Origin of the sequence: Streptomyces sp. NPDC088817 (assembly GCF_044750345.1) — a bacterium.
In the GTDB taxonomy this organism is placed as follows: domain Bacteria; phylum Actinomycetota; class Actinomycetes; order Streptomycetales; family Streptomycetaceae; genus Streptomyces.
The window spans coordinates 335235-443271 of the sequence record NZ_JBIVJN010000004.1 but is presented as its reverse complement, the minus strand read 5'-3'; the positions used below and the strand labels follow the sequence as shown (position 1 = coordinate 443271).

Sequence of the window (108037 nt, the reverse complement as noted above, 5' to 3'; positions counted from 1 at the left end):
ATGCTCCGCCTTGCGATGCTCCCCCACTGCCTGGACGGCGTGGGAGGTACCCCCATCACCGGACGCCGCGAGCTTTCCGGCAAACCTTTCCGGTCGCAGCACCGGTGCCCCGACGGGCAACGTTCGCCCCGTCGCGCCCCCGGGCGCCGCTCCTCGACGGGTGGACGTCGCCTGCCGCGGCACCGGTACGGCGCCTCCGGCGACCAGGGGCGGCCGTGGTGGCCGCCGACCGAACCCTGGGCCGGTGGCCGGGTCACCCGTTCGCCGCCCGGCCGATGGCTGTCGGGCCCGGAGAGCGCCACGATGGCGAAGAGGGCCGCGCCCGCATCAGGGACACGCATGCCGGCTTCAAGCCGTCCGACACGGGCAGTCCGCTCGGGGTCATCTGTCTCTCTCCCCGGAGGCCGCAGTGGGACACGCTGTCGGTGATGTACTGGGCCTGGCGGCGGGTGTCGCGGTCAGCCCACTTCCGATCGTGGCGATGATCCTCGTCCTGGCCACTCCGCGGGGGAGCCTCAACGGGCTGCTGTTCGCCCTCGGCTGGGTTATGGGACTCGCAGCGCTCGGCGCCATCATGCTGGCCGTCGGCGGCACAGGCGGAGCCTCCCTCCACAAGCACCCGGCCACCTGGGTCGGAGCTCTCAAACTCGCTCTGGGCGCGCTCCTTGTCCTGCTCGGCGCCCGTCAGTGGCGGCGCCGCCCCAAAGACGCCTCACAGGCGCGGCTCCCGAAGTGGATGGCGGCGATCGACCGCTTCACCCCCCTCAAGCTCCTCGGCCTGGGACTGCTGCTTTCAGCGGCAAACGTCAAGAACGCGCCCCTGACCATCGCCGCGGGTGCCTCGATCAGCTCTGCCGGGCTCCCCGTGCCACAGCAGGCCGGAACGCTCGCGATCTTCGTGGTCATCGCCTCCCTCGGGGTGCTGGCACCACTCGCCGTCTACCTGGTCATGGGCGGACGCGCCCAAAGCATCCTCGGCAACTGGCGGGACTGGGCCGCGCAGCACAACGTCGCCGTACTGGCCGTCCTGTTCTTGGTGCTCGGCCTCAAGCTCCTGGGCGACGGCATCAGCATCCTCGCCACCTGAGCTCGACCCTGTCGGTGACCTCGTAGCCGACGAAGCACAGGTGGACGCCACTGTGCGAGCGGTCACCGTGCGAGCCTGCGAGGCCCGGCCCATGCTGTATGGGAGGGGGCGGCGACAGAGGGAGTGGTGGGGATGCGAACCGTTGTGGACCTCACGCGCTGTCAGGGCTACGCGCAGTGTGTGTTTCTCGCACCCAGGATGTTCGAACTGCACGGCGAGGAAGGATTGCTGTACGCCACGGCCGTCCCCGACGACCAGGCCGGGCGCGTGCGACAGGCCGCGGCGGCTTGCCCGGTCCAGGCCATCCTCGTGGGCGAGGAGGTGAACCCCGATGGCCGCCGGTGACCTTCGGGACGGCCGCATCGTCGTCGTCGGTGCGTCGCTGGCCGGACTGAGGGCCGCGGAGAGGCTGCGCGAGGAGGGCTTCACCGGCTCACTCACCGTGGTCGGGGACGAGTCCCATCCGCCCTACGACAGGCCACCGCTGTCGAAGCAGGTACTGCTCGGCCAGGCGGCGCCGGACACCACCGAGCTGCCGATGCGCCGGAACCCGGACGCCGAGTGGCGGCTGGGAGTGGCCGCCACCGGTCTGGACCCTCTGGAGAAGCGGGTACTGCTGGCCGACGGGGAGTCGTTGCCGTACGACCGGCTGCTGATCGCCACCGGGACCCGGGCGCGGCCCTGGCCCAATCCGGCAGAGGGCGCCCTGGACGGGGTGTTCACTCTGCGCACGCGTGAGGACGCCGCAGGACTGGCCGAGCGGCTGGCCGCCGGGCCGAGGCGGGTGCTGGTGATCGGCGCCGGCTTCACCGGCTCGGAGATCGCCTCGGCCTGCCGGGAGCGAGGACTGGACGTCACGGTCGCCGAACGCGGCCCCGCGCCCCTGGTCGGCGCCCTCGGCGGCACGCTGTCGAAACTCGCGGCCGTCATGCAGCGCAACCACGGCGTGGACCTGCGCACCGGGGTGACGGTCACCGCCCTGCGCGGGAACGGCAGCTTCACCGGTGCGGACCTGTCCGACGGCACGCGTGTCGACGCGGACGTGTGCGTCGTGGCGCTGGGAGCGGTCCGCAACGTCGAGTGGCTGGCGGAGTCCGGGCTGGCGGCGGGCCCGCGCGGGATCGCCTGCGACGCCGGATGCCGTGCCTTCAACATGTACGGAATCGTCACCGACGACGTCTTCGTGGCCGGAGACGTCTCCCGCTTCCCCCACCCCCTGTTCGGCTACCAGCTGCTCTCCCTGGAGCACTGGGGAAACGCGGTCGAGCAGGCCGAGGTGGCGGCCCACAACATGGTCAGTCCCGGGCCTCTGCGGCGCCCGCACCTGGCCGTACCGACGTTCTGGTCGACCCAGTTCGGGCTCAACATCAAGTCAGTGGGCGTACCGACCTACTCCGACTACGTGGTCATCGCCCAGGGCTCTCTGGAGGCGCGCCGTCTGGCGATGGTCTACGGCTACCAGGGCCGGGTCACCGCCGCGGTCACCGTCGACATGGCAAAGTCGCTCGACTACTACCGGCACCTGATCGAGACGGCTGCCCCCTTCCCGCCCCCGCCCGGTGCGCAGGACCGCGCGATCGCGGCCGACGTCCCGATTCCGTCCGACGTGCCGGATCCGAAGGGGCTCTCCCACGGTCCCACCGTGGCGCTCACCGGCTACCTTCCCGACCGCCGACTGACCGTGGTGTAGCCACGGGCTGACGCACGTCCCGTCCAACGACGAGGAGCCACCATGGACTCCGAGACCTTGCTGGCACGGATCACCGACTACGCCAGCCGCCCCGACCCCTACCCGCTGTACGCGGAGCTCCGCGAGGCCGGACCCGTGGTGCGGCAGGCGGACGGCAGCCACCTGGTCGGCACCTACCACGAGATCGCCGCTCTGCTCCACGACCCGCGGATGAGTGTCGACCCCCGCATCCGTGGCGAGGTGGCACACAAGCCGCCCTTCCTGCGGCTCGACGACCCGGAGCACCACAGGCTCCGCACCCTGGCCATGCGGCCCTTCGGACCGCCGCACAGCCCGTACCGGGTCGACGCCATGCGCGGTGAGATCGACCGGATCACCAAGGAACTGACGGAGCCCTTCGAGGCCGGCCGGCAGATCGACGTCGTCGACGACTTCGCCTACCCACTGCCTGTCGCGGTGATCTGTCACCTGCTGGGCGTGCCACGCGAGGACGAGCCGCTGTTCCGGGCCTGGTCCGACGCTCTGGTCACAGCCGCGGACGTCAGGCCCGAGGAAGACACCACCGAGGCGGACAAGGCGGGCGACCAGGCGCGGGTCGAGATGGGCGGGTACCTGGTGAACCTCGCCGAGCGGCGCCGTGGCCGCCCGGGCGACGACATGCTCTCCGCCTTCGCCAACGAGCCGGATCCGGCCCTGCGGCTCACCCAGGAGGAACTCGCGGAGACCGCCGTGCTCCTGCTCATCGCGGGGCACGAGACCACGGTCAACCTGATCACCAACGGGGTGCTCACCTTTCTGCGCCACACCGAGCATCTGGAACGCCTGCGCGACGACCCCGATCTGCTGCCGCGAGCGGTGGAGGAACTACTGCGTTACGAACCACCGGTCCACATGCGCGAGCGCATCCCCCGCGAGGACATCGACGTCGCGGGCACCGTGCTCCCCAAGGGCACGTCCGTCGTCCTCGCGCTGGCCTCGGGCAACCGCGACCCCAGGCGGTTCCACGAGCCCGACCGGTTCGACCCCACCCGCCCGGACAACGAGCACCTCGGTTTCGGCGGCGGCATTCACCTGTGCTACGGCGGCCCCCTGGCCCGTCTGGAGGCCCAGGCCGCGCTCGGCGCGCTGATCCCGCGCCTGGGCACGGCGCGCCTGGTCCAGGACCCGCCTCCCTACCGGCAGAACGCCATGCTTCGCGGCCCGCGGCACCTGCCCGTCCAGCTCTGACCGGAAGGTGTGAGATCTCCGGGTTCGGGGTGCGCGCGATGGTGTACGAGGCCGATGTGTCCCGGGAGGACCAGGTCGTCGCGATGGTCGAACGGATGGTTCAGGAGTTCGGGACCATGGCGGATCCTCACCAAGCTTCGCACTGACGCCGCTCGCGCCACCCACCTGCTTCGCGCGCTGCTCGTACTGACGGACATCGAGGCCACTACAGGCAATTGACCTCTACCGCAGGCAGCCCACGACCAGCACAAGCACCCGGAACAGCGTCACCGGGCCGGGATCGGCTGGCTGAGGTTCACCGGGTTGCCGTCGGGGTCCTGGATGTGGGCGACGCGCTGTCCCCACGGCATGTCGTTGGGGCCGCCCCGGACCGAGCCGCCCAGCGCCGTCACCCGGCCGAGCGTCTCGTCGACGTCGTCGACACCGATGCTGAGCAGGATCCGCGGTGCAGCCCCGGTCCCCGGGTTCGCCTTGGCCACCAGCCCGAGGTCGGTGTCGCCGATGCGCAGGCCGAGGTAGAAGGCCGGGCCTTCCGCCGGTACCCGGAAGATCTCCTCGGCGCCGAACAATTTCGTATAGAAGCTGAGCAGGACGTCCTGGTCGGCAGTGATGATCACTGGCTGGATGGTGGACATGGCACTCCTGTCGAGAACGGTCGTGTCGCTGGGTGGACCGTTCGAGGAGGGTGAACTCATCGGCAAAACCGCCCTGCCGGACGATCTACACCCAGTACGAGCAGGGGCGAGGCCCGTAGACCCCGCCCGAACCGCATCAAACCGCAGGTCAGGGCCACACCAGGCAATACGGCTGGTGCCCCGCCTCATGCAGCCGGTGTGAGAAGTCCTGCCACTCGTGCAGGAGTTGGTACACGTTGAACGCGTCGCGGGGGCCGCCGCGGTCCGGGACCGTGGACCAGATGAAGGCGGCCGCGCCGACCGCTTCCTCGCCGATGTCGCGCAGGGGGTCCACCGCGGTCGTCGGGAGTTTCACGACCGCGTAGTCGGGGTGCAGGACGACCAGCTCGAGCGGCGGCACCTTGTGCAGGGGCACGCCCTCGATGCCGGTCAGCACCATGGCGGCCATCGTCTCCGGCTTGATCTTGGTGAACATGCCACCCATGCCGAGTTCGTCGCCACCGAGTTCCTCGGGGCGCATCGAGATCGGGACGCGGGCCGCCGTCGCGCCGTCGGGCGCGCCGAAATACTTGTACGTCACCCCCACCCGACCACCATTCCTGCTCCCTGCCCCCAGCAGCTCGGCCCGCCGGTCGCTCCGCTCGGACTCACTCGGTACATCCCGTGCCCGGCCTGCTTCGCTCGCTTCCTCAGCGTCGCGCCGGTGCCTTCCCCGCCGGGCACGTCGAGGACCCAGGCCATCGGTCCCCTCGCCCAGTCCGCCACCGCGATGCATATCTCCACCCGACTGCTTTTCTAGGACGCGTCGCCCCCGCCGCGCAACCCGATCATCGTGTCAGTGACCTCCCCCGCGGCCGCCCGCCGAAACGTGCGCCCAAACTTCTGCCCGCGGGATCTTGGTGGCCCCGACACGACCCTTCGCCTGTTCATACGTACGCGGAGCCCAGTTTCGCAGATGGGCCGCTCGGAATCCGCGAATCCGCCGCTCGTCGTACCCGGATCCGGCCGGTCCGGCCGCTCCGCCCCCGGTCCGCCGCCGTCGCTGGCCTACCCTGAACAGGTCACAGCCCACCGTATTCCGGAGAACCCCCGAGAAGTCGGAGAAGTCGCAGGTCATGAGCGAACTGCCCTATCCCTACGAAGCCCCTGTCTCGCAGGCGCTGTTCGACCGTGCGGCGGCCGTCACGCCCGGCGGCGTGAACTCGCCGGTGCGCGCCTTCCGCGCCGTGGGCGGCACGCCCCGGTTCATGGTCTCCGGCAGCGGTCCGTACCTGAAGGACGCCGACGGCCGGGAGTACGTCGACCTCGTGTGCTCCTGGGGTCCGATGATCCTCGGGCACGCGCACCCCGAGGTGATCGCCGCCGTGCAGGAGGCGGTCGCGCACGGCACCTCCTTCGGGACGCCCGGTGAGGGCGAGGTCGCGCTCGCCGAGGAGATGGTGGACCGGGTCGGCCCGCTGGAGCGGGTGCGGCTGGTCTCCAGCGGCACCGAGGCCACCATGTCCGCGATCCGGCTCGCTCGCGGGTTCACCCGGCGGTCCAAGGTGATCAAGTTCGCCGGGTGTTACCACGGGCACGTCGACTCCCTCCTCGCCGCGGCCGGGTCGGGGCTCGCCACCTTCGCCCTGCCCGACACCCCCGGCGTCACCGGCGCCCAGGCCGGCGACACGATCGTGCTGCCGTACAACGACGCCGACGCGGTGCGCGCCGCCTTCGCCGCGCACCCGGGCGAGATCGCCTGCGTGATCACGGAGGCCTCGCCGGGCAACATGGGAGTGGTGCCGCCGCTGCCCGGGTTCAACCAGCAGCTCAAGGACCTCTGCGCCGCGAACGGCGCCCTGTACATCTCCGACGAGGTCATGACGGGCTTCCGCACCAGCCGCGCCGGCTGGTACGGCGTCGACGGGGTCGAGCCCGACCTGATGACGTTCGGGAAGGTGATGGGCGGCGGGTTCCCGGCCGCCGCGTTCGGCGGTCGCGCCGACGTCATGGCGCACCTCGCCCCCGCCGGGCCCGTCTACCAGGCCGGCACCCTCTCCGGCAACCCCGTCGCCACCGCCGCCGGACTTGCCCAGCTGCGCCTGCTCGACGACGCCGCGTACAGCACGGTCGACTCCGTCTCGCGGCAGATCCAGGCCATGGTCTCCGAGGCGCTGACCAAGGAGGGCGTGGCGCACACCGTGCAGAACGCCTCCAACATGTTCTCCGTGTTCTTCACGGACCGCCCGGTGCGCGACTACGAGGACGCCAAGGCGCAGGAGTCGTACCGCTTCACCGCGTTCTTCCACGCGATGCTGGCGAACGGCGTGTACCTGCCGCCCTCGTCCTTCGAGTCCTGGTTCGTCTCCACCGCGCACGACGAGACGGCACTCCAGCGGATCGCCGACGCCCTTCCGGCGGCGGCCCGTGCGGCGGCGGAGGCGACGGCATGAGCGAGACGCCCGAGAAGAACGCCGGGGACGACATCACCGTCGTCCATCTGATGCGGCACGGCGAGGTCGAGAACCCGGACGGGATCCTGTACGGGCGGCTGCCCGGCTACCACCTGTCCGAGCTCGGCCGGAAGATGGCCGAGCGGGTCGCCGAGCACCTCGCCCCCCGTGACATCACCCACGTCGTCGCCTCCCCGCTGGAGCGGGCGCAGGAGACGGCGACGCCGATAGCGAAGGCGCACGGACTCGACCTGGCCACCGACGAGCGGCTGATCGAGGCGGACAACGTCTTCCAGGGCAAGACCTTCGGCATGGGCGACGGCGCGCTGCGCAGGCCCGGCAACTGGAAGCACGTGGTCAACCCGTTCAAGCCGTCCTGGGGCGAGCCGTACATCGACCAGGTGGTGCGCATGATGGGCGCGCTGAACGCGGCGAAGGACGAGGCGCGCGGGCACGAGGCGGTGCTCGTCAGCCACCAGCTGCCGATCTGGATCGTGCGCTCCTACGTCGAGCGGCGGCGGCTGTGGCACGACCCGCGCAAGCGGCAGTGCACGCTCGCCTCGCTGACGACGTTCACCTACCGGGGCGACCGGATCGTCTCCGTCGGCTACACCGAGCCGGCCCGCGATCTGGTGCCGGCGCATCTCCTCGCGGGTGCCAAGCCGGTGAAGGGGCAGGGCAAGGCCTTCGGGGCGTAAGTCGCCTCCTGCCTTTGCGTTTGTTGTGAATTTCATATTGGTTCGCGGAACCCCTGCGTTCGTCACTGCCTCTGAGTGAGTGACCATCGGCGGCAGTGACGAATCGGGGATCTCTCATGCGCACCTTCTCCCGAAGGGGAATACTCGGCCTCGGCGCGGGCGCCGCGGCCGCCGCCGGGCTCGCGGGCTGCGGCACCGTCACGTCCCCGCACCCCGGCCGCGCCACCGGATCCCCCCGTGCGAGCACGTCCACCCCGAGCGCGCCCACGACACCTCCCGCGCGCCCCATCGGCGACGGCTCGACCTCGTTCACCGGCAAGCAGCCCCTCCAGCCGGCCGCGCCGGTCCCGCTGGAGCCGGGCGAGACCCCGCCGCAGTTCGTCGTCTTCTCCTGGGACGGGGCCGGCGAGGTCGGCAACGGCCTCTTCCCGCGCTTCCTCGACCTGGCCAAGGAGCACGAGGCGCACATGACCTTCTTCCTCTCCGGGCTCTACCTGCTGCCGGAGTCGAAGAAGCGCCTGTACGACCCGCCGAACAACCCGCGCGGCGCCTCCGACATCGGCTACCTGACCGACGACCACGTCAAGGCCACGCTCACCAACGTCCACCGCGCCTGGCTCGAAGGCCACGAGATCGGCACCCACTTCAACGGCCACTTCTGTTCCGGCCACGGCACGGTCGCGAACTGGACGCCCAAGCAGTGGCGCAGCGAGATCGACCAGGCCAAGTCCTTCGTCAAGCAGTGGCGTACCAACACCGGCTGGAGCGATCTGCCCGCCCTGCCCTTCGACTACGACAAGGAACTCGTCGGCGGCCGCACCCCCTGCCTGCTCGGGCAGAACCAGCTGCTGCCCACCGCCCGCGAACTCGGCTGGCGCTACGACGCCTCCTCGCCCGGCGGCCGCCAGACGTGGCCGGACAAGCGGCTGGGCATCTGGGACCTGCCGTTGCAGCAAGTACCCTTCCCCGGCCGCCGGTTCGAGGTGCTCTCGATGGACTACAACATGCTGGCCAACCAGTCCGTCAACTCCACCAACGCGCCCGCCCACAACTACCCGGGCTGGCGCAAGCAGTCCGCGCAGGCCTACATCCAGGGCTTCAGGCGGGCATACGAGACAAACCGGGCGCCGTACTTCATAGGCAACCACTTCGAGCAGTGGAACGGCGGCATCTACATGGACTCCGTCGAGGAGGCCTTCCGGCACATCGCGCGGGAGAAGGAGAAGGGCGCCGACGTGCGCATGGTCTCCTTCCGGCAGTTCGTCGACTGGATGGACGTGCAGAAGCCGGAGGTGCTCGCCAAGCTGCGCACCCTCGACGTCGGACAGCGCCCGGCGGGCGGCTGGAAGGAGTTCCTCGCGGACGTTTCCGGCGTCGGCGCGCCCAGCACGGGAGCCCCCTCGAACCCCGCCTGAAATGCGGTTTTCCGGCCGTGAGGGGGGTGCGCAAGATCCCCGGAAGGGGCATGCGAAACTTTTCACATGAGTGCCGTCAGTCGTGCCCCCCAGTGCTCGAACCGGGCGAACCGCACCCCCCGTCCGCACCGCACGCGTCCGAGCCGCGTCCGTGGCCGCGCCGCCCTGCTCGCCGCCGGGAGCGCCGCGCTGGCACTCGCCCTGTCCGCCTGCGGCTCCGGCGGCACCTCCGGCGGCTCGGGCAACACCAACTTCATCACCGGCGCCGACGGCATCGCGACCGTGCCGAAGGCCGACCGCAAGCCCGCCCCCGACCTGTCCGGCAAGACCCTCGAGGGCAAGCAGCTCGACATGGCCGCCTACAAGGGCAAGGTCGTCGTCCTGAACGTCTGGGGCTCCTGGTGCTCGCCGTGCCGCGCCGAGGCGCCCAACCTGGTCAAGGTGGCCAAGGACACCGCCGGCAAGGACGTGCAGTTCGTCGGCATCAACACACGCGACACCAGCACCCAGCCGGCGCTCGCGTTCGAGAAGCAGTTCGACGTGCCGTACCCGAGCCTGTACGACCCGGCCGGCAAGCTCATGCTCCGCTTCCAGAAGGGCACCCTGAACCCGCAGATGATCCCCACCACGATCATCGTCGACCGGGACGGGAAGATCGCCGCGCGCGCCCTCCAGGCGCTCAGCGAGAACAAGCTGCGCAAGATGCTCGACCCGGTCGTCGCGGAGAAGTGAGCCGTCGTGCTACTGGCCGCAGTCGCTGATCCCAATCAGACGGTGTCCGGCGGAGCCCTGCTGCTCGCGCTGCCCATCGCCGTACTCGGCGGGCTCGTCTCCTTCTTCTCCCCGTGCGTCCTGCCGCTCGTCCCCGGCTATCTGTCGTATGTGACAGGTGTCACCGGAACCGACCTGGCCGAGGCCCGGCGCGGACGGATGGCCGTCGGCGCCGCCCTCTTCGTCCTCGGCTTCACCGTGGTCTTCGTCTCCGGCGGGGCGCTGTTCGGGTTCTTCGGGCAGACCCTCCAGGAGTACAAGGGCGTCCTGTCGAAGGTGCTGGGCGCGCTCATGATCCTCATGGGCGTCTTCTTCATGGGCCTGATGCCCTGGCTGACCCAGCGTGAGTTCCGCTTCCACACGCGCCCCGCCACGGGCCTGGTGGGCGCACCCGTGCTCGGGGCCCTGTTCGGAGTCGGCTGGACGCCGTGCATCGGACCGACCCTCGCCTCCGTGGTGGCGCTCTCCTCCGCCCAGGCCAGCGCCGGGCGCGGCGCCCTGCTGACCGTCGCCTACTGCGCCGGCCTCGGCATCCCGTTCGTGCTCACCGCGATCGCCTTCCGCAAGGCGCTGGGAGCCTTCGGCTGGGTCAAGCGCCACTATGTCTGGGTGATGCGCGTCGGCGGCACGATGATGATCGTGACCGGCGTGCTGCTGCTCACCGGCGCCTGGGACCGGCTGGTGCAGGAGATGCAGACGTGGTCCACCGGCTTCACTGTGGGGATCTGATCCATGAGCAAGACGCCAACCAGTACGACGGCCGACGAGACCCCGGCGGTGCCACCCGGCGACGACGACCTCGGAGCCGCCGGCTCCCAGCTGTCCACCGCCCCCGCCGAGACGGTCGTACCCGGCTCCTTCGGCGGCGTCCGGGCGCCCGGACCGGCCGGCCGGCTCGCCTGGACCGGGCGGGAGATCCTCGGCTGGGTCCGCTGGTTCTGGCGGCAGCTCACCTCCATGCGGGTCGCGCTGATGCTGCTGTTCCTGCTCTCCCTCGGCGCCGTGCCCGGCTCGCTGATCCCGCAGAGCGGCACCGACGCGATGAAGGTCGAGGCATTCAAGCAGGCACACACCGTGCTCGCGCCGATCTGCGACAAGCTCGGCCTGTTCCACGTCTACAGCTCGCCGTGGTTCTCCGCGATCTACATCCTGCTGTTCGTCTCCCTCATCGGCTGCATCGTGCCGCGCACCTGGCAGTTCGTCGGCCAGCTGCGCAGCCGCCCGCCGGGCGCCCCCAAGCGGCTGACCCGGCTGCCGGCGTACACCACCTGGCGCACCGCCGCCTCCCCCGAGGAGGTCCGCGAGAGCGCGCTGAGGATCCTCAAGCAGCGCCGCTTCCGCGCCCATCTCGCCGATGACGCCGTCGCCGCCGAGAAGGGCTATCTGCGCGAGGCGGGCAACCTCGTCTTCCACATCGCGCTGATCGTGATGCTGATCGCCTTCGCCTGGGGCCAGTTGTACAAGACCGAGGGCAACAAGCTGATCGTCGAGGGCGACGGCTTCTCCAACACCCTCACCCAGTACGACGACTTCAAGTCCGGCAACCTCTTCAACGACGACGACCTGGTGCCCTTCAGCTTCAACCTGAAGAAGTTCACCGGCACCTACGAGCGCACCGGCCCGCAGAAGGGCACGCCGCGCGTGTACCGGGCGGACATCACCTACAGCCTGGGCGCCCACGGCAAGGAGCGGAAGGCGAGCATCTCGCCCAACCACCCGCTGACCGTCGACGACGCCCGGGTCTACCTCGTCAGCCACGGCTACGCCCCCACCGTCACCGTCCGGGACGGCAAGGGCCAGGTGGTCTACCACCAGGCCGTGCCGCTGCTGCCGGTCGACTCCAACGTCACCTCGCAGGGCGCGATCAAGGTGCTCGACGGCTACAGGAACCCCGAGGGCAAGTCCGAGCAGCTCGGCTTCTCCGCGTTCTTCGTGCCGACCTTCGCCGGGGCCGGCAAGGGCACGATGTTCTCCCAGTTCCCGGCGCTGGACTTCCCCGTCCTGGCGCTGACCGGGTACCACGGCGACCTGGGCGTCGACGCGGGCGTGCCGCAGAACGTCTACCAGCTCGACACCAAGAACCCGAACCTCAAGCAGTTCAAGGACGCCAAGGGCAGGATCGTCGCGGCCCGGCTGCTGCCCGGCGAGACCATGACGCTGCCGAACGGCGCCGGCTCCATCACCTTCGACAAGGACATCAAGGAGTGGGCCGGCTTCCAGGTCGTGCAGCAGCCCGGCACCGTCTGGGCGCTCACCGGCGCGCTCGCCGCCATCGCCGGCCTGGCCGGCTCCCTGTTCATCCAGCGGCGCCGCGTCTGGGTGCGCGCCGTGCGGGGCGCCGACGGCGCGACCGTCGTCGAGATGGCGGGCCTGGGCCGCAGCGAGTCCGCGAAACTCCCCGAGGAGCTCGGCGACCTGGCCGCCCTCGTCCACGACAAGGCGCCCGCACAGGCCGACGCCGACCCCGACCGGGAGCCGGACGCCGGCGCCCCCGTACCCGCCGAAGGGGCTGAGGAGAAGTGACTCTCGCCGCCGCAACAGAGCTCGCCACGGCGACCAACGAGAACCTGGCCAGCATCAGCAACACGCTGATCTACTCCGCGATGGCCGTCTACACCCTGGCCTTCTTCGCGTACATCACCGAATGGCTCTTCGGCAGCCGCAGCAAGGTGGCCCGCACGGCCGCCGCGCTGACCGCCGAGGACGGCGCGGCCAAGGCGCAGGGCCCGGCCGTGACGGTGAAGTCCGCCGGCGGCACCGCCGTGCTGGAGCGCCCCAAGGTGGTCGTACGGTCCGCCGCCGGCGCCCGTGACGTGCCCGACGGACCCGGCGCGCACGGCGGCGACGAGAAGGGCGACCTGTACGGCCGGATCGCCGTGTCCCTCAGCGTGCTCGGCTTCCTCCTCGCGCTCGGCGGCGTCGTCGCCCGCGCGGCCTCCGTGCAGCGGGCGCCGTGGGGCAACATGTACGAGTTCAACATCACCTTCTCCACGGTCGCGGTCGGCGTCTACCTGCTGCTGCTCGCGCTGAAGAAGAACGTGCGCTGGCTCGGCCTGTTCCTGACCACCACGGTCCTGCTCGACCTCGGCCTCGCGGTCACCGTGCTCTACACGGCGAGCGACCAGCTGGTCCCGGCCCTGCACTCGTACTGGCTGTACATCCACGTCTCCACCGCGATCTTCTGCGGCGCGGTCTTCTACGTCGGCGCGGTCGGCACCCTGCTGTACCTGTTCAAGGACTCCTACGAGAACAAGCTCGCCTCCGGCGGAAAGCCCGGCCGCTTCGCGACCTCCGTCCTGGAGCGGCTGCCGGCCTCGGCGTCCCTGGACAAGTTTTCCTACCGCGTCAACGCCGCAGTCTTCCCGCTGTGGACGTTCACGATCATCGCGGGCGCCATCTGGGCCGAGTCCGCCTGGGGCCGCTACTGGGGCTGGGACCCCAAGGAGACCTGGTCCTTCATCACCTGGGTCGCCTACGCCTGCTACCTGCACGCCCGTTCCACGGCCGGCTGGAAGGGCCGCAAGGCCGCCTACATCGCGCTGATCGCGTTCGGCTGCTGGCTGTTCAACTACTACGGCGTGAACATCTTCGTCAGCGGCAAGCACTCGTACTCGGGCGTCTGACCGGACCCTCGGTGACACTGGTGTCATGACCGGTTCCATCGAACAGGGCGCCAGCCAGATCCACGGGAACACGCGCCTGCTCACCTTCCTGGTGCGGCTTCCCGGGCCCATGGAGCGGGTCTGGCCGGAGCTGACCACACCGGAGGGCCTCGCGCGCTGGTTCACCGCGGCCGACGAGCTGGAACCCCGGCTCGGCGGCGCGGTCGGCCTGCGCGGCCTCGGCAGCGGGCGGATCACCGCGTGGGACGTGGACCGGATCGCCGAGTACACCCTGGAGGGCGGCGGCCGCATCCGCTTCCACCTGGAACGCGACGGCACGGACGGCACCGTGCTCCGCTTCACCCACGAGTTCCTGGGGGAGACGGAGTCGGAGCCGAGCTGGCGGGTCCGCTTCGAACGCCTGATCGAGGTAATCCACTCTGTACCCTGACCCGATCATCGCCGCACGTGCGGCGGTCGGGCTGGGTGGGAGGAAACGGTCATGGGTGCTGCTCCGGTTCTGGAGGAGCTGCGGGAGGTCTGCCAGCCGCAGGCGAAACTGGTGAGCCGCAACGGCGAGCACTGGGCGGGCCGCCTGTACATGCGGAGGGTCTCGCTGCGGTTCACCCGGCAGCTCGTGCGCACCCCGGTGACCCCGGACCAGCTGACCTGGACCATGGTCGTCTGCGGGATCGCCTCCGGCGCCGCGCTGCTGATCCCCGGCCTGACCGGGGCCGTCCTGGCCGTCGTGCTGATGCAGCTGTTCCTGCTCTTCGACTGCGTGGACGGCGAGGTCGCCCGCTGGAAGGGCCAGAACAGCGCGTCCGGCATCTACGTCGACCGGCTCGGCGCCTATCTCGCGGACGCCGCCCTGATGGTGGGCGCCGGGTTCCACGCGGCCCGGTCCGGCTTCGGCGGCTGGGTGTCGCTGGGCCTGGCGACCGCCCTCGGCGTGGTGCTGCTGAAGGCGTCCACCGACCTGGTCGACGTGGCGCGGGCCCGGCGCGGGCTGGCCGTCGCCGACGACGAGTCGACCCGGCCGCGCTCGCAGGGCGTGGCCGCGGTGCGCCGGCTGGCCGCCGCGTTCAAGATCCACCGGGTGACCAACGGCATCGAGGCGTCCCTGCTCCTGCTGGCCGCGGCCATCGGCGACACCGTCACCGGCGGAGCCGACGTCACCCGCTGGGCGCTCGTCGCGCTGGCCGCCATCACCTGGGTGATGGTCCCGGCCCACCTGCTGTCGATCCTGTCCTCGTCCCGGCTGCGCTAGCCGTATCGCCCCCCGACCGGCGCCGCTCAACTGCTCTTGGGCTCCTCGCCGTTCTCCTTGCGGCGCAGTTCCTCCTCGCGGCGGCGCAGGTCGGCCTCCCAGTTCTTCAGCAGGTCCTCGTCCTTCTTGTTCTCCTCGGCGAGGGACTTCAGGAACGCGGGGTTGTCGTCCGGGGCGACGTACTCGAGCCGCTCGTTGCGGTGCCACTCCGAGGGCGTGCGGCCGTTCACCGGAGGGCGCCGGTCCTTGCCCGCGGCGAGCCAGGCGATCGAGCCGACGATCGGGAAGAGCAGGATGATGAAGACCCAGGCGACCTTGGGAAGGTGCTTCGCCTCGTCCTCGGGCGTGTTCAGGCAGTCGATGAACGCGAAGATCATCAGTGCCAGCGGCACGACGTAGTACAGCAGCACCCTGAGCATGTCGGGAAGCCCCCTGGAAAGCGGTGGTGGGGCCCTGCACCGGCCCCGTGACGGGGCCAGGGTAGCCGCTCGGGGATACTGGACCCCATGGCGTACGACGATCTTCGTTCCCTGCTCAGGGCGCTGGAGCGCGAGGGAGACCTCACGCGCATCAAGGCCGAGGTCGACCCGTATCTGGAGGTCGGCGAGATCGTCGACCGAGTGCAGAAGTCGGGCGGCCCCGCACTCCTCTTCGAGAACGTGCGCGGCTCAGCGATGCCCCTGGCCATGAACGTCTTCGGAACCGACCGGCGGCTGCTGAAGGCCCTCGGCCTGAAGTCCTACGGTGAGATCTCCGACAAGATCGGCGGGCTGCTGCGGCCCGAGCTGCCGCACGGCTTCGTGGGCGTGCGCGAGGCGTTCGGCAAGCTCGGCGCGATGACGCACGTACCGCCGAAGAAGGTGAAGCCCGACAGCGCGCCCGTGCAGGAGGTCGTCCTGCACGGCGACGACGTCGACCTCGACGCCCTGCCGGCCCTCTTCACCTGGCCCCAGGACGGCGGCTCCTTCTTCAACCTGGGACTCACCCACACCAAGGACCCGGAGAGCGGCGTCCGCAACCTCGGGCTGTACCGCCTCCAGCGCCACGACAAGCGCACCATCGGCATGCACTGGCAGATCCACAAGGACAGCCGCAACCACTACCAGGTCGCCGCCCGGCGCGGCGAGCGGCTGCCGGTGGCGATCGCCTTCGGCTGCCCCCCGGCCGTCACGTACGCCTCGACCGCGCCGCTCCCCGGCGACATCGACGAGTACCTGTTCGCCGGGTTCATCGCGGGCCGGCGGATCGAGATGGTCGACTGCAGGACCGTCCCGCTCCAGGTCCCGGCGAACGCCGAAGTCGTCCTGGAGGGCTGGCTTGAGCCCGGCGAGATGCTGCCCGAGGGGCCCTTCGGCGACCACACCGGCTTCTACACCCCGCAGGAGCCCTTCCCGGCGCTGACCATCGACTGCGTGACGATGCGCAGGCGGCCCCTGCTCCAGTCGATCGTCGTGGGCCGCCCCCCGACGGAGGACGGACCGCTCGGCCGTGCCACCGAGCGCTTCTTCCTCCCCCTGCTGAAGATCATCGTCCCGGACATCGTGGACTACCACCTGCCCGAGGCGGGCGGCTTCCACAACTGCGCGATCGTCTCGATCGACAAGAAGTACCCCAAGCACGCCCAGAAGGTGATGCACGCCATCTGGGGGGCGCACATGATGTCCTTGACCAAGCTGATCGTGGTCGTCGACGCCGACTGCGACGTCCACGATCTGCACGAGGTCGCCTGGCGGGCCCTGGGCAACACGGACTACGCCCGCGACCTCACCGTCGTGGAAGGCCCCGTCGACCACCTCGACCACGCCTCCTACCAGCAGTTCTGGGGCGGCAAGGCGGGCATCGACGCGACGAGGAAGCTGCCCGAGGAGGGCTACACGCGGGACGGCGGGTGGCCGGAGATGGTCCTGTCGGACCCCGATACGGCGGCCCTGGTGGACCGCCGCTGGAAGGAGTACGGCCTGTGAGCTCCGCGTCCGCCGCGATCCCGCAGCCGGGACGCACCAAGGCCTTCCTGCGCCTGGTCATGATCGAGCACTCGATCTTCGCGCTGCCCTTCGCCTACATCGCCTCCCTGACCGCGATGTACGAGTGGGACAGGACCATCCACTGGGGCAGGCTGCTGCTCGTCACCGTGGCGATGGTGGGTCTGCGCACGTTCGCGATGGCCGTCAACCGGATCATCGACCGGGAGATCGACGCCCGTAACCCGCGCACCGCGCACCGCGAGCTGGTGACCGGCGCGATGTCGGTGCGGCACGCCTGGACGGGCGCGCTCGTCGCGCTCGTCGTGTTCCTCGCGGCCGCGGCCCTGCTCAACCCGCTCTGCCTGGCCCTCGCCCCCGTCGCGGTGGTCCCGATGGTGGTGTACCCCTACGGCAAGCGGTTCACGAACTTCCCGCAGGCCATCCTGGGCCTGGCCCAGGCGATGGGTCCGATCGGCGGCTGGCTGGCGATCTCCGGGACCTGGTCCTGGGACGCGGTGATCCTGGGCCTGGCCGTCGGCGTCTGGATCGGCGGCTTCGACCTCATCTACGCCTGCCAGGACGTGGAGACCGACCGCGAGGTCGGCGTGAAGTCGGTCCCCGCCCGCTTCGGCGTCCCCGCCGCCATCTGGGGAGCGCGGGCCTGCCACCTCGTCACCACCGCGCTGTTCGTCTGGTACGCCCTCGCCACCGGCGCCGGCGCCTTCTTCTGGCTGGGCCTGGTCGTCGTCGCGGGCGCCTTCGTCTACGAGCACACGATCGTCCGCCCGCACGACCTGTCCCGCCTCAACCGGGCGTTCTTCAGCGTCAACGGGTTCATCGGCATCGCCCTTTTCGTGTGCGCGCTGCTCGACCTGCTGGTGCGTGGTCTCACGGTCTGATCCCTGCGGTTCGGATCATGAGCGCCGACGGATAGGCTCGTCACATGAAGCCAGGAGAAACGCGGCGGGCGCCTTGGATCGTGGGGGTGTCCGGAGCGTCCGGCACGCCGTACGCGGCCGCGGTGCTGCGTGCGCTGCTCGACGCCGGACAGAGCGTCGACCTGGTGGTCAGCCGGGCCTCGCGACTCACCCTGCTCGACGAGACCGGCATCTCCTTCCGGGACGCCCATTGGCGGGACGACCTGGGCGAATGGCTGTCCCTCGGCGCCGACGGCAAGCCCGGCACGTTCGACGTGGACCTCACGGGAGTACGGCACTGGAGCGCCGGTGACCTGGCGGCCGGACCGTCCTCGGGGTCGTACCCGGCGCAGGGCATGCTGATCGTGCCCGCCTCGACGGCCTGTGTGGCGGGCGTCGCCCTCGGGCTCTCCAAGGACCTGCTGCAACGGGCGGCGAGCGTGACCCTCAAGGAGGGCAGGCCGCTGGTCGTGGCCGTACGGGAGACCCCGCTGAACGGCCGGACGCTGCGGCACCTGGTGGAACTGGACGACGCGGGCGCCACCGTCCTGCCCGCCTCGCCCGCCTTCTACGCCGGGGCGACCCACATCCAGCACCTCGTGGACTTCGTCGCCGGCCGGGCCCTGGACGCGGTGGGCGTACCCCACGGTCTCTACCGTCGCTGGGAGGGCGAACTGGGCGGCTCCCGGCCCGCGTGAGCGTCGGGCGGCGCTCTCCTGCGGTACCAGTACCACTCGACACTTCAGGAACTTTCTTCAGATCTCTCGTCGGATCTCTTCAGTGGAAGGCTTCGATCGCATGGACGCGGTGGACAGGCAGCTCATCCAGGCCCTGAGGGAGAACGGCCGGGCCTCCTACGCGGAGCTGGGGCGCCTCGTCGGCCTGTCGGGACCGAGCGTCACCGACCGCATCAACCGGCTGGAGGCGGCCGGCGTCATCACCGGCTACCGCGCCACCGTGGACTCCGCCTCGCTCGGTCTCGGCGTCACCGCCCTGATCGGCATCTCGCTCTCCGACGCCGCCGACCACGAGGACGTGGCGCAGCGGCTGAAGGACCTCTCCGAGATCGAGGACTGCTGGTTCATCGCCGGCGACGACTCGTTCATGCTCAAGGCGCGCGCCTCGGACGTCGACGGACTGGAGAGCATCATCCGGCGGCTGTCCGGGACCAAGGGCGTCTCCCGGACCCGTACCACCATCGTGCTGTCCACGAAGTGGGAGAACCGGGTGGGTGAGCTGCCCGAGGAGGTCTGATCCTACGGGCGTACGGTGGTCGCAGTCTTCAGGAAAGAGGTAGGGGCATGGACGTCGGGCTCAAGCGCGAGCTGGAGGAGAAGGTCAGGACGGGCGTCCGCCTGACCCGTGAGGACGGCATCGCGCTGTACGAGTCGGACGACCTTGCGTGGCTCGGCGGCCTCGCCCACGAGGTGCGCACCCGCAAGAACGGCGACGTGGTGCACTTCAACGTCAACCGGCACCTCAACATGACGAACGTGTGCACCGCGTCGTGCGCGTACTGCTCCTTCCAGCGCAAGCCGGGCGAGAAGGACGCGTACACGATGCGCATCGAGGAGGCCGTGAAGCTGGCCAAGGCGATGGAGTCGGAGAACCTGACCGAACTGCACATCGTCAACGGGCTGCACCCGAACCTGCCGTGGCGCTACTACCCGCGCTCCCTGCGCGAGCTGAAGGCCGCGCTGCCCGACGTGTCGCTGAAGGCGTTCACCGCCACCGAGATCCACCACTTCGAGACGATCTCCGGATTGTCCGCCTCCGAGATCCTCGACGAGCTGATCGACGCCGGTCTCGAGTCCCTCACCGGCGGCGGCGCGGAGATCTTCGACTGGGAGGTCCGGCAGCACATCGTCGACCACCGCACCCACTGGGAGGACTGGTCGCGCATCCACCGGCTGGCGCACGAGAAGGGCCTGAAGACCCCGTGCACCATGCTCTACGGGCACATCGAGGAGCCCCGCCACCGTGTGGACCACGTGCTGCGGCTGCGTGAACTCCAGGACGAGACCGGCGGGTTCCAGGTCTTCATCCCGCTGCGCTACCAGCACGACTTCGTCGACGTGCAGGACGGCAAGGTCCGCAACCGCCTCCAGGCCCGTACCACCATGGCGACGGGCGCGGAGGCGCTGAAGACCTTCGCCGTCTCGCGGCTGCTCTTCGACAACGTCCCGCACGTCAAGGTGTTCTGGGTGATGCACGGCGTGCAGACCGCCCAGCTCGCGCTCCAGCACGGCGCGGACGACATGGACGGCTCCGTCGTCGAGTACAAGATCACGCACGACGCGGACAACTACGGCACCCCGAACAAGCTGACCCGCGAGGACCTGCTGGACCTGATCCGCGACGCCGGCTTCCGCCCGGTGGAGCGCAACACGCGCTACGAGATCATCCGGGAGTACGGCGGCCCGGACCCGGAGCGCCGCGAGTCGCCGCAGCCGATGCGGGTCTGAGCCCACGCGCTCAGGGCCTGCCGTCACCTTCCCGTCCGCCCCCTCGGGCGACGACGGGAACGCAGGCCCTGGCGCACCCCGTGAGGCCGCGGGCCGGACGGGTACCCGTCCGGCATGGCCACCACGAAGGCGCCCGAGGACGCCTACACCGCCGCTCCCTTCGTCCCCGAACACGCGGACCTGGCCGCCCTGCGCGAGGCGGCCGCCGGCTGCCGGGGCTGCCCGCTGCACCGGGACGCCACCCGGACCGTGTTCGGCGCCGGGGACACCGGCGCCCGGGTCATGCTCGTCGGCGAGCAGCCCGGGGACCAGGAGGACCGGCAGGGCCGGCCGTTCGTCGGGCCCGCCGGGAAGCTCCTCGACCGGGCGCTGGCCGAGGTGGGCATCGACCCGGGCGAGACGTATGTCACCAACGCCGTCAAGCACTTCAAGTTCACCCGGTCCGGCCCGGGCAAGCGCCGTATCCACAAGGCGCCGAGCCTGCGCGAGACGGTGGCCTGCGGGCCCTGGCTGGCGGCCGAACTCAGGCTGGTGGAGCCCGAGCTGATCGTCGTCCTGGGCGCGACGGCCGGCAAGGCGCTGCTCGGCTCCTCGTTCCGGGTCACCGAGGTGCGCGGGACGGTGCTGGAGGCGGAGATCCACGGGCGCCGGGAGCGGGTGGTGCCGACCGTGCACCCCTCGTCCGTGCTGCGCGCGGACGACCGGGAGGGCGCGTACCGGGGGCTGCTCTCCGATCTGAAAGTGGCTGCGCGCACCCTGGTGTAATAGATACGATCGCCCGATGCCCCTTACTTTCACCCTTGATCCCGCCGTCGACCCCACCCTGCGCGACGGCATCCTCGACCTGTGGACCGATGTCACGAACGCCGGCGGAGCGGTCGGGTTCATACCGCCCGCGACGCGGGAGGAGATACGTCCGGAACTGGTCAGGCAGTTGCTCGCGCTGACCGAGGGCCGCGCACGGCTGCTGGTCGGCCACGACGAGGAGGGCCGGGTCGCCGCCACCGCCTTTCTGACCTTCAACACCCACCGGCTGATGACGCACTGGCTCTGGCTCTACACGGTGATGGTGCACCCGCGTCACCAGGGCCGGGGCCACGGACGGGACCTGCTCGCGGCCGCCGAGGACGCGGCCCGTGGCTTCCCGGGCATCGAGGCGATCCGGCTCACCTGCCGCGGCGGGCTCGGCCTGGAGCGGTTCTACGCCTCCTGCGGCTACAAGGAGGTCGGGCGGGTGCCGGGCGCCATCCGGGTGGAGCCGGGTGACGACCGGGACGACGTGATCATGCTCCTGCCGCTGACCTGAGGCTCTAACGGTGCTTGGCACCCCCATGCGTGATCGGGCATTCGGCGTGCTTCACTGGACGGTGCCCCTTTGGGAACCTTCGGAACGGAAGAGTGGATTGAGATGCTCCGCTACACGCTGATGCGCCTCGGAATCTTCGTGGGCTGCCTCGTGGTCGTCTGGGGCCTCGTCCACTCCGGGCTCGCCCCGCGCGGCCTCGGCGGCTCCAACGGCCTGTGGATCGCCACGCTCGCCCTGGTGATCTCCGCCCCGATCAGCTTCGTCGCCCTGCGCAAGGAGCGGGACCGGGCGTCGGTGCAGGTGGCCCGGCGGGTGGACCGCATGAAGGCGAACATCGAGGCCAACGCGGGCCAGGAGGACCTCGCCGACGACCGGGCGCGCACCCAGGCGCAGCCGCGGGAGCAGGCGTCCTGACGTCTGATCGTCCGATGCGGTCGGGGCAGGAGTGCTGACGGCCTGATCCGGCCGGTACGGCGTCCGTACGGCCGCCGGGTCGGTGCCCGAACCGTAGGCTTGCCCCCATGGGTGCCGTGAGGACCGGACGGATGCCGAGGGCGGTGCGCGAGCGGCAGATGCTCGACGCCGCCGTCCAGATCTTCGGGCGGCGCGGCTACACGGCCGCCTCGATGGACGAGATAGCCGAACTGGCGGGCGTCTCCAAGCCCTTGGTCTATCTGTACCTGAACTCCAAGGAAGACCTCTTCACCGCCTGCATCCGCCGCGAGGCCGCCGCGCTGACCGAGGCGGTCCGCGACGGAGTCCGCCCGGGACTGCCCGCCGACCGTCAACTCTATGAAGGACTGCGGGCGTTCTTCACGCATACCGCCCGGCACCCGGAGGGCTGGACGGTGCTGCATGTGCAAGCCCGCACGCAGGGCGAGCCGTTCGCGGCCGAGATCGCCGCGATGCGCGCGGACATCGTGGCGTTCGTCACCGAGCTGATCCTCGTCGCCGCCCGTGAGGCCCACCACGACCCCGCCCTGCCCGAGCGGGAGGTCGCCGGGCTCGCCGAGGCCCTGGTCGGCGCCGCCGAGTCCCTCGCCTCCTGGGCCAACGCCACCCCCGGCGTCACGCCCCGCCAGGCGGCGGCGACCCTGATGAACTTCGCGTGGGCGGGCCTGGGCGACCTCATGGAGAACCGCCCGTGGAGCCCGCCGACGGAGCCGGCCCGGAGGTAGGGCGGGGTAGGACCGGGGGCAGGGTCGGGGTGTCACGAGTCCGGCGACGCGAGTTCGTCCTGCTCAACTCGGTGCGCCGAGGGGCCGGTGCGGGCACAGCCCTGTTCCCGGACCGTCTCCGGTCCCTCCCCGAAACCGCACGAACTCCCCATCGCGACCCCGTACGATCCCGTTTGCAACCGGCGGTAACACCCCAAGAGCGCGCACCACCGGTGAACGACCAGTGAGCGCAGCGCGTACCACCGCAGCAGAGCAGCGCGCAGCCGCAGGCACCAGGAGCCGCCATGCCCCTCTCGTACTCGTCCCCGTCGCCCCACGGCGGTGAGGCCCCTTCGCCCTCGGCGGGGTTCGACTACGACCCCGACGCGGGCCCGGCGTTCGTCGCGCCGCAGACCCGGCGGCTGGACGGCGAGGTGCGCGAGGCGTACGTACCCCCGCTGGTCCCGCCGGTGACGCACGGCTCACTGGCCGACCTGCCGTTCGAGAACGCGAGCGCCGACCCCGGCCGACAGGTCGTCAGCCGCCCGGACGGCGACGGCGGCTGGACGCATCTGACGGCCGCGCAGTTCGCCGAACAGGTGAGCGCGGTGGCCAAGGGCCTGATCGCGGAGGGCCTGGCGCCGGGTGACCGGATCGCGGTGATGGCGCGCACGCGGTACGAGTGGACCCTCCTGGACTTCGCCGCCTGGGCCGCGGGACTGGTCACGGTCCCCGTCTATCCCACGTCCTCGGTCTTCCAGGTCCGCTCGATCCTCCAGGACTCCGGCGCGGTCGCCCTGGTGACGGAGAAGGCCCGGCAGGCGGCGGCTCTCGGCCCGGAACGCGAGCGCCTGCTGGACCTGCGGCATGTGTGGGTCATGGAGCAGGGCCACCTCGACCGGCTGGCGGAGTACGGAGCGGGCGTCCCGGACCAGGAGGTCACCGTGCGCCGGGGCGTCCTCGGGCCCGACACGCCGGCCACCCTGGTCTACACCTCGGGCACGACCGGCCGCCCCAAGGGCTGCGCGCTGAGCCACGGCAACTTCCTGGCGGAGGTCGACAACGCCATCGAGGTCCTCTACCCGGCCTTCAAGGCGAAGACGTCGGAGGAGGCCTCGACGCTCCTCTTCCTGCCCCTGTCCCACGTCTTCGGCCGGATGGTCGCGGTCGCCTGCGTCCGCGCGGGCGTCCGGCTCGGCCACGCGCCGAGTCTGAAGTCGGAGGATCTGCTGGCGGACCTGGCGAGCTTCCGGCCGACGTTCCTGCTGGCCATCCCGTACATGCTGGAGAAGGTCTACAACAACGCGCGCGCCACCGCCGAGCGCGGCGGCCGGGCCTCGTCCTTCGACCGCGCCGCCGACGTGGCCTGCCGTTACGGCGAGGCGGCCGAGGCCCGCCGGCACGGCACGGGCCCCGGACCCGGCCGCGCCCTGAAGGCGGCCCGCGCCTTCTACGACGCCCTCCTCTACCGCCGTATCCGGGCCGCGCTCGGCGGCCGTCTGCGCTACCTCATCTGCGGCGGCTCCCCGCTGGGCCGCCGCCTGGCCGCCTTCTACGAGGGCGCCGGCGTCGAGGTCTACGAGGGCTACGGCCTGACCGAGTCGACGGGCGCGGCCACCGTGACGCCCCCGCAGAAACCCCGCCTGGGCACGGTCGGCTGGCCGCTGCCGGGCACGCGGATACGGATCGCGGCGGACGGCGAGGTGCTGCTGGCCGGCGGCCAGGTCTTCCGCGGCTACTGGAACCCGCACGCGGGCGGGGTGGTACCGGCGACGCACGACGGCTGGTTCCCGACGGGCGACATCGGACGCCTGGACGACGACGGCTACCTGACGATCACGGGCCGCAAGAAGGAGATCCTGATCACCGCGGGCGGCAAGAACGTCGCCCCGGCCCCGCTGGAGAACTGGCTCCGCGCCCATCCGCTGATCTCTCAGTGCATGGTGCTGGGCGACCGCCGCCCCTACATCTCCGCCCTGATCACCCTGGACCCCGAAGGCATCGCCCACTGGCGGCAGATGACCGGCCGGCCTCCCGTCCCCGCCGAACTCCTCGTCGACGACCCCGGCTTGACGGCGGTCCTGCAGCGTGCCGTGGACGAGGCGAACAAGCTCGTCTCCCGCCCGGAGTCCATCCGCCGCTTCACCGTGCTCCCCGTGGACTTCACGGAACGGGAAGGCCACCTGACCCCGTCGATGAAGCTCCGCCGGGAGGTGATCCTCCGCGACTTCGCGCGGGAGGTGGAGGGGTTGTACGCGTAGCGTCCGCCGTATTCACGGGAGCATTCCGGGGGTATCCCGGGAGTGCCCCGAGGGCGTTCCGGGAGTGTTCCGAAGGCGTTCAGGGGGCGTTCCGGGGGTCCGGGGAAGAGTTCGCCGGGAATTCATCCGGGCGTTATGTCCGGGGTTCGGCGGTACCGCCGGAAAAGGCAGGAGCCCCGTCGCCTGACGGCGCGGGGCTCCTTGGGTACTGCACTCAGAACGGATACTGCGCGCGAACGCTCAGACCGGGGTGACGTTCTCCGCCTGCGGGCCCTTCGGACCCTGAGTGACGTCGAAGCTCACCTGCTGGTTCTCTTCGAGGGAGCGGAAACCGGTCGCGTTGATTGCGGAGTAGTGGACGAAGACGTCGGGGCCGCCGCCTTCCTGGGCGATGAAACCAAAGCCCTTTTCGGCGTTGAACCACTTCACGGTTCCGGTAGCCATAAGCCCTCCTTGGGCTCAAAGGGTCGCCCTGCTCCAGAACCTGCAAGTGTGATAACGAAATCGCCGCACAACTGCATACGTCTGAAAACGACCAGAGCCCGCGGTCACATGCTCCGCAGGCTCTGTACTGCAAGGGAAACCAAACTGCAACTTGCTGGCGAGCCTAGCATGTGGGGCGCCGAATGCAATAGAGGTCAAGATCACTTCACCCGGATGTTTGAAGGTTCTGGTGAGAGGTTGACGCACCGAGATCGACGGGCGCTCGGAGAAGGACGGCGGGCACTGCGCCAATCGGGGTCGTCGGGGTCGTGGGTGTCGTGGAGTGCGCGGGGGTGGCCGCGGAGTGGAGGACAGCCGACGGCCGGAGTGCCCGGGGTGGTGGTGACGGAGGGCGGTGGGGGCGGCGGGGGAAGTGTGCCGAGCAGGGTCTAGCCTCCCGATGTGGACATTTCTCGCACCCGGCCGCGCGTCGGCCACATCCAGTTCCTCAACTGCCTGCCCCTTTACTGGGGGCTCGCGAGAACCGGCACGCTCCTCGACTTCGAGCTGACGAAGGACACCCCGGAAAAGCTCAGCGAGCGGCTCGTGCGGGGAGAACTCGACATCGGCCCGGTCACCCTCGTCGAGTTCCTCAAGAACGCGGACGATCTGGTCGCCTTCCCCGACATCGCCGTCGGCTGCGACGGCCCGGTGATGTCGTGCGTGATCGTCTCGCAGGTCCCGCTGGACCGGCTCGACGGTGCCCGGGTCGCCCTCGGCTCGACCTCCCGCACCTCGGTACGCCTGGCCCAGCTCCTGCTGACCGAGCGGTACGGGGTGACCCCCGACTACTACACCTGCCCGCCCGACCTGAGCCTGATGATGCAGGAGGCGGAGGCGGCGGTGCTCATCGGCGACGCCGCCCTGCGCGCGAACCTCCACGACGGCCCGCGCTACGGACTCGACGTGCACGACCTCGGGCAGCTGTGGAAGGAGTGGACGGGACTGCCGTTCGTCTTCGCGGTCTGGGCGGCCCGGCGCGACTACCTCCAGCGGGAGCCGGACATCACCGGCAGGGTGCACGAGGCCTTCCTGGCGTCCCGCAACCTCTCCCTCGAAGAGGTCGGCAAGGTCGCCGAACAGGCGGCCCGCTGGGAGGCCTTCGACCAGGAGGTCCTGGAGCAGTACTTCACCACCCTCGACTTCAGCTTCGGCGCCCCGCAACTGGCCGCGGTCGCCGAGTTCGCGCGGCGCGTCGGCCCGACGACCGGCTTCCCGGCGGACGTGAAGGTGGAGCTGCTCCGGCCGTAGCGCACTACCCTGCTGTGAGGCGTACGGGGGAGGGGGAGCGCCATGCAGCCGCTCGAAGAGGACGAGCCCGCCACCGTGGGTCCCTACCGGCTGCTGGGCCGGCTGGGCTCCGGCGGCATGGGCCGTGTCTACCTGGGCCGCAGCGCGGGCGGCCGCACGGTCGCGGTGAAGATCGTGCACCCGCACTTCGCGCTCGACGAGGAGTTCCGCGCCCGGTTCCGCCGCGAGGTCGAGGCCGCGCGCAGGGTGGGCGGCGCCTGGACCGCGCCGGTCCTGGACGCCGATCCCGGGGCGCCGGTGCCGTGGGTGGCCACCGCCTACGTGGCCGGCCCCTCCCTCGCCGCGGCGGTCGCGGACGCCGGCCCGCTGCCCGTGCACTCCGTACGGGCGCTGGGGGCGGGCCTGGCCGAGGCGCTGGCGGCGGTGCATGAACTGGGCCTGGTGCACCGGGACGTGAAGCCGTCCAACGTGCTGCTCACCCTGGACGGCCCCCTGCTGATCGACTTCGGCATCGCCCGTGCCACCGACGGCACCGCGTCCCTGACCTCGACCGGCGTCTCGGTCGGCTCGCCCGGCTACATGTCGCCCGAGCAGATCCTCGGCAAGGGCGTCACGGGCGCGGCCGACGTCTTCTCCCTGGGCGCGGTGCTGGTGCACGCCGCGACGGGCGAGCCCCCGTTCCGGGGCGACTCCTCGGCGGCGCTCCTGTACAAGGTCGTCCACGAGGAGCCCGAACTGGGCTCACTGAGCGGCGACTTGAGGGACCTCGCGGCGGCGTGCCTGGCCAAGGACCCCGCTGCCCGCCCCGGCCCCGCCGAGATGGCCCGCCGCCTCGCCCCCGAGGGCGCCTCCCGCCTGACCGCGGCCGGCTGGCTCCCGTCCCGCCTGGTCGAACAGGTCAGCCGCAGCGCCGTATCGCTCCTGAACCTGGAGGCAACGACGCCGAACCCCGCGTCCCAGCCGCCGTCCGGCCCACTGAACTTCAGCAGGGTCTCGTTCCCGGGCCCACCCCCGAAACCCACGAACGAGCCCCAACGGCCCGCGGAGGCGGTATCCGACAGCGGTTTCGGCTCTTTTCCCGGAGCCGCCACGGGCGAGCGACCGCAGCCCGCAGAAGCGGCACCCGACGGCGGGTTCGGCCCCTTTCCAGGAGCAGCCACGGGCGAGTCCCAGCGGCCCGCAGAAGCCGTACCCGGCGGCGGTTTCGGCCCCTCCCTGCCCGGCCCTTTCCCCGGAGCCGCCACCGGCGAGTACCCGCAGCCCGCGCAAGCGGCACCCGGCGGCGGTTTCGGCCCCCCACCCTCCATGCCGGCCACGCTCTCCGAGCTGGGGGACGCGCCCCCGCAGAGCTCCACCGCGCCGCTCGACGGCCGCGGCCGGTTCTCCGTCACCGTGGCCGGCGGTGCGGCACCGGTCGCCGACGGCAGGGGCCGCCGCCTGAGCTGCACCATGGTCCTCGCGGTCGCCTGCGCGTTGGCGGTGGTGACCATCGGTTCGGTGCTGTGGCTGCTGCCGTTCCGGAACGACCACGACGGCAGCGCCGCCGGAACCCCGCCACCGGCCGCCACCGAGGGCGGCGACCACCGTTCCCCCCGGCCGACCACCACCGACTCGCCCGTCCCCGCCCGCTACCTCGGCACCTGGGAGGGCCAGGGCACCGCCCTCGACGGCACCCTGCCCCTCGGCGACTTCCGCCTGACCGTCCACCAGGCCGCCACGGGCCAGGAGTTGGGCACCCTCCGCCAGACGGACCAGCTCGGCGGCATCTGCGACGACGTACTCACCCTGAAACAGGTGACAAGCACCCAGCTCGTCGCCGTCTCGCGCGGCGCCAAGACCAACCACGCGGGCTGCGACCCGGCCCCACACACGGTCCGCCTCACCGCGGTGGGCGACGACATCAAGTACACGGCGGAAAGCACGGCGGCGGGAAACCCGGTGGCGCGGCTGTCGAAGGTGAAGTAGCCGAGGCGAGTGGAACGGCGCAGGAACCTAGTTCGGCGTCGTTACCGTCATGTGCTCGCCGCTGCCAAGGTGGAGCATCCCCTTGCCCGGAGTGACCGGGCCGCCGACCATGCTGCGGGTCGTGCGGATGCCGATCAGCTCGCCCGCGGAGCTGTCCTGCGGGGAGAGCAGGATGCCTCGGCGCGCCTTCTTCGCGTCGACCTGCCAGCCGGAGAAGCCGTCGCAGATCTCCTCCTCGTCACCGGCGATGACGAGGGCCAGACCCTCCTCGCCGCCTCGCTCGACGATGCGTTTGAAGACGTCCTCCGCGTCGCAGTCGTCCAGCACCTCGGCGTCGTCCACCAGGACGGCGACCGGCGCCTCGGGCGTGGCCGGCTTGATGGCCTCCTCCATCTCGTCCTCGTCGATGTCGCGGCCCGTGAAGACCCGCAACACTCCCTCCTGACCCTTCAGTTCACGCAACGGCGACGAGCGCGGCGCCGCGACGACCAGCCGTACGCCCTGGGCCAGATAGGACCGTGCGAAGTTCATGAGCGCCGTGCTGCGGCCGGACTTGGCCGGACCGCCGATCACGAACGCCGGTACGCCCTCGGCCAGATCGGGCCCGAACGCGGTGAGCTCGTCGCCGCCCACACCTACCAGGGCCCACAGCGGCGAGGGCTTCGCCGCCGGGTCGCGCATCGCCCAGGCGTCCGCGAAGGAGATCCGGCCGGGCAGGACGTCCACCCGGAACGGCCGCCGGGAACGCGGCACCTCCGCGTCCCGTTCCGCCGCCGCGTCACCGATGGCGATCAGCGCGGCCGCCTGGCCCTGACCGGTGGTGTCCTCGCAGAGCAGCGCGAACTGCGTCTCCGCGGCGGTCTCGGCGCGGAAGGCCCGGCCCGGGGGAATCTCCTCGGGAACCTTGCGGGCGTTGATGTCCAGCATCGAGAAGTCGCCGCGGTCCGCGAGGCGCAGACCGTACTTGTCCTCCGTGAGGGAGGAGATCCGTCCCGACAGAACCTGCCGGTCACCGGTGAGCACCACGTGCAGACCCACGCTCGCGCCCTCCCGCATCATCGCGAAGAGCTGGTCGGTCAGCTCTCCGTGGTCGTACTCCCCCAGCGTGGGCAGCCAGCCCTCCCAGCGGTCGAGCAGCAGCACGATGTGCGGCAGCCGCTCGTCCTCGGCGACCGCGGCCCGCTGCTCGCCGATGTCGGCAAAGCCCTTCTCGGCCAGCAGGTCCTGACGCCGGTTGAGTTCGCCGGTCAGCCGGGTGAAGAGCCGTATGACCCGCTCCAGTTGGTTGCGCCCCGCGACCGCGCCGCAGTGCGGCAGCCTGGTCAGCGCGTTCAGGGCGCCGTTGCCGCAGTCGACGCCGTACAGGTGGACGTCGGCACACGAGTGCGTCCGGGCCAGCGAGCCGGCGATGGTGCGCAGCAGCTGCGAGCGGCCCGTGCGCGGCGCGCCACCGACGAGCAGGTGCCCGAAGGTGGCGAAGTCGACAGCCACCGGGCGGCGGGCCTGGTCGGCGGGCAGGTCCTCCACACCGTACGGGGCGGCGGGCAGCGCTCCCCGGGCCCGCACCGCCGGAATGTCGTCGAGGAGCAGGGTGTCCTCCAGCGCCGGCAGCCAGGGGGAGTGCTGGGCGGGGACGCCGAGCGCTCGGTTGGCCTCCCGCACGGCGTCGACGAGCACCTTCAGGTCGGTGATCTCGTCGTCCTCGCGCGCCTCGGACTTGGGCTTCCGTAGAGCAGCGCGCCCCAGGTCGGACCAGTTCAGTGGGCCCGCCCAGGGGGCCAGTGCCTCCGGGTCGGCCGCGCCGGGCCGGCGTCCGCCGACGCGGCCGGACTGGAAGGGAATGAGGGACGCGTGCCCCAGGCGGACGTACGCCCGGCCCGGTGTGCTCTTGGAGATGTGCCCGGCCTCGGGCGCGTCGATGACGTCCGTGGACTCGCCGGCGTCGGTCACGCGCAGCGCGATGCGCAGGTTGGTGTTGGCGCGGATCTCGGGGGAGACCACGCCGCTGGGCCGCTGCGTGGCCAGCAGCAGGTGGATACCGAGGGACCGGCCGCGCTGGGCGATGTTGACCAGCCCGGTGACGAAGTCAGGCAGGTCGCGCACCATGGACGCGAACTCGTCGATGACGATCAGAAGTCGGGGTACCGACGTGTGCGACGGATCCCGGCGCACCAGGTCCTGGTAGTCCTCGATGTCCTTGGCGTCGGCGGCGGCGAGGATGTGCTCGCGCCGCTTCAGTTCGGCCCCCAGCGACTCCAGGGCCCGTTCGACGAGGTGCGCGTCGAGGTCGGTGACCATGCCGACGGTGTGCGGAAGCTTCACACAGTCCTTGAACGCCGAGCCGCCCTTGTAGTCGACGAGCACGAACGTCATGTTCTCGGGCGTGTTCGCCACCGCGAGCGCCGCCACGATGGTCTGGAGCAGCTCCGACTTACCGGAACCGGTCGTACCGGCGATCAGACCGTGCGGGCCGTCGCGCCGGAGGTCGATGCCGAACGGGCCGTCGTACGACTCGCCGACGACCGCCATCGTCGACTGCCCGCCCATCCGCCAGCGCGCGGCGATCGCGTCGCGCGTGGGCGGTTCGAGCTGCAGCACGTCGAGCAGCCGGCTGGCGGCCGGCAGGGCGGAGTCCTCGGTCTCGCCGCTGATGTCGCGCAGCGACGACAGCGCACGGGACACCCGGGCGCACCAGGCCGGCGAGACGAAGTCGGGTCGTACGTCGCGCCGTCGGCGTGCATCGGTCTGCTCCACACGCAGCCGCAGTTCGGGGGCGCACTCGCTCGCCTGTTCGCTCGGCTGCGCCGCCCGGTGCCAGGCATGGAAGGAGGGAAAGCCACCGACGGCGGCCTGCGAGGAAGGGCTGGGGACGGAGCCGCTGTCGTCGCCACGACCGTCGTGACGACGCGGTTCGGCCAGCACGACCGCCTGGCACTCGCCCGGCAGGAACCGTTCCTCCTCGTCAAGGCAGATCGCGTACAGGGAGACGGCCGGGCCCTCGCGCAGCAGCCGAACCACCCCGGGAAGCGAACGCAGGCGGCGGGAGCCGTCCCAGATCACGACGATGTCGGGGTCGGAGAATGCAGGCCCGTCACTCCGGTTGCCCGTCTCCTTCAGCGCCTTCTGCCGGGCGTCGAGAACCTGGGTCAGCTCACCGACGCGGGCGCCGACGGTCTCGGAGTCGGTCCCTATCAGGACGTTGACATCCTGACCGCCCGAGGGGCGGGCGTGCGGCAGCCAGCGAACCCAGTCCCAGCGCGAGTGCGCGTCGTTCTCGGTGAGGACGTAGAACTGCACATCCATGGGGCTGTGCAGCACCGCGGTCTGCGCGACGGCCCATCTGCCCAGCGCCTGCGCGGAGTCACCGGGCCCGGCGATGCCGACGACGCCGAGGTCCTTCAGCGGCAGCGCGACCGGCGAGTCCTCGATACGCCAGGTGACCTCGCGCCTGTGCTCGTCCTGCTCGGGGTCGTCGAGCACGACCTCGGAGCGCACCTTGCCGGTGCCGACACGGATCAGCAGGTGGTCGGCATCGGCGCGCCGGCGCTCCCACAGACGGGTACGAGGGCCGGTGGCGAAGGTGAGGACGGCGGCCGGGTCGGGCACGGCGTCCCTGCGGTCGAGCCGCTCCGTGCGCAGCGCCTCCCGGGCGTCCTCCTCGATTCGCTCCTTGTGCTCCTTGTACTCCTTGACCTGTTTCGCATGGGACTTGCGGCCCTGCTTCTTGTCCATGAAGTAGTTGGCGATGAGCATCAGCGGGCTCATCAGGGCCATGATCATGTAGTACCAGCGGTGGAAGATCAGGACCGAGACCACCGCACCCACCAGCGGCATCAGCGCCATCAGCCACGGCAGTGGACGTGCCTCGTACTCACCGGGTGGATTGGGTAGACGGAAGTGCGTCTCGCGTTCGGCCGGACGCAGCCGGGGAGGCCGGTTGTAGTCCAGTCCGGCACCATCGTCCGACCACTTCAGGGCGGCGTTCGGCGGGCCGTAACGGGTGAGCTCCAGCAGGCTGTTGCCGATTGCGAGCTGCGCGCCGAGTGGCCAGTCGCCGCCGTCGAAGCCCTCACCGTCGAGCCGGACGGGGGACGGACGGCTGTCCTTGCCGCTGTCCTTGTCCGCCGTGCTGCTTCTGCTGTTCTTACCGCCCTTGCTCTCTTTGGCGTCCTTGGCATCGGTGTCGTGTTGCTCGCCGTGGAGGGCGACTTCACAGGTGCCGTCGATGGCGATGGACAGGGTGGCGGCGCGATCCGCGAGTTCGGGGTCGTCGATGCGCAAGTGGGCGGTGGTCCCCCGGCCGATGTCGTACCGCCCCACGCCGAGCCGGTGCACGGCACCGGCCCCGGGCCCGCCGACCACGCGGAACTCGACGATGCCGGTGGGCTCTCCGAGCAGGCAGCCCGCGGGATCGTGCAGACTGACGACGGCCCCCTCGCGCAACGGGGACCCTACGACGGTGGCACCGGGATCGAGGGGATAGCCGTCGACGTACGCCTGCGGCGCCCCACCGGATCCGTGTCCGGCGCCATGCTGGTGTCCGGCGAGGGAGATGATCTGTGCGCCGCCGCCGAGTCCGAGATGCTCTGCCAGTTCCCGGGTGACATCGCCGACCGACGACTCAGGATCGGCGTCGAGTACGACATCGGCGCTGGTGCCGCCGAGCGGGTCGACGACGGTCAGACTCAGACGCACACTCGTCCTCCTCGCAGGGCTCGGGCCGCCCCCGGAGCGCAGAACACAGTCGAAGTGACCTTATCCGCCGGGTCGTTCCCCGGTGCACGGCATGTGCACCGGTTCACGGTTCCTCCAACTGACATCCCTGTATCCCCACTGGCCCCACCCGTAAGATCTTTGCTCATGCGGACGGCCGGAGGCGGGCTGCCGACCCAAGCAGCCGACGCAGCCGAGGCATCCGCGCCACAGAGCCACGGGGGCGGTCCCTGCGGCGAACACAACGGGAGGGAGCCCTCATGGGCAAGGGCGGCAAGGACACAGACCTCACTTACGCCGAGATGGAGAAGACCGCAGGCGATCTTCTCAAGGACATGCACCACCTCGAGGACCAGATCAAGTCCGTCGAGAAGCGCGTCAAGCAGCTGGTGGAGAACGGCTTCACCACGCAGAAGGCCTCCGGCGCCTACGAGGACTCCATGAAGGACTTCGCCAAGGGCGCCGTCAAGACCATCCAGGGCCTCCACGGCCTCTCCGAATTCCTGAAGAAGGCCAAGCAGGCCTACGAGAACCTGGACGAGGAGCTGGCACGGAGCCAGCGGGGTTAGTGGCCTCTTGGGTTACCGCGGGGTGGGGTGGGGCGCACGAGCTGCGCCCCACCGTTCTCCGCTGTCCCTGCACGGAGACGAATGTGCACGTCACTGGAGGAGGGGCCGCTTCCGAACCATGAGTGATCTGACTGTCGATGACGATCTGTTGAAAAAGTCGGGCAGGGCGCTTAAGAAGATCCAGTACGAGTTCGAGCACACGGAGAAGCATCAGAAGGACTTGCGAGGCATCTGGGGCTCCAGCCAAATCGCCAGCGTGATGGACGCGTTCGCGGACAACTGGGACTACCACCGCAAGCAACTGCTGGAGGCCATCAAGAGCGTCGGTGGGTTGACCGAGGAGTGCCACAAAGCGTTCAAGGACCTGGATCGCGAGCTGGAGAAGGCCACGAAGGGCAAGAGTGAAGCCCGGAAGGGAACGGGGGAGTAACACCAATGGCACGACCGACCGGCTGGAGTCCGCTGGCCGACGAGGACCCCGTTCCCGGGGACGTGGAGGAGGTACGTCGGGAGTCGCGACGGCTTGGCAAGCTGGCGACGATGATCGGTGAGCAGGTCGAGCGGCTCCGGGCGATCGGCCGCGACACCGACGCGCTCAAGGGAAAGTACGCCGGGACGCTGCGGGACAAGGCCGACGACTTGGCGGGCAAACTCGGCAAGACCCACCACCGCTACAGCCATGTCTCCGGATATCTCGGTCATTGGGCTGACGACCTCCAGGAGTGCCAGAAGCAGGCCGACGCCGCGTTGGAGGACGCCCAGGAGGCGAAGCGGCGGGTGGATGCCCACCAGCCCCCTCATGAGCAGCACAAGAAGTCCGACAAAGAGCTGACGGATGCCGAGCGGAGGGCTGAGACGACGCGGCTGCGCGCGCTCTCACGCGCCGAGGACGACCTCAGCGCGGCCCGGAGCAAGCTCGACAAGGCTGTCAGTCACCGTGACGAGAGAGCTGGACACTGGGCCGGGAAGATCAAGCGGGCGATCAGCAAGGACGGGCTGCACGATAAGGGCTGGGACAAGTTCAAGAACTGGGTGGGCGACCACTCCCGGCTGCTGAACGACCTGGCGAACATCCTGTGCTGGGTGGCGACCGCCTGCGCGGTCATCGCGCTGTTCATTCCCGGCCTGAACATCATCGCCATGATCGCCTTGGGAGCGACGATCGGTGCCTTGTTGCTGCACAGCGCCTTGGCGGTGGCGGGCGAGGGCAGCTGGATCGACGTGGGACTGGACGTTTTCGCACTGGCAACCATGGGGCTGGGGCGCCTCGCCGCGCCGGGCATGAAGGCGGCGGAGGGCGGGGTTCGGGCGGCCATGCGTGGTGCCGAGGCGACCAAACTCGGGAAGGCGGCGTGGAACGCAGCCAAGCTGGAGAAACTCGCCGACCTGTCCAAGGCCGGACGCATCTTCAAGACCGGCGTCCGAGGCAGTGAGCAGTGGAAGGCGGCACAGAAGATGATGAGCGACGGCATGAAGGCCATGTGGGCGGCGAAGAAGGGCGCACTGGCAGATGCCGAGCTCCTGGCCGGACAGCCGTTGCCGAAGTTCAGTGCACTGAAGAATGTTCTTGGTGGTGGCCCTGAAGCCACCTCGCTGAAGGCGTACTTGAATGGCGTCACGTCACGGTTCCCGGATTCAGCGAGTATCGCTGGAGCGATCGACGGAGGGGCCGCGGCTATCCGAATTACCCAGGGGACGTTCTACGCCAGCACGGCAACGGATGTGTTCGACAAGAGTTTCGGCTCGGTTGCCCCCTACTTCCTAGGTGATAATTTCTGGACAAGAACGAAAAGTTGGGCGACTGTCGAAACAGGATCAACGTGGTGAGGATCGCTAGAATGGCAGCAGAAAAGCCCGGCAATGCAGCACCGCCTTCAATTATCGAGACAGAGCTTGCTCGACGCGCCGCCGAACAAGACAGAGCCAGAACAGGCAGCGAACGCCCCCTGCCGCCACTCGTTCGTGAGTACGGGTACGTGGTCCTGACCTGCAGCTTCCTCGGATACTTGGCATGGGCTGGCCTGTTGGCACTTGCGCTGTGGCTTCTGGGTGCTGATCACCGCAGTCGAGATGCGGGCAACTTGCTTTTCAGTGGATGGAGCGTCTGCTGGGTACTGCTGTTCCTGGCCACTTTGCTCTGGCACGCCCCCGAGTTGCTCAAGCGGGAGCCAGGGCCGCGGCCGAAGACGGCAAATGGGTTCGTCGGCTACCTCTTGCGTAAATCCGACAGGGGTGTATTCGACGGATCTCTGCCCCTCACGTTTGACGCGGCTGCACCTCCACCGCATTTCTGGTTGGTTGCGGGCCTCTTCACGGCGTTCAGCGGCTATTGGACCCTGTCCGGTTCAGGTGGACTGCGCGGCAGCCTTTGGATGATCCCCGGCTGGATTTCCTTCGCGGCCTGCGTTGCCTCTCTCGGCATCCTCACTCACGGTGCTCTCACCCGCCGGGCGGCTCGCCGGCGAGTGGCCGCGAAGAGTCGTGACAGGCTGGGGGATATGCGGTGAATGAACCTTTGGAAGTGACGGTGCCTGCGACCTCGTACGTCCTCGTACTGCCGCCCGGTTGGCGACAGATCCCGCTTCGACGGGGGACCGAACTCGCCGTGAAGCGCGTGCTCGATCACGCCTTCGAGGGGATGCCGCGCGATGAGGTGTTTGCCTATCGGCGGGACCTTGAGGCGAAGTTGTGGCAGCGCGTCGAGGACGCCCGGAAGGCCGACGGACTCGACCTCTACCTGCCGGTCGAGCTGATGCACGGCATCTCCGTGCCCGCCTCGATCCTGGTGTCCGAGACCCGCCTGACAGGAGTCGAAGGCCTCGATCCTCAGGAGGCGGCCCTTCTCATGGCCGGTTCCGAGGACGGAAGGGAAGTGGTGGATCTCGACGGCGCGCCCGCCGTACGTGCTGAGCGGACCGCGCAGCCCGACCCGGAGAGTGGCATCGAGTTCCCGTCGCGGCGCGTCGACTACCAAGTACCGGTTCCGGGGCAACCGTGGCGCTGGCTGACCGTCGCCTTTTCGACCGTCGGCGCCGAGGACGTGGACGGTGAACTGTCCCTGCTGCTCGTCGACCTCTTCGACGCGGTGATGACCACGTTCCGCTGGAGAACCCCCAGCGACTCCCAGCCGTCGCAGCGAGACCAGAACACTCGGGGTGTCCGATGACCGACCTTCCCTCGCCGATGCCCTCTCTGCTGCCGGAGCCCGGAGAGTGGCCGCATACGACCTCCCACCAGGGACTGGAGGTCAGCGACCCGGGCCCGGAGTGGGTCGCGCTACCTGCCGCCTTCGAGGGCACCGCGTGGGCGGACACCTCCGAGTATGCCGAGCAGATGGCCTCTGCTCTGGTCATGCGGCAGCGGGAAGTCGTCGGTGGCCGGATCAGCGACGACCTGCAGGAGCGGGTCGCGGCCCAGATCCTCGACGTCTACGGCCGACTGTTCGGTCTCCTCGACGCCCACTACCATCTGCTGTACTGGCCCGATCTGCGCAAGCCGCCGGTTCCGGTCTTCCTGGGGATCTGGGAACTTGTAGGGGACGACGCGTCGGCGGAGGTGCACTATGCCGGGTCGTTCTACCATCTCGAGACGGGCGGGAAGAGCTCGATCGAGGAGGAGTTCGTCGGGGACTCCTTGGGCTCTGGACTGCGCAGCCTGGCGTTCGTGCCGCTCAAGCAGGAAGCGCCGGAGGATCCCGACGGTTTGGTGGGCGTCCTCACCTACTACTGGCGCGTAAAGCCCAGTTCAGCGGACGTACGGCTCGTAGCCTTCACCAACGAACTGGGCCGGCTCTATGCCGCCCTTCCCGACCTGGACGCCTTCGCCCGGCGCATCACGATCACCGAAGTGCGTTCTGGCTGAGTCGAACTGATGCTCATTACGGCATAATGGCGAATCGACCCCGAGCATGTGAAGCCGGTGTCGGCGATCGACTCGACAAAGTCCTGGCTGACGGGGAGCACGGTCCCCGCCCGGTAGACCGCCAGCGCCATGCGGAGTCAGCGATTGACCGCCTGGATCTCCTGGACGGTGATGTCCTGTGTCGCCCCGAAGGTGCCGTCGGGCAGGTCGCCGCCGGTCCCACCGGTGCCGGTCCAGTTGATCCGCCACGTGATGGTCGCCCGGAGTTTGTACGTTCCACCGGCCGAGGATCGGAGGTACTTGATACCGCAGGGGGGTGCATTGTCTGCCTTGCCTTTGGCGTACGGTTCGCCGATTGAGCCGTCTGTGTTGAGCGTGCAGTCTGCCGAAGCCGGGTAGGTCTGAGCATCGGCTGTGCCGGGTTCGAGTTTGAGGGAGACGGGCTTGGCTGTGGTCGTCGCCTGGATGTTGATGCCGGCGACGTTGAGAGAGGCAGTCACAGACACCTCCTTGAACTCGGTTTGGTCGAGCCACGCCCAGGTGGGGAGATTCACCTTGGTCACCTGGAGCGGGGCCAGCGTGACCTTGGTGTCCGGGAGCCGAATCCGGTTGTAGGCGGATTCCGCCAGAACCTGCGGAGTGACAGCCTGGTCGACTCCCGGGTTTTCGTTGTTCGGTACCCAGAAAGGAAGCCGGCTGCACCGCATGCTGGCGGGGTCGTCCACGCGGTCGGGGTTCTGGACGGCGACCCACCAGTTGCCGTCGTCGGCTTTGTCGGCGTTGTAGTCCTTGTACTCGCCGTCCTTGTAGAGGCTCCGGAACTGGCCGACTGCGGCCTTGGCGTAGTTCGCCTGACCGGGCGTGTTGATCGTCTCCTCGTACATCGTCTCGACGTACTTCTTGAACTCCGCCACGGAACGGGGCTCGTACCAGCACGCAGGAGGTGTCCAGTTCGTCACCGGCTGGATCGCCGTTCTGCCGCCGCTCGGCTGCACGGATCCGGAGTAGGTGACTCTGGAGGTCAGGGTGCCGGCCTCGGAGCTCCCCGTCTGCTTGGTGCTGCCCTGCGTGCCCTTGCTCGGTGGCCAGTCGGCGAAGGCCGCTCCGGGGGCGGCCAGGGCAAGCGCTCCGGCAAGCACCCCGGACAGGACGAGCCGGCCCTGAGACGTCATGGCGTGCACGACTTGTGGCCCCTCTGCGATGTCAGCTTCGTCGTCTGCCAAACGCCCTGTTTGTTCTTCTCGAGGCGCGTGGTGTAGAGCACGTACGACTTGTTGGTGACCTCGGTTTTGTAGACCTTGTTGGACTTGCGGTCCTTGGCGTAGGCCCGGCCCTGGTCCTCGCAGTAGACGACGCCCGCGGAAGAGGAATCGAAGGCGTCGACCTTGGCGTTGTAGTACCGGTTCGTACCGGTGATGGTGTAGCCGTCCTTCACGACGGACTCGACCCAGTCCTTGGCGTCGGCCAACGCGCCACCGCTGTAGTAGAAGCTGAGCGCGGGAAGGTTGGCATCGCCCTGGGTGATGGCGTAGTTGGTCACGTCGACCCTCCGCGCGACATCGTCGAGAATCGCGTCGCGAACAGCGTCGCCCGTCTTCCACCCCTCGAAGGTGTCCGTGAGGTCCTTCGGGAGTGAGATCTCGGGCCTGTGTGTTGTTTCGCCACCGCTCGGTGAAGCCGGCGCCGCCGTGTCGCCGGTATCAGCGCCGACGACCCCGTCGTTGCCCTTGGAGTCGCCGCCTCCTCCGCCACAAGCCGTTGTCAGCAAGGCTGCAGTTGCGACGATTGCGGCAGCAATGGGCAAGGAACGGCGCTTCACAATCAGCTCCCCGTCAGACATGGAGACAGCAGAGAGCAGTGACGCTATCGGTGCCTCCGGTGGAACGCCAAGCTCAACTGGCTCCTGAGGACGGCGCCCCCGGTTCCCTACCAAGGTCCTGAGGAGACTCGTAGGTCCGCACCGTGGCCGCGATTTTCCGTATCGTCGCGTCGGGCACCTCCTCCGATATGCCTTTCGCGCCGAGGAACGACCAGGAGGCCAGGTCCCCCTGGGCGTTCTTGAACGCGAAGGTCCATGCCTTGCCGTCCGTGGTGCACTTCTTCGATTTCTCCACGCCTGCGGACCAGGCGATGCCCAAACTGCCCTTGAGGCCCGAGTCCGTGGTGAACGGCTCGACGCTGCCTGACCTCACCTTGGTCTTGTCGGGCTGGGTGTACTGCCCGTACACCCAGGACTTGGGGTCGGCGCCCGCTATCTCCTCGGTGCTCCTGGCGCCGTTGTTGCCCCTGGATCCGGCCGCCGCCAGCGGCGTGTGCTCCAGTGCGCCGTCCTTGTTGTCGTCCGAGGAGCACCACCGTTCCTTCAGGAAAGCGGGGGCGCGCATCGCGACCAGAGGCTCGTCGTTCGGGTCGTTGTCATCGGTGACGTAGGTGACCCAGTCGGGGGACTGGAGTGCCCACTCCGGCGGAACGTCGAACTTGATCCCTGCGGTCGGGTTCACCACGACCTTCCAGCCCTCGATGGTGGCGGCGTCACCGTGCAGAGACGGAGACGGAGACGGAGACGGAGACGTGGTCGAGTCGGGGGCAACGGTGTCGTCCTTGTTGCCGCCCAGCAGGACGTAGCCGGTCACGCCTGCGGCGATCACGATGGCTCCTGCCGCCATGACGGCGATGAGCTTTGTGCGGTTCGGGCCGCCGCCCGGAGGACGCGGTGCTGCCGCGCTGGACGGCAGTGTCGGAGCATTCCACGGTTGGGACTGCTGCTGGTAAGGGTTCGGCTGGTGGTACCCGGGCTGCTGATACGGGTTCGACTGCCCGTCGGACGACGGCTGTTGCGGGATCTGCCCGCCCCCTGACGACTGCTTTCCTGGCCACATGGGCCGTAACGGTATGCGAAGGCGAAGTGGGAGTGCGGGCGAGGGACCCCCGTGACATCGACATCCGCTCCGACGAGCCAGTTGCGAATCGACCTTGGAGAAGCGGGGGTTCGGAAAGTACAGGGACGTCGACGAACCTGCCGGGTCTCGGCGTCCGACGGGCACCGCCGGTTCCTGGTCCGGGCGCCCTGGCTCGATCGGAGACTGGTTTTCGCGTATGCGCTAGTGCGCGACCGCTGGCCTGCCGCCGGGCGTGCCAGGACGCCGCCCGCAGGCGCCCCGGCGGACGTTCTCGCACGCGGGTACGGTCGAGCGGTCGGTTTGCCATGCACGGCGCGGGAGGCGGAAGTGGCGTTCGGCAGGCGGCGAGTGTGTCGGAACCGTTGTGCGCGTTCCCCGCAAGCGCCGGCCGTTCAAGCACACATGGCGTATCGAGCAGCCGGGGCACCCGGAGATCGTGGGCCGCAACGAGTGGGCGAGTGGCGACGCCAAGGAGATCGCGGGAGCCGTGACAGGCCTTCCAAGCCGCGGTCCCTGGAGTGGCGTGCGGAGAACAAGGTCGTCATGGTCTCGGAGGGCAGTGACTAGGTGACGGTACGCGACGGCTGGATCGACCGTCGGCTCGCTTTCGCCTCCGCGCTCCTCGGTGAACGATGGCCGCCGTGTTCCCGATACACCTTCGGTGACCAGTTGACCCCGGCGGCATGACCGGTCTGCGACTTTGTGAGCAGTTCGTGCAGGGGTCGTGGGTGCCTGATGGTCGACGGGTCGGCGGCCTTCCAGCTGTCCACCTTCGAGTGGTGCGGATTTGCTGCCGCGCACTCTGGAAGAGATGCTTGGCCCGCGCTCAACCCGGATGCGGTGGCGCGGCGTTGCAGACACGTAACGGCAAGTCGGCTGTGACCCGCGGGGTCTGACTCGTCTTGAGGGGCTTATGTGCTGCTGATACCGTGCGATGGCTTGACACTCGCCCCGCGCCGGATAGTCGTGACATCGCCCGGATCGCTGGTGAAGTGTCCGGGTTTGCGGCCCAGGCGAAGAGCTTGGCAGACGACATCTTGGGTGTACGGGGAGCTGTTGCGTGAAGATCCAGGAGCGTACGGGGGCGGGCGCGGGACGTTCCGCGGTTCCGGCTCAGCCGGCGGTCGGTGACCGGCTTCCCACGGCGCCTCGCGAGCGCAAACCCGCGCTGGCCGCCCTGGCGGTGCTGCTCATCCTGGTGGGCGCCCTGGGTGCCACGATGCTCGTGCTGCAGGCCGGGCACCGTATCGAGGTCGTCAAGGTGACGAAGGACATCCCGGTCGGGGCGTCCGTCACTTCCAGTGACGTGACCTCGGTGATGGTGGCCGCGGACGACTCCATCCACTACGTCCGGTGGGAGCAGCTGGGCGCCCTGAAGACCCTCAAGGCCCGGACCACCATCTTCAAGGACACGGTCGTGATGGGGGAGATGTTCGGCGCGAAGAGCGGTCTGCCGGACGGCAAGGCCCTCGTCGGTGTCTCCCTCAAGGAGGGCCAGTACCCGAGGGACATCAAGGACGGTGACATGGTCGCCGTCTACCGCGTCGGCGACAACGCGTCGAGTTCCAACTCCGGTAGTGGCGCGGCGGGTTCGTCCGCCGGTGGCGGCGGCAGCAACCTCATCGTGGACAAGGCGCGTGTCAGCTCCAAGGGCGACAACAGCGGCGCCGCCGTGAGCAGCGGCAACATGTCGCTCACCCTCCTCGTCGACCAGTCCGACGCCGCCGCCGTGGCCCAGGCCGCGTCCGCGGGTTCCGTCGCCGTCGTCGTCGTTCCCGGCAACTGAGGGCGGCCGCGTACCCATGGCCCTCATCGCACTGGCCGCCGACAAGGGTTCGCCCGGTGTCACCACCGCCGCCGTCGCGCTGGCCGCCGTCTGGCCCCGGCGCGTGCTGCTCGCCGAGACGGACCCGGCGGGCGGCGACCTCGTCTACCGCAGTGCCGCCGCGCACGGCGGGCCGCTCAACCCGAACGTCGGCATGCTGTCCATCGCCGCGACCGCGCGCCGCGGGCTCGTGCCCGACCAACTCTGGGACCACGCACAGCCGTTGAACGGCGGCCTGGAGGTTCTGGTCGGACTCGGCAACTCCGAGCAGGCCGCCGGTCTCGCCGGGCTCTGGCCCACCCTGGGCCACGCCTTCGCCTCGCTCGCCGACTCCCCGAATTCTCCCGCCGACGTCATCGCCGACTGCGGCCGGATCAGCGGCGACACCCCCGCCGTGGAACTCTTCCCGCACGCCTCACTCGTCCTGCTGATCTCGCGCACCGAGCCGGAGGCCATCGCCCGCGTCCGCGACCGCGCCGCCGCGCTGTCCGCGAAGCTGCACGGCGGCCCGCGCGGTGCCGCGAGCCTGGCCACGCCGGTGATCGGCGTCGTCCTGGTCGCCGACCCGGGCACTGCGGGCAAGGTCTCCGGCCAGGTCAACGACATGCTGGTGCACGCCCAGACCGGTGCCCGCGTCTTCGGCACCATCGCCGACGACCCCGCCGGCGCAGGCCAGTTGGCCGGGCGCAGGCGCGGCCGCCTCGACAAGTCCCTGCTGATCCGTTCGGCCCGCAAGGTCACCGCGGACCTCTATCAGCAGTACGGCGCCGCCTGGGCCGTATCCGCACAGGCACAGCAGGCCCACCATGTTCAGCAGGCTCAGCAGGCTCAACAGACCCATGAAGCTCAGCAGGCCCACCAAGCTCAGCAAGCCCACCTCGGCCAACAAGCCCACCTCGGCCAGCAGGCGCCCCAGACTCAGCAGCCGCTCCAGGCCCAGCAAGCCCCCCAGGCCCCCCACCCCTACCACCCCCGCACCAACGGTCAGCCAGGAGCCGGGCGATGACCGCTGTCGACCACCAACTGGTCAAGCGGTTCAGGCAGGACGCCGGTGACCGCATCGCCGAGCAGCGCCGCCTCGACCAGGTCAACGGGGTCACGCCGATGTCCGGCGAGGACGAGCGGCAGTACGCCCGCGCGGTCATAGCGCAGATACTGGAGGAGTACGCCCGCGCCGAGATCAACGCGGGCCGTACACCGCTGGACGCCGAGACCGAGGAGCAGTACGCGGCCGCCGTGCACGCCGCGCTGTTCGGCGTCGGCCGGCTCCAGCCGCTGCTCGACGACCCGCAGGTCGAGAACATCGACATCAACGGCTGCGACCAGGTGTTCGTCGGATACGCCGACGGGCGCGAGGTCACGGGCGAGCCGGTCGCCGAGACCGACGAGGAACTGATCGAGCTCATCCAGGTGCTCGGCGCCTACTCGGGCCTGTCGTCGCGCCCCTTCGACTCCGCCAACCCGCAGCTCGACCTGCGGCTGCCGGACGGTTCGCGGCTGTCGGCCGTCATGGACGTGACCCGCCGGCCCGCGCTGTCCATCCGCCGGGCCCGAATGGGCAAGGTGTTCATCTCCGACCTGGTCGGCAACGGCACGCTCGCGCCGGAGCTCGGGCACTTCCTCGCCTGCGCGGTCCGCGCCCGCAAGAACATCATGATCGCGGGCGCGACGAACGCCGGGAAGACGACGCTGCTGCGTGCCCTCGCCAACGAGATCGCGCCGAACGAACGGCTCATCACGGTCGAGCGGGCACTGGAGCTCGGTCTCGACACCTTCCCCGATCTGCATCCCAACGTGGTGGCGTTCGAGGAGCGACTGCCCAACTCCGAGGGGCAGGGCGCCATTTCCATGGCGGAACTGGTGCGCCGGTCCCTCCGTATGAACCCCTCCCGCGTCATCGTCGGCGAGGTGCTCGGCGACGAGATCGTGACCATGCTGAACGCGATGTCGCAGGGCAACGACGGTTCGCTGTCCACGATCCACGCCAACAGCTCCAGCGAGGTCTTCAACCGCATCTCCACCTACGCGTTGCAGGCGACCGAGCGGCTGCCCATCGAGGCCAGCCAGATGCTGATCGCGGGCGCGGTGAACTTCGTCGTCTTCGTCCAGCGGCGCAACAACTTCCAGACCGGCGGCCGGCTTCAGCGCGTGGTGACCTCGGTCCGCGAGGTCAACGGCGTCGACGGCCGCGTGCTGTCGAGTGAGGTGTTCGCCGAGACGCCCGACGGCCGGGTCGTGCCGCACGCGCCCATAGCCTGCCTGGAGGACCTCATGGCGCACGGTTACCAGCCCCACGGAACCTGGGGGTGACCATGACACTTGCCGCACTGGCCCCGCTCGGCTCCATGGGGGGCCTGTTCTCCACCACGGTCCTGTACTCGATCGGTTCCGGCGTCGCCGTCGGCGGTGGTCTCGCGCTGCTGATCGTCGCCGTACGCGGACTGCCGGCCAAGCCCGAGCACGAGAAGCAGCGGGCGAGTCGGCGGGCGAGCGAACTGCTCCGCTTCGCCGGGCGGCGCGGTTCCCTCGCAGCCCTCGTCGGCCTCGCGGTTCTGGTGCTCACCCGGTGGGCGGTCGCCGGTATCGCGGCCGGTGTCCTCGTCTTCTTCTGGGACCGCCTCTTCGGTGGCGCGGCGGAGGAGCGGGCCGCCATGCGCCGGGTGGAGGCCCTGGCCTCCTGGACGGAGTCGCTGCGCGACACGATCGCCGGCGCGGTCGGCCTGGAGCAGGCGATCCCGGCGTCGGCGCGCGCCGCCGCCCCGGTCCTGCGCCCCCATCTGGACGCCCTGGTCGACCGGTTGCGCGCCCGCACTCCGCTGCCCGACGCACTGCAATTGCTCGCCGACGAGATCGACGACGCCTCCGCCGACATCATCGTCGCCGCGCTCATCCTCAACGCCCGTCTGCGCGGCCCCGGTCTGCGCCAGGTCCTCGGCGCCCTGGCCAAGTCCGCGCGCGAGGAGGTCGACATGCGTCAGCGCGTGATGGCCCAACGGGCCTCGACACGACGGTCGGTGCAGATCGTCGTCGCCGTCTCCGTCGCCTTCGTGCTCGGACTGTCCATCTTCAACCGCGAGTTCGTGTCGCCGTACGGTACGCCGGTCGGCCAGCTCGTCCTGGCGCTCGTCTGCGGGCTGTTCGCGCTCGGCTTCTGGTGGCTGCGCAAGCTGTCCACGATCGAGACGCCCGAACGCTTCCTGGTGCGGGACGAGGCGGCGGTGCAGTTCGTCCGGCCGCGCACGCCCGTCCAGCAGGAGGAAGGGGTACGCCGGTGAACCTGACGATGCCGGTCCTGGTCGGCGCGGTCCTCGGCCTCGGCGTCTACGCCCTCGTACGTGCCCTGATGCCGTCCAGGCGGAGCGCGGTCGCGCAGGTCGCGCGGATCGACGCGATGCGGGCGCGGGGAGCGGCGTACGAGACGCGGCACCAGGCGCGGGAGGAGACGGGCCGTCTCGGTGCGTTCCGCGCCCAAGTGGGCGAGCGCATCGCCGAGTTCTACCTTCAGCAGGGCTGGGAGCAGCGCTCGTTGCGGGCCGATCTCGCCGTGCTGGAGCGGAGCTGGGAGCGGTTCCTGGCGACGAAGGTGCTGCTGTCGGTGGCGGGGCTGCTCTTCGGTCCGCTGCTGTTCGCCGTGGTCTACACGATGGGCCTCGGGCGCAGCCCGGCCATCCCGGTCTGGCTGGCGCTGCTGTGCGCGGCGCTGTTCTTCTTCCTGCCCGATCTGGAGATCCGGCGGGACGCGGCCGACAAGCGCCGTGATCTGCGCCGGGTCATCGGCGCGTATCTGGACCTGGTGTCCATGAGCCTGGCCGGCGGCCGCGGTCTGCCGGAGGCGCTGATGGCGGCGGCCGAGGTGTCCGACGGCTGGGCGAACCAGCGGATCCGCAACGCCCTGGCCGACGCCCGTATCACCGGCATCAGCCAGTGGCAGGCGCTGGGGCAGCTCGGCGAGGAGTTGGGCGTGGAGGAGCTGAAGGACCTTTCGGCCTCCCTGGCCCTGGTCGCGGACGACGGCGCGAAGGTGCGCGAGTCGCTCGCCTCGCGCGCCGAGACCATGCGCCACCGCGAACTGGCCGAGATCGAGGGCAGCGCGGGCGAGAAGTCCCAGTCGATGCTCGTGGCCCAGCTGCTGCTGTGCGCGGGCTTCCTGGTGTTCCTGATCTACCCGGCGGCGATGCGGGTGTTCCAGGTGTGAGCGCCACCCCTGCCAAACCCTGCCAACTTCCCTGAATTCGAGAGGAAATCACTGTCATGAACGGACGAGACTTCCACACCGGGATCCCGGCCGTGGACTTCCTGGTCACCTTCCTGGGCGGCCGTGTGCAGCGCGCCCGCTCCGGCGAACTGGACCGCGGTGCCTCCGCGGTCGAGTGGGTCATCATCTCCGCGGTCGTCGTGGCGATCGTCGGCGTGGTGGCCGCCATCATCAACTCCGCGCTGAGCGAGGGCGCCAACAAGGTGGGCAACTGCATCAAGGGCGCGGACGCGGGCAAGACCTGCTGACCGCGCGTACGGCGGCGTACGTGCGAGGCGCGTACGCGGCATGTGCGTGGCGCGTACGACGAGGAAGCACAACGGGGTGGACGGGGATGCTGGCGGACGTGGGCGGACGGGTGCGACACGCGGTACGCCGCCGGGTGCGGGCCGCGCGTGAGAGAGCGACCGGTGACTCCGGGATGACCGCGATCGAGTTCGTGCTGCTCACCCCCGTACTGTTCTTCATGATCTTCGCGACGGTGCAGTTCGCGCTGTACTTCTTCGCCGACCATGTCGCCCAGGCGGCGGCCCAGGCCGGCGCCCGCAAGGCCCGCGCCACGGCCGACGAGCAGCCCGGCGCCTGGCGCGGCGAGGCACGTGACGTCGCCGACGCCTACATCCGGCAACTGGGCCCGCAGTTGGTGCTGTCGCCGGACGTGAGGATGCTGCAACCGGACCAGAACACCGTGGGCGTGGAGATCTCGGCGCGGATCCCGACGGTGTTTCCGGGCCTGAACCTGACGGTGCACGCGCAGTCGGCGGGCCCGGTGGAGCGGTTCGTGCGGGATGGCGGGAACTAGATGAGCCGCTTTTCCTGGAGGTCTCTTCCGCCCGCCCGTGAGGACAGCGGCCTGTCCACCGTGGAGGTCGTCATCCTTGCCCCGGTGATGATCCTGTTCATCCTGGTACTGGTGGCCTTCGGCCAACTCGTCGAGGGCCGTGGAGCGGTCGACGGCGCGGCCCGGGACGCCGCACGCGCGGGTTCCATCCAGAAGGACCACGCGACGGCCATGTCCGAGGCGCGCAGGGCGGCGGAGGCGGACCTGGCCGACGTCTGCTCGGGACCGGTCTCCGTCGTGCAGACGAGTGCGGGCTTCGCCCCCGACACCCTGTTCACGGTCGAGGTCAGCTGCCAGGTGCGCGGCCTGGCGTCGCTGGGCCTGAACATCCCGACGACACTGTCCGCGAGCTTCAGTTCGCCGCTCGATCCCTTCCGGAGGTCGGCGTGAGTGCGAGCGCCTCTGCCGCGGACCGCGCGCGCACCTGGTGGTCTACCCGAGGCACGGCACTGGACGATCGCGGTTCGGGTGCCGGCGCGGTCATCATCTTCGCGCTGGTCTTCCTCACCTTGTCCGCCTTCGTCATCGACGGCGGTCTGTCCATCTCCAAGCGCGAACGGGCCGCGGACATCGCGGAACAGGCGGCCCGCTACGCCGCCCAGGACATCGACCGCGAGGCCCTCTACGACAACGAGGGCGGCCCCGCCCCGATCAACTACGAGAACTGCGACGCCCGCGTGAAGGCCTTCGCCCGCGAGATGAGTATGACGGGCGCCGACATCGCCGCGAGCCACTGCGTGGCGGCCGACGCCGAAGAGGTCCAGGTCGAGATCCAACTGACCTACTCACCCGTCTTCACCGGCATGTTCTACGGCGGCAACGTGACCGTCCACGGCCGGTCCGTGGCCCGGAACGAGGTGGGGTGACGCATCCATGAGCGATCAACAAGCGGACATAGACCGGATCAAGGAGTGCTCCAGGGCGCTGAAGCGCATCCGTGACACCTTCGCCGAGCGGGGCAACCCGGCGGCAGGGTTCGGCGTCGCGGAAATCGGCTCGCAGCGGATCCTCGACGCGTTCTCGAAGTTCGACAGCAACTGGAAGATCCACCGCGGCAAGCTGGCCGAGGAGCTGGAGTCGCTGCACGACGTCACCAAGACCGCGGCGGAGTCGTACGAGCAGATCGACCACGAACTCGCTGAAGCACTGCGGAATTCGGACAAGGAAGGGCAGAAGGGGGCGAAGAAGTGACAGGTCGGCCCGCCGCTCACCGCTGGTCGGTGCTGGACGAGACGTCCGATCCGATACCCGGTGATCCGTACGAGGTCGCGAGGCTCGGCCGACAGCTTCGTAAGACCGCCGAGGCCATCGAGAAGGAGGCTCGCGAGATCAAGGCGCTGGCCTCCGTCGAGAACTGGAGGAGTAAGGCCGCCACCGAGTTCCGGAGTGCGGCGGAAGGCGCGGGCGACAAGCTGCGCAAGGCCTTCGAGCGCTACGACGAAGCCGCCACTGCCCTCGGCACCCAGGTGCGGGAGAACGTGTGCAGCAACGAGTACGCCTCCGAGCTGCACCGCGCCCAGCAGATGGCCGACAGTGCCTTGGCCGACGCGGAGCAGGCCCATGGCGACATCACCTCGGCGCAGCGCTCCCTCGACGGACAGCCGGACGGCACTCCGAAGGACGATCCGGACGCCAAGAGATACAACCGGCAGAAAGAGCAGGCCTCTTCCAGCCTGAAGGCGGCGGCGGAGGCCCTTCAAGCCGCGAAGGGAATCCGCGACCGGGCCGCGAAGGCTGCCGCCGAGGCGATATACGACGTCATCGAGGGAGACGGGCTGAAGGACGGCTGGAAGGACAAGTTCAAGAACTGGGTCCACGAGAACGCCGGCTGGCTCACGGAAGTCTCCAAATGGGCGGGGCGCATCGCCTTGTGGGCGGGTGTGGCGGCACTCGCCCTGGGGTGGATCCCCGTCATCGGACAGGTCATCGCCGCCGTGGCCAACGCGGTGGCGCTGCTGGCCAGTGTCGTCGCGTTCGCCACCGATCTGGTGCTCGCGCTGGGCGGCGAGGGAAGCTGGAAGTCGGTGTTCCTCGATGCCGTGGGCCTGGCGACGTTCGGCATCGGACGCGCGGCGATGGCGGGTGCCCGGGGAGCGGCCGCGGGGACGAAGGCTCTGGCTAGGAGCAACCTCTTCAAGAACGCCATCGCGTCGGGCATGAAGACGAACAAGGCGTGGAACCTCGCCAACCGCGGTGCCCAGGGAGCGAGCCGAGGAAAGGCCGCGGCCAAGGCCCTGATGGGCATGCCGAAGGGAAGGCTGCCCTCGGGGAGCAACTTCAGGGAGGGGTTCAGCGCGGTCTCCATGTACCGGGATACTGTCGACGGCGTGAAAGCGATCGGCGGCGCGTTCTCCAAACAGGCCTGGCGTGACGGTGCCCGCGGGCTGGCCGGGCCCCGGTCGCTGGGCACACTGGACCCCGACCTCGCCAAGGCCGCGGCCGGTCTCAAGGGCATCGCACCGGACGCTCTGAAGTTGCCGGACGTCAGCCGTGCGTTGGGTAACTTCTCAGCCCAGACCAACGTCTGGGCGGGCGCGACCGTCACCGGAGTGGTCGCGGGAGCCGAAGGGGCGTACGGAACGGTGACGGACCTCTACGACAAGGTCACCCGATGATCCCCGAGCCCGCGCTCAGGCCCGCCGCCGCGCGTGGCCCGGGCCTCGAACTGTGCTACCGCTCACGGCTCTACCTGGACGGTGGCGATCTCGTACTGCAAACCCGCACGCGCACGCGGCGCTTTCCGATCGGAGGCGACGGGATCACCCGCGCGGTTTTCCTCGACGCTCCCGGTGACGACATGGAACGCAGGGGGCCCACGATCGAGGGGTCGTGGGGGAAGGTCCAGCTACAGGATCGTGACGGTGCGCTGATCGGCCTCTTCAACATCGAGGACTGGCTGCCGGAGTCGCCCGCGATTCCGAAGCGATGGGTGCGGGGTGAGCAACTGCTCGACCGAACGGGAATGGCCGCCCTGTTCAAGGCCGCCGGGATACCTCTGCATGTGGTGACTGACCGCAACGACCCTCTGCTGGCCACCGTTTCACGTCGGCACAGAGCGGTGTCCCTCTCTCCAGGGAATGAGTTCCCTTGGTGGTACCTGAGCCTTCGGGCTGTGGCCTTCATCGTCTGGTTCGCCCTGTTCACGGTGATCCTGTTCTTCGAGACGACCGAACCCTGGGTCATCCTGCTGCTGGCCGCCACCGCGCTCGTCGCCCCGGTGGCGCGGCTTGTCGTGCGGACGTGGACCCGGTTGCGTCTGCGGGAATGCGTCCCTGTCGTCCGGGAACGGGTTCGGCCGGCGCCCGTGGATGGGACGGGAACGACCGTCAGGTTCTGCCGGGACACGGAGTTGCGAGTGCAGGACCGCGATCTCGTCCTGCGCGTTCTTGGCGGGCGGGAGTACTGGCTTCCGCTCACGGGTCCGCACGCCCTGACCTCCCTGGTGCTGGTGCGCGACCGGACGGGGCAGCCCCTCGGCGTCGAAGTGCGCGGCCCGCACGACCAGGTGCGAGCCATCTTTCTGTGGCCGCTCTGGTTCGGCGGTAGGGGTGGCGCCGACGGCTGGTCCAGACTGCGTCGGACCGCTGGGCTGAGCGTCTCGGAGCGCAAGCTGGCCGGGAAGGCCCCATGGCCCAAGGCGCTGGGGGCGCTCGGCACCGACCTGCTGCCCGACTCCGCAGGGACGGCACGCAAGCTGTCCCGCTTCCCCAGCACCTTCGTCGGCCTGTCGTCCACGGCGACCATGATGGTCGGCTCGTATTTCTCCATTGCCCAGGGCCAGTGGATCCAGAACGCACACCCCGGAGCGGGCATGGCGGCGATCCTCGCGGGGGCGATCGGCCTTTTCCTCCAGGCGGTGCCCTACGCCGCACACCAGCTGGGCAGCCGGCTCCGGCTGGAACGACCGGCGCTGGGACAGACACCCACGGAGCGACTCGTATGAACCAGACCGAGGAGACCGCCTCTCCTGGCGACTACCGGCTGCTGCTTCCCGACGGGTGGTTCCGGATCCACCTGGAGCCCGACCAGCGGGACAAGGCGGTCGACGCGCTCGTGGAGCGCCAGTTCCACGGCATCGACAACGCGCCGCACCTGAAGGAGGAACTACGCCGGGACCTGCGGCGGCGCGCAGGCAAGGCGTACCGCAGCGGGGGCATCGAGCTGTACCTCAGTCTCCAGGAGGTCGGCCCCTTCACCATTCCCGCCTCGCTGCTGGTCACCCTGGCGCCACTGCGGCACCCCGAGCCGCTGCCGCTGGAAGCTCTGGCACAGCGCTTCGCCGACGAAGGTGAGGGATCGGTGACTGTCGAGGAACTGCGCTCGGGCCCCGCCGTCCGGATCCGCAGGCTGATGCCGCAGGCCGGCGACGAGGAGGGCACCGAGCCCACGCACAACTCGCTCTCGGTGGAGTACCACCTCCCCGTCCCCGGCACCACCGCGTTCCTTCTGCTGACCTTCGCCTCACCCCTTGAGGCGATCGCCGACGCGATGGCGGGACTCTTCGACGCGATCGCCGACTCACTCACCTGGACGGAGTGACCGACAACATGACGGACGACCTCTCGAACCTCGGCCTGGAGTTCTCGGAGGACTGGGTGCCGTTCCCTGCCGCCGGGAGCGTGGACCTGGACTCCTGGGCCAAGCAACAGAGCGCGGAACTCGCCGAGCGATACGCACAGGACGGTGTCCCTGGCGACGCCCGCCGTCTGGCCCGGAGCCTCAAGCGGACGGCCGCCGACTGCTACAGCCGCGATCCCCTGGCGGCCTTCGGCTGGTACGTGAGCGGCCAGGAGACGGTGGCGGCCATCATGGAACTCGACGCCATCCATCCCGACGAGACATTCCCCGAGGTCACCCTCGGCCTGCTGGCCGAGCACATGACCAGCCACGACTTCGGCGAACCGGACGTACGCGAGGTACGGCTCCCTCTTGGCGACGCCGTCCGGATCCGTCAGAACCTCATCGGCGAGAAGAAGGGCTTCTTCGGCCCACGCCCGGTGATCCACACGGTGTTCTACGGTGTCCGCCCGGACGGCATGGAGACGGCCCTCACGATGCTGGTCTCCTGGACGGAACCGATCCTGGACGAGCCGGCGGAGCAGATGGCCGACAACATCGCGAAGAGGCTCTCACTCTGACGACTTGAGGGCGTTGAGGAAGCCGGCGAAGGCGGCGGCCGGGAAGGAGAGGGAGGCTCGGGCCGGGGCCTTGGAGTCGCGGACGGCTATGTGGGTGCGGCGGTGGGCGATCTCTACGCAGGCGTTGCCGTCGCCTCCGCCGGAGTGGGACGACTTCCGCCAGGTGTCGGGCGCGGTCATGGTGTGCCTCACAGCTCCTTCGACAGCCTGTGGATGAAGTCACGCGAACGTGCGGGGTCGAGTGACACGGCTTCTACCCTACGAAAGAGGGTTCGAAAGCGCCTGAGTTGGGCTTCTGCATCGATGAACACGGTGCCGTGGGGCCCGTCGCGTACCACGGTGTCCAGTTGGGGGACTCGGCCGCCGGCGTAGACCATGGCACTGCCTGCTCCGGCGAAGCCGTCGAGATCGAAGGGGATGACCCGCACGGTGACGTGATCGGCTTCTGAGAGTTCCAGGATCCGGAGGAGCTGGGCGCGGGCTGTGGCGGGGTCGCCGACCTTGATGCGCAAAGCAGCCTCGTGGACGACGGTCTCGTACCGGATCGGGTTGGAGCGCTCAATGATGATCCTCCGCTTCATGCGGTGCTCCACCCGGCGCTCGACCTCACCTTCTGGAAAGTCGGGGTTGATGTAGGAGAAGAGGGCGCGGGCGTAGCTTCTCGTCTGCAGAAGACCGGGAACGTGCAGGAAGTCGACGTCCCATCGACGACTGGCGTGGTGCTCCAGCTCAGAAAGGTCCAGGAATGAGTCGGGCAGGAAGCCCCGGTACTCCTCCCACCAACCGCGTGTTCGGTCGGTCGCCATGTACACCAAGGCGTCGATCAACGCTTGGTCCCCGCAAGCGTAGTGAGCCGCGACCAGGCGCAGGCGGGTCTCGCTGATGCCGGCGACACCGGCCTCGATCTGACTCACTCGTGCCGAGTCGGTTCCGATCTGTGCTGCGGCGTCACGGCCGTTGATGCCTGCCGCCTCGCGCAGCTTTCGTAGCTCGGCGCCGAGACGCTCCTGGCGTGCAGTCGCCTGCTGCCTGCGTGGCATGGCTTCCTCCCTGGGGCCAACAGTCCCGCAAAGGTGTCTCGTTCGAGCGGCAGATTACGCAACGGCTCGCCTCGGACCAAAATTGGCCCCTACTTTCGGTGACGCAATGCACACGCTGCGGCTATCCGGGTCCCGGAAGCGCACCGCTCCGTCCTGCCAAGACGGCTGCGGCAAGGCCACCGCCCGCCACCGCGGCGTCGCCTCAACCCGTCTCACGTCACTGGAGTGGCCCATGCCCGAAAACGAGTCGTGGGAGTACACCCTGTACATCCCGAACGACCCCCGTGCGGTCACCATCTCTCGCCGGACTCTCCGGCTGATCCTCACGATGCACGGCCTCATCCGCCTCGTCGATACGGCCGAGCTGCCGGCGACGGAGCTGGTCTCCAACGCCGTACGGCACACCAAGGGGCCCGCCGGTCTGCGCGTGCGTTGGTCGGCGGACGTACTCCGGATCGGAGCATGGGACACCGATCCCGCACCGCCCGAGCCTCCGGCACCGCTGGAGCAGGCCGTCGACCTGGAGGAGGGACGTGGACTCGCCCTGGTCCGGGCCTGCGCCGACCTGTGGGGCTGGCAGCCGCTGTCCAGGGAGGGCAACCGGGGCAAGTACGTGTGGTGTGACCTAGTCGCGGCGTAGCTCGTTATCACATCGGACAGGAAGGAGAGCTGATGGTCAGCTCGTCGCACGAGGCGTTGCACCGGGTGTTCCAGAAGGACCCGGCGCTGCTGACGCGTGCTTTCCAGCATGTGCTGCGCGTTCCATTCCCCGAGCCGCGCGACTTCGCGGTGCTGAACGCGGACCTGACGGAGATCGAGCCGGTCGAGCGACGTGTGGACACCCTCATGCGGGTGGAAACGGACGCGGGGGCGTACCTCCTGGTCGTCGAGGCGCAGGGGAAGAAGGACGAGAGTAAGCGCAGTAGCTGGCCGTACTACCTCGCTTACCTGTACGCGAAGTACTGCTGCGAACCGGTACTCATTGTGATCACGCAGAGCAGCAGTACTGCCCGCTGGGCGGCACGACCCATCCGGCTGGGAGTGCCCGGCTGGCATTCACTGACCGTGAGGCCGCTCGTGCTCAGCCCGGAGAACGTTCCGCTGATCGTGGACGAGAAGGAGGCCGAGCGGGATGTGCCTCTCGCTGTGCTCTCGGCCATGACGCATGGCAGGGGCCCACAGGCCGCCGCCATACTGGAACCGCTGGCCACCGCCCTGCGGACCATCGATGCCGAGAGCGCGGCGGTCTTTGTGCAGTTCGTCGACTCGTGCCTGGCCGACCCCCAGGCGAAGGAGATCTGGAGGGACCTGATGACGGCGATTCATTACTTCTTCCGGCACCCGGTGGCCGAGCAAGTGCGTGAAGAGGGCCGGGTCGAGGAGAGCGCCGAAATGACGCTCAATATTCTGGAGTGGCGCGGAATCCCGGTGCCGGATGCTGTTCGGGAGCGGGTGCTGGCGTGTGCGGACCGGGAGCAGCTCAAGGCCTGGGCCCGGCGAGCTGTCCACGCCACAAGTGCGGAGGAACTGTTCGTGGTCAGCGGTTGACCGACTGGATCTCCTGGGCGTTCATGTCCTGGGTCGTCTCGAAGGTGCCGTTGGGGAGCTCGCCGCCGCTACCGTCGGAGCCGTGCCAGGTGATCTGCCAGGTGATGGACGCCTTGAGGTGGTACGGCTGTCCGTTCGTGGCGCGGAGGTATCTGATGCCGCACGGTGGTGTCTTGTCCGCGTTGCCCTTCGCGTACGGGGTGCCGATTGAACCGTCCTCGTTGATCGTGCAGTCTCCGGAGGACGGGTAGGTCTCGGCGTCCTCCGTGCCAGGGGTGAGGTGGAGGGCAACCGGTTTGGCCGTGGTCTCGGCCCACAGGCCGGTGTTCGGGAGTTCGGCCCTGACCTTGACCTCCTTGAAGGTTCCCTTGTCCAGCCAGGCCCAGGTCGGGAGGTTCACCGTGGACTTCGCCTGCGGTTTGAGCTCGATCTCCGTCTCGGGGACCTTGACCTTGTTGTAGGCGTACTCGGCGAGGGTCTTCGGGGTGGGAGCGTTCGGGTCGTCCGGGAGTTGGCCCGCGTCGACCCAGAACATGACGCGGCCGCAGTTCCAGGAGGCCGGGGCGGCGGGGTCGGGTGCGACGCCGCGCCAGAAGTAGCCGTCCTTGTCGAGGTTGTAGTCCTTGTAGCCGTCGGCGCTGCTGTTGGTCGGTGAGTGAAGGTCGAAGTTGTCCGCCGGTTTGCCGTCGCGGTAGTGGTCCGTCCACAGTTCCTTGCCGAACCACGACTCGTGGATACCGACGTCGCCTCCGCCGTCCGAGTCCACGAACTTTTTGAGCCCGGCCGAGGTGAAGGCCGGTTCGTACCAGCAGGCCGGCGGCTTCCAGTTGGGGTCGACCGTACCGAGGCTGCCCTGCTTGCCCCCGCCGTTTCCACCGCTCACGTAAGTGATCCGGATATGGGAGACGCGGGCCGACAGGCCGCCCTTGCCGTCGCTGCTGCCGCTGGGCTGATCGGCCGACGGTACGGTGGTGTTGCTCCTTGGTCCGTCAGCGTACGCATTGCTCCCGGACCCGAGTACGGCTGCGGTTACCAGAACGGCGGACCAGCGCAGAGCACGTACAGGGAGCGTCATCGCCGACACTCCTTGACCCGGCCCTGCACTTCGATCTGCAGAACCTTCCAGACCTTCTCGGAGCCCTGTGGGGGCTTCATGAGGAGACGGAACTCCTGGTAGGAGTCGAGGCTCTCTTTCGTGTACCTGATCTTCTGGGTCTTGACGCTCTTACCGTAGAACTTGCTCTGGTCCCGGCACATCCTGACCAGCACACCAAGGGACGAGCCGACGTTATCGGTCCTGACCTCGTAGTAGCTGTCAGTTCCAGTGGCGGTCCAGTCGTCCTCCACCCATCCCCGGATCTGGCCCCGGGCGTACTTGGTGGCATTGCCGAGCGAGTAGAACTGATAGGCCGGGTCGTCGGGGTCCTGGGCCGTGATGCCGTGGTTCAAGGCCAGGATGTAGTTCTTCGCGCTGTCGAGAGCTGCCGCGTGACGGGTGTCGGACGGCCGCGTGACGTCGAACTGGACCTGCAAATCGCTCGGCAGGCTCATGTCGGGACGTTGCGCGTCAGCGGCGGAGGATGCCGAAACCGTCGGCGTTGCTCTGTCCGCGCCCTTGATGTCATCGGACTTGCCGTCCCCGCCCCCGCCGCACGCGGTCAGCGTGAGGGATGCGAGGGCGGTGAGGGTGGCGGCGGTTGTGGGTAGGGCGCGGCGGCGCGTCACTGTGGATCTCCCCCGGAGGATGGCGACGTGTGCAGTGGGCAACGAAGTTATCAGGGGTGAGAGAGGGGGATTTGGGCGTTCGGTGGGGGGTGTGGGGGAACCCCAGAGATACGGAGTGGCTGGTGTGAACGGGCTGGGAGCGTTCGGAGTTGGTGGGCGGAAGCTGTGTCGACCCCGTCAATAGGATCTCTGTAGGCTCAGTACGTCCCCTTTATCGCACCCACCTCACACACCATCAGGACACCCGCCATGCCGCGACGCCGTAGTTCAAGCTCGACGGGAAATCCGACGGGAGGCTCGACGGCCCCGAGGAACCGGACGCCGCAGCCGGTGCGGGTGCGGCGGCGTACGGTCGGGGACTTCGTGAAGGCGTTCCTCGCCTTCCTGGCCCTGATGGTTTTGCTCGTCGGCGTACCGCTCGCGCTGGCCATGCAGTTCGGGTGGCCGCTGCCGCACGGAGTGCCGAGCCTGGACTGGCTCCAGCAGGAGATCACCGTCCAGACCTTCCTGAACATCCTGTCGGTCGTCGTCTGGCTCGCCTGGGCGCAGTTCACCGCCTGTGTGCTCGTGGAGATGAAGGCCGCGCTGTCCGGGGTCGGGGTGCCGGGGCGGGTGCCCGGGGCCGGACCCAGTCAGCTCCTCGCTCGACAACTCGTCGCCGCGCTGCTGCTCGTCGGGGCCACGGCCGCCAGCTTCACGCCCGGACTGTCGCAGCTCGGACACGGTCTGGAGGGGAACCAGAAGGGGACCGTCGCCGTCGCGCAGCAGACGCCGGGCGGGCTGTTCGGGCAGCAGCGGGAGCAGGCCGCCGACACCGCGGCCGCCGTCGCCGAGCAGGCCGCGGGCGCCGCCGCGCAGGCAGAGGCCAAGCAGGGCGACACGAAGTACTACCGGATCCAGCCGCCCGAGGGACGCCACCACGACTCGCTCTGGGAGATCGCCCAGCGGCACCTCGGCGACGGGCGCCGGTACAAGGAGATCTACGCGCTCAACAAGGACCGGGTCCAGCCCGACGGCTCCCGGCTGTCCGAGGCCAGCCTCATCCGGCCCGGCTGGATCATGGAGATGCCCGCGGACGCGCACGGCGGCGAACTCGTCGAGATGCCCGACGGCGCGCCGGACGTCTCCGAGCAGGTGCGGCAGCAGATCCACGACTACGCCAGGACCGGCGACCAGGCCCAAGGCGGGGGCGACCAGGCCCAGGGCGGCCACCGGCAGGACGGTCGCTCCCACGCCTCCGTTCCCGCCCAGCGGCAGCATCAGGACCACGGTGGCGGGACCGCCGACACCGCCGCCACCCCCGCCACCTCTTCCTCCGGACGTTCCTTCGGGCTGCCCGAGGCCCTCCTCGGCGCCCCGCTCCTCGCCGCCGGTCTCCTCGCCGCACTCGGCCACCGCCGCAGGCAGGCACTGTGGCAGTCGGCGCTCGGCGCCGTCGGCGGGCGCCGCGGCATGGAACCGCCGACGCCGACCGGGGACGCGCTGGACGTGCGGGACGCGCTGCTGGTGGGCGCCGACCCCGAGGGCGTACGGCGGCTCGACCGGTCCCTGCGCGGGCTCGCCGCCGCCCTCGCCGCAGAGTCCAGGCCGCTGCCCGTCGTCTACGCCGCCTGGCTCACCGGAGGCGACCTGCACCTCCAGCTCGCACAGCCGGCCGGCAAGCCGCCCGCGCCCTGGCAGACCGGGCAGGACGAGACGTTCTGGGTGCTGGGGCACGCCGACGCCGAGCGGTACGAGGACGCCGACACGGCCGCCCCGTTCCCCGGGCTCGTCAGCCTCGGCACCATGGACGACTCACGGCTGCTGCTCAACCTGGAGGCCGTGCCCGGCATCGTCTCGCTGAGCGGCCGCGCCGCCGACCGGGCCGCCGTGTTCGCCTCCGTCGCCGCCGAACTCGCCACCAACGGCTGGTCGGACCGTATGACCGTCACCCTCGTCGGCTTCGGTCAGGACCTCACCCCCCTCGCCCCCAACCGCCTCCGCCACCTCGACGGCATCGAGGCGCTCCTGGAGACCATGGAGGCCGAGACGCGGCAGCGGCGCGGCGCGCTGGGTGCCGCCGGGCACGACTCCGTGCTCACCGGCCGCACCGGGCCCGCCCAGCACACCCGTTGGGCACCGCACCTGGTGCTGCTGGCCGCCCAGCCCTCGCCGGAGGAAGCCCTTAGGCTCGCCGAACTCGCCTCCGGTGCGAGTCGGTTGGGCATCGGCTACCTCGTCGGCACCGATTCCGCCGAACTGCCGGGTGCCGCCTGGGAGATGGAGATCACCGGCGAGGGCAGGCTGCTCGCCCCGCTGCTCGGGCTCGAACTCGACGCGCAGATGCTGCCGTCGGCCGAACAGCAGGCGGTGGTCGAGCTGTTCGTCGAGGCCGACCCGGAGAACGGGCCCGACGGACCGGCGCCCACCCCGCCGTTCCTCGTCGACATCACCGAGCAGGGGCGGCCGGCGGTCTACGCGCGGCTCGTGGGCCCGTACGAGATCATCGGGCTCGACACCCCGGACGACGAGCGCAGCGCGCTGCTGCACGAGGCGCTGGCGCTGCTGCTCCTGCACCGGGAGGGCGTGCATCCGCGGGTGCTGTCCTCCGCGCTGTGGCCGCGCGGGGTCACCGACGACGTGCGGGACGCTCTCGTCGAGCGGCTGCGTTCCTGGCTCGGCACCGATCCCGACGGCACGCCCCGGCTCCGTACGGACGACACCGGGCGGCTCACCCTCGCCAAGTCCGTCGTCTCCGACCTCGACGTGCTGCGCTCGCTGTACCACGAGGCCACGCAGGGCAAGGGCGCGGACAGCCGGGCGGTGCGCGGCCGGCTGCTCACCGACGCACTGGTGGTGGTGCGCGGACCGCTGCTCGCCGACCGGCCCGAGGGCCGCTACCGGTGGCTCACCCACGAGATCGTCGACGCCCAACTGCCCCTCATCGTCGCCGACATCGGGCTCGCCCTGTCCTCCTTCCATCTGGAGAAGGACCGTGCGGACAAGGCGATCGAGGCGCTGGACGCCGCGTTGCGCAGCGCCCCGGCCGACGAGCGCCTGTGGAACGAGCTGCTGCGCGCCACGCACGCCACCGGCGACACCGCCCGCCTCCAGGCGCTCGCCGCCGACCTCGTCGGACGCGCCGGCGCCCGCGGCCTGCCGCCGCGCACCGAGGCCCTGCTCGACGAACTGCTGCCGCCCTGGCGCACCGCCGTCGCCGCGGCGGGATGAGCACCGTGCCGTCGACCGCTCTGCCGCTGGTCGCCGCCGCCGCGCTGTGGGGCGCGGTGGCGGGCGCGTCGCTTCCGCGGGCCGTGTACCGGTTCTCCGTGCCGTCGGGGGAGCCGTGGCGGGGGCAGTGCCCGCGTGGGTGTCCGGTGCGGGGATGGGTCGGGCGTGCCCGGTGCGGGCGGTGCGCCGCCGACGGCGACGGCGCCTTGTACGGTCCTGGCGCCTCGGACGGTGCCGACGCCGCGTACGGTCCGGGCGCCCTGCCGACTGCCGTCGTCACCGCTCTCCTCTGCGCCGCGCTCGCCGTCGCCACCGGTGTCCGGCCCGAACTCGCCGTCTGGCTGCTGCTCGCGCCCGTCGGTGTGCTGCTCGCGGTGGTCGACTTCCGGGTGCGGCGGCTGCCCGACGTGCTGACCCTGCCCCTCGCGGGCGCCGCCCTCGTGCTCCTCGGCCCGGCCGCACTGCTTCCCGGGCACGCCGGGCACTGGCCGACCGCGCTGTACGGCGCGCTCGCGCTCGGCGGCTGCTACTTCGTGCTGTTCCTCGTCAACCCCGCCGGGATGGGGTTCGGCGACGTGAAACTGGCGCTCGGGGCGGGCGCCGTCCTCGGCTGGTACGGCTGGCCCACCGTCATGCTGGGCACCTTCGCCGGGTTCCTGTTCGGCGCGCTGTACGGCGGCGCGCTCGTCGTCGTACGGCGGGCGGGTCGCAAGACGGCGATCCCGTTCGGGCCGTTCCTGCTCGCGGGCGCGTTCACCGGCGTTCTGATCGGCGCGTACGCAACCTGAGGACCCCGCCGCAAAAGGCCTGGCGTAGGCTGGTTCGGTCTGTCCACAACCCTTACGAACCTTGCGAAAGGGACGCCCGGTGACCGAGAAGGCCGACCTTCAGTCCGTGCTCGACCGTGCCGCCGCGGGCGGACGGATCACCCCCGAGGAAGCGCTCGACCTCTACCGCCACGCGCCGCTGCACGCGCTGGGCGCCGCCGCCGACGCCGTGCGCCGCCGCAAGTACGCGGGCACCGAGCACATCGCGACGTACATCATCGAGCGCAACATCAACTACACGAACGTGTGCGTCACCGCGTGCAGGTTCTGCGCCTTCTACGCCGCCCCGAAGGACACCGAGAAGGGGTGGACCCGCGACCTCGACGACATCCTGCGGCGCTGCGCCGAGACCGTCGAACTCGGCGGCACGCAGATCATGTTCCAGGGCGGCCACCACCCGGACTACGGCGTCGAGTACTACGAGAAGCACTTCAGCGCCATCAAGAAGGCCTTCCCGCAGCTCGTGATCCACTCGCTGGGCGCCTCCGAGGTGGAGCACATGGCGCGGATCTCGGGCGTCTCGGTGGAGGAGGCCATCACGCGCATCCACGAGGCAGGCCTCGACTCCTTCGCCGGCGCCGGCGCCGAACTCCTGCCGGAGCGGCCGCGCAAGGCCATCGCCCCGCTGAAGGAGTCCGGGGAGCGCTGGCTGGAGATCATGGAGACCGCGCACCGGCTGGGCGTGGAGTCCACCTCCACGATGCTCATGGGCACCGGTGAGACGAACGCCGAGCGGATCGAGCACCTGCGGATGATCCGTGACGTGCAGGACCGCACGGGCGGCTTCCGGGCGTTCATCCCGTACACCTACCAGCCGGAGAACAACCACCTGAAGGGCCGTACGCAGGCCACTCTCTTCGAGTACCTGCGGATGATCGCGATCGCGCGCCTCTTCCTCGACAACGTGATGCACATCCAGGGCTCCTGGCTGACCACCGGCAAGGAGGTCGGCCAGCTCACCCTGCACTACGGCGCCGACGACCTGGGCTCGATCATGCTCGAGGAGAACGTCGTCTCGTCGGCCGGCGCCAAGCACCGGTCCAACCGGATGGAGATCATCGAGCTCATCCGGAAGGCGGGACGGGTGCCGGCGCAGCGGGCGACGACGTACGAGCACCTCGTCGTGCACGACGACCCGGCGAACGACCCGGTCGACGACCGCGTGATGTCCCACATCTCGTCGACGGCGATCGCGGGCGGGACTGCCCACCCCGAGCTGAAGCTGCTCACCTCCAACTGACGTACGAGGCAAGGGTGCTGACGATTCACGCGGCGGACGCGGTGCGCGTCGGACGGGACGCGGAACCGGTCGAGGGCGGTGCCGTCGCCGTCGACGGCGCCCGGGTCGCGGCCGTGGGGACGCTCGCCGAGCTGGAGCGGCGGTTCCCGCACGCGCGCGTGCGGCGCTGGCCGGGCGTGCTCGGGCCGGGGCGCGTGCACGAGGGGCCGCTGCCCGACGCGCCGAGTCCGCGCGAGCGGGTCCACGCGGTGCTCAAGCTCGGCGCGACGGCCGTGCTCGCCGGGCACGCGGACGCGCCCGGCCTGCGGGAGGCCGCCGCCCGGAACGACGTCGCCGTCCTGGCCGGGCCCCGGCCCACGGCGGTGGTGGAGGGCGGCCGCGCCGACCTCGCCGTCTTCGACGACTCCGGCGCCTGCCTCGCCACGGTCTGCGCGGGCCGTTTGGTCCACCGCAGACGCTAAGAGCCCGGGCCCCTGGCCCCGGGCCCCCAAGCCCCCTGGCCCCGGGCCCCCGGGCCCCCGGGCCCCTGGGCCCCTGGCCCCGGGCCCCCGGGCCCCTGGGCCCCTGGGCCCCTGGCCCCGGGCCCCTGGGCCCCTGGGCCCCTGGCCCCGGGCCTCCAAGCCCCCGGGCCTCCAAGCCCCCGGGCCTCCAAGCCCCCGGGCCTCCAAGCCCCCTGGCCTCCGGGCCTCCTGCCTCCGGGCCTCCTGCCTCCGGGCCTCCTGCCTCCGGGCCCCTGAACGCTCAGACCCTCAGCCCCCGGTCCCACCCTCACCCACCCAACACCCGAGCGAACGCCCCCGGCTTCTGCTTCACGCCGCTGCAATCCGTCGCCGCGTCGTTCCGGGACGGGACGTTCTTCTCGCACTGGCGGTCGCGGAAGGTGGACCACATCGAGACCCAGGCGATCCGCTTCTCCTCGGCGAAGGAGCGCACCTGGGCCGCGTCCGCGAGGGTGAACGTCTCGCCGGCGATGTCGTTGGCGCCGATCATCGGGGTGAGCGCCATGCCCTCCCAGGCGTCGGCGTCCGAGAGCCCGAAGACCTTCTTCAGCTGGGCGTGGGCGGCCTTCGCGGCGGCGAGGGCGTAGTCGCCCATGTCGCCGGTGTAGGACTCGGCGTAGTTCATCGTCATGAGGTTGACGGTCGAGACCTGGACGTCGTGCTCGTTCGCGGACTCCAGCAGCGCCAGACCGTGGGAGTCCAGCCCGGACGGCATGACGGGCAGCGTGAAGGACACCTCCAGACCGGGCCGCCGCTTCTGCAACAGGGCGATCGCCCGGGAACGCAGGTCGACGGAGGCGGAGTCGGTCAGCGTACGGCCCTCGACGTCGAAGTCGGCCCGGGTCGAGCCCGCCGCGTCCAGGGCCTTCCCGTACGCGTCCGCCAGCGCGGACGCGCTCTCGCAGGTCGTCGCCAGCTCCTCGCCGTCGGCCCCGCCGAAGGAGACGCGCACCGTGGCGCCCGACTTCCTCAGTTTCCCGAGCCGGGACCTCACCTCGGCGTCGTCCAGCCCCGTCATCCCGTCCCACTCCGGAGCGCATCCGCCGCCGGAGATGACGAAGGCGAGATTGTACGTCGCGGGCGAGCCCGCCGAGTCGGTGCCCGAAGCGGTCGTGGCGCTCACGTAGGGGGCGTACGAGGTGCTGGACCGACCGGCCTTGTGGGCCGCGTCGGAGGTGCCGTCGGACATCGGGGAGCAGCCCGTGGCGGCCAGGGCGACCAGGCAGGCGAGCCCGGCCACCGGCGTCAGGAAACTCCTCATTGCGCATGCACCAGCTCTCGTGATGACCGTCCATGGATCCGGACACAGCGGGGTCCCGGTCCAAGGAGAGCCTGTCCCCGGACCGGGAACCGCCTTCCGAGCCTGCCATTGAAAGCCGTGCCGCCGGGGCACTTCCGTCAACCGCCACCCCCGCCTGCCACAATGGGCCGGTGACCCGCGCATCCCTGGAGAAGCAGCCGCACGACGTCGCCTCGATGTTCGACGACGTGGCGGAACGGTACGACCTGACCAACGACGTGCTGTCCCTGGGGCAGGACCGGCGGTGGCGGAAGGAGGTCGCCAGGGCGGTCGACGCCCGTCCGGCGCAGAAGATCCTCGATCTCGCCGCCGGGACGGCCACCTCCTCGCTGCCCTTCACCCGCGCCGGCGCCTACGTCGTCCCCTGCGACTTCTCGCTCGGGATGCTGCGGGTCGGCAAGCGGCGGCACGCCTGGCTGCCGTTCACCGCGGGCGACGCGACGCGGCTGCCGTTCAAGGACGACACCTTCGACGCCGTCACCATCTCCTTCGGGCTGCGCAACGTGCAGGACACCGAGACGGCCCTGCGGGAGATGTACCGGGTGACCCGGCCCGGCGGCCGCGTGGTCATCTGCGAGTTCTCGCATCCCACCTGGGCGCCGTTCCGCACGGTCTACACCGAGTACCTGATGCGCGCCCTGCCGCCCGTGGCGCGCGCGGTGTCCTCCAACCCGGACGCGTACGTCTACCTCGCCGAGTCCATCCGGGCCTGGCCCGACCAGCCCGGGCTGGCCGGGCTGCTGCGTACGGCGGGCTGGTCGAAGGTGGCCTGGCGCAACCTCAGCGGCGGGATCGTGTCCCTGCACCGGGGGTTCAAGGACTGACGGCCGCGCGGGCCGTTGTACGGGGTTGACCCCGGTCACACGGGACTGACGGCGTACGGATCGCCCGGTTCGTCGAGTTCGCGCTGGAGGCCGCCGGTGGGCGGCCGCGGAACGCGCGGCTCGCGGACGCCTCCGCCTCCCTCGCCCGCGCCGAAGTCGAACCACACGTACACCATCGAGTCCCGCGGCACCTCGGCGCCGGGCTGCGGATACTGGCGGACGACATGGTCGACGACCGTGAGATGGAAGTCCGGGCGGTCAGGCGCGTTGAGCGACAGGCCCCGGGCCCGGGCGGTCTCGCGTGCGTCCACGGCCATCAGTCCGACCAGGCGCGGCACGCGCACTTCGGGTGTCTTGGGTGTTATGTACACAGACGTCACCCCCAGCGGTACTGGCAGGGTAACCGGCCAGGGGTGTCACCCGGAAGCGTCAAGTGTCTTTCTGTGACAGTCGATTACGAACGGTAATCAGTCGCGATCACAGCTCCAGCCGGTAGCAGTGCCCCTGCCGCTCCGACACCGGCGTCACGAAGGTCTGCGCCAGACTCATGCCGAGGCGCTCGGTGACCGCGATGGACCGCTTGTTGCGCGCGTCGACCATCGCCACCACGCTCGTCAGGCCGGCCGTGCGCAGCCGCTCCAGGGTCATCCGGGCCGCCGCCGTGACGTATCCGCGGCCCCAGTGCTCGCGGCTGAGCCGCCAGCCGATCTCGATCTCGCCGGTGGGGCCCCAGTCCCGCTCCCACGGCTGGGCGCCGGTGAAGCCGATGACCCGGCCGTCCTCGTCGAGCATCGTCCACAGGCAGAAGCCGCGTTCGGCGTCGTGCCGCCGCTGACGGGCGGTGAGTTCCTCGTAGACGGACAGCTCCGCGGGCCTGCCGCCGTGGAACTCCATGACGTCGGGGTCGGCGAAGATCCGGTGCCAGGCGACGGCGTCCTCATCGGTGGGGACGCGCAGGCGTACGACGGGGAGAGCTCGGTTCACGGGGCAGCCCTTCAGCCGGGTGATCAATTCTGCTGCATAGACTGCCCATGTCCAGTGCCGGTCGGCACGCAGATTCCGAACCTTGGGGAGATCCCGCCGTGACCGTGACTGAGCCCCTCTCCGAGAACACCGCAGATGTGATCGTCGTGGGCGCAGGGCCGGCAGGGTCCACCACCGCCTATCACCTCGCCCGGGCCGGACTCGATGTACTCCTGCTGGAGAAGACCGAGTTCCCGCGCGAGAAGGTCTGCGGCGACGGCCTCACCCCACGCGCCGTCAAACAGCTCGTCGCCATGGGCATCGACATCTCCGAGGAGGCCGGCTGGCTGCGCAACAAGGGCCTGAGGATCATCGGCGGAGGCGTCCGTCTCCAGCTCGACTGGCCCGACCTCGCCTCCTTCCCCGACTACGGACTCGTGCGCAAGCGCGACGACTTCGACGAGCAGCTCGCCCGGCAGGCGCAGAAGGCGGGCGCCCGGCTGTTCGAGCGCTGCAACGTGTCCGCGCCCCTCGTGGACGACCGCACCGGCCGCATCACCGGGGTCAGGGCCAAACTGGGCGAGGAGAAGCGCGAGGTCACCTTCCACGCGCCGCTCGTCGTCGCCGCCGACGGCAACTCCACCCGCCTGTCCCTGGCGATGGGCCTGCACCGCCGTGAGGACCGCCCGATGGGTGTCGCGGTGCGCACCTACTTCACCAGCCCGCGCCACGACGACGACTACCTGGAGTCCTGGCTGGAGCTGTGGGACCGGCGCGGTCCCCAGGACCGGCTGCTGCCCGGCTACGGCTGGATCTTCGGCATGGGCGACGGCACCTCCAACGTCGGCCTGGGCGTGCTCAACACCTCCGATTCCTTCAAGGAGCTGGACTGGCGCGAGGTGCTCAAGGCCTGGTGCGCGTCCATGCCGGAGGACTGGGGCTACACCCCGGACAACATGACCGGCCCGATCCGCGGCGCGGCCCTGCCCATGGCCTTCAACCGCCAGCCCCACTACACGCGGGGCCTGCTGCTCGTCGGCGACGCGGGCGGTCTGGTCAACCCGTTCAACGGCGAGGGCATCGCCTATGCGATGGAGTCCGGCCAGCTCGCCGCCGACGTCATCGTCCAGGCCCACTCCCGGGCCACCCCGGCGCAGCGCGAACTCGCCCTGCGGCGCTACCCGCGCATTCTGAAGGACACCTACGGCGGCTACTACACGCTGGGCCGCGCCTTCGTGAAGCTGATCGGCAACCCGAAGGTCATGCAGATCGCCGCCCAGCGCGGGCTGACCCACCCGGTGCTGATGAAGTTCACCCTCAAGCTCCTGGCCAACCTCACCGACCCGACGGGCGGCGACGCGATGGACCGCATCATCAACGGCCTGAGCAAGGTGGCCCCGAAGGCCTGAGCGGACGAGGGACGACGGCGGACGACAGCGGGGACGAACAGCGGGGCCGGCTCGGACACGAGCCGGCCCCGCTGTCGTGTCACAGGGGGGGCGAAGCGGGCGGAACGGGAACGCCGGAAGGGCCGCTGCCCCCGAGCGGCTGCGGCCCTTCAGTCCATACGGCTGTGCGCGGGCGTCCTCAGAGCACCCGGACCGCGCCGGACGGCGGGTCGTAGGACAGCGGACGCTCGACGACGCCCGTGGACGGGTTCTGCGCACCGACGAACATACCGTTACCGACGTAGACACCCACGTGGTACGCGCTGCCCGCGCCGCCCCAGTAGAGGATGTCGCCCGGCTGGAGGTTGGACAGCGACACCTGGGTGCCGGCGGTCGACTGGTCCTGGGAGACCCGCGGGAGGCTGATGCCGACCTGCTTGAAGGCGGTCTGCACCAGGCCGGAGCAGTCGAAGGCGGACGGGCCGGTGGCGCCGGAGACGTAGGCCTTGCCGACCTGGGCCTTGACGAACGAGACCACGGCCGCGGCCGAACCGGTCGCCGTGGACACGCTGGCGGAGGTGGAGCCGACGCTCGCCGTGGCGCTGAGGGTCGGCCGCTCGGCCGTGCGGGAGGCACGGTCGGCGGCGGCCTGGCGGGCGGTCTCGGCGGCCTTCTTCCGGGCGGCCTCGGCCTTCTTGCGGGCCTCCGCCTTCTTCTTGGCGTCGGCGAGGTCCGCCTTGGCCTGCTTCGCGGCGTTTGCGGCGGCGGCGTCGCGCTCGGCGCTCAGGCGGTAGTTGGCGGCCGCCTGTTCGGTCGCGTCGGCCGACTGGGCGACCTGGGCGGCCAGGTCGGCGGTCAGGGTGGGCAGTTCGAGGGTCTGGGTCACCGGCTCGGCGGCGTTCGCCGACGAGGCCGACGTGCCTGCCACTGCCAGGGTGCCGAGGACGCCGCCGGCAACACCGGCCCGCATCGCGACTCTCGACGCGCTACGGCGGGGCTTCCGGTGGCTGCGTATGTGAGCGGTGTGGGACATGGGAACAACCGGTACCAGGGGCTCCTTCATATCTTCAAGAAACGTGCGGTGCGCCACATTTGCTCAATGAGGGCGCCAAATCCCATGTCCGAGGTTCCTTATTGACGCCGTAACGGACATTACGGGCGGACGTGATCATGCCTTTGATCATGGTCTTTCGCTGTTACGCCCGAATTGCCCTCGGCCTACCATCCGAGTGGATCGTTGGCCAAGCCCCGCTCTCACGCTCCTCTCATGAACGTGACGGAGGTCACGGAGTGATCACCGTCCGGCAGGGTTCGCGCACGCACTGACTCACCGGTCCCATTTGTCACTTGAGTCCCATTGATGAAACCGCGCCCGAGCGGCCTCCTGGTTCACACCGTCCGCTTGTGAACGGGTGAACGTGTCCACATCTCGCGCCGACGTCCCTCTGATGTGTGAAAAGCGGGCCCATATCAAAGGCTTGACACAGTTAGCCACTTTGCGTGGAGCGCCGGGCATCTGATAGTGCACACCCCCTCCGACCTGCAAATACGAGGTAAAATGTGACCAGTAGTGATCACACAGGTGCTTCGCGTGCGAAGATCACCGCTCATCCGACTTGATGATCGTTCGTCAGGTGGTGGAGATCACAAAGCTCATGCAATACCCCGTGTCGCAGATCACAGAGCGTCGGGCATAAGATGCGAGGCAGTTGGGCTTGTGACCTGCTTCACATGTTCTCGATCTTGGCTGGACGAGCCGGGAAACGGGGGCCGCGTGAGGCGGCAGCGGCCCAGCGACCGCCAGCAGTCAGTGCCGACTGAGAGGAGCGAGGAGCGGTGAACGCGTATGCGCCCATCCTCGTACTGGGAGCCCTCGGGGCAGGCTTTGCGATCTTCTCCGTGGTCATGGCCACGCTGATCGGACCGAAGCGGTACAACCGCGCCAAACTCGAGGCCTACGAGTGCGGAATCGAGCCGACCCCCACGCCGGCCGGCGGCGGGCGCTTCCCCATCAAGTACTACCTGACGGCGATGCTCTTCATCGTCTTCGACATCGAGATCGTCTTCCTCTACCCATGGGCCGTCAGCTTCGACGCCCTGGGTGTATTCGGGCTCGTGGAGATGCTGCTCTTCGTGCTCACCGTCTTCGTGGCGTACGCGTACGTATGGCGGCGCGGCGGCCTGGAATGGGACTGAGGGGCCTTTAACGACATGGGACTCGAAGAAAAGCTGCCGAGCGGCTTCCTGCTGACCACCGTCGAGCAGGCCGCGGGCTGGGTGCGCAAGGCGTCCGTCTTCCCGGCCACCTTCGGCCTCGCCTGCTGCGCGATCGAGATGATGACCACCGGCGCCGGACGCTACGACCTGGCGCGCTTCGGCATGGAGGTCTTCCGGGGTTCGCCGCGTCAGGCGGACCTGATGATCGTGGCCGGCCGGGTCAGCCAGAAGATGGCGCCGGTCCTCAGGCAGGTCTACGACCAGATGCCCAACCCCAAGTGGGTGATCTCGATGGGCGTGTGCGCCTCCTCGGGCGGCATGTTCAACAACTACGCGATCGTCCAGGGCGTCGACCACATCGTCCCGGTCGACATCTACCTCCCGGGCTGTCCGCCGCGGCCCGAGATGCTGATGGACGCGATCCTCAAGCTGCACCAGAAGATCCAGTCCTCCAAGCTCGGCGTGAACGCCGAGGAGGCCGCCCGCGAGGCGGAGGAGGCCGCGCTCAAGGCCCTGCCCACGATCGAGATGAAGGGGCTGCTGCGATGAGCGACGGAAACGGCAAGGACGTGAACGGGTCCGCGAACGGGGTGAACCCGGAGAAGGACCTGTCCGCCGACAACCTCCCCGGTCGGCGGGGCCAGGGTGGCGAGGAGATCCGCGTCCAGCGCGGCATGTTCGGTGCCAACAACGGCGGCGACACCTCCGGCTACGGCGGGCTCGTCCGCTCGGTCCGGCTCCCGGGTCCGGCGAGCCGTCCCTACGGCGGCCCCGGCGGAGCCTTCGACGAGATCGCCGACGAACTCGAGGGCGCCCTCGAGGAACAGGGGCTCCTGCCGGAGAACGCGATCGAGAAGACGGTCGTCGACCGCGGCGAACTGACCTTCCACATCGAGCGCGAGCACCTGGTGCGCGTCGCCCGCACCCTGCGCGACGACCCCGCCCTGCGCTTCGAGCTGTGCACCGGCGTCAGCGGCGTCCACTACCCGCAGGACAAGGGCCGCGAGCTGCACGCCGTGTACCACCTGCGCTCGATCACCCACAACCGGCTGGTCCGGCTGGAGGTCAGCGCCCCCGACGCCGACCCGCACATCCCGTCGCTTGTCCCCGTCTACCCGACCAACGACTGGCACGAGCGCGAGACCTACGACTTCTTCGGGATCGTCTTCGACGGCCACCCGGCCCTGACGCGGATCATGATGCCGGACGACTGGCAGGGCCATCCGCAGCGCAAGGACTATCCCCTCGGCGGCATCCCCGTCGAGTACAAGGGCGCCCAGATCCCGGCTCCGGACCAGCGGAGGTCGTACTCATGAGCACGCACACCCCGTCCTCGGCCTCCCCGCGCGAGACCACCGAGGGCACGGTATACACGGTCACCGGTGGCGACTGGGACGAGGTCGCCCGGTCCGCGGCCCGCGCCGACGACGAGCGCATCGTCGTCAACATGGGTCCCCAGCACCCCTCGACCCACGGCGTGCTCCGGCTGATCCTGGAGATCGACGGCGAGACGGTCACCGAGGCCCGCTGCGGCATCGGCTACCTGCACACCGGCATCGAGAAGAACATCGAGTACCGCACGTGGACGCAGGGCACCACCTTCGTCACGCGCATGGACTACCTGACGTCCTTCTTCAACGAGACCGCCTACTGCCTCGCCGTCGAGAAACTCCTCGGCATCGAGGACCAGATCACCGAACGCGCCAAGATCATCCGGGTGCTCCTGATGGAGCTGAACCGGCTCTCCTCCCACCTGGTGTGCATCGCCACCGGCGGCATGGAGCTGGGCGCCACCACGATCATGATCTACGGCTTCCGTGATCGTGAAATGATTCTCGACCTCTACGAGCTCATCACCGGCCTGCGGATGAACCACGCGTACATCCGGCCCGGCGGACTCGCCCAGGACCTGCCGCCCGGCGCGGTGGACCAGATCCGCGAGTTCGTGAAGAAGATGACGAAGAACCTCCCGGAGTACGACAAGCTCGCCACCGGGAACCCCATCTTCAAGGCCCGCATGCAGGACGTCGGCTACCTCGACCTGGCCGGCTGCATGGCCCTCGGCGCCACCGGCCCGATCCTGCGCTCCACCGGCCTGCCACACGACCTGCGCAAGGCCCAGCCCTACTGCGGCTACGAGACGTACGACTTCGACATCCCGACCGCCGACTCCTGCGACTCCTACGGCCGCTTCCTGATCCGCCTGGAGGAGATGCGCCAGTCGCTCAGGATCGTCGAGCAGTGCCTGGACCGGCTGGAGCCGGGCCCGGTCATGGTCGCCGACAAGAAGATCGCCTGGCCCGCCCAGCTCGCCCTGGGACCGGACGGACTCGGCAACTCCCTGGACCACATCAAGAAGATCATGGGCACCTCCATGGAGGCCCTGATCCACCACTTCAAGCTGGTCACCGAGGGCTTCCGCGTCCCGCCGGGACAGGCGTACGCGGCGGTCGAGTCGCCCAAGGGCGAACTCGGGGTGCACGTCGTCTCCGACGGAGGCACCCGCCCCTACCGGGTCCACTTCCGGGACCCGTCCTTCACCAACCTTCAGGCCATGGCGGCGATGTGCGAGGGCGGCCAGGTCGCCGACGTCATCGTCGCCGTCGCGTCCATCGACCCCGTGATGGGAGGCGTCGACCGGTGACCACCAGTTCTTCGGAGCAGGGCGTCAGCCTGGGCATGCCCGAACTGCCCGCGCCCGACTACCCGGACGACGTCCGCACCCGGCTCGAGCGGGACGCGCGCGAGATCATCGCCCGCTACCCGGACTCCCGGTCCGCCCTCCTGCCGCTGCTGCACCTGGTGCAGTCGGAGGAGGGGCACGTCACGCGCACCGGGATGCGGTTCTGCGCGGACGTGCTCGGCCTGACCACGGCCGAGGTCACCGCCGTCGCCACCTTCTACACCATGTACCGGCGCAAGCCGTCCGGCGACTACCAGGTGGGCGTCTGCACCAACACCCTGTGCGCCGTCATGGGCGGCGACGCCATCTTCGAGGCCCTCCAGGAGCACCTCGGCGTCGGCAACGGCGAGACCACCGACGACGGCAAGGTCACCCTGGAGCACATCGAGTGCAACGCGGCCTGCGACTACGCGCCGGTCGTGATGGTCAACTGGGAGTTCTTCGACAACCAGACCCCGGCGAGCATCAAGCGCCTCGTCGACGACCTGCGCGCCGGACGGCCGGTGACGCCCACGCGCGGCGCGCCCCTGTGCACGTTCAAGGAGACCGCCCGGATCCTGGCCGGCTTCCCCGACGAGCGCGAAGGGGCGACGGAGTCCGGCGGCAGCGCGGGACCCGCCTCGCTGGTCGGCCTCCGCCTGGCCAAGGGAGAGGCCGCACCCGCGCGCGTGGTCCACCCGCGCGACGGCGGACCGCAGGACGCCGGCCCGCACGACGCCGTGCACCAGCCGTCACCGACCGAGCACCTGAGCTCGCACGACGCGCCGCAGGACACATCGGCATCCGACCCGCCCGACCCGTCGCCCACCACCACCCGTGATGGAGGGGCTGCGCCCCGCACCTCTGATGCGGCGGGACCTGTCGGAGACGTCGGAGAGGAGGGGGAGGGATGACCTTGGCACCGGAGATCGACGAGAGCAGCCCGGAGAAGCTGCTCGTACCCGTGCTGTCCGCCTTCTGGGACGAGGACAGGTCCTGGACGATGGACGTGTACCGACGGCACGAGGGGTACGAAGGACTGCGCAAGGCGCTCGCCATGTCGCCGGACGACGTGATCGCGTACGTCAAGGACTCCGGTCTGCGCGGCCGCGGCGGCGCCGGATTCCCGACCGGGATGAAGTGGCAGTTCATTCCCCAGGGCGATGGCAAACCGCACTATCTTGTTGTCAACGCCGACGAATCGGAGCCCGGGACCTGCAAGGACATCCCGCTCCTCTTCGCGAACCCGCACAGCCTCATCGAGGGCATCGTCATCGCGTGCTACGCCATCAGGTCGTCGCATGCCTTCATCTATCTGCGGGGCGAAGTCGTCCCCGTACTGCGGCGGTTGCACGAGGCCGTGCGCGAGGCCTACGCGGCCGGCTACCTCGGCGAGAACATCCTGGGCAGCGGCCTCGACCTCGACCTCACCGTGCACGCCGGCGCCGGCGCGTACATCTGCGGCGAGGAGACCGCGCTGCTCGACTCGCTCGAAGGCCGCCGCGGCCAACCGCGGCTGCGTCCTCCCTTCCCTGCCGTCGCGGGCCTGTACGCGTGCCCCACTGTGGTGAACAACGTCGAGTCCATCGCGTCGGTTCCCGCGATCCTGAACAACGGCAAGGACTGGTTCAGGTCGATGGGCAGCGAGAAGTCCCCGGGCTTCACGCTCTACTCGCTCAGCGGCCATGTCGCGAGCCCCGGCCAGTACGAGGCCCCGCTCGGCATCACACTGCGTCAGCTGCTCGACATGAGCGGCGGAATGCGCCCCGGGCACCGGCTGAAGTTCTGGACGCCGGGCGGCTCCTCGACGCCGATGTTCACCGACGAGCACCTCGACGTCCCGCTCGACTACGAGGGGGTGGGCGCCGCGGGCTCGATGCTCGGCACCAAGGCCCTCCAGTGCTTCGACGAGACCACCTGCGTGGTGCGGGCCGTGACCCGGTGGACCGAGTTCTACGCCCACGAGTCCTGCGGCAAGTGCACACCGTGCCGCGAGGGAACGTACTGGCTGGTGCAGTTGATGCGGGACATCGAGGCCGGCAAGGGCGCGATGTCCGACCTCGACAAGCTGAACGACATCGCCGACAACATCAACGGCAAGTCCTTCTGCGCCCTCGGTGACGGCGCCGCCTCCCCGATCTTCTCCTCCCTGAAGTACTTCCGCGAGGAGTACGAGCAGCACATCACGGGCCGGGGCTGCCCCTTCGACCCGGCCAAGTCCACGGCCTGGGCCGATCGCACGGAGGTGAACCCGTGACCGTGACCACGAACGTTCCCGCGGGCGGGGGAGAGGCGGCGGTCCCGCCGGAAGACCTCGTGACGCTGACGATCGACGGGGCCGAGATCAGCGTGCCCAAGGGCACCCTGGTCATCCGGGCCGCCGAACAGCTCGGCATCGAGATCCCCCGGTTCTGCGACCACCCCCTGCTCGACCCGGCCGGCGCCTGCCGCCAGTGCATCGTCGAGGTCGAGGGCCAGCGCAAGCCGATGGCGTCCTGCACGATCACCTGCACGGACGGCATGGTCGTCAAGACCCAGCTCACCTCGCCGGTCGCCGAGAAGGCCCAGCACGGCGTGATGGAGCTGCTGCTCATCAACCACCCGCTGGACTGCCCGGTCTGCGACAAGGGCGGCGAGTGCCCGCTGCAGAACCAGGCCATGTCGCACGGCAACGCCGAATCCCGCTTCGAAGGGAAGAAGCGGACCTACGAGAAGCCCGTGCCGATCTCCACGCAGGTGCTGCTCGACCGCGAGCGGTGCGTGCTGTGCGCCCGCTGCACCCGGTTCTCCAACCAGGTCGCCGGCGACCCGATGATCGAGCTGATCGAGCGGGGCGCGCTCCAGCAGGTCGGCACCGGTGAGGGCGACCCCTTCGAGTCGTACTTCTCCGGCAACACCATCCAGATCTGCCCGGTCGGGGCGCTCACCTCGGCGGCGTACCGCTTCCGCTCCCGCCCCTTCGACCTGGTCTCCTCGCCGTCGGTGTGCGAGCACTGCTCGGGCGGCTGCGCCACCCGCACCGACCACCGGCGCGGCAAGGTCATGCGGCGGCTCGCCGCCGACGACCCCGAGGTCAACGAGGAGTGGATCTGCGACAAGGGGCGCTTCGCGTTCCGCTACGCGCAGCAGAAGGACCGGCTCACCACACCCCTGGTGCGCAACCCCGAGGGCGAACTGGTGCCGGCGTCCTGGACGGAGGCGCTGGAGATCGCCGCCCAGGGCCTGCTCGCCTCGCGCGGGCGGACCGGTGTCCTCACCGGCGGCCGGCTCACCGTCGAGGACGCCTACGCCTACAGCAAGTTCGCGCGCGTGGCGCTGGACACCAACGACATCGACTTCCGCGCGCGCGTGCACAGCGGTGAGGAGGCCGACTTCCTCGCCGCCCGGGTCGCCGGACGCGGCCGCGACCTCGACGGCAGCGGTGTCACGTACACCGCGCTGGAGAAGGCGCCCGCCGTGCTGCTCGTCGGGTTCGAGTCCGAGGAGGAGGCGCCCGGCGTCTTCCTCCGGCTGCGCAAGGCCTGGCGCAAGCACGGACAGAAGGTGTTCGCGCTGGCCACGCACGCCACGCGGGGCCTGGAGAAGGCGGGCGGCACGCTGCTGCCCGCCGCGCCCGGCACCGAGAACGAGTGGCTGGACGCGCTGGCGGGCGGTGTCGGACTCCACGACGACGGCACCCGGGCCGCCGAGGCCCTGCGGGGCGAGGGCTCGGTCATCGTCGTGGGCGAGCGGCTCGCGGCGGTCGCCGGCGGCCTGACCGCCGCCGTGCGGGCCTCCGCCGCGACCGGCGCCCGGCTCGTGTGGATCCCGCGCCGGGCCGGCGAGCGCGGCGCGGTCGAGGCCGGCGCGCTGCCGTCGCTGCTGCCGGGCGGGCGCCCGGCCACCGACCCGCGCGCGCGGGAGGAGGTCGCCGCGCTCTGGGGCGTCGCCGAACTCCCCCAGCGCTACGGACGCGACACCGGGCAGATCGTCGAGGCCGCGGCCTCGGGCCGGCTCCAGGCCCTGCTCGTCGCCGGAGTGGAGGTCGCCGACCTGCCCGATCCGGCACGCGCGCGTGAGGCCCTGTCCGAGGCGGGATTCGTGGTGTCGCTCGAACTGCGGCCCGGCGAGGTCACCGAACACGCGGACGTGGTCCTGCCCGTCGCCGCCGTCGCCGAGAAGGCCGGCACCTTCCTCAACTGGGAGGGCAGGGTCCGCCTCTTCGAGGCCGCGCTCAAGCCGGAGCAGATGACCCGCACCCTGTCGCCCACCGACGCGCGCGTGCTGCAGATGCTGGCCGACGCCATGGACGTCCACCTGGGCCTGCCGGACCTGCGGACCGTGCGCGCGGAGCTGGACCGGTTGGGTGCCTGGGCCGGACCGTACGCCGCGGACCCGGTGCACGGCGCGGACACGGCGCCGCGCCCGGCCGCCGGGGAGGCCCTGCTCGCGGGGCACCGGCTGCTGCTCGACCAGGGTGTCCTCCAGGAGGGCGACGACGCGCTCGCCGGGACCCGGCACGCCGCACGCGCACGCGTGTCGGCCGCCACGGCCGCCGAGGCGGGCGTCGCGGACTCCGCCGTGCTCGCCGTGACCGGTCCCGCCGGGACGGTCGAACTCCCGCTGGAGATCACCGAGATGCCCGACCGGGTGGTGTGGCTCCCGCTGAACTCCGTCGGCGGGGGCGTCGCCTCCGACACGGGGGCGCTGCCCGGCTCCCTCGTCCGCATCGGCCCGGCGACGTCCTCGACCGAGGCCCCCAAGGAGGTGGAGGCATGAGCCCGTACCTCGCCGCTGAGAACCTGTCGATGTTCGGCACCGATCCCTGGTGGCTGGTCGTCGTCAAGGCGGTGTTCTGCTTCGCCTTCCTGATGGTGACGGTGCTGTTCTCCATCGTCTGGGAGCGCAAGGTCGTCGCCTGGATGCAGCTGCGCATCGGCCCCAACCGGCACGGGCCCTGGGGCATGCTCCAGTCGCTCGCCGACGGCATCAAGCTGATGCTCAAGGAAGACGTCGTCGTCAAGCGCGCGGACAAGGTGGTCTACGTCCTCGCGCCGATCGTCGCCGCCATCCCGGCCTTCATGGCGATCGCCGTGATCCCGTTCGGACCGGCGAACAACGAGGTCTCGATCTTCGGTCACCGCACCGCGATGCAGCTGACCGACCTGCCGATCGCGATGCTCTACATCCTCGCGGTCGCCTCCGTCGGCATCTACGGCATCGTGCTGGCGGGCTGGAGCTCCGGATCGACCTATCCGCTCCTGGGCGGCCTGCGGTCCTGCGCGCAGATGATCTCCTACGAGATCGCCATGGGCGCCGCGTTCGCCTCGGTCTTCCTGTACTCGGGCTCGATGTCCACGTCGACGATCGTCGAGCAGCAGCACGACCGCTGGTACATCCTGCTGCTGCCGGTCTCGTTCGTCCTCTACATCGTCACGATGGTCGGGGAGACCAACCGCGCGCCGTTCGACATGCCGGAGTCCGAGGGCGACCTGGTCGGCGGCTTCAACACCGAGTACTCGTCGATCAAGTTCGCGATGTTCATGCTCGCCGAGTACGTGAACATGGTGACGGTCTCCGCGGTGTCGACCACGCTCTTCCTGGGCGGCTGGCGGGCCCCGTGGCCGATCAGCACCTTCTGGGAGGGCGCCAACCACGGCTGGTGGCCGCTGCTCTGGTTCGTGATCAAGGTCCAGTTGCTGCTGTTCTTCTTCATCTGGCTGCGCGGCACGCTCCCGCGGGTCCGCTACGACCAGCTGATGAAGCTCGGCTGGAAGGTCCTCATCCCGGTCTCCGTGGTCTGGCTGATGCTCGTGGCGACCGTCAGGGTCCTGCGCAACGAGAACTACGGCTTCGCCGACATCGCCCTCTACGTCGCCGGTGCGGTGCTGACGGTGCTGGTCCTGTCCTTCGTCGTCGACATGTTCCGCGAGCGCACCAAGGCCGAGGAGAAGCCCGAGGCCGGGCCGGCCGCCTTCGACGCGATGGCCGGCGGATTCCCCGTACCGCCGCTGCCGGGGCAGGAGCTGCCGCCGGTGCCGCGGCGCCGCTCGCACCGCGAGCGGGAGTTGATTGTCAGTGGCGGGTCGGACACTGCCAGTGACGGACCTCTGGATGGAAAGGAGGCGTCCGATGGCTGAGGAGCCCAAGGAGACCAAACCCGGTTTCCTGAACCCCGTGGCCGGCTTCGGCGTGACCTTCAAGGCCATGTTCAAGAAGCGGCTGACCGAGCAGTACCCGGAGCAGCAGAAGACCACGGCTCCGCGCTTCCACGGACGGCACCAGCTCAACCGCCATCCGGACGGCCTGGAGAAGTGCGTCGGCTGCGAGCTGTGCGCCTGGGCCTGCCCCGCGGACGCCATCTACGTGGAGGGCGCCGACAACACCGACGAGGAGCGCTACTCGCCGGGCGAGCGGTACGGGCGCGTGTACCAGATCAACTACGCCCGCTGCATCCTGTGCGGCCTGTGCATCGAGGCGTGCCCCACGCGCGCGCTGACGATGACCAACGAGTTCGAGCTGGCCGACTCCAGCCGCGCCAACCTCATCTACACCAAGGAGCAGCTGCTCGCCGGTCTCGAAGAGGGCATGGTCGACACCCCGCACGCCATCTACCCGGGCACGGACGAGCAGGACTACTACCGGGGCCTGGTGACGGAGGCCGCGCCGGGCACGGTGCGTCAGGTCGCCGTCTCCAAGGGCGAAGAGGGGCAGACGGCGGGCTCTTCGGGCGCGGCGGAGGAACAGGGGGCTGACGCATGAGCGCGCAGCTCGCCGCCTACTCCACCTCCACCGGAGAGGCCTTCCAGTTCTGGGTGCTCGGCACCGTCGCGGTGATCGGCGCCCTGTGCACCGTCTTCATGAAGAGGGCCGTGCACAGCGCGCTGTGCCTGGCCGCCACCATGATCGTCCTGGCGGTCTTCTACCTCACCAACGGCGCCTACTTCCTGGGCATCGTGCAGATCGTCGTCTACACCGGCGCGATCATGATGCTGTTCCTGTTCGTGGTGATGCTCGTCGGCGTGACCGCGGCGGACTCCCTGAAGGAGACCATCAAGGGCCAGCGCTGGCTGGCCCTGGTGTGCGGGCTCGGCTTCGGCGTCCTGCTGATCGCGGGCATCGCCAACGCCTCCCTGAAGGAGTTCAACGGCACCGGCAAGGCCAACGCGGGCGGCAACGTGGAGGGCCTGGCCTCCCTCCTGTTCACCCGCTACGTCTTCGCCTTCGAGCTCACCGGCGCGCTGCTGATCACGGCCACGGTCGGCGCCATGGTGCTCACCCACCGGGAGCGCACCGAGCGGGCCAGGACCCAGCGCGAGCTGGCCGAGCAGCGCGTGCGCGAGGGACGGCACGTACCGCCGCTGCCGGCGCCCGGCGTGTACGCCCGGCACAACGCCGTGGACATCGCCGGACTGCTGCCCGACGGCACCCCGTCCGAGCTCACCGTCAGCAAGACGCTGCGCGAGCGCGGACAGATCCGCGACGTCTCGGCCGAGGCGCTCAACGACCTCAAGGCCCTGGAGCAGCGCGCCGCGGAACGCCTGGAGCGCACCGCGATCGAGCCGACGGCCTTCAAGCGGCCCGAGGAGGCGTCGAAGTGAATCCCGTGAACTACCTCTACCTCGCCGCCCTGCTGTTCACGATCGGCGCCACCGGTGTGCTGATCCGGCGCAACGCCATCGTGGTCTTCATGTGCATCGAGTTGATGCTGAACGCCTGCAACCTCGCGCTCGTCACCTTCTCCCGGATGCACGGCAACCTCGACGGCCAGATCATCGCGTTCTTCACGATGGTCGTCGCCGCAGCGGAGGTCGTGGTCGGGCTCGCGATCATCGTGTCGGTGTTCCGTTCCCGCCACTCGGCCTCGGTCGACGACGCCAGCCTGATGAAGCTGTAAGGGGTCGGAGTAATCGTGGAGAACCTGATTGCGCTGCTGATCGCGGCGCCCCTGCTCGGAGCGGCCGTCCTCCTGGTCGGCGGCCGTCGGCTCGACGCCGTCGGCCACTGGCTCGGCACCCTGCTCGCGGCCGTGTCCTTCGTGGTCGGCCTGGTCCTCTTCGCCGACCTGCTCGGCCGGAGCGCCGACAACCGGTCCCTGACCCAGCACCTGTTCAGCTGGATCCCGGTGGCCGGCTTCCAGGCGGACGTGACCTTCCGGCTCGACCAGCTGTCGATGACGTTCGTCCTGCTGATCACCGGCGTCGGCTCGCTGATCCACCTGTACTCGGTCGCGTACATGGAGCACGACGAGCGGCGCCGCCGCTTCTTCGGCTACCTCAACCTGTTCCTCGCGGCGATGCTGCTGCTCGTCCTCGCCGACAACTACCTGCTGCTGTACGTCGGCTGGGAGGGCGTCGGTCTCGCCTCCTACCTGCTGATCGGCTTCTGGCAGCACAAGCCCAGCGCGGCGACGGCGGCGAAGAAGGCATTCCTGGTCAACCGGGTCGGCGACATGGGCCTGTCCATCGCGATCATGCTGATGTTCGCGACGTTCGGCACCTTCGCCTTCGGGCCGGTGTTCAGCCACGTCGGCGACACCTCCGAGGGCAAGCTCACCGCCATCGCGCTGATGCTGCTCCTCGCCGCCTGCGGCAAGTCCGCCCAGGTGCCGCTGCAGTCCTGGCTCGGGGACGCGATGGAGGGCCCGACCCCGGTCTCGGCCCTCATCCACGCGGCGACGATGGTGACGGCGGGCGTCTACCTCATCGTCCGCTCCGCCGCGATCTTCAACGCGGCGCCGAACGCGCAGCTCGTGGTCACCGTCGTCGGCGCGGTCACGCTGCTGTTCGGTGCGATCGTCGGTTGCGCGAAGGACGACATCAAGAAGGCGCTGGCCGGCTCGACCATGTCGCAGATCGGCTACATGGTCCTGGCCGCGGGCCTCGGCCCCATCGGCTACGTCTTCGCGATCATGCACCTGGTGACGCACGGCTTCTTCAAGGCCGGGCTGTTCCTCGGCGCCGGTTCGGTCATGCACGGCATGAACGACGAGGTGGACATGCGCAAGTACGGCGGCCTGCGCGCGTACATGCCGGTCACCTTCGTCACCTTCGGCCTCGGCTACCTCGCCATCATCGGCTTCCCGGGTCTGTCCGGCTTCTTCTCCAAGGACAAGATCATCGAGGCGGCCTTCGCCAAGGGCGGCACCGAGGGCTGGATCCTCGGCGGCGCGGCCCTGCTGGGCGCGGCCATCACGGCGTTCTACATGACCCGCGTGATGCTGATGACGTTCTTCGGCGAGAAGCGCTGGCAGCCCGACGCCGACGGCAACGAGCCGCACCCGCACGAGTCGCCGAAGGCCATGACGATCCCGATGATCGTGCTGGCCGTCGGGTCGGTCCTGGGCGGCGCGTTCTTCAGCATCGGCGACCGCTTCCTGCACTGGCTGGAGCCGGTCACCGGGCACAGCGAGGGCAACTCTCCGCTCAGCGCGTGGACGGTCACCGGCGCGACGATGGTGTGCCTGGTCGTCGGCGTGGCCATCGCCTGGGCCCAGTACGGCCGCAGGCCGGTCCCGGTCGTCGCCCCGCGCGGGTCGCTGCTCACCCGGGCCGCCCGGCGGGACCTGCTCCAGGACGACTTCAACCACGTCGTCCTGGTCCGCGGCGGCGAGCACCTCACACGGTCCCTGGTCTACGTCGACCACACCCTGGTCGACGGAGTCGTCAACGGCACGGCGGCCTCGGTCGGCGGCCTGTCCGGGAGGATGCGCCGCCTCCAGAACGGCTTCGCGCGCTCCTACGCGGTCTCGATGTTCGGCGGTGCGGCACTCCTGGTCGCCGCGACCCTGCTGATGAGGGCGGTCTGATACCGATGTCCTTTCCTCTGCTGACAGCGACGGCGGTGCTCCCGGCCCTCGGGGCCGTCGCCACGGCGGCCGTGCCGGCCGCCCGGCGCACCGCCGCGAAATGGCTCGCGCTGGCCGCCTCGCTGGCCACGCTCGCGCTGGCCGCCACCGTCCTGGTCCGCTTCGACCCGGGCGGCGCCCGTTACCAGCTCACCGAGTCCCACTCCTGGATCGCGTCGTTCGGCGTCAGGTACGAACTGGGCGTGGACGGCATCGGGGTGGCGCTGATCGGGCTGACCGCCCTGCTCATCCCGTTCGTGATCCTGGCCGGCTGGCACGACGCCGATCCTCTGGAGACCGGAAGCCGCCGCTGGCGGCCGACCCAGGGCTTCTTCGCGCTGATCCTGGCCGTCGAGGCGATGGTGATCATCTCCTTCGAGGCCACCGACGTCTTCCTCTTCTACATCTTCTTCGAAGCCATGCTGATCCCGATGTACTTCCTCATCGGCGGCTTCGGAGACCGTGCCCACGAGCACGGGGAGGAGACGGCGTCGACCCAGCGGTCGTACGCGGCGGTGAAGTTCCTCCTCTACAACCTCACCGGCGGTCTGATCATGCTGGCCGCGGTGATCGGGCTGTACGCGGTCGCCGGGAGCTTCTCGCTCTCCGAGATCGCGCAGGCGCGCGCCGGCGGCTCGCTGCACATGGCGACGAGCACCGAGCGGTGGCTGTTCCTCGGCTTCTTCTTCGCCTTCGCGGTGAAGGCACCGCTGTGGCCGCTTCACACCTGGCTGCCCAACGCGATGCAGGAGTCCACCGCGCCGGTCGCCGTCCTCATCACCGCGGTCGTCGACAAGGTGGGCACCTTCGCGATGCTCCGCTTCTGCCTCCAGCTCTTCCCGGAGGCGAGCAAGTGGGCCACGCCGGCCATCCTCGTCCTCGCCCTGATCAGCATCATCTACGGGGCGCTGCTCGCGGTGGGCCAGCGGGACATCAAGCGCCTGATCGCGTACGCGTCGATCTCGCACTTCGGCTTCATCATCATGGGCATCTTCGCGATGACCAGCCAGGGCCAGTCCGGGGCGACGCTCTACATGGTCAACCACGGCCTGTCGACGGCCGTGCTGATGCTGATCGCCGGATTCCTCATCTCCCGGCGCGGCTCCCGGCTCATCTCCGACTACGGCGGTGTGCAGAAGGTCGCCCCGGTGCTCGCCGGCACGTTCCTGATCGGTGGCCTCGCCACCCTGTCCCTGCCGGGACTCGCGCCCTTCGTGAGTGAGTTCCTCGTCCTGGTCGGCACGTTCACGCGCTACCCGGCGATCGGCATCGTCGCCACTCTCGGCATCGTGCTCGCCGCGCTGTACACGCTCGTCCTGTACCAGCGGACGATGACCGGTCCCGTGAAGCCGGAGGTCTCGGCGATGCCGGACCTGCGGGTGCGGGAACTGGTGGTCGTGGCCCCGCTGGTGGTGCTGCTGATCTTCCTGGGCGTCTATCCGAAGCCCGTCACGGACATCGTCAACCCGGCGGTCAAGCAGACCATGTCCGACGTACACAAGACCGACCCGAAGCCCGCAGTGGAGGCGGCCAAGTGAGCGGAGCAGCCGTCCACAGCCTGTGGACAACCGCGGCCGACCCGATCTCGAAGATCGAGGCGCCGAAGATCGAATACGGGCAGTTGTCGCCCACCCTGATCGTCGTGGGCGCGGCGATCGTCGGAATGCTCGTCGAGGCGTTCGTCCCGCGCAAGTCGCGCTACTACGCGCAGGTGTTCGTCTCCGTCGTCGCGCTGGCCGCCGCGTTCGCCGCGGTCGTCGCGCTCGCGTCGGACGGGTACGGCACCACCAAGGCGCACATCGCGGCCATGGGGGCCATCTCCGTCGACGGACCCTCGCTCTTCCTCCAGGGCACGATCCTGCTGGCGAGCCTGGTCTCCCTGTTCACCTTCGCCGAACGGCGGCTGGATCCGGAGGCGCACGGCAACCGCGTCGACTCGTTCGCCGCGCAGGCGGCGGCCGTGCCGGGCGGCGAGAGCGAGAAGGCCGCGGTCAAGGCCGGTTTCACCACCACCGAGGTCTTCCCGCTGCTGCTCTTCGCGGTCGCCGGCATGCTGGTGTTCCCCTCGGCCAACGACCTGCTGACCCTGTTCGTGGCCCTGGAGGTCTTCTCCCTGCCGCTGTACCTCCTGTGCGCGCTGGCCCGCCGCAAGCGGCTCATGTCGCAGGAGGCCGCGGTCAAGTACTTCCTGCTGGGCGCCTTCGCCTCCGCGTTCACCCTGTTCGGCATCGCGCTGCTGTACGGGTACGCGGGCTCGGTGTCCTACGCCGGCATCGCGCAGGTCGTCGAGGGCAACGTGCCGAACATCGACCCGGCGCTCGCCAACACCATGGGCAACGACGTGCTGCTGCTCATCGGCGCCGCGATGGTCGTGATGGGTCTGCTGTTCAAGGTGGGCGCGGTCCCGTTCCACATGTGGACGCCGGACGTCTACCAGGGCGCTCCGACCCCGGTCACCGGGTTCATGGCGGCGGCGACCAAGGTGGCGGCCTTCGGCGCGCTGCTGCGGCTGCTGTACGTCGTCCTGCCGGGGATGCGCTGGGACTGGCGGCCGGTCATGTGGGGCGTCGCGATCATCACCATGCTGGGCGGTGCGATCGTCGCGATCACGCAGACCGACATCAAGCGACTGCTCGCGTACTCGTCGATCGCCCACGCGGGCTTCATCCTCGCCGGTGTCATCGCGACCTCGAAGGACGGCGTCTCGTCCGTCCTGTTCTACCTGGCCGCCTACTCCTTCGTGACGATCGGCGCGTTCGCCGTGGTCACGCTGGTGCGCGACGCGGGCGGCGAGGCGACCCACCTGTCCAAGTGGGCGGGACTCGGCCGGCGTTCCCCGCTGGTGGCGGCCGTGTTCGCGGTGTTCCTGCTGGCCTTCGCGGGCATTCCGCTGACCTCCGGCTTCGCCGGGAAGTTCGCGGTGTTCAAGGCGGCGGCCGAGGGCGGCGCGGTGCCGCTGGTCGTGATCGGTGTGATCTCGTCGGCGATCGCGGCCTTCTTCTACATCCGCGTCATCGTGCTGATGTTCTTCAGCGACCCGCACCCGGAGGGCCCGACGGTGGCGGTCCCGTCTCCGCTCACGATGACCGCGATCGGCGTGGGTGTGGCGGTCACGGTGGTCCTGGGCGTGGCCCCCCAGTACTTCCTGGACCTGGCGAACCAGGCGGGAGTCTTCGCCCGCTGAGGCGGCTCCGGAACGCGGTGGCCCGGCCCCCTGGTGGGGGCCGGGCCACCGCGTTCCGCTGCGTGCGGACCTACCGGCCCCCGCCGTGGCGCGTCCTGATCCTTGTGAGGTCCAGGTCCACGGAGAACGGGGTGTCCACCTTCATCCGCTCCCTGAAGATGCCCACGCCGGTGTAGGCGCCGGTCGTCGGTTCCAGCTCGAAGGCATGCACAGCGGCGCGGCCGTTCTCGTTCTCGACCCGCCAGTAGTAAGGGATCTTGGCCCGCGCGTACTTCAGCGGCTTGGTCTCGCGGTCCCGGGAGACGGAGTCCTCCGAGACGACCTCCACTGCCAGGATCACGGCCTCGGCCGGGAACCTCGTCTGCGCCGGGACCTCGTCCACCACGTCTCCTCGCACGACGACCACCTCGGGCTCGGGCCTGTTCTGACGGTCGATGTCGATGGTGAACTCACAAAAGACCTCGTAGACCTCCGGTGCCAGCGACTGCAAGTGCCACTTGAAGAAGTCGACAGCACGCTCGTGGAAGGAGGTTTGCGGGCTCACGAAGACAAGGCTCCCGTCGATCAGTTCCGTATGCGGAGGCAGATTCGGGAGGCGGTCCAGGTCGTCGGCGGTCCAGCCGCCTTCCGGCGGGGTCGGCCAGGTGGGCTTGGAGGCCTTCGGTGCGACGCTCATCAGTGCTCCCATGGGACGGAGTCTCGCGGGTGCTTTCAGGCTATCGGCCCGAAAGGGACGAGTCTCCTGCTACGTGTGAACGACTGCCGTGTCGTTGACCTGGTCCGTCCGGGGGAACCTGTGGACAACTCCGGGACTGTCGGTTCGGGGCCCTATCGTGGAGGCAGTGGTTGAAGGACGGTGTGCGGGGGGCGGAGCGATGGGTGGGACGGGTGGTGTCACGGAGGTGTCGGTGACGGAGAGCGAGGCGCTGGCGACGCTGCGCCGGGTCTTCGGGTACGAGGACTTCCGGGGTGAGCAGGAAGCGGTCGTCGAGCATGTGGTGGCGGGTGGTGACGCCGTCGTGCTCATGCCCACCGGTGGTGGCAAGTCGCTGTGCTACCAGCTTCCGTCCCTGGTCAGACCCGGTACGGGTGTCGTGGTGTCGCCGCTCATCGCGCTGATGCAGGACCAGGTGGACGCACTGCGGGCGCTGGGCGTGCGCGCCGGGTTCATGAACTCCACGCTGGACTTCGACGAGCGCCGGGTGGTCGAGGCGGAGTTCCTGGCAGGCGAGCTCGACCTGCTCTACCTGGCCCCGGAGCGGCTGCGCCTGGACGCCACGCTCGATCTGCTCTCCCGCGGCAAGATCTCCGTCTTCGCCATCGACGAGGCGCACTGCGTGTCCCAGTGGGGCCACGACTTCCGCCCCGACTACCTGGCGCTGTCCCTGCTGGGCGAGCGCTGGCCCGACGTGCCGAGGATCGCGCTCACCGCCACGGCCACCCACGCCACGCACCAGGAGATCACCCAGCGGCTGAACATGCCGCGGGCCCGGCACTTCGTGGCCAGCTTCGACCGGCCCAACATCCAGTACCGGATCGTGCCCAAGGCCGACGCCAAGAAGCAGCTGCTGGCCTTCCTGCGCCAGGAGCACCCGGGCGACGCGGGCATCGTGTACTGCCTGTCGCGCAACTCGGTGGAGAAGACGGCCGAGTTCCTCACCCGCAACGGCGTCGAGGCGGTGCCGTACCACGCGGGCCTCGACGCGGGCACCCGCGCGGCGCACCAGTCCCGCTTCCTGCGGGAGGACGGCCTGGTCGTGGTCGCCACCATCGCCTTCGGCATGGGCATCGACAAGCCCGACGTCCGGTTCGTCGCCCATCTGGACCTGCCCAAGTCCGTGGAGGGCTACTACCAGGAGACGGGCCGCGCGGGCCGGGACGGCCTGCCGTCGACGGCCTGGATGGCCTACGGGCTGAACGACGTCGTACAGCAGCGCAAGCTCATCCAGTCCGGTGAGGGCGACGAGGCGTTCCGCCGTCGCGCGCAGTCCCACCTGGACGCGATGCTCGCCCTGTGCGAGACGGCCCGGTGCCGCCGTGGGCAGCTCCTCGCCTACTTCGGTCAGGAGCCGGGCCAGTCCGGCTGCGGCAACTGCGACAGCTGCCTGACCCCGCCCGAGACCTGGGACGGCACGGTCGCGGCCCAGAAGGTGCTGTCGACGGTGGTCCGGCTGAAGCGGGAGCGGGGGCAGAAGTTCGGCGCGGGCCAGATCATCGACATCCTGCTCGGCAAGCGCACCGGCAAGGTGATCCAGTTCGACCACGACCAACTGTCCGTGTTCGGCATCGGCGACGACCTCTCCGAAGGCGAATGGCGCGGTGTCATAAGGCAGTTGCTGGCGCAGGGACTGCTCGCGGTCGAGGGCGAGTACGGCACGCTGGTGCTGACCGACGCCAGCGCGTCGGTGCTGCGCGGCGAGCGGGAGGTGCCGCTGCGCAAGGAGCCGAAGAAGCCGGCCGCCGCCTCGCGGGGTACGGGCGCCCGGGACGACCGCAAGCCCAGGGCGGCGGCGGCCGAGCTGCCCGATGAGCTGCTGCCCGCCTTCGAGGCCCTGCGCGCCTGGCGCGCCGAACAGGCCCGCGAGCAGGGTGTCCCGGCGTACGTCATCTTCCACGACGCCACCCTCCGGGAGATCGTCGCGCTGCGGCCGACGTCCGTGGCACAGCTCGGCACGGTCGGCGGCGTCGGCGAGAAGAAACTGGCGACGTACGGCGAGGGCGTGCTCGCCGTACTGGAGTCGCTGGCCGGACCGTCCGGCGACTCGGCGGCCGGGACGGGGACGGCCGGCTCAGGAACAGCCGGCTCAGGAACGGCCGGCACGGGCGAGCCGGATCCGTGGGAGGACCTGACCGAGCCGGAATCGGACGACTGGGTGTAGCCGCCGGGAGCCCGCCGCGCCGGTCACGGCGACGGGTCCGCCGCTCAGCCCAGTGCCGTCAGGCCCGGGGCGAACGTGATCAGGAGCGGGAGCAGGGGCACCAGGGCCGCCACCGCCGTGGTCAGCGCCCGGCGCCTGCGGTCCAGCCGCGGCGGGGGCTCCAGCAGGCGGTCCACCCGCTCGCTCAGCAGCCGGTTGCTGGACGCGCAGGACAGCACCCCGCGGTGCTGGTTGAGCTCGATCAGGGCGAGGGCCGTGGTGAGGTGGCCGTGGCGGCGGGAGGCCGTGTCGTCGGCGGCCAGTTCGACCAGGCGGTGGTTCTGCTCGCAGAAGTGCGTGAACAGCGGGATGTGCGGGAAGCCGGCCTCCAGCGCGGCCGACAGATGCAGCAGCCAGTCGTGGTGGGCGCGGGCGTGGCCCCGCTCATGGGCGAGGACGGCGTCGAGCTGGTGGCCGGTGAGCCGGTGCAGGGCGCCGGTGGTGACGACGAGCTGGGGAGGGTGACCGGGCATCCACCAGGCGTCGGGGTACTCGTCCTCCAGCACCAGCAGCGGTCCGCGGGCCGCCGGGAGGCCCGCGGGCAGTTCGGGGGCGCGCTCGCGCAGGTGCGCGCGGGCCAGGCCGCGCCGACGGCGGGCCTCGACGAACTCGCGGGCGAGCATCGCGGTGGTCCAGGCGGCGCCGCCCGCCAGCAGCAGGGTGAGACCGGCCGCCCAGACCGGTGCCACCGACAGGTCGTAGGCGGCCGTCACGGCCGGCGGCGCGGGGGCGAAGACCTGGTCGTGAACGGTGCCGAAGACGGCCGCGGTGCCCAGCACCAGCCCCGCGAGGCAGCACAGCAGGACGGTGGCGACCAGGCACTGCCACACCCACAGCGCGACGACGGGCTCCCGTTCGGGCCACCCCGCCCGGGCCAGCACGCGGGGGACCGGCACGGCGAGCGTCAGGGCGACGGCGCTCAGCAGGAGCAGGCAGGCGGTCATGCCTCGGACTCCGGATCCTCGTGGGAGGTGGGCGGGTGCGGGGTCGTGCGGTGAAGCGTGCTGTGCGGCCGGCCGGCGCGCCGGGCGCGCACGGCCTGCCGCCAGTATGACGGCCGCGGGACCGGGAGTCAGGGGTCCACGACCATCAAATCCCCGCGGGGCAAGGACCGCAGGGCCTTGGTTCAGCCCGACACGACCCGGCCCGTCACCTCTCCGAGCCCCACCCGTGCGCCGTCCGCGCCCGGCGCCCAGGCCGAGAGCGTCACCACGTCGCCGTCCTCCAGGAACGCCCGCTTGCCGTCCGGGAGTTCCAGCGGCTCGCGGCCGTTCCAGGTCAGTTCGAGGAGCGAGCCGCGTTCGCGCTCGGACGGTCCGCTCACCGTGCCCGAGCCGTACAGGTCGCCCGTGCGCAGGGAGGCGCCGTTGACCGTCATGTGGGCGAGCTGCTGCGCGGCCGTCCAGTACATGGTGGAGAAGGGCGGCTCGGACACCACGTGGCCGTTGATCGCGACGGAGATCCGCAGGTCGTAACCGCCGGGCTCCTCGGCGGAGTCGTCGAGGTAGGGCAGCAGCGGGTGCGTCCGCCGCGGCGGGGCGACCCGTGCCTCCTCCAGCGCGTCCAGCGGAGTGATCCACGCCGACACCGACGTGGCGAAGGACTTGCCGAGGAACGGCCCGAGCGGGACGTACTCCCAGGCCTGGATGTCGCGCGCCGACCAGTCGTTCAGCAGGCACAGCCCGAAGACGTGCTCGCGGAAGTCGCCGAGCGCGACCGGCTGCCCCATCCGCGAGGGCGCGCCCACCACGAAGCCGACCTCCGCCTCGATGTCCAGCCGGACCGAGGGGCCGAACACCGGCGCGGGGTCCGTGGGCGCCTTCCGCTGGCCCGACGGGCGCACCACGTCCGTGCCGGAGACCACCACTGTGCCGGAGCGGCCGTGGTAACCGATGGGCAGGTGCTTCCAGTTGGGGGTCAGCGAGTCCTCGGCGTCCGGGCGGAAGATCTGCCCCACGTTCCGGGCGTGGTTCTCCGAGGCGTAGAAGTCGACGTAGTCCGCCACCTCGAAGGGGAGGTGCAGGGTCACCGAGGACAGCGGGTGCAGGAAGGGCGCGACGGTCTCCTGGTGCGCCGGCACCGTGACCCACGACGTCAGCGCGCGCCGCACGTCGGACCACGCGGTGCGGCCCGCGGCCAGCAGCGGGTCGAGGCTCGGCCGCGCGAGCAGGTCGGCGTAGGGCGAACCGAGCGCCCGCGCCGCCGCCCCCGCGTCGAGCACGTGGTCGCCGAGCCGGACGCCCACGGTCCTCTCCGGCGACCCGGCGCGGGAGAAGACGCCGTAGGGAAGGTTGTGCGGACCGAAGGGGTCGCCCTCGGGGACCTCGAAGGGGGGCATGGGGTGCTGCCTTCCTTTCCGAAATGCCATGTGGTCGGGCCACACGTTACGGGGGCATCCCATGTCTTGGGCAGTGTCTAAAGAGTTTGCAATGTCCGAATTGGCCTTGTGGGAGGGGGCAATTCCGGCTTAGCGTCCTCTGGGGACGCGGACGGGGTGGGTCCGCTCAATGGGGGACACGTGGGGGGACCCGTGGCCAGGAATGCCGTCAGTGTGCCTTTCCGGGCCGACCGCGAGGTGCCGGGCCTGATCGTGAAGTTCGGCGACTACCCGCTGCACCACGGCGGGGTGGGCGCGATCCGCAGCCTGGGCCGTCTGGGCGTGCCCATGTACGCGATCACTGAGGACGCCTACACACCGGCGGCCTCCTCCCGTTATCTCAAACGCGCGTTCGTCTGGCCGACCAGGGGCACGGAGAGCGCCGACCGTCTGGTGGAGGGTCTGCTGCGGATCGGCCGCCGCATCGGCCGGCCCGCCGTCCTGGTGCCCACCGACGAGGAGGCCGCGGTCCTGATCGCCGAGCACCAGGAGGTGCTCCAGGGCCCCTTTCTCTTCCCGCCCGTCGCCCCCGGCCTGCCGCGCCGCCTGGCCAGCAAGCAGGGCCTGCACGAACTGTGCGTGGAGCACGGCATCCCGAGCCCCGGGGCCGCCTTCCCGCAGTCGTACGAGGACGTCGTGGCGTTCGCCGAGAAGACCCGCTTCCCGGTGGTGGCCAAGAACCGCGAGGCGTTCGTGCGGCGCAGCAGCCCCGCGGTGAACGGCACGACGAGGATCAACAGCCGCGAGGGCCTGCTGGCCCTGGCCCGCGACTGGGGCGAGCGGCCAGGCGTGATCCTCCAGGAGTACCTGCCGCGGGAGGAGGCCGAGGACTGGATCGTGCACGCCTACTTCGACCGGAGCTCGAACCCGCTCGCGATGTTCACCGGCGTCAAGGTCCGCTCCTGGCCGCCGCACGCGGGCATGACGGCGAACGCGTACGTCGTCGACAACCCGGAACTCGCCGACCTCGCCGCCCGGTTCATCAAGCAGATCGGCTTCACCGGCATCGTCGACCTCGACCTGCGTTTCGACCGGCGCGACGGGCAGTACAAGCTCCTCGACTTCAATCCGCGCATGGGCGCGCAGTTCCGGCTCTTCGAGAGCGGCTCGGGCGTGGACGTCGTCCGCGCCATGCACCTCGACCTGACCGGGCGCCCCGTCCCGGAGGGCGAGCAGCGCACCGGACACCGGTATGTCGTGGAGAACATCGACCTGCCCGCCCTCCTCGCCTACCGCCGCAGCGGCTACACCACACCGCACGCGCCGGCGAGGGCGAGCGGCACGGAGCTGGCCTGGCTCGCGGGGGACGATCCGCTGCCGTTCGTGACGATGCTCGCGCGCTTCGTGCGGCCGGGCGCCCGGCACCTCTATCAGCTGTGGCGGACCAACCGGCGCGGCGGCACGACCGGTTGAGGAGGAACCGGTCCGAACGAGAAGCACGCTCCGGTCGAGTCGGCGGGCCGGGGCATCCGTATTCTCTGATCATGGCCGCCCTCGCATACACCCTCATCGCCACCGACCTGGACGGAACGCTGCTGCGCGGCGACGACACCGTGTCCGAACGGTCCCTCACCGCGCTCGCGAAGGCGGCGGCCGCCGGTGCCCGGCACCTCGTGGTGACCGGACGGCCGGCGCCGAGAGTAAGGGAACTGCTCGGCGTCCTCGGCACCACGGGACTCGCGGTGTGCGGTCAGGGCGCACAGCTCTACGACGCCGGCGGCGACCGTCTGCTGTGGTCGGTCACCCTGGACCGGGAGCTGGCCGAGACCGCGCTCGGCAAGATCGAGGCCGAGGTGGGGGAGGTGTACGCCGCGGTCGACCAGGACGGGGCCGACGGGGTCACGCTCATCGAGCCGGGGTACCGCATGCCGCACCCGTCGCTGCCGGCCGTACGGGTCGAACGGCGCGACGACCTGTGGCACGCGCCCATCAGCAAGGTGCTGCTGCGTCACCCGGTGCTGTCCGACGACGAGCTGGCGGCGGCGGCCCGCGGTGTGGTGGGGTCCCTCGCCACGGTCACCATGTCGGGACCCGGGACCGTGGAGCTCCAGCCGTGCGGCATCACCAAGGCGACCGGACTGGCACTCGCCGCCGAACACCTGGGCCTCGGCCGTGAGCACGCCCTCGCCTTCGGCGACATGCCCAACGACATCCCGATGTTCCAGTGGGCCGCCCGGGGGGTCGCCATGGCCAACGCCCACCCCGAGCTGAAGGCGGTGGCCGACGAGGTCACGACGTCGAACGAGGACGACGGCATCGCCGTCGTCCTCGAACGACTGTTTGTCTAGTGCCGGGGCACCGGCCGGTGTGGGCCCGCCGCGGTCCGGTCAGTAGGCGCCGTGGACGTTGTCGATGGAGCCGTACCGCTTGGCCGCGTAGTTGCAGGCGGCCGTGATGTTGGCGATCGGGTCGTAGATGTCCCAGGACGTCCCGTTCACGTGGTAGGCCCGGAAGGTCGGGTCGATGACCTGGAGCAGACCCTTGGAGGGTATGCCCTTCTTGGCGTTGGAGTCCCAGAGGTTGATGGCGCGCGGGTTGCCGGAGGACTCGCGGATGACGTTGCGGTGGATCCCGTTGTAGGAGCCCGGGATGCCCTTCTGTGCCATGACGGCCAGGGAGGCGCGGATCCAGCCGTCGAGGTTGTTCGGGTAGCCGAAGCTCGCGGCCGTGTGGACGGTGGCCGGGGTCGCCGCGGAGGCCGTCGTCGCGCCGAGCAGCGGCACGGCGAGGACGGCTGCGCCCGTGCCGGTGGCGGCGAGGGTGCGGACGAGGCGGGCGGTGCGGGAAGAGCGGCGCTGACCGTTTGCAGGCATGGGGGAATTCCTCTCCGTCGCCTGCGAGGTGAGCTGTCGGGTTCGGGCGGGGAGGTGCCCGGCCGCGCCGTGAAGGGCGCGGCTTCACCCCGAGCCGTTCCGGTGCGGCGTACGACGTAGGACGTACGAGCCCGGCCCGGCGGCTTACCTGGGTCCCCCGCTCCTGCCGTGGTTCATTCGGTCGTTGGGATTACGGGCGGCGGCAGGATTCGGCGTCCGCCCGATGGCCGGGAACGTATGCGAGAGCACATGTCCCGAACAAGTGGCGGAATCACACTCGCCCTATTTGACCTTGGTCGGGGGTGTATGTGGTACTTGATCCTTTGCGTCCGCCAAGGGTCAACTCCGTTGTCCGTAAAGGGAATGTGAAGGACTGCGAGAGGTGGTGCGAAGAGAGGGCATAGTGACCCAACTCACGGTTTGCGCACCCGAAGCGCAATTACCGCTAAAGAGAATTGAAACCCCAATAGGGGTGAATCGGACTTCGGGTGTGAGCGGGGATGGGCCATGTGGCGGACGCGTGACCGTGGTCACGTCGGGTGATGCGGCCTGGCCCGTATAGGTGGGCGATATCGGTGATCGAAACGTGACCGGATACGCTGACTTGAGTGAGGGCAGCGACCTATCGACAAACCGTGTAAATCCCACCAGACACCAGCAGACAGGAGACCCCTCGTGACCGTCGTCGGGCCATTCGGGCTGAGCGTGCGGGACCAGGCTCTCGAAGCCGATGTCCAGGCCGGATTGGCGGCTGTCGAGGAAGGGCTGCTCGAAGCCACCAAGAGCGAGGTCCCGTTCATCACGGGGGCCGCGCAGCACCTCGTCAGGGCGGGCGGGAAGCGGTTCCGGCCGCTGCTCGTGATGCTCGCGTCCCAGTTCGGTGACCCGTACGCGCCGGGGGTCGTGCCGTCGGCCGTGGTGGTGGAGCTGACCCATCTGGCCACGCTGTACCACGACGACGTGATGGACGAGGCCGCCGTGCGCCGCGGGGTGGCCAGCGCCAACACCCGCTGGGGCAACTCGGTCGCGGTCCTGACCGGCGACTTCCTGTTCGCCCGTGCCTCGCAGATCCTCGCCGACCTCGGCCCGGAGGCCGTCCGGGTACAGGCCCTGGCGTTCGAACGGCTGGTCACCGGTCAGATCCTGGAGACGGCGGGCCCGCAGGACGGCCGGGACCCGGTCGACCACTACCTGGACGTGCTGGGCGGCAAGACCGGATCGCTGGTGGCGGTGTCGTGCCGGTTCGGCGCGATGATGTCCGGCGCCGACGAGAACGTCGTGGACGTGCTGACCCAGTACGGCGAGCGGCTGGGCGTCGCCTTCCAGCTCGCGGACGACGTCCTGGACATCGCCTCCGACTCGCGCGAGTCGGGCAAGACCCCCGGCACCGATCTGCGCGAGGGCATCGCCACGCTGCCGGTGCTGCGGCTGCGCGAGCGGTCGGCCCGGCTGGGGCTGCCCGAGGACATCGCGCTGTGCGAGCTGCTGGACTCCGACCTGACCGACGACGCGCGGCTCGCGGAGGCGCTGACGGCGCTGCGCGCGCACCCGGCGCTGGAGCAGGCCCGCCGGGACGCCGTGCGCTACGCCAAGGAGGCGCGGGCCGCGCTGGCACCGCTGCGGAAGTGCGAGGCGAAGGCCGCGCTGCTGCAGATGTGCGACGCGGTGGTGCACCGGGCCGGCTGACGCCCGTCCGGTACCGCGACCTGCCCGGACATCCCGCCGGGCGGCCCCTTCCGAGCGGCGTTCTCCGGCCCACCCCTAGGGGGTGGGGGAGGCGTCGCCCTTGGTGTGTCATACCGCAGACGTACACGGAGTTGGCTCCGGGGTCTGACGCTTCCGCCCGGCCGATTTGGTCAGATGGACACCACGGAGCACACCACTCCTCACCGATCTGGGTGAGAATGGCGGCTGAGGGTGATACCCGAGTGCAGCAGGACAGCCGCCGCCGATGACGGAGGTAGGGCACACATGGCACCGAACGGATCCGAAGCCGACGACCTGCGCGCGGGGCGCCGCAAGGCCGCGCGCTACGTCGTCCCGGTCACGGTGGTGGGGGTGGCCGCGGCGACCATCGGGCTCGTCCCGGCACTCGCCGCGTCCGGCGACCCCGACCTGCCGAAGATCACCGCACAGCAACTCATAGAGAAAATCGCCAAGTCGGACGTCGAGCAGTTGTCCGGCACGGTCAAGATCAGCACCGATCTCGGTCTGCCGAACCTCGGCGGCCTGGAGAGCGGCCTGGCCTCCGGCGCCATGGGGGGCGGTGACGGTTCGTCGGCCGACCCGGCGTCAAAGCTGTCCGAGCTGGCGTCCGGTACGCACACCCTGCGCGTCGCCGCCGACGGCGAGGACCGGCAGAAGGTCTCCCTGATCGAGAGCGCCGCCGAGTACAGCCTCATCCACAACGGCAAGGACGTCTGGGGCTACGACAGCAAGTCGAACGAGGTCTTCCACGGCACGGCCGCCGACAGCGGCAAGAAGCACCGGGACGAGGTCCCCGCCACGCCCAAGGACTTCGCCGACGAGGCCCTGAAGTCGGTCGACGACACCACCTCGGTGAAGGTCGACGGCACCGCGCAGGTCGCCGGCCGCGACGCCTACCGGCTGGTCATCGAGCCGAAGCACGCCTCCGGCACCACGGTCGGCGCGATCAGCATCGCGGTGGACGCCAAGACCGGACTGCCGCTGAAGTTCACGCTCACCCCGGCCAGCGGCGGCGCCGCCGTGGTGGACGCCGGCTTCACCCGGATCGACTTCGCCAGGCCCGCCGCCTCGACCTTCGACTTCACCCCGCCCAAGGGCGCGAAGGTCACCGAGGAGAAGGACGCCGGAACCGACGGCGGGCGGAGCGCCGAGCGGAAGGCCGGCCCGGGCCGGCAGTTCCACGAGCGCGACGCGCGGGAGAAGGGCCTGGAGAAGAAGGGCCCGGAGATCATCGGCAAGGGCTGGAACTCCATCGCCGTGCTCGACACCGGCACCAAGGGCGGCATCCCGTCGTCCTCCGGCAAGGGCGAGCTGGGCGGATTCCTCGACTCGCTCGGCGACCAGGTCAGCGGCACGTTCGGCAAGGGCACGGTCTTCTCCACCCGCCTGGTCAACGCGCTGATCACGGACAACGGCAAGGTGTACGTCGGCGCGGTCACCAAGGACACGCTGGTGAAGGCGGCAAACGCCGGGAAGTGAGCACGCGCCGGACACGAGGGAACGAGGGAGCCGATGGACGAAGCGGATGTCGGCGTCATCCACACCCGCGGGCTCACCAAGCGCTACCGCGGCGGACAGCTCGCCGTCGACGGTCTCGACCTGACCGTCCCGGCGGGCAGCGTCTTCGGCTTCCTCGGCCCCAACGGCTCCGGCAAGACCACCACCATCCGCATGCTGATGGGGCTCATCGAGCCCACCTCCGGCACGGCGCGGGTACTGGGGCGCCCCATGCCCCGGTCCTCGCGCACCGTGCTCCCGCAGGTCGGCGCCCTCATCGAGGGCCCGGCCCTGTACGGCTTCCTCTCCGGCCGGGACAACCTGCTGCGCTACGACGCCGCCGACCCGACCGCCGACCCCCGCACCCGGCGCGCCCGGGTCACGACCGCCCTGGACCGGGTGGGCCTGACGGCCGCGGCGGGCAAGAAGGCCAAGGCCTACTCCCTCGGCATGAAACAGCGTCTGGGGCTCGCCGCCGCGCTGCTCCAGCCGCGCAGACTGCTCGTCCTGGACGAGCCGACCAACGGCCTCGACCCGCAGGGCATGCGCGAGATCCGCTCGCTGGTCCGGGAGTTGGCCTCCGACGGCACGACCGTCTTCCTCTCCTCCCATCTGCTCGACGAGATCGAGCAGGTGTGCACCCACGCGGCGGTCATGGCGCAGGGCCGGCTGATCATCCAGGGCGCCGTGGCGGAACTGTCCGCCGGAGCGCGCGGCCGGCTGGTGGTGACCACACCCGACACGGGGGAGGCGGCCCGGGTGCTGAAGGAACAGGGCGTCGCCGACATCACCGTGGGCGAGGACCGGGTGACCGGCGACCCGCCGGAGCGGGACCTCGCCGACGTGAACGCCGCGCTGGTGACGGCGGGCGTGCGCGTACGCGGCTTCGGCATCGAACGGGCCTCGCTGGAGGACGCGTTCGTCGCGCTCACGGGGGAGGGCTTCGATGTCGCGGGCTGAGGTCTCAGCGGAACGGGCCGCGGACACGGCCCTCCGCGCCCCGGGTCCGCTGTGGACCTTCGGGCTGCTGCGCAGCGAGCTGGTGACCACCTTCCGGCGCTGGCGCACACTCGCACTGCTCGGCGTGCTGGCCGGGGTGCCGGTCCTGGTCGGCGTGGCCGTCAGGATCGAGACGCGGGACGGTGCGCCCGTCGGCGGTGGCGGCGGGGGCGGCGAGGGCCCGGCGTTCATCGCGCAGGTCACCAACAACGGACTGTTCCTGGTCTTCACGGCGCTGGCCGCCACGCTGCCGTTCTTCCTGCCGATGGCCGTGGGCGTGATCGCGGGCGACGCCGTCGCCGGGGAGGCGAACGCGGGCACGCTGCGCTATCTGCTGGTCGCCCCCGCCGGCCGCACCCGCCTGCTGCTCGCCAAGTACGCCACGGCGATGGCCTTCTGCCTCGTCGCCACCCTGGTGGTCGCCGTCTCGGCGCTCCTCGTGGGCGCGCTGCTGTTCCCGCTCGGCGATCCGACGACCATCTCCGGCACGCGGATCAGCTTCGCCGACGGGCTGGTCCGGGCCCTGCTGATCGCCCTCGTCGTCGCCGCGTCCCTGATCGGGCTGGCCGCCCTCGGGCTGTTCGTGTCGACGCTGACCAGCAGCGGGATCGCGGCGATGGCCACGACCGTGGGCCTGCTGATCACCGTTCAGATCCTCGACCAGATACCCCAGCTGCACGCGATCCAGCCGTATCTCTTCCCGCACTACTGGCTGTCCTTCGCCGACCTCATGCGCGAGCCGGTCTACTGGGACGGCCTGGTGAAGAACCTGGAGTTGCAGGCCCTGTACGCGGCGGTGTTCGGCTCGGCGGCCTGGGCACGGTTCACGACGAAGGACATCACGGCGTAGTCGCCGCGCTCCTGGTCCCCGCCCGCGCGGTTCCGGCCCCGGTGAGCCGGGCCAGCGGCTCGCTCTCGCGCGGTGGCGCTCCGCCCAGGTCGCCCAGCCGCCAGGCCTCCACCCACGGGACGCGGTAGACGTCGATCACGGACTCGATCGGCTTCACCCGCTGGGCCAGCCGCCGCGGCAGCCGTCCCGGCGCGTCCGCGACGAGCACCACGGCGTCCAGGTCGAGTCCGGCGGGTGCCTCGCCCCTGCGGAAGACCTCCAGGGCTCGGACGACGGCGTCCAGCCCGGCCGCGTGGGTCCTGGCGACCAGCAGCACCGACTCCGGTTCCCCCGGCCCCGGCCAGGTGCGTCCGCAGTCGTGACCGCCGTAGACCGCCGCGAGTGTGGTCGTGCCCGCGCCGCCGTGGGTGGCCAGCCAGGAGAACCGGCGGGGCGTGACGGGCCGCTCGGGGCCGCCCTCCCACCCGCCGGGCTCGGCGGGGGCGTCGGCCACCGGTCCGCGAATCCAGATCTCCGGCCCCTGTCGCACGCCTGGCCGCATGCCCGTCCCTCTTCCGTGTCGTTCCGACGATCGTCGCCCGCGGAACGTTACCCGCGTCACAGGAGTGCGGTTCCTGGTGCGAGTCTGTGACGTCGTGGTGACGCGGGGAGGGCAGGCGGGCGGAGAGACTCGAATGTACGCGAACGACCGGATGGCACTCATCCGAGTGAGGGAACCGATGTCTCGACTGAGCCGCGGGAAGAAGCGGGAACACGAGCGCGCCGTGCGGCCGGCGGCTCCCGTGGCGACGCCGGTCGCCGTCCATGTGCCGGCGGACGGCGCCGGGGCCTCGGTCGGCGGCGTACCGGTCCGCCCGGCTCCCGGGGAGGAGGTCCAGCAGGCCGTACTGAACCACCTCCACCGCATCGCCCTCGCCTGCGGCCACGCCGTCCTCGCCACGGTCACCGACGAGCGCATCGGCTACGTCGTCCCCCTCCAGGTCCACCCCGACGGCTCCAGCACGTTCACGGCGGAGCCCCGGCACACGGCACCGCCGGCCGACACGCCCGGCGAGAGTGCGCCCACGGCGGTGCCCGAGGCACCGGCGGCGTCCACGTTCGTGCTGCGGGCCGCGCCGGAACCGGCGGGCGACACACCCTTCGGCACGGCCGCCGCCCCCACGGGCGTATTCGGCCCACCCCCACTGATGGCCACACCCCCGCCCAACGAAAACCCACAACCGACCCCGCCCCCACCGGCCGACGTGCCTCCGCCACCCGCCGTGCGGGCCCTTGCGCCCGCCGTCCCTGGTGCGGCCGCGCCCGACGGGCCCCCGGTGCCCGTCGACCGGGCCGTCGCCCCTGCCGCCTTCGGCGCCGCCGCGCCCGCCGACAGGGCTCCGGCGCCTGTGGGCCGGGCCGCTGCGTCAGCCGACGGGGCTTCGGCGTTCGCCGACGGGGCTCTTGCGTCTGCCGTCCCAGGTGCGGCTGCGCCAGACGGGCCCCCGGCGCCCGTCGACCGGGCCGTCGCCCCTGCCGCCTTCGGCGCCGCCGCGCCCGCCGACAGGGCTCCGGCGCCTGTGGGCCGGGCCGCTGCGTCAGCCGACGGGGCTCTTGCGTCTGCCGCCCCTGGTGCGGCTGCGCCAGACGGGCCCCCGGTGCCCGTCGACCGGGCCGTCGCCCCTGCCGCCTTCGGCGCTGCCGCGCCCGCCGACAGGGCTCCGGCGCCTGTGGGCCGGGCCGCTGCGTCAGCCGACGGGGCTTCGGCGTTCGCCGACGGGGCTCTTGCGTCTGCCGTCCCAGGTGCGGCCGCACCCGACGGGGCTTCGGCGCCTGCCGACCGGGCCGTCGCCCCTGCCGCCTTCGGCGCCGCTGCGCCTGCCGATGGGGCTTCGGCGCCTTTGGACCGGACCGCTGCGCCCGCCGCCGGGGCTGCGGCGCCTGTGGGCCGGGCCCTTGCGTCAGATGGCGGGGCTTCAGCGCCCGCTGACGGGGCCCCGGTGCCCGCCGACCAGGCCCTTGCTTCCGTCGCCTTCGGCGCGGCCGCGCCCGGGGACCCGGCCCCCGTGCCCGTCGACCAAGCCCTTACCCCCGCCGCCCCCGGGGCGCCCGCGCCTTCCCGTCGGCACCAGCACCAGCAGGCGGCCCCTGGCCCGGTTGAACCAGAACCTCACCCGGGTGAGCTCGGGCCCACCCCCACCCCCACCCCCGCGCGTGGGTTCGATGCTGTAGCTGAGGCGGTGCTTGGGGAGGATCCGAGGACCGCGGCCGGTGAGGTGGGTGTCGTGGTGCTCGCCGAACCTCTGGCTCGGGTCAACGAGGCCGTGAAGGAGGGCCGGATCGAGGAGGCGGCGGCGCTGGCCGAGCGCACCGTCGCGGAGGCGTCCCGTACGCTCGGCCCCGAGCACCCCGAGGTGCTGCGGCTGCGCGAACTCACCGCCTACATCGCCTACCTGGCGGGCGACCCGCTCCGTTCCTTCGGCATCTCCCTCGCCCTCGCCCGCATCCGTCACCACGCGGGGGACACGGAGGCGGCCTACGGCGACGTGCAGAGCGCCAGCGCCGCCTGGCGCGCGGTGCGCGACCCCGAGCAGGGCCTGCGGCTCGGCCGCGACCTGATCGACCTGTGGACCGAACTCACCGCCGAGGACGGCCCCGCCGCCGACGACATGGAACAACTGGAGTCCGCCCGCGCCCGCATGGGCCGCCTGACCGAACGGGCCCGCACCGCGCCCCCGCCGCCCACCTGCTGATCCGGCGCCCTACGCCACGCAGAAGACGTTGCCCTCCGGATCCTCCATGACCACCCACTCCCCTCCGGGCTCCCGGACATGCCGCAGCACGCGCGCGCCGAGCTCCGTCAGCCGCGCCACCTCGTCCGTGCGCCGGTCCTCGCCGGGGTGCAGGTCGAGGTGGAGCCGGTTCTTGCCGGCCTTGGTCTCCGGCACTCGCTGGAACAGCAGCCGCCTCCCCAGACCGGTGCCGCGTTCCTCGTCGTACGGGTCGTCCGGGTGCCGTACACCGATCAGGTCCCGGAAGGCCGGGCGGCCGTGGAACTCCACGGAGGCCCCGACCGGCAGCGCCCCGAGCTCCACCAGCCGCTCGACCAGCGCGCTGTTGTCCTCCACCTCGTAGTGCAGCGCGGCGGCCCAGAAGTCGGCCTGCGCGTGCGGGTCGGTGGCGTCGATGACGAGCTTCCAGTGCAGCGGGGCGGGCGCGCCGTCCGTGGGTGTCCGAGTCATGCGACCAGTTATATGCGTGGGCCCGTCCGGGCGCTGGAACTCACCGGGGTTGAGGGCGGGATGGAGCGCGATCGCGTATCCCGGCCGGCCCCCGCGGCAGCGGCTACGCCTCCACCGGATCGGCCGCCGTCGTCGCCGTCGCCGCCGGCGCGGTCCTGGCGGCGGCGAGCCGGGCCCTGTCCCGCGCCGCCCGCCGGGCCATGCGCAGGCCGTCCCAGGTCAGCATGGTCAGGGCCAGCCAGACCAGGGCGAAGCCGGCCCAGCGCTCGGCCGGCATGGACTCGTGGAAGTAGGCGACACCGATCAGGAACTGGAAGACCGGGGCCATGTACTGGAGCAGGCCGAGCGTGGACAGCGGCACCCGTATCGCCGCCGCGCCGAAGCAGACCAGCGGCAGCGCGGTGACGATGCCGGTGGAGGCGAGCAGGGCGGCGTGCCCGGCGCCCTCGGTGGCGAACGTCGAGGTGCCGTGGGCGCCCAGCCACAGCAGATAGGCCAGAGCGGGCAGGAACTGGACCGCCGTCTCGGCGGCCAGCGACTCGACGCCGCCGAGGTTGACCTTCTTCTTCACCAGCCCGTAGGTGGCGAAGGAGAAGGCGAGGCAGAGGGAGATCCACGGCGGGTGGCCGTAGCCGACGGTGAGCACGACGACGGCGGCGAGGCCGGTGCCGACCGCCGCCCACTGCACGGGCCGCAGCCGCTCCTTGAGGAGCAGCACGCCCATCGCGATGGTGACCAGCGGGTTGATGAAGTAGCCGAGGGAGGCCTCCACCACGTGCCCGCTGTTGACGGACCAGATGTAGACGCCCCAGTTGACGGTGATCACCGCGGCGGCGAGGACGACGAGGGCCAGCCTGCGCGGCTGGCGCAGCAGTTCGCCGGCCCAGGCCCAGCGGCGTACGACGAGCAGGGCGACGGCGACGAAGGCGAGGGACCACACCATGCGGTGGGCGAGGATCTCGATCGCCCCGGCGGGTTTGAGCAGCGGCCAGAAGATGGGGACGAGGCCCCACATCCCGTAGGCGGCGAAGCCGTTCAGCAGTCCTGTGCGCCGCTCGCCCCTCGGCTGCTCGCTCACTGGTTCCTCCTTCGCGCCGGCCGCGTACCGTGCGGCGGGCACCAAAGAAGGTAGCGCCACGCGCCCCCGCCTGTCATGTCCGTATTGCTAAACGGTCGTGACGGGCGGGTGACGGTTCCTCCTGTGTCGCTCAGTCCTCCAGCGCCGCGGCGATCGCCTCCGAGACCGGGCTGGTGGGGCGGCCGATCAGACGGGACAGGTCGCCGGAGGTGACCACCAGCTCGCCCTTCTCGATGGAGGCGTCCACGCCCGCCAGGATCGCGGCGATCGGCCCGGGCAGCCCCGCGCCGGCCAGGACGCCCGCGAACTCCTCGACGGTGACCGGGCGGGCCGTGATCGTCCGGCCGGTCTGCCGGCTCAGCTCGGCGGCGTACTCGGCGAGGCTCCACGCCTCGTCCCCGCCCAGCTCGTACGTCCGGTTCTCGTGGCCCTCCCCGGTCAGGACGGCGACGGCGGCGGCCGCGTACTCGGCGCGCGAGGCGGAGGAGATACGGCCCTCGCCGGCGGCGTGGACGACGGTGCCGTGCTCCAGGACGGGGGCGAGCTGCTCGGTGTAGTTCTCGTGGTACCAGCCGTTGCGCAGCAGCACATAGGGCAGACCGGAGGCCAGCAGCGCCTCCTCGGTGCCGCGGTGGTCGTCGGCGAGGGCGGCCTTCAGGGGGCCGGGGGCGCTGGTGTAGGCGAGCAGGGCAACACCGGCGGCCCGGGCCGCGTCGATGACGACCCGGTGCTGCCGGACCCGGCCCTTGTCGAACTCGTTGCCGGAGATCAGCAGGACCTTGTCGCCGGCCGAGAACAGGCCCTCGAAGGACTCGGGCGCGTTGTAGTCGGCGACCGCGATCCGCGCGCCGCGCTCGGCGAGGTCCGCGGCCTTCTCGGGGCTGCGTACGACGGCGACGACCTGGTCGGCCGGGACCTTCTCCAGCAGCTGTTCCACGACGTGGCGGCCGAGGTGTCCGGTGGCTCCGGTGACGACGATGCTCATGACGGAAGTCTCCTTGTGGGGGTGTCTGTGCCCCCACGCTAGGAGAAGCGCTAACTCTTTGAAAGTACCCACTTTGAAGTAAGGTACTGGTATGACGGTAAGTATGAGAGTGGGTACAGGACGGGCGGCGGGGGACGCCGTCGCCGACGCGGCGAGGTGTCCGTACCGGCTGGTCCTGGAGCACGTCACCAGCCGGTGGGGCGTCCTCGTGCTGATCGAGCTGCTGGAGCGGCCCCACCGCTTCAGCGAGCTGCGTCGCGCCGTCGGCCGGGTCAGCGAGGCGGGCGTCAGCGAGAAGATGCTCACCCAGACGCTGAAGACCCTGGAGCGCGACGGGCTGGTCCACCGTGACGCCAAGCCGGTGATCCCGCCCCGGGTCGACTACTCCCTCACCGGCCTCGGCCGGGAGGCCGCCGAACAGGTAAAGACGCTGGCGCTGTGGACCCAGGAGCGCATGGCGGACGTCGAGCGGGCCCGGCGGACGTACGACGAGGTTCGGCAGGCACAGGATGAGGCCCGGCAGGCACAGGACGGGGCCGGGCGGGCATGAGACGAGGCCCGGGTCGCGCGGACCCGGGCCTCGTGAGCCGGAGCATTCGGAGCAGCCGTAGCGGCCCGAGCGGGTGGCTCAGCCGACGACCGTCCAGGTGTCCCCGCCGGCCAGCAGCGCGGCCAGGTCGCCCTTGCCCCGCTCCTCGATCGCCGCGTCGAGCTGGTCGGCCATCGCGGTGTCGTAGACCGGGCGGTCCACGGACCGGAAGACACCGATCGGGGTGTGGTGGAGGGTGTCGGGGTCGGCCAGCCGGGACAGCGCGAACGCCGTGGTCGGGGAGGCCGCGTGCGCGTCGTGGACGAGGATCTCGGACTCGTTGGCCGGGGTGACGTCCACGACGGACAGGTCGCCGGTGCGCGCGTCCCGGACCACACCGCGCTCGTTGTCCGCCCCGAAGCGGATCGGCTGCCCGTGCTCCAGGCGGATCAGCGCCTCCTGGGCCTGCTGGCGGTCCTTGAGGGCGTCGAACGCGCCGTCGTTGAAGATGTTGCAGTTCTGGTAGATCTCGATCAGCGCGGTGCCCGGATGGGCGGCGGCCTGGCGCAGCACCTCGGTGAGGTGCTTGCGGTCGGAGTCGATGGTGCGGGCGACGAAGGACGCCTCGGCGCCGATGGCGAGGGACACCGGGTTGAAGGGGGCGTCGAGGGAGCCCATCGGCGTCGACTTGGTGATCTTGCCGATCTCCGAGGTGGGGCTGTACTGGCCCTTGGTCAGACCGTAGATCCGGTTGTTGAACAGGAGGATCTTGAGGTTGACGTTGCGGCGCAGGGCGTGGATGAGGTGGTTGCCGCCGATGGACAGCGCGTCGCCGTCACCGGTGACGACCCACACCGACAGGTCGCGGCGCGAGGTGGCCAGGCCGGTGGCGATGGCGGGGGCGCGGCCGTGGATGGAGTGCATCCCGTAGGTGTTCATGTAGTACGGGAAGCGGGAGGAGCAGCCGATGCCGGAGACGAAGACGATGTTCTCCCTGGCCAGCCCCAGTTCCGGCATGAAGCCCTGGACGGCCGCGAGGATCGCGTAGTCGCCGCAGCCGGGGCACCAGCGCACTTCCTGGTCGGACTTGAACTCCTTCATGGACTGCCGGGCCTGGGCCTTCGGCACCAGGGAGAGCGCCTCGGCCGTGGCCGTGCCTTCCGTGGACGTCTCAGCCATCGATGGCCTCCTTGAGAGCCGTGGCGAGCTGTTCCGCCTTGAACGGCATGCCGTTGACCTGGTTGTACGAGTGCGCGTCCACCAGGTACTTCGCCCGGACCAGGGTGGCGAGCTGACCGAGGTTCATCTCGGGGATCACCACCTTGTCGTAACCCCTCAGGACCGTGCCGAGGTTCTTCGGGAAGGGGTTGAGATGGCGCAGGTGGGCCTGCGCGATGGACTCCCCGGCCGCGCGCAGCCTGCGCACCGCCGCCGTGATGGGCCCGTAGGTGGAGCCCCAGCCCAGGACGAGGGTGCGCGCGCCGTCCGGGTCGTCGACCTCGATGTCGGGGACCTCGATACCGTCGATCTTGGCCTGCCGGGTGCGGACCATGAAGTCGTGGTTGGCGGGGTCGTAGGAGATGTTGCCCGTGCCGTCCTGCTTCTCGATGCCGCCGATGCGGTGCTCCAGGCCCGGCGTGCCCGGGACCGCCCACGGGCGGGCCAGGGTCTTGGCGTCGCGCTTGTAGGGCCAGAACATCTCGGTGCCGTCGGCCGTGGTGTGGTTGGGGCCCTGCGCGAACTGCACGCGCAGGTCGGGCAGTTCGTCCGCCTCGGGGATGCGCCAGGGTTCGGAGCCGTTGGCGAGGTAGCCGTCGGAGAGCAGGAAGACCGGGGTGCGGTAGGTCAGCGCGATCCGGGCCGCCTCCAGGGCCGCGTCGAAGCAGTCCGCCGGGGTGCACGGGGCGACGACCGGGACCGGTGCCTCGCCGTTGCGGCCGTACATCGCCTGCAGCAGGTCCGCCTGCTCGGTCTTGGTGGGCAGGCCGGTGGACGGCCCGCCGCGCTGGATGTCCACCACCACCAGCGGCAGCTCCAGCGACACCGCCAGACCGATCGTCTCGCTCTTGAGCGCCACGCCGGGGCCGGAGGTGGTGGTCACCGCGAGGGACCCGCCGAAGGCGGCCCCGAGGGCGGCGCCGATGCCGGCGATCTCGTCCTCGGCCTGGAAGGTCCGCACACCGAAGTTCTTGTGCTTGGACAGCTCGTGCAGGATGTCCGAGGCCGGGGTGATCGGGTAGGAGCCCAGGTACAGCGGCAGGTCCGACTGGCGGGACGCCGCCACCAGGCCGTACGCCAGGGCCAGGTTCCCGGAGATGTTGCGGTACGTGCCGACGGGGAAGGCCTTGGCGGCCGGGGCGACCTCGTAGGAGACCGCGAAGTCCTCCGTCGTCTCACCGAAGTTCCAGCCCGCGCGGAACGCGGCGATGTTCGCCGCCGCGATGTCCGGCTTCCGGGCGAACTTCGTCCGCAGGAACTTCTCCGTGCCCTCCGTGGGCCGGTGGTACATCCAGCTCAGCAGGCCCAGCGCGAACATGTTCTTGCTGCGCTCGGCCTCCTTGCGGGAGAGGTCGAACTCCTTGAGGGCCTCGACCGTCAGCGTGGTCAGCGGCACCGGGTGCAGGTGGTAGCCGTCCAGCGAGCCGTCCTCCAGCGGAGAGGCGTCGTAGCCGACCTTCTGCATCGCGCGCTTGGTGAACTCGTCGGTGTTGACGATGATCTCCGCGCCGCGCGGCAGGTCGCCCACGTTGGCCTTCAGCGCGGCCGGGTTCATCGCCACCAGCACGTTCGGCGCGTCCCCGGGGGTCAGGATGTCGTGGTCGGCGAAGTGCAACTGGAAGGAGGACACACCCGGCAGGGTTCCTGCGGGGGCCCGGATCTCGGCCGGGAAGTTCGGCAGCGTCGACAGATCGTTCCCGAACGTCGCCGTCTCCGAGGTGAAGCGGTCACCGGTGAGCTGCATACCGTCACCCGAGTCACCGGCGAACCGGATGATCACCCGGTCCAGGCGGCGGACGTCCTTCGTCCCGGTCGCCCTGCGCTGCTCCCCTACGACGGCACCATCGGCCTGCTCCGCTGGACTGCTGACCTGGCTGGTCACTGAACTGGACCTCCTTCGAGGCTGCTGTGTGGGAGCGGCCTTCCCGAAGACCTTCCCGGCTTCAACCCTACGACCGCGAGGGTCGCCTTCCTGGCATCGTTCGCATGCTGGACGTGCCGATGAGACGGCTCGCAGACTCCGAGACAGTCTCGGACGATCACGAGTTCAGATAGGTGAGCACGGCCAGAACACGCCGGTGATCCCCATCACTTTGGGACAGTCCGAGCTTGAGAAAGATGTTGCTGACGTGCTTCTCGACCGCGCCGTCGCTCACCACGAGCTGCCGGGCGATCGCCGAGTTCGTCCGCCCCTCGGCCATCAGCCCCAGCACCTCCCGCTCCCGCGGGGTGAGCCCGGCCAGCACGTCCTGCTTGCGGCTGCGGCCGAGCAACTGGGCGACGACCTCCGGGTCCAGGGCCGTACCGCCCTCGGCCACCCGGACCACCGCGTCCACGAACTCGCGCACCTCGGCCACACGGTCCTTGAGCAGATAGCCGACCCCGCGGCTCGAGCCCGCCAGCAACTCGGTGGCGTACCGCTCCTCCACGTACTGCGAGAGCACGAGCACGCCCAGCGCGGGATGCGCCTTGCGCAGCTGCACCGCGGCCCGTACCCCCTCGTCGGTGTGCGTCGGCGGCATCCGCACGTCCGCCACGACGACGTCCGGCAGCGCCTGCTGGTCGTGCAGCTCCGTGATGGTCCTGATCAGCGCCTGGGCATCCCCGACACCCGCCACGACCTCGTGTCCGCGGTCGGTCAGCAACCGGGTCAGGCCCTCCCTGAGCAGCACTGAATCCTCGGCGATGACCAC

General features: G+C 70.3%; 102 protein-coding genes, 1 pseudogene and 1 riboswitch (1 of these 104 running past the window's edge). Of the genes and pseudogenes, 76 read left to right on the top strand and 27 right to left on the bottom strand.

Annotated elements, in window-relative coordinates:
- The first annotated feature begins 409 nt into the window (after positions 1-409).
- From ACIP4X_RS10610 to ACIP4X_RS10595, 4 genes are all read left to right on the top strand, one after another.
- The gene (locus ACIP4X_RS10610; RefSeq protein WP_358737931.1) at positions 410-1087 is read left to right on the top strand and encodes a GAP family protein; all 678 of its coding nucleotides are present in this window, start codon (positions 410-412) and stop codon (positions 1085-1087) included.
- Between the two features lie 132 nt (positions 1088-1219).
- Positions 1220-1432 carry a ferredoxin gene (locus ACIP4X_RS10605; RefSeq protein WP_358737929.1) on the top strand — a complete coding sequence of 71 codons (213 nt, stop codon included), beginning with the start codon at positions 1220-1222 and terminating at the stop codon, positions 1430-1432.
- On the top strand, positions 1419-2777 hold the full coding sequence (locus tag ACIP4X_RS10600) for an FAD-dependent oxidoreductase (RefSeq protein WP_358737927.1): 1359 nt from the start codon (positions 1419-1421) through the stop codon (positions 2775-2777). The genes ACIP4X_RS10605 and ACIP4X_RS10600 overlap by 14 nt, the downstream gene beginning before the upstream one ends.
- Before the next feature lie 42 nt (positions 2778-2819).
- Positions 2820-4004 (top strand): cytochrome P450, encoded by a 1185-nt coding sequence (locus ACIP4X_RS10595; RefSeq protein ID WP_391455842.1) that lies wholly within the window; start codon positions 2820-2822, stop codon positions 4002-4004.
- Between the two features lie 266 nt (positions 4005-4270).
- Here ACIP4X_RS10595 and ACIP4X_RS10590 read toward each other — a convergent pair whose 3' ends face one another.
- Positions 4271-4639 (bottom strand): VOC family protein, encoded by a 369-nt coding sequence (locus tag ACIP4X_RS10590; RefSeq protein ID WP_391455844.1) that lies wholly within the window; start codon positions 4637-4639, stop codon positions 4271-4273.
- Positions 4640-4787: 148 nt separating this feature from the next.
- Positions 4788-5414: a hypothetical protein gene (locus ACIP4X_RS10585; RefSeq protein WP_358737922.1), complete on the bottom strand. Its 627-nt coding sequence runs from the start codon at positions 5412-5414 to the stop codon at positions 4788-4790.
- A gap of 340 nt (positions 5415-5754) precedes the next feature.
- On the opposite strand from ACIP4X_RS10585, the gene hemL reads away from it, so the two are divergent.
- The 9 genes from hemL (at position 5755) to ACIP4X_RS10540 (ending at position 14827) form a co-directional block, all read left to right on the top strand.
- Positions 5755-7071 carry a glutamate-1-semialdehyde 2,1-aminomutase gene (gene hemL / locus ACIP4X_RS10580; RefSeq protein ID WP_358737920.1) on the top strand — a complete coding sequence of 439 codons (1317 nt, stop codon included), beginning with the start codon at positions 5755-5757 and terminating at the stop codon, positions 7069-7071.
- On the top strand, positions 7068-7769 hold the full coding sequence (locus ACIP4X_RS10575) for a histidine phosphatase family protein (RefSeq protein ID WP_358737918.1): 702 nt from the start codon (positions 7068-7070) through the stop codon (positions 7767-7769). The genes hemL and ACIP4X_RS10575 overlap by 4 nt, the downstream gene beginning before the upstream one ends.
- Positions 7770-7885: 116 nt before the next feature.
- Entirely contained in the window at positions 7886-9184 is a 1299-nt protein-coding gene (locus ACIP4X_RS10570; RefSeq protein WP_391455847.1) for a hypothetical protein, read from the top strand.
- Positions 9185-9250: 66 nt separating this feature from the next.
- Complete coding sequence (locus ACIP4X_RS10565) at positions 9251-9916, top strand: TlpA disulfide reductase family protein (protein ID WP_358737915.1); 666 nt, start codon at positions 9251-9253, stop codon at positions 9914-9916.
- 6 nt (positions 9917-9922) lie between these two features.
- Positions 9923-10684: a cytochrome c biogenesis protein CcdA gene (locus tag ACIP4X_RS10560; RefSeq protein ID WP_358737913.1), complete on the top strand. Its 762-nt coding sequence runs from the start codon at positions 9923-9925 to the stop codon at positions 10682-10684.
- Positions 10685-10687: 3 nt separating this feature from the next.
- Positions 10688-12478 carry a cytochrome c biogenesis protein ResB gene (locus tag ACIP4X_RS10555; protein WP_358737911.1) on the top strand — a complete coding sequence of 597 codons (1791 nt, stop codon included), beginning with the start codon at positions 10688-10690 and terminating at the stop codon, positions 12476-12478.
- A complete protein-coding gene (gene ccsB / locus ACIP4X_RS10550) occupies positions 12475-13578 on the top strand; it encodes a c-type cytochrome biogenesis protein CcsB (RefSeq protein WP_358737910.1) in 1104 nt (367 codons plus the stop codon). Before ACIP4X_RS10555 ends, ccsB begins: the two co-directional genes overlap by 4 nt.
- A 25-nt stretch (positions 13579-13603) precedes the next feature.
- Positions 13604-14008 (top strand): SRPBCC domain-containing protein, encoded by a 405-nt coding sequence (locus ACIP4X_RS10545; RefSeq protein ID WP_358737908.1) that lies wholly within the window; start codon positions 13604-13606, stop codon positions 14006-14008.
- Positions 14009-14059: 51 nt separating this feature from the next.
- Entirely contained in the window at positions 14060-14827 is a 768-nt protein-coding gene (locus tag ACIP4X_RS10540) for a CDP-alcohol phosphatidyltransferase family protein (protein ID WP_391455852.1), read from the top strand.
- Positions 14828-14853: 26 nt separating this feature from the next.
- Here ACIP4X_RS10540 and ACIP4X_RS10535 read toward each other — a convergent pair whose 3' ends face one another.
- Positions 14854-15246: a PLD nuclease N-terminal domain-containing protein gene (locus tag ACIP4X_RS10535; protein ID WP_358737904.1), complete on the bottom strand. Its 393-nt coding sequence runs from the start codon at positions 15244-15246 to the stop codon at positions 14854-14856.
- Between the two features lie 87 nt (positions 15247-15333).
- Here ACIP4X_RS10535 and ACIP4X_RS10530 point away from each other — a divergent pair, with 87 nt between their 5' ends.
- The 10 genes from ACIP4X_RS10530 to ACIP4X_RS10485 all read left to right on the top strand — a co-directional run bounded on the left by ACIP4X_RS10530 (position 15334) and on the right by ACIP4X_RS10485 (position 24897).
- On the top strand, positions 15334-16791 hold the full coding sequence (locus ACIP4X_RS10530; RefSeq protein WP_358737902.1) for a menaquinone biosynthesis decarboxylase: 1458 nt from the start codon (positions 15334-15336) through the stop codon (positions 16789-16791).
- The gene (gene mqnP / locus ACIP4X_RS10525) at positions 16788-17690 is read left to right on the top strand and encodes a menaquinone biosynthesis prenyltransferase MqnP (RefSeq protein WP_358737900.1); all 903 of its coding nucleotides are present in this window, start codon (positions 16788-16790) and stop codon (positions 17688-17690) included. Before ACIP4X_RS10530 ends, mqnP begins: the two co-directional genes overlap by 4 nt.
- A gap of 44 nt (positions 17691-17734) precedes the next feature.
- Positions 17735-18406, top strand: a complete 672-nt coding sequence (locus tag ACIP4X_RS10520) for a flavoprotein (RefSeq protein ID WP_391455856.1) — start codon at positions 17735-17737, stop codon at positions 18404-18406.
- Positions 18407-18506: 100 nt separating this feature from the next.
- Positions 18507-18962, top strand: a complete 456-nt coding sequence (locus ACIP4X_RS10515; RefSeq protein WP_358737897.1) for an Lrp/AsnC family transcriptional regulator — start codon at positions 18507-18509, stop codon at positions 18960-18962.
- 47 nt (positions 18963-19009) lie between these two features.
- Positions 19010-20173 (top strand): aminofutalosine synthase MqnE, encoded by a 1164-nt coding sequence (gene mqnE, locus ACIP4X_RS10510; RefSeq protein ID WP_358737895.1) that lies wholly within the window; start codon positions 19010-19012, stop codon positions 20171-20173.
- A gap of 114 nt (positions 20174-20287) precedes the next feature.
- On the top strand, positions 20288-20938 hold the full coding sequence (locus ACIP4X_RS10505; protein WP_391455858.1) for a UdgX family uracil-DNA binding protein: 651 nt from the start codon (positions 20288-20290) through the stop codon (positions 20936-20938).
- Positions 20939-20954: 16 nt separating this feature from the next.
- Complete coding sequence (locus ACIP4X_RS10500; protein ID WP_358737891.1) at positions 20955-21479, top strand: GNAT family N-acetyltransferase; 525 nt, start codon at positions 20955-20957, stop codon at positions 21477-21479.
- Positions 21480-21581: 102 nt separating this feature from the next.
- On the top strand, positions 21582-21893 hold the full coding sequence (locus ACIP4X_RS10495; RefSeq protein ID WP_358737889.1) for a DUF4229 domain-containing protein: 312 nt from the start codon (positions 21582-21584) through the stop codon (positions 21891-21893).
- A 107-nt stretch (positions 21894-22000) separates the two neighbouring features.
- Positions 22001-22657 (top strand): TetR/AcrR family transcriptional regulator, encoded by a 657-nt coding sequence (locus ACIP4X_RS10490; RefSeq protein WP_358737887.1) that lies wholly within the window; start codon positions 22001-22003, stop codon positions 22655-22657.
- A gap of 284 nt (positions 22658-22941) precedes the next feature.
- Positions 22942-24897 carry an AMP-binding protein gene (locus ACIP4X_RS10485; protein WP_391455862.1) on the top strand — a complete coding sequence of 652 codons (1956 nt, stop codon included), beginning with the start codon at positions 22942-22944 and terminating at the stop codon, positions 24895-24897.
- A gap of 240 nt (positions 24898-25137) precedes the next feature.
- Here the strand turns inward: ACIP4X_RS10485 and ACIP4X_RS10480 are convergent, their stop codons facing one another.
- Positions 25138-25341, bottom strand: a complete 204-nt coding sequence (locus ACIP4X_RS10480; RefSeq protein WP_004984723.1) for a cold-shock protein — start codon at positions 25339-25341, stop codon at positions 25138-25140.
- Positions 25342-25782: 441 nt separating this feature from the next.
- Between ACIP4X_RS10480 and ACIP4X_RS10475 the strand changes: the two genes are divergently transcribed.
- Positions 25783-26631: an MqnA/MqnD/SBP family protein gene (locus ACIP4X_RS10475; protein ID WP_391455866.1), complete on the top strand. Its 849-nt coding sequence runs from the start codon at positions 25783-25785 to the stop codon at positions 26629-26631.
- A gap of 42 nt (positions 26632-26673) precedes the next feature.
- The gene (locus ACIP4X_RS10470) at positions 26674-28596 is read left to right on the top strand and encodes a protein kinase domain-containing protein (protein ID WP_391455868.1); all 1923 of its coding nucleotides are present in this window, start codon (positions 26674-26676) and stop codon (positions 28594-28596) included.
- 27 nt (positions 28597-28623) lie between these two features.
- On the opposite strand, the gene ACIP4X_RS10465 is transcribed toward ACIP4X_RS10470, so the two are convergent.
- On the bottom strand, positions 28624-33291 hold the full coding sequence (locus ACIP4X_RS10465) for an FtsK/SpoIIIE domain-containing protein (protein ID WP_391455870.1): 4668 nt from the start codon (positions 33289-33291) through the stop codon (positions 28624-28626).
- 278 nt (positions 33292-33569) lie between these two features.
- Between ACIP4X_RS10465 and ACIP4X_RS10460 the strand changes: the two genes are divergently transcribed.
- The 6 genes from ACIP4X_RS10460 to ACIP4X_RS10435 all read left to right on the top strand — a co-directional run bounded on the left by ACIP4X_RS10460 (position 33570) and on the right by ACIP4X_RS10435 (position 37739).
- Positions 33570-33878 carry a WXG100 family type VII secretion target gene (locus tag ACIP4X_RS10460; protein WP_391455872.1) on the top strand — a complete coding sequence of 103 codons (309 nt, stop codon included), beginning with the start codon at positions 33570-33572 and terminating at the stop codon, positions 33876-33878.
- A 118-nt stretch (positions 33879-33996) separates the two neighbouring features.
- On the top strand, positions 33997-34308 hold the full coding sequence (locus ACIP4X_RS10455; RefSeq protein WP_391455875.1) for a hypothetical protein: 312 nt from the start codon (positions 33997-33999) through the stop codon (positions 34306-34308).
- Between the two features lie 5 nt (positions 34309-34313).
- On the top strand, positions 34314-35705 hold the full coding sequence (locus ACIP4X_RS10450; protein WP_391455880.1) for a putative T7SS-secreted protein: 1392 nt from the start codon (positions 34314-34316) through the stop codon (positions 35703-35705).
- Between the two features lie 11 nt (positions 35706-35716).
- A complete protein-coding gene (locus ACIP4X_RS10445; protein WP_391455882.1) occupies positions 35717-36385 on the top strand; it encodes a hypothetical protein in 669 nt (222 codons plus the stop codon).
- Between the two features lie 98 nt (positions 36386-36483).
- Positions 36484-37044 (top strand): hypothetical protein, encoded by a 561-nt coding sequence (locus ACIP4X_RS10440; RefSeq protein ID WP_391455884.1) that lies wholly within the window; start codon positions 36484-36486, stop codon positions 37042-37044.
- Complete coding sequence (locus ACIP4X_RS10435; RefSeq protein WP_391455886.1) at positions 37041-37739, top strand: hypothetical protein; 699 nt, start codon at positions 37041-37043, stop codon at positions 37737-37739. The genes ACIP4X_RS10440 and ACIP4X_RS10435 overlap by 4 nt, the downstream gene beginning before the upstream one ends.
- Before the next feature lie 137 nt (positions 37740-37876).
- On the opposite strand, the gene ACIP4X_RS10430 is transcribed toward ACIP4X_RS10435, so the two are convergent.
- The 3 genes from ACIP4X_RS10430 to ACIP4X_RS10420 are packed head-to-tail and all read right to left on the bottom strand — an operon-like array spanning position 37877 to position 40405.
- Positions 37877-38911: a hypothetical protein gene (locus ACIP4X_RS10430; protein WP_391456259.1), complete on the bottom strand. Its 1035-nt coding sequence runs from the start codon at positions 38909-38911 to the stop codon at positions 37877-37879.
- Positions 38908-39579: a hypothetical protein gene (locus tag ACIP4X_RS10425; protein WP_391455888.1), complete on the bottom strand. Its 672-nt coding sequence runs from the start codon at positions 39577-39579 to the stop codon at positions 38908-38910. The genes ACIP4X_RS10430 and ACIP4X_RS10425 overlap by 4 nt, the downstream gene beginning before the upstream one ends.
- Positions 39580-39631: 52 nt before the next feature.
- Positions 39632-40405 (bottom strand): hypothetical protein, encoded by a 774-nt coding sequence (locus ACIP4X_RS10420; RefSeq protein ID WP_391455890.1) that lies wholly within the window; start codon positions 40403-40405, stop codon positions 39632-39634.
- A 1294-nt stretch (positions 40406-41699) separates the two neighbouring features.
- Between ACIP4X_RS10420 and ACIP4X_RS10415 the strand changes: the two genes are divergently transcribed.
- From ACIP4X_RS10415 to ACIP4X_RS10350, 14 genes and pseudogenes are all read left to right on the top strand, one after another.
- Positions 41700-42425 carry a hypothetical protein gene (locus tag ACIP4X_RS10415; RefSeq protein WP_358737404.1) on the top strand — a complete coding sequence of 242 codons (726 nt, stop codon included), beginning with the start codon at positions 41700-41702 and terminating at the stop codon, positions 42423-42425.
- A 16-nt stretch (positions 42426-42441) separates the two neighbouring features.
- Positions 42442-43266, top strand: a pseudogene (locus ACIP4X_RS10410) (hypothetical protein); the annotation flags it as partial.
- A gap of 200 nt (positions 43267-43466) precedes the next feature.
- Entirely contained in the window at positions 43467-44774 is a 1308-nt protein-coding gene (locus ACIP4X_RS10405) for an ATPase, T2SS/T4P/T4SS family (protein WP_391455892.1), read from the top strand.
- 35 nt (positions 44775-44809) lie between these two features.
- Positions 44810-45739 (top strand): type II secretion system F family protein, encoded by a 930-nt coding sequence (locus ACIP4X_RS10400; RefSeq protein ID WP_358737469.1) that lies wholly within the window; start codon positions 44810-44812, stop codon positions 45737-45739.
- Positions 45736-46659 (top strand): type II secretion system F family protein, encoded by a 924-nt coding sequence (locus ACIP4X_RS10395; protein WP_358737408.1) that lies wholly within the window; start codon positions 45736-45738, stop codon positions 46657-46659. The genes ACIP4X_RS10400 and ACIP4X_RS10395 overlap by 4 nt, the downstream gene beginning before the upstream one ends.
- 56 nt (positions 46660-46715) lie before the next feature.
- Positions 46716-46967: a hypothetical protein gene (locus tag ACIP4X_RS10390; protein ID WP_100569654.1), complete on the top strand. Its 252-nt coding sequence runs from the start codon at positions 46716-46718 to the stop codon at positions 46965-46967.
- 86 nt (positions 46968-47053) lie between these two features.
- The gene (locus tag ACIP4X_RS10385) at positions 47054-47521 is read left to right on the top strand and encodes a TadE family protein (protein WP_358737410.1); all 468 of its coding nucleotides are present in this window, start codon (positions 47054-47056) and stop codon (positions 47519-47521) included.
- Positions 47522-47950 (top strand): TadE/TadG family type IV pilus assembly protein, encoded by a 429-nt coding sequence (locus tag ACIP4X_RS10380; protein WP_358737412.1) that lies wholly within the window; start codon positions 47522-47524, stop codon positions 47948-47950. It abuts the gene before it with no gap.
- Positions 47947-48426, top strand: a complete 480-nt coding sequence (locus ACIP4X_RS10375; protein WP_401347734.1) for a Tad domain-containing protein — start codon at positions 47947-47949, stop codon at positions 48424-48426. The genes ACIP4X_RS10380 and ACIP4X_RS10375 overlap by 4 nt, the downstream gene beginning before the upstream one ends.
- A gap of 7 nt (positions 48427-48433) precedes the next feature.
- A complete protein-coding gene (locus ACIP4X_RS10370; protein ID WP_401347732.1) occupies positions 48434-48751 on the top strand; it encodes a hypothetical protein in 318 nt (105 codons plus the stop codon).
- Entirely contained in the window at positions 48748-50175 is a 1428-nt protein-coding gene (locus ACIP4X_RS10365) for a hypothetical protein (protein WP_401347729.1), read from the top strand. The genes ACIP4X_RS10370 and ACIP4X_RS10365 overlap by 4 nt, the downstream gene beginning before the upstream one ends.
- Positions 50172-51503: a hypothetical protein gene (locus ACIP4X_RS10360; RefSeq protein WP_401347727.1), complete on the top strand. Its 1332-nt coding sequence runs from the start codon at positions 50172-50174 to the stop codon at positions 51501-51503. The genes ACIP4X_RS10365 and ACIP4X_RS10360 overlap by 4 nt, the downstream gene beginning before the upstream one ends.
- A complete protein-coding gene (locus ACIP4X_RS10355; protein WP_401347724.1) occupies positions 51500-52099 on the top strand; it encodes a hypothetical protein in 600 nt (199 codons plus the stop codon). The genes ACIP4X_RS10360 and ACIP4X_RS10355 overlap by 4 nt, the downstream gene beginning before the upstream one ends.
- A gap of 8 nt (positions 52100-52107) precedes the next feature.
- A complete protein-coding gene (locus tag ACIP4X_RS10350) occupies positions 52108-52698 on the top strand; it encodes a hypothetical protein (RefSeq protein ID WP_401347722.1) in 591 nt (196 codons plus the stop codon).
- On the opposite strand, the gene ACIP4X_RS10345 is transcribed toward ACIP4X_RS10350, so the two are convergent.
- Complete coding sequence (locus ACIP4X_RS10345) at positions 52690-52878, bottom strand: DUF397 domain-containing protein (RefSeq protein ID WP_401347720.1); 189 nt, start codon at positions 52876-52878, stop codon at positions 52690-52692. The genes ACIP4X_RS10350 and ACIP4X_RS10345 overlap by 9 nt on opposite strands.
- A gap of 8 nt (positions 52879-52886) precedes the next feature.
- Positions 52887-53738 (bottom strand): helix-turn-helix domain-containing protein, encoded by an 852-nt coding sequence (locus tag ACIP4X_RS10340; protein WP_401347717.1) that lies wholly within the window; start codon positions 53736-53738, stop codon positions 52887-52889.
- Positions 53739-53970: 232 nt separating this feature from the next.
- On the opposite strand from ACIP4X_RS10340, the gene ACIP4X_RS10335 reads away from it, so the two are divergent.
- Entirely contained in the window at positions 53971-54378 is a 408-nt protein-coding gene (locus ACIP4X_RS10335) for an ATP-binding protein (RefSeq protein WP_401347714.1), read from the top strand.
- A 32-nt stretch (positions 54379-54410) separates the two neighbouring features.
- Positions 54411-55286 carry a hypothetical protein gene (locus ACIP4X_RS10330; RefSeq protein WP_398145187.1) on the top strand — a complete coding sequence of 292 codons (876 nt, stop codon included), beginning with the start codon at positions 54411-54413 and terminating at the stop codon, positions 55284-55286.
- On the opposite strand, the gene ACIP4X_RS10325 is transcribed toward ACIP4X_RS10330, so the two are convergent.
- Both ACIP4X_RS10325 and ACIP4X_RS10320 read right to left on the bottom strand, forming a co-directional pair.
- A complete protein-coding gene (locus ACIP4X_RS10325) occupies positions 55276-56361 on the bottom strand; it encodes a hypothetical protein (protein WP_401347712.1) in 1086 nt (361 codons plus the stop codon). The two genes, ACIP4X_RS10330 and ACIP4X_RS10325, sit on opposite strands and share 11 nt — an antisense overlap.
- The gene (locus ACIP4X_RS10320) at positions 56358-57011 is read right to left on the bottom strand and encodes a hypothetical protein (protein WP_401347708.1); all 654 of its coding nucleotides are present in this window, start codon (positions 57009-57011) and stop codon (positions 56358-56360) included. Before ACIP4X_RS10320 ends, ACIP4X_RS10325 begins: the two co-directional genes overlap by 4 nt.
- A gap of 249 nt (positions 57012-57260) precedes the next feature.
- On the opposite strand from ACIP4X_RS10320, the gene ACIP4X_RS10315 reads away from it, so the two are divergent.
- The 4 genes from ACIP4X_RS10315 (at position 57261) to ACIP4X_RS10300 (ending at position 62749) form a co-directional block, all read left to right on the top strand.
- The gene (locus ACIP4X_RS10315) at positions 57261-60221 is read left to right on the top strand and encodes a BTAD domain-containing putative transcriptional regulator (RefSeq protein WP_391455902.1); all 2961 of its coding nucleotides are present in this window, start codon (positions 57261-57263) and stop codon (positions 60219-60221) included.
- A complete protein-coding gene (locus ACIP4X_RS10310) occupies positions 60218-61009 on the top strand; it encodes a prepilin peptidase (protein WP_391455904.1) in 792 nt (263 codons plus the stop codon). Before ACIP4X_RS10315 ends, ACIP4X_RS10310 begins: the two co-directional genes overlap by 4 nt.
- Before the next feature lie 79 nt (positions 61010-61088).
- Complete coding sequence (gene mqnC / locus ACIP4X_RS10305; RefSeq protein WP_391455906.1) at positions 61089-62288, top strand: cyclic dehypoxanthinyl futalosine synthase; 1200 nt, start codon at positions 61089-61091, stop codon at positions 62286-62288.
- Between the two features lie 14 nt (positions 62289-62302).
- Positions 62303-62749, top strand: coding sequence for an imidazolonepropionase-like domain-containing protein (locus tag ACIP4X_RS10300; RefSeq protein ID WP_358737423.1), 447 nt, complete (start codon positions 62303-62305; stop codon positions 62747-62749).
- Between the two features lie 307 nt (positions 62750-63056).
- On the opposite strand, the gene ACIP4X_RS10295 is transcribed toward ACIP4X_RS10300, so the two are convergent.
- Positions 63057-64049 (bottom strand): chitinase, encoded by a 993-nt coding sequence (locus tag ACIP4X_RS10295; protein ID WP_391455909.1) that lies wholly within the window; start codon positions 64047-64049, stop codon positions 63057-63059.
- 170 nt (positions 64050-64219) lie between these two features.
- Between ACIP4X_RS10295 and ACIP4X_RS10290 the strand changes: the two genes are divergently transcribed.
- Entirely contained in the window at positions 64220-64912 is a 693-nt protein-coding gene (locus ACIP4X_RS10290; RefSeq protein ID WP_100569664.1) for a demethylmenaquinone methyltransferase, read from the top strand.
- A 35-nt stretch (positions 64913-64947) separates the two neighbouring features.
- Here the strand turns inward: ACIP4X_RS10290 and ACIP4X_RS10285 are convergent, their stop codons facing one another.
- A complete protein-coding gene (locus tag ACIP4X_RS10285) occupies positions 64948-65283 on the bottom strand; it encodes a PASTA domain-containing protein (protein WP_358737427.1) in 336 nt (111 codons plus the stop codon).
- A gap of 106 nt (positions 65284-65389) precedes the next feature.
- The gene (locus ACIP4X_RS10280; protein ID WP_358737428.1) at positions 65390-65896 is read right to left on the bottom strand and encodes a GNAT family N-acetyltransferase; all 507 of its coding nucleotides are present in this window, start codon (positions 65894-65896) and stop codon (positions 65390-65392) included.
- Between the two features lie 98 nt (positions 65897-65994).
- Between ACIP4X_RS10280 and ACIP4X_RS10275 the strand changes: the two genes are divergently transcribed.
- On the top strand, positions 65995-67284 hold the full coding sequence (locus tag ACIP4X_RS10275; protein WP_401347701.1) for a geranylgeranyl reductase family protein: 1290 nt from the start codon (positions 65995-65997) through the stop codon (positions 67282-67284).
- Positions 67285-67462: 178 nt separating this feature from the next.
- Here ACIP4X_RS10275 and ACIP4X_RS10270 read toward each other — a convergent pair whose 3' ends face one another.
- Entirely contained in the window at positions 67463-68296 is an 834-nt protein-coding gene (locus ACIP4X_RS10270) for an NlpC/P60 family protein (RefSeq protein WP_391455915.1), read from the bottom strand.
- An 803-nt stretch (positions 68297-69099) separates the two neighbouring features.
- Here ACIP4X_RS10270 and ACIP4X_RS10265 point away from each other — a divergent pair.
- From ACIP4X_RS10265 to nuoN, 14 genes are read left to right on the top strand one after another with little or no spacing between them, the layout of a single operon-like run.
- The gene (locus ACIP4X_RS10265; RefSeq protein ID WP_100569667.1) at positions 69100-69459 is read left to right on the top strand and encodes an NADH-quinone oxidoreductase subunit A; all 360 of its coding nucleotides are present in this window, start codon (positions 69100-69102) and stop codon (positions 69457-69459) included.
- 15 nt (positions 69460-69474) lie between these two features.
- Positions 69475-70029 (top strand): NADH-quinone oxidoreductase subunit B family protein, encoded by a 555-nt coding sequence (locus tag ACIP4X_RS10260; RefSeq protein ID WP_007383964.1) that lies wholly within the window; start codon positions 69475-69477, stop codon positions 70027-70029.
- Complete coding sequence (locus ACIP4X_RS10255) at positions 70026-70796, top strand: NADH-quinone oxidoreductase subunit C (protein ID WP_358737434.1); 771 nt, start codon at positions 70026-70028, stop codon at positions 70794-70796. Before ACIP4X_RS10260 ends, ACIP4X_RS10255 begins: the two co-directional genes overlap by 4 nt.
- Positions 70793-72124, top strand: coding sequence for an NADH-quinone oxidoreductase subunit D (locus ACIP4X_RS10250; RefSeq protein ID WP_358737436.1), 1332 nt, complete (start codon positions 70793-70795; stop codon positions 72122-72124). The genes ACIP4X_RS10255 and ACIP4X_RS10250 overlap by 4 nt, the downstream gene beginning before the upstream one ends.
- On the top strand, positions 72121-73056 hold the full coding sequence (gene nuoE, locus ACIP4X_RS10245; protein WP_358737437.1) for an NADH-quinone oxidoreductase subunit NuoE: 936 nt from the start codon (positions 72121-72123) through the stop codon (positions 73054-73056). Before ACIP4X_RS10250 ends, nuoE begins: the two co-directional genes overlap by 4 nt.
- A complete protein-coding gene (gene nuoF / locus ACIP4X_RS10240; RefSeq protein WP_358737439.1) occupies positions 73053-74399 on the top strand; it encodes an NADH-quinone oxidoreductase subunit NuoF in 1347 nt (448 codons plus the stop codon). The genes nuoE and nuoF overlap by 4 nt, the downstream gene beginning before the upstream one ends.
- Complete coding sequence (locus tag ACIP4X_RS10235) at positions 74396-76900, top strand: NADH-quinone oxidoreductase subunit G (protein WP_391455920.1); 2505 nt, start codon at positions 74396-74398, stop codon at positions 76898-76900. The genes nuoF and ACIP4X_RS10235 overlap by 4 nt, the downstream gene beginning before the upstream one ends.
- Positions 76897-78261 (top strand): NADH-quinone oxidoreductase subunit NuoH, encoded by a 1365-nt coding sequence (gene nuoH, locus ACIP4X_RS10230; protein ID WP_358737443.1) that lies wholly within the window; start codon positions 76897-76899, stop codon positions 78259-78261. Before ACIP4X_RS10235 ends, nuoH begins: the two co-directional genes overlap by 4 nt.
- Positions 78254-78883 (top strand): NADH-quinone oxidoreductase subunit NuoI, encoded by a 630-nt coding sequence (nuoI, locus tag ACIP4X_RS10225; protein WP_391455922.1) that lies wholly within the window; start codon positions 78254-78256, stop codon positions 78881-78883. Before nuoH ends, nuoI begins: the two co-directional genes overlap by 8 nt.
- Complete coding sequence (locus ACIP4X_RS10220; RefSeq protein WP_358737447.1) at positions 78880-79722, top strand: NADH-quinone oxidoreductase subunit J; 843 nt, start codon at positions 78880-78882, stop codon at positions 79720-79722. Before nuoI ends, ACIP4X_RS10220 begins: the two co-directional genes overlap by 4 nt.
- Positions 79719-80018, top strand: coding sequence for an NADH-quinone oxidoreductase subunit NuoK (gene nuoK / locus ACIP4X_RS10215; RefSeq protein WP_100569676.1), 300 nt, complete (start codon positions 79719-79721; stop codon positions 80016-80018). The genes ACIP4X_RS10220 and nuoK overlap by 4 nt, the downstream gene beginning before the upstream one ends.
- A 15-nt stretch (positions 80019-80033) precedes the next feature.
- Positions 80034-81929, top strand: a complete 1896-nt coding sequence (nuoL, locus tag ACIP4X_RS10210; RefSeq protein ID WP_391455925.1) for an NADH-quinone oxidoreductase subunit L — start codon at positions 80034-80036, stop codon at positions 81927-81929.
- Positions 81930-81934: 5 nt separating this feature from the next.
- The gene (locus ACIP4X_RS10205; protein WP_358737451.1) at positions 81935-83506 is read left to right on the top strand and encodes an NADH-quinone oxidoreductase subunit M; all 1572 of its coding nucleotides are present in this window, start codon (positions 81935-81937) and stop codon (positions 83504-83506) included.
- A complete protein-coding gene (gene nuoN / locus ACIP4X_RS10200; protein ID WP_358737452.1) occupies positions 83503-85152 on the top strand; it encodes an NADH-quinone oxidoreductase subunit NuoN in 1650 nt (549 codons plus the stop codon). Before ACIP4X_RS10205 ends, nuoN begins: the two co-directional genes overlap by 4 nt.
- Positions 85153-85222: 70 nt before the next feature.
- Here nuoN and ACIP4X_RS10195 read toward each other — a convergent pair whose 3' ends face one another.
- Positions 85223-85828, bottom strand: coding sequence for a Uma2 family endonuclease (locus ACIP4X_RS10195; RefSeq protein WP_391455929.1), 606 nt, complete (start codon positions 85826-85828; stop codon positions 85223-85225).
- 199 nt (positions 85829-86027) lie between these two features.
- On the opposite strand from ACIP4X_RS10195, the gene recQ reads away from it, so the two are divergent.
- The gene (gene recQ, locus ACIP4X_RS10190) at positions 86028-88031 is read left to right on the top strand and encodes a DNA helicase RecQ (RefSeq protein ID WP_358737456.1); all 2004 of its coding nucleotides are present in this window, start codon (positions 86028-86030) and stop codon (positions 88029-88031) included.
- Between the two features lie 44 nt (positions 88032-88075).
- Here the strand turns inward: recQ and ACIP4X_RS10185 are convergent, their stop codons facing one another.
- Complete coding sequence (locus ACIP4X_RS10185) at positions 88076-89014, bottom strand: M56 family metallopeptidase (protein WP_358737458.1); 939 nt, start codon at positions 89012-89014, stop codon at positions 88076-88078.
- A gap of 182 nt (positions 89015-89196) precedes the next feature.
- Positions 89197-90408, bottom strand: a complete 1212-nt coding sequence (gene fahA / locus ACIP4X_RS10180; protein ID WP_358737459.1) for a fumarylacetoacetase — start codon at positions 90406-90408, stop codon at positions 89197-89199.
- A gap of 213 nt (positions 90409-90621) precedes the next feature.
- Between fahA and ACIP4X_RS10175 the strand changes: the two genes are divergently transcribed.
- On the top strand, positions 90622-91860 hold the full coding sequence (locus ACIP4X_RS10175) for an ATP-grasp domain-containing protein (RefSeq protein ID WP_358737461.1): 1239 nt from the start codon (positions 90622-90624) through the stop codon (positions 91858-91860).
- Positions 91861-91931: 71 nt separating this feature from the next.
- Entirely contained in the window at positions 91932-92735 is an 804-nt protein-coding gene (locus ACIP4X_RS10170; RefSeq protein WP_358737463.1) for an HAD family hydrolase, read from the top strand.
- A 39-nt stretch (positions 92736-92774) separates the two neighbouring features.
- Here ACIP4X_RS10170 and ACIP4X_RS10165 read toward each other — a convergent pair whose 3' ends face one another.
- The gene (locus ACIP4X_RS10165) at positions 92775-93260 is read right to left on the bottom strand and encodes a transglycosylase SLT domain-containing protein (RefSeq protein ID WP_401347686.1); all 486 of its coding nucleotides are present in this window, start codon (positions 93258-93260) and stop codon (positions 92775-92777) included.
- Between the two features lie 5 nt (positions 93261-93265).
- Positions 93266-93453, bottom strand: a riboswitch (cyclic di-AMP (ydaO/yuaA leader).
- Positions 93454-93935: 482 nt separating this feature from the next.
- Here ACIP4X_RS10165 and ACIP4X_RS10160 point away from each other — a divergent pair.
- From ACIP4X_RS10160 to ACIP4X_RS10145, 4 genes are all read left to right on the top strand, one after another.
- The gene (locus tag ACIP4X_RS10160; RefSeq protein ID WP_358737467.1) at positions 93936-94946 is read left to right on the top strand and encodes a polyprenyl synthetase family protein; all 1011 of its coding nucleotides are present in this window, start codon (positions 93936-93938) and stop codon (positions 94944-94946) included.
- Between the two features lie 285 nt (positions 94947-95231).
- Positions 95232-96446, top strand: a complete 1215-nt coding sequence (locus ACIP4X_RS10155) for a DUF2092 domain-containing protein (protein ID WP_358736418.1) — start codon at positions 95232-95234, stop codon at positions 96444-96446.
- Positions 96447-96479: 33 nt separating this feature from the next.
- Complete coding sequence (locus ACIP4X_RS10150; RefSeq protein WP_358736416.1) at positions 96480-97424, top strand: ABC transporter ATP-binding protein; 945 nt, start codon at positions 96480-96482, stop codon at positions 97422-97424.
- Positions 97411-98313, top strand: coding sequence for an ABC transporter permease (locus ACIP4X_RS10145; protein WP_358736414.1), 903 nt, complete (start codon positions 97411-97413; stop codon positions 98311-98313). Before ACIP4X_RS10150 ends, ACIP4X_RS10145 begins: the two co-directional genes overlap by 14 nt.
- Here the strand turns inward: ACIP4X_RS10145 and ACIP4X_RS10140 are convergent.
- The gene (locus tag ACIP4X_RS10140; RefSeq protein ID WP_358736412.1) at positions 98303-98854 is read right to left on the bottom strand and encodes a DUF6668 family protein; all 552 of its coding nucleotides are present in this window, start codon (positions 98852-98854) and stop codon (positions 98303-98305) included. The genes ACIP4X_RS10145 and ACIP4X_RS10140 overlap by 11 nt on opposite strands.
- 1723 nt (positions 98855-100577) lie before the next feature.
- On the opposite strand from ACIP4X_RS10140, the gene ACIP4X_RS10135 reads away from it, so the two are divergent.
- The gene (locus tag ACIP4X_RS10135) at positions 100578-101045 is read left to right on the top strand and encodes a hypothetical protein (RefSeq protein WP_401347682.1); all 468 of its coding nucleotides are present in this window, start codon (positions 100578-100580) and stop codon (positions 101043-101045) included.
- 9 nt (positions 101046-101054) lie between these two features.
- Here ACIP4X_RS10135 and ACIP4X_RS10130 read toward each other — a convergent pair whose 3' ends face one another.
- The 3 genes from ACIP4X_RS10130 to ACIP4X_RS10120 form a co-directional block, all read right to left on the bottom strand.
- A complete protein-coding gene (locus ACIP4X_RS10130) occupies positions 101055-101534 on the bottom strand; it encodes a VOC family protein (protein ID WP_391455951.1) in 480 nt (159 codons plus the stop codon).
- 103 nt (positions 101535-101637) lie between these two features.
- Positions 101638-102549, bottom strand: coding sequence for an EamA family transporter RarD (gene rarD, locus ACIP4X_RS10125; protein WP_391456260.1), 912 nt, complete (start codon positions 102547-102549; stop codon positions 101638-101640).
- Positions 102550-102742: 193 nt separating this feature from the next.
- Positions 102743-103597 (bottom strand): NAD(P)H-binding protein, encoded by an 855-nt coding sequence (locus tag ACIP4X_RS10120; protein ID WP_391455954.1) that lies wholly within the window; start codon positions 103595-103597, stop codon positions 102743-102745.
- Between the two features lie 103 nt (positions 103598-103700).
- On the opposite strand from ACIP4X_RS10120, the gene ACIP4X_RS10115 reads away from it, so the two are divergent.
- Positions 103701-104147, top strand: coding sequence for a winged helix-turn-helix transcriptional regulator (locus ACIP4X_RS10115; protein WP_391455956.1), 447 nt, complete (start codon positions 103701-103703; stop codon positions 104145-104147).
- A 78-nt stretch (positions 104148-104225) separates the two neighbouring features.
- Here ACIP4X_RS10115 and ACIP4X_RS10110 read toward each other — a convergent pair whose 3' ends face one another.
- From ACIP4X_RS10110 to ACIP4X_RS10100, 3 genes are all read right to left on the bottom strand, one after another.
- Complete coding sequence (locus tag ACIP4X_RS10110) at positions 104226-105305, bottom strand: 2-oxoacid:ferredoxin oxidoreductase subunit beta (RefSeq protein WP_358736405.1); 1080 nt, start codon at positions 105303-105305, stop codon at positions 104226-104228.
- Entirely contained in the window at positions 105298-107226 is a 1929-nt protein-coding gene (locus ACIP4X_RS10105; protein WP_391455959.1) for a 2-oxoacid:acceptor oxidoreductase subunit alpha, read from the bottom strand. The genes ACIP4X_RS10110 and ACIP4X_RS10105 overlap by 8 nt, the downstream gene beginning before the upstream one ends.
- A 157-nt stretch (positions 107227-107383) precedes the next feature.
- On the bottom strand, positions 107384-108037 hold the 3' portion of the coding sequence (locus tag ACIP4X_RS10100; protein ID WP_358736425.1) for a response regulator transcription factor. It continues 6 nt past the right edge of the window; 654 of the gene's 660 nt are visible here — the last part of the coding sequence; its start codon lies off the right edge, out of view; its stop codon occupies positions 107384-107386.

Excerpts from the sequence above, each read along its gene's own strand:
- ACIP4X_RS10605 (WP_358737929.1), top strand. The coding sequence starts at position 1,220 with ATGCGAACCGTTGTGGACCTCACGCGCTGTCAGGGCTACGCGCAGTGT.
- ACIP4X_RS10600 (WP_358737927.1), top strand. The coding sequence starts at position 1,419 with ATGGCCGCCGGTGACCTTCGGGACGGCCGCATCGTCGTCGTCGGTGCG.
- ACIP4X_RS10595 (WP_391455842.1), top strand. The coding sequence starts at position 2,820 with ATGGACTCCGAGACCTTGCTGGCACGGATCACCGACTACGCCAGCCGC.
- ACIP4X_RS10590 (WP_391455844.1), bottom strand. The coding sequence starts at position 4,639 with ATGTCCACCATCCAGCCAGTGATCATCACTGCCGACCAGGACGTCCTG.
- ACIP4X_RS10585 (WP_358737922.1), bottom strand. The coding sequence starts at position 5,414 with ATGCATCGCGGTGGCGGACTGGGCGAGGGGACCGATGGCCTGGGTCCT.
- hemL (WP_358737920.1), top strand. The coding sequence starts at position 5,755 with ATGAGCGAACTGCCCTATCCCTACGAAGCCCCTGTCTCGCAGGCGCTG.
- ACIP4X_RS10575 (WP_358737918.1), top strand. The coding sequence starts at position 7,068 with ATGAGCGAGACGCCCGAGAAGAACGCCGGGGACGACATCACCGTCGTC.
- ACIP4X_RS10570 (WP_391455847.1), top strand. The coding sequence starts at position 7,886 with ATGCGCACCTTCTCCCGAAGGGGAATACTCGGCCTCGGCGCGGGCGCC.
- ACIP4X_RS10565 (WP_358737915.1), top strand. The coding sequence starts at position 9,251 with ATGAGTGCCGTCAGTCGTGCCCCCCAGTGCTCGAACCGGGCGAACCGC.
- ACIP4X_RS10555 (WP_358737911.1), top strand. The coding sequence starts at position 10,688 with ATGAGCAAGACGCCAACCAGTACGACGGCCGACGAGACCCCGGCGGTG.
- ACIP4X_RS10545 (WP_358737908.1), top strand. The coding sequence starts at position 13,604 with ATGACCGGTTCCATCGAACAGGGCGCCAGCCAGATCCACGGGAACACG.
- ACIP4X_RS10540 (WP_391455852.1), top strand. The coding sequence starts at position 14,060 with ATGGGTGCTGCTCCGGTTCTGGAGGAGCTGCGGGAGGTCTGCCAGCCG.
- ACIP4X_RS10535 (WP_358737904.1), bottom strand. The coding sequence starts at position 15,246 with ATGCTCAGGGTGCTGCTGTACTACGTCGTGCCGCTGGCACTGATGATC.
- ACIP4X_RS10530 (WP_358737902.1), top strand. The coding sequence starts at position 15,334 with ATGGCGTACGACGATCTTCGTTCCCTGCTCAGGGCGCTGGAGCGCGAG.
- ACIP4X_RS10520 (WP_391455856.1), top strand. The coding sequence starts at position 17,735 with ATGAAGCCAGGAGAAACGCGGCGGGCGCCTTGGATCGTGGGGGTGTCC.
- ACIP4X_RS10515 (WP_358737897.1), top strand. The coding sequence starts at position 18,507 with ATGGACGCGGTGGACAGGCAGCTCATCCAGGCCCTGAGGGAGAACGGC.
- mqnE (WP_358737895.1), top strand. The coding sequence starts at position 19,010 with ATGGACGTCGGGCTCAAGCGCGAGCTGGAGGAGAAGGTCAGGACGGGC.
- ACIP4X_RS10505 (WP_391455858.1), top strand. The coding sequence starts at position 20,288 with ATGGCCACCACGAAGGCGCCCGAGGACGCCTACACCGCCGCTCCCTTC.
- ACIP4X_RS10500 (WP_358737891.1), top strand. The coding sequence starts at position 20,955 with ATGCCCCTTACTTTCACCCTTGATCCCGCCGTCGACCCCACCCTGCGC.
- ACIP4X_RS10495 (WP_358737889.1), top strand. The coding sequence starts at position 21,582 with ATGCTCCGCTACACGCTGATGCGCCTCGGAATCTTCGTGGGCTGCCTC.
- ACIP4X_RS10490 (WP_358737887.1), top strand. The coding sequence starts at position 22,001 with ATGGGTGCCGTGAGGACCGGACGGATGCCGAGGGCGGTGCGCGAGCGG.
- ACIP4X_RS10485 (WP_391455862.1), top strand. The coding sequence starts at position 22,942 with ATGCCCCTCTCGTACTCGTCCCCGTCGCCCCACGGCGGTGAGGCCCCT.
- ACIP4X_RS10480 (WP_004984723.1), bottom strand. The coding sequence starts at position 25,341 with ATGGCTACCGGAACCGTGAAGTGGTTCAACGCCGAAAAGGGCTTTGGT.
- ACIP4X_RS10470 (WP_391455868.1), top strand. The coding sequence starts at position 26,674 with ATGCAGCCGCTCGAAGAGGACGAGCCCGCCACCGTGGGTCCCTACCGG.
- ACIP4X_RS10460 (WP_391455872.1), top strand. The coding sequence starts at position 33,570 with ATGGGCAAGGGCGGCAAGGACACAGACCTCACTTACGCCGAGATGGAG.
- ACIP4X_RS10455 (WP_391455875.1), top strand. The coding sequence starts at position 33,997 with ATGAGTGATCTGACTGTCGATGACGATCTGTTGAAAAAGTCGGGCAGG.
- ACIP4X_RS10450 (WP_391455880.1), top strand. The coding sequence starts at position 34,314 with ATGGCACGACCGACCGGCTGGAGTCCGCTGGCCGACGAGGACCCCGTT.
- ACIP4X_RS10445 (WP_391455882.1), top strand. The coding sequence starts at position 35,717 with ATGGCAGCAGAAAAGCCCGGCAATGCAGCACCGCCTTCAATTATCGAG.
- ACIP4X_RS10435 (WP_391455886.1), top strand. The coding sequence starts at position 37,041 with ATGACCGACCTTCCCTCGCCGATGCCCTCTCTGCTGCCGGAGCCCGGA.
- ACIP4X_RS10430 (WP_391456259.1), bottom strand. The coding sequence starts at position 38,911 with ATGACGTCTCAGGGCCGGCTCGTCCTGTCCGGGGTGCTTGCCGGAGCG.
- ACIP4X_RS10425 (WP_391455888.1), bottom strand. The coding sequence starts at position 39,579 with ATGTCTGACGGGGAGCTGATTGTGAAGCGCCGTTCCTTGCCCATTGCT.
- ACIP4X_RS10420 (WP_391455890.1), bottom strand. The coding sequence starts at position 40,405 with ATGGCGGCAGGAGCCATCGTGATCGCCGCAGGCGTGACCGGCTACGTC.
- ACIP4X_RS10405 (WP_391455892.1), top strand. The coding sequence starts at position 43,467 with ATGACCGCTGTCGACCACCAACTGGTCAAGCGGTTCAGGCAGGACGCC.
- ACIP4X_RS10400 (WP_358737469.1), top strand. The coding sequence starts at position 44,810 with ATGGGGGGCCTGTTCTCCACCACGGTCCTGTACTCGATCGGTTCCGGC.
- ACIP4X_RS10390 (WP_100569654.1), top strand. The coding sequence starts at position 46,716 with ATGAACGGACGAGACTTCCACACCGGGATCCCGGCCGTGGACTTCCTG.
- ACIP4X_RS10385 (WP_358737410.1), top strand. The coding sequence starts at position 47,054 with ATGCTGGCGGACGTGGGCGGACGGGTGCGACACGCGGTACGCCGCCGG.
- ACIP4X_RS10380 (WP_358737412.1), top strand. The coding sequence starts at position 47,522 with ATGAGCCGCTTTTCCTGGAGGTCTCTTCCGCCCGCCCGTGAGGACAGC.
- ACIP4X_RS10370 (WP_401347732.1), top strand. The coding sequence starts at position 48,434 with ATGAGCGATCAACAAGCGGACATAGACCGGATCAAGGAGTGCTCCAGG.
- ACIP4X_RS10360 (WP_401347727.1), top strand. The coding sequence starts at position 50,172 with ATGATCCCCGAGCCCGCGCTCAGGCCCGCCGCCGCGCGTGGCCCGGGC.
- ACIP4X_RS10355 (WP_401347724.1), top strand. The coding sequence starts at position 51,500 with ATGAACCAGACCGAGGAGACCGCCTCTCCTGGCGACTACCGGCTGCTG.
- ACIP4X_RS10350 (WP_401347722.1), top strand. The coding sequence starts at position 52,108 with ATGACGGACGACCTCTCGAACCTCGGCCTGGAGTTCTCGGAGGACTGG.
- ACIP4X_RS10345 (WP_401347720.1), bottom strand. The coding sequence starts at position 52,878 with ATGACCGCGCCCGACACCTGGCGGAAGTCGTCCCACTCCGGCGGAGGC.
- ACIP4X_RS10340 (WP_401347717.1), bottom strand. The coding sequence starts at position 53,738 with ATGCCACGCAGGCAGCAGGCGACTGCACGCCAGGAGCGTCTCGGCGCC.
- ACIP4X_RS10335 (WP_401347714.1), top strand. The coding sequence starts at position 53,971 with ATGCCCGAAAACGAGTCGTGGGAGTACACCCTGTACATCCCGAACGAC.
- ACIP4X_RS10330 (WP_398145187.1), top strand. The coding sequence starts at position 54,411 with ATGGTCAGCTCGTCGCACGAGGCGTTGCACCGGGTGTTCCAGAAGGAC.
- ACIP4X_RS10325 (WP_401347712.1), bottom strand. The coding sequence starts at position 56,361 with ATGACGCTCCCTGTACGTGCTCTGCGCTGGTCCGCCGTTCTGGTAACC.
- ACIP4X_RS10315 (WP_391455902.1), top strand. The coding sequence starts at position 57,261 with ATGCCGCGACGCCGTAGTTCAAGCTCGACGGGAAATCCGACGGGAGGC.
- ACIP4X_RS10310 (WP_391455904.1), top strand. The coding sequence starts at position 60,218 with ATGAGCACCGTGCCGTCGACCGCTCTGCCGCTGGTCGCCGCCGCCGCG.
- ACIP4X_RS10295 (WP_391455909.1), bottom strand. The coding sequence starts at position 64,049 with ATGAGGAGTTTCCTGACGCCGGTGGCCGGGCTCGCCTGCCTGGTCGCC.
- ACIP4X_RS10270 (WP_391455915.1), bottom strand. The coding sequence starts at position 68,296 with ATGTCCCACACCGCTCACATACGCAGCCACCGGAAGCCCCGCCGTAGC.
- ACIP4X_RS10260 (WP_007383964.1), top strand. The coding sequence starts at position 69,475 with ATGGGACTCGAAGAAAAGCTGCCGAGCGGCTTCCTGCTGACCACCGTC.
- ACIP4X_RS10255 (WP_358737434.1), top strand. The coding sequence starts at position 70,026 with ATGAGCGACGGAAACGGCAAGGACGTGAACGGGTCCGCGAACGGGGTG.
- ACIP4X_RS10250 (WP_358737436.1), top strand. The coding sequence starts at position 70,793 with ATGAGCACGCACACCCCGTCCTCGGCCTCCCCGCGCGAGACCACCGAG.
- nuoF (WP_358737439.1), top strand. The coding sequence starts at position 73,053 with ATGACCTTGGCACCGGAGATCGACGAGAGCAGCCCGGAGAAGCTGCTC.
- nuoH (WP_358737443.1), top strand. The coding sequence starts at position 76,897 with ATGAGCCCGTACCTCGCCGCTGAGAACCTGTCGATGTTCGGCACCGAT.
- nuoI (WP_391455922.1), top strand. The coding sequence starts at position 78,254 with ATGGCTGAGGAGCCCAAGGAGACCAAACCCGGTTTCCTGAACCCCGTG.
- ACIP4X_RS10220 (WP_358737447.1), top strand. The coding sequence starts at position 78,880 with ATGAGCGCGCAGCTCGCCGCCTACTCCACCTCCACCGGAGAGGCCTTC.
- ACIP4X_RS10205 (WP_358737451.1), top strand. The coding sequence starts at position 81,935 with ATGTCCTTTCCTCTGCTGACAGCGACGGCGGTGCTCCCGGCCCTCGGG.
- ACIP4X_RS10195 (WP_391455929.1), bottom strand. The coding sequence starts at position 85,828 with ATGAGCGTCGCACCGAAGGCCTCCAAGCCCACCTGGCCGACCCCGCCG.
- recQ (WP_358737456.1), top strand. The coding sequence starts at position 86,028 with ATGGGTGGGACGGGTGGTGTCACGGAGGTGTCGGTGACGGAGAGCGAG.
- ACIP4X_RS10185 (WP_358737458.1), bottom strand. The coding sequence starts at position 89,014 with ATGACCGCCTGCCTGCTCCTGCTGAGCGCCGTCGCCCTGACGCTCGCC.
- fahA (WP_358737459.1), bottom strand. The coding sequence starts at position 90,408 with ATGCCCCCCTTCGAGGTCCCCGAGGGCGACCCCTTCGGTCCGCACAAC.
- ACIP4X_RS10170 (WP_358737463.1), top strand. The coding sequence starts at position 91,932 with ATGGCCGCCCTCGCATACACCCTCATCGCCACCGACCTGGACGGAACG.
- ACIP4X_RS10165 (WP_401347686.1), bottom strand. The coding sequence starts at position 93,260 with ATGCCTGCAAACGGTCAGCGCCGCTCTTCCCGCACCGCCCGCCTCGTC.
- ACIP4X_RS10155 (WP_358736418.1), top strand. The coding sequence starts at position 95,232 with ATGGCACCGAACGGATCCGAAGCCGACGACCTGCGCGCGGGGCGCCGC.
- ACIP4X_RS10150 (WP_358736416.1), top strand. The coding sequence starts at position 96,480 with ATGGACGAAGCGGATGTCGGCGTCATCCACACCCGCGGGCTCACCAAG.
- ACIP4X_RS10145 (WP_358736414.1), top strand. The coding sequence starts at position 97,411 with ATGTCGCGGGCTGAGGTCTCAGCGGAACGGGCCGCGGACACGGCCCTC.
- ACIP4X_RS10140 (WP_358736412.1), bottom strand. The coding sequence starts at position 98,854 with ATGCGGCCAGGCGTGCGACAGGGGCCGGAGATCTGGATTCGCGGACCG.
- ACIP4X_RS10130 (WP_391455951.1), bottom strand. The coding sequence starts at position 101,534 with ATGACTCGGACACCCACGGACGGCGCGCCCGCCCCGCTGCACTGGAAG.
- rarD (WP_391456260.1), bottom strand. The coding sequence starts at position 102,549 with ATGTGGGGCCTCGTCCCCATCTTCTGGCCGCTGCTCAAACCCGCCGGG.
- ACIP4X_RS10120 (WP_391455954.1), bottom strand. The coding sequence starts at position 103,597 with ATGAGCATCGTCGTCACCGGAGCCACCGGACACCTCGGCCGCCACGTC.
- ACIP4X_RS10115 (WP_391455956.1), top strand. The coding sequence starts at position 103,701 with ATGAGAGTGGGTACAGGACGGGCGGCGGGGGACGCCGTCGCCGACGCG.
- ACIP4X_RS10110 (WP_358736405.1), bottom strand. The coding sequence starts at position 105,305 with ATGGCTGAGACGTCCACGGAAGGCACGGCCACGGCCGAGGCGCTCTCC.